Origin of the sequence: Magnetovibrio blakemorei (genome assembly GCF_001746755.1) — a bacterium.
Classification (GTDB): domain Bacteria; phylum Pseudomonadota; class Alphaproteobacteria; order Rhodospirillales; family Magnetovibrionaceae; genus Magnetovibrio; species Magnetovibrio blakemorei.
Genome location: NZ_MCGG01000017.1, coordinates 1 through 115,343 on the forward strand (window position 1 = coordinate 1; position 115,343 = coordinate 115,343).

Below are 115,343 nucleotides of genomic sequence, written 5' to 3' on the forward strand. Positions count from 1 at the left end.
GTTGCCTTCACGATTCCCCCCCAATAAATTGCGGACGTATAGTCCAAACTGACATCATCAAACAAAAAAAGACGCACGCAATGGAAGTTAAGTCGATTCTTATCTACTTATTATAGCGCAACATCTAACACTGTCTGCATATCATTTTTACGAGTTACGGTAGAGTTATGGAGACATATGTGAGGTTATGGTGACTCTTATGGGGACAGTTTACTTAATCCCACCCCCACCAATAACCGGGCCCCTTACCTTAGAGGCTTTGCATCCTTCGCATTGACTTCATACGAATAGCCGTTGTGGTCATCGTTTTGGATGTGACCGAGCAGCAAGAGCGCGATGATGTTTCCGGCGATGATGCCTGTGTAGACCGTGTGCTCTTTGAGCTTTTGTGGCGACAGCATGGCTGTGGGTTGGTTTTTGATGTCTTTGATCAGTTCTTCCGTCATCGCTACAAGATCGTCTATGGAAAGCTCACCGGCTTTGACTTTCCGGTAGCCCACATGGCCTGTGACCTCGGCCACCTTCACCGTGGTTTTGATGAGCTGAGGCTCAACCACGCCTGCGGTCAGTCCAATCGCGATCCCTTCAGGTTGATCATTTTTATAGTAATAGGCCGCACTGACAACATGCTGGCTAAAGGCTTGGTTGTACTTTTCGAGGTATTCGTCTGCGTAGCTGTCCATGGGAAGGTATCCTGTCGCTTGGTCGAGTTGGAGAAGCCCTCTTCCCGGCCCGTCGCTTTGCGCTCACTAGTGGGTTTAGTTGTTGCGCCGGGCGTAGCGCACCGCTTCCTGGGCGGCGCGGATGAGGGCTTTGGCTTTGTTGCAGCTTTCCTGGTATTCGCCTTCCGCCGTGGAATCCGCGACCACGCCGCCGCCCGCTTGGGCGTAGAGCCAGCCGTCTTTGATGACCGCGGTGCGCAGCGCAATGCAGGTGTCCATGTCGCCGTCGGCACCGAAATAGCCGATGCACCCGGCATAGATGCCGCGCTTTTCCGGTTCCAGTTCGTCGATGATTTCCATGGCGCGGACTTTGGGCGCACCGGACGTGGTTCCGGCGGGAAAGCCTGCGTAAAGAGCATCAATGGCGTCTTTGTCGGGGGCGATTTTACCTTCCACGTTGGACACGATGTGCATGACGTGGCTGTAGCGTTCAATCAAATAGCTGTCGGTGACTTTGACCGAGCCCACCTGGGCGACACGGCCCACATCGTTGCGACCCAAGTCCAACAGCATCAGGTGCTCGGCGCGCTCTTTGGGGTCGGCCAGCAGGTCTTCTTCCAAGGCTTTGTCTTCGCTGGGCGTGGTGCCGCGCGGGCGGGTTCCGGCGATAGGGCGAATGGTGACGGTGCCCCCCCGCAACCGGACCAAGATTTCCGGGCTGGAGCCCGCCACCTGAAAGCCGCCGAAGTTCAAATAAAACAAAAACGGCGACGGGTTGATGCGCCGGAGCGAGCGATAAAACGCAAACGGCGGCAAGCTGAACGGCAGTTTAAAACGCTGGCTCAGCACCACTTGGAAGATGTCGCCCGCCAAGATGTACTCTTTGGCCTTTTCGACCATGGTGGCGAACGCCGATTTTTCCATGTTGGACACGGGTTCGGGCAGGTCCAGCGTTTCTTCCAACACCGGCTGCGGCGGCAAGGCGCTTTCAAAGTCGGACACGGTTTTGGCCAGACGCGCCTGGGCCGCGTCAAAGGCCTCAGTGGCGCTAACACCGTCGCGGGGATAAACCGGGGTAACGACAAACACCACGTCGGACGCGTTGTCGAAAATCGAAATCACCGTGGGGCGCAAAAACATCCCGTCGGGCACATTCAAAACGTCGGGGTTGGCGTCGGGAATGTTTTCCACCAAACGCACGCTGTCGTAAGATAAATACCCGATCAACCCGGTCGCCATAGGCGGCAGTTCGCCGTGTGCGCCCGCGGGCGGCATCTTGATTTGGCTTTCCGCCAACAAGGCGCGCAGAGATTTCAGCGTGCCTTCGCGTGCGGCCACCGGACAGGTTTGAAAGGCATTGGGGTCCGTCAGCGCGTCTCTATTGATTTCGGCGCTGTTGCCCGTTGCCCGCCACACCACATCGGGACGACAACCGACAAACGAATAACGTCCCCGGTTGGCCCCGCCTTCCACCGATTCCAGCAAAAAGCCCAAATCCTTGGCCCCCACCAACTTGAGATAGGCGGAAACGGGCGTGTCGAGATCGCCCACCAGCGTGGTCCACACCACTTGGGCCTGGCCCGCGCTGTAGGTCTTTTCAAAGTCGGAAATGCCCGGGTTCAGATCCATAATCGGCGTGTTCCTGTACCCGCTTAGAAGGCGTCTGCGATAGCGTTGTGGTTGATGGTGACGTCATACACGCCTTCCAACGCAAAGGCCAACTGCGACAACAAGTCCCCTTGCAGGTCGCCTCTGGCTTTGTCAGCGACGGCCTTGTATTCGGCGCTTTCGATGTTGGAGTTGGCCTGGACGATGTCCGTCAAACGCGCCACAGTGTGTGCGCCGGTGCCAGCCGCCGAGGCCACACCGCCGGAAGACAAGGTGAACAGTTCGCGGATCAGGTTGGCGGGCAAGGCATTGTTTTGCAAGCCTTTACCTTCACGGGTGAAGGGCTGGGTGGTGGTGGCGCTAAACCCAATGGCCGCGGCCACGTCGGCAGCGCTTTCGCCCGCCGTCATGCGGTCCTTGGCGACCTGGGCCAGCCCCGCCGCCATTTGGCTGCGTTGTTGATTGCTCCAGGCCTCGCTCACGTCTTTCATGACGGTGTCCAGCGGACGCAACGCGGGCGGCGTGACGCCATCCAAGCGCACCACAACAAACGCTTTTCCGTCAGCGACTTCGGTCATTTGGCTGTCTTGCCCATCCGTCAGCTTAAAGGCCTCCCGAGCCAAATCTGGACCGTAAGGTGCGTCGACGGCTTTCCCGTCTGGACCCAAACCCTGAGCATCAAGGGCAGCAACGTGAATGGCCTGCAACCCCACCGAGGTTGCCGCTTCTTCAAACGTCATGCCGCCGCCCAACTTGTCTTCGACCTGGTTCGACAGTTCGTACAAAGCGGTCAGCGCACGCTCGATCTTGGCTTTTTGGGTCAATTCATCCTTCACGTCGGCCAACGCTTTGACCACCGTCGGCTGAATGTCCACCACTTCAAACACATGCCAGCCCAGCGGGCTTTGCAGCACGTCTGAGCGCCCGCCCTTGGGCAGGGCAAACACCGCCGTGGCGATGTCGGGGCTCAAGTTCGAAGCATCTGACGTGGTGAAGGCGCCAATGTCGACCATCGCCGGGTTTGCGCCCACTTCGGCGGCAACCTCGGTCATGGATTTGCCGCCATCCAACAGCGCCTTGGCTTTGGTGGCGGTGGCTTCGTCTTGGACCAACACTTGGCGCAGGGTGCGTTTTTCCGGGGTCAGGAATTCTCCTTCATGTTCGTCATAGGCGGCCTGCAATTCAGCATCGCTGAGCGTAATGGTGTCGGCAATGGTGGAGGCCTCCAAAACGATGGCGGTGAGTTTCCGATATTCCGGCGCCATGAAGTTGGCGGCGTTATCCGTATGGAATTTGGCCAGCTCTTCGGGGCTTGGCGTTTTCACGTTGAGCAAGCTGGCGTGTTCGATGCGAATCACATCGGCGCGGCGCTGTTCGGCGGCAAAGCTGTACAGCGCGTCAACCAAGCCCTTAGGCGCTAACACGCCATCACGAATGGGGCTCAAAAACTGCTGGCGGGCGATGTTTTGACGCACCCGGGCGACGTAGCTGTTTTCGTTAAAGCCGCTGCGGCTCAAGGTGCTGATGAAAATGTTGCGATCAAAGCGCCCCGCTTCATTGAAAAATTCCGGCGTCTTGTGAATTTCATCGAGAATCTGCTGATCTGAGACATAAATGCCTAAGCTCTTCGCCCCTTCGTTGATCAAGGCGGTTTGGGCCAAACGGCTCACCAGCAAATTGCCGACACCCATGGCCTGGGCTTGCTCGCGGCTGATCTCTTGACCGAACATTTGCGACATGCGCTGCAATTCGCGGGTGAATTCGGCGCGGTATTGCTCCACCGAAATGTCCGTTTTACCGACCGACGCCACGGAAGTATTGGCCGCGCGGCCGCGAAAAATATCGCCGATGCCCCAGGCAGCGAAACTCAAAATCAAAAGGCCCAAAAGCAACTTGATAAAGATGGTGTTCGCAGATTTGCGCATGAAATCGAGCATGACGGCCAGGTATCCTAAATAAAGGTCTTATATTTCAAAGAGCCGAAGTGCTCCTTGACGAATGGATGCGCATCATAAAAGGGGGGCGGTGGCGGAGCAAGCGGCGAATGCACACATTTCACGTTCTGCGCATTAAGCGTCTTCTTCAGCCTCTTATCAGGCACACCCGACAGCAAAGCTTGTCAGTGCACGGCGATTTGCTAAGATAACTGTCTGTAAGTCCGTTCAAGGTATTTTGTGGGAGAGAGTATTATGATTGTTTTACGTCTTGCCGTGTTTTTGATGGCCCTGATCGTCTTCGTGGGCGTCTTGGTTCTGTGCGTGTTGACCATGCCGCTTGGCTTGAACAACGCCATGGGCATCATCGGCGCAGCGGGTTTGGGAACGCTTATTTCCATTCCCGTTACCTATTTTGTTGCCAAAAAAATGTCCGAAGGCATGAAGGTCTAACCGTTCCCCTTCATGTTTCATTTAAAGCGGCGCACGACATTTCGGTCGGGCGCCGCTTTTTTTGTCTTGGATTCGGGGGCCCGGATTCGCATGAGGGTTATTGAAACACCACCGTTTTAACACCGTTCAACAGAACCCGACGTTCGCAGTGATAGGTGATTGCGCGCGCCAAAACTTGGTTTTCGATGTTGCGCCCCAAGGCGACCAGTTGATCAGGGGTTTGCGCGTGGGTCACGCGCACGGTGTCTTGTTCGATAATGGGGCCTTCATCCAAGGATTCCGTCACATAATGAGCGGTCGCCCCGATCACCTTCACACCGCGCTCATGGGCTTGATGATAGGGCTTTGCGCCTTTGAAACTGGGCAAAAACGAATGATGAATATTGATGGCGCTACCGCTTAAGTAGCGACACAGGTCGGGCGACAAAATCTGCATGTATCTGGCCAGCACCACCAGTTCCGTTTTGGTGTCTTCGATCAAGGCCCGCAAGGCGTCTTCCTGGGCGGCCTTGGTGTCCTTGCTCACCGGCAGATGGTGAAACGCAATCCCATACATATTCGCCAGCGGTTGCAGCTCCAGATGATTGGAAACGACGCCCACCACATCCATGGGAATGGCGTTGATGGAATGCTGGTACAGCAAATCGTTCAGACAGTGGCCGAACTTGGAAACCATCAACAAAACCTTGGGACGCTGGCTGGCGCTGTGCATGGCCCATTCCATGCCAAAGCGCATGCCAATACCCTGAAAAGCCGTTGAGAGGCCATCCGGTGACGGGCTGTTCGCCCCCCGGGAAAACACCGTGCGCATAAAAAATCGGCTGGTCAGGCTGTCGTCAAACTGCGCTGCTTCTAAAATATTGCAGTCGTTTTGGAGCAAAAAACCAGACACTGCGGCAACAATGCCCATGGTATCGGGACACGACAGGGTGAGGATTTGGGTCTGTGCATCAAAGTTCAAGGTATAGCCCTTCATAGCCCAAATTCTGTGGCTTTCAGCGGTGATGGGACCCCTTTATAGACAGGTTCCTCTCCACTTGAAAAGCCCTACCGCTTGCCTTGGCCCTTGACCGCCCCCTGTTCACCCCAACGCACCCCGGCGCGCCTGCATATAGGCTTTGCCAACCAGATACAGCGCCACCCCGTTCAGAGTGTGCCATAAAAAGTGGCTGCCAATGCTGAGCCACGCGCAGACCATTTGATCAATGGTGCGAAACGTCAGCGAAACCGCAAATACCGCTGCCGCAATCAGCATCAAGTCGGCACCCGGATGTTTGCGCATCACCATGGCCCCGCCCATGGCGGTGAGCGCCGCAAAGGGCGGTATATAGCCTGCACTGCCGTTTAAAACTTCATTGGGCACGGCCACGTCCACCACGCCTGACAGACCTAAAAACGCCAGCACCCCCGCAACACTGGAAATCTTATTGAAGCCAAAGAAACGCTGCAGGGCGAAAAACAAAAACGCGTGAATGAAAATTGCAATGGGGATCACGTCGGCCATCATGGCCCAACGGGTGGCGACGGTGTGAAACAAACCACTGCCGATGCCGATCAGCCCCACCAACGCCATCAACAACGTGCCGCTTTTGTCTAAATTTGGGGTTTTGTCGGCGTGGTGATGCCAGCACAACCACGCGGCAAACAAAAAGGCCAAATTGGTGACGGCATTCAGCGGTTCACTCCACAGTCCCGGCTGGGTCCGTTCACAGTAAATATCAATATAGGCATTCAAATCCATAGCTTCATATCCACAAAACAAAACGGAGTCGCTTAAGTTGCGACCCCGTCTTGTACGGCAGTATGGTAACGGTTCTTTTACAGTGCGCCCAGAACTTCGCCTAAGTCTTGCCCCGCGTTGACGGCGATTTTCGCCACGATCAAGCGATATGCGCCGATGGCTTTGGTGTAAGCGGCTTCGGCCACCGTCATGGCGCGCATGTGATCGCCAATCGCCACATCGCGGGTGTCGTCATAGCGTTGCTGCGCATCCAAAAGGATCAAACGCTCATCTTGCCAAGCGGTTTTGGCAGCTTCAAGGGCGGTCCAGGCGGTGCCCAACGCTTGCACCAAATCAGCCGGCGTTCCTTGGGGCGGACTCATCGCTTGCAATGGAGCATCGGGGGGCATCACCAACGGATCATCAAGTTCTAGCCCCGACAATGCGCCCAACTTGGTGCGCAGAGACACATTTTCCTCCAAGCGCACGGCATGCTCGGCCAGGACCTTTTGCGTGCTCAGATCAACAGCCGCCAATTGCGCCGCATCCCCGCCCGACGCGATGACCTCTTGCTTGGCGAACAAGGCCCCGGTGCGTAGCTCGTTCATGTTTTGCACCATCAACTCAGATACGTGCAAGTCGTAATACAGCGCCAACGCTTCCAGCTTTTGGGCGGCGGGGGCATCCTTCATCTGGCTGACCAACGCCACATCGGTTTGTGGTGCTTGCGCGTGCGCGACTTGGCCACAGGACAAGATTATCGCAAAAACACTCAGGCTCATCAGTATACGGTGCATGGGTCCCCTCCTCACTTGCCGCTGCGCACAAAGGTGAGGAACGACGTTCCATCCTTATAGGCTTCGCTGGTCACATACCGCCCGGCAGTCATGAAAATACCCGGTTCTTGATAGCCGGTGAGACGCAGAACATCTTTGCCGTCTTTGTCGTAATAGACAAACAGCGGCGTCGCCCGGGCGCGCATTTGGGCGGCATACTGCTTTTCCGTGGTGGCTTCGCCGTCATGACCAATGACTTCCAAATCGCCTTTGATGTTGATTTCGAACAACACAAAATGGGCCCCATACAGTTCCGTCACTTGAGGATGAGGAAACACACGCGTGTGCATTTTCGCACAATAGGGGCAACCGTTTTGACCAAACATAACAACCAAGGTTTTACCCTGTTCCGCCGCCGCAGCGACTTCTGCGGGAATGTCATAATCCAACGGTTGAATGATGAATTGTTCAGGGCCGCCCGCCGCACCGACCGGGGCCGGAACCAACACGGCAAACAGCACAAAAACAGACATCGCCGCGCCCAGCGCAGCCCTTAAAGTCGCCTTCAACATGTTCCCTCTTCTCCCCAAAACAGTTGATCGTGGTATTTTACGCCGCGCCCGCGTATTCAAACCCGGCGTCTGTAACCGCTTGTTTGACGGTTGCTTCATCAGCCCCGCTGACGCTCACAGATTTGGCTTCCAAATTGACGTCAACCTGAGCCCCCGGCGCAGCATCGATAATGGCGTTGGTGACGGACTTTGCACAACCGCCGCAAGTCATGCCGTTTACTTTGTAAATCTTGCTCATCTTCTAACCTTTCGTAGCATCAGGCTACAGCACAATTTTGAATCTATACAACAATCAAGATAACCCTTCCCGTTCTGGGAAGGTCAAGAACAAACACTTCATTGTTGCACGGTCATTGTTGATTTTGCACAAAAGCGTCCAATGCTGCGTTGCGGTGAATTTTTTCACCTAGCCGGGGTTTTGCACCAGTCTTTTCGCCGCTTGGCGTTTCAGACGATCTTTCATCAATGTGGAAATGGGCACGATGGCCAAGCCCCGCGCCCGAGCTTCGGGAATCCACTCTTTGAGCACCCGGATCGTGGCGTCACGCGGATGACCGATGGCGATGACACGGCCGTGCTGGCGGGCCAAACGTTCGACTTCTTGCAATTGGTTGAGAACCTTGGCGGGAACGTTGTCGTTGTCCAAAAAGACATTGCGCTCCAAGGCCGCCATGCCCAATTCGCGGGCGACTTTGGGACCAACCGTATGGCTCGACGTGCGGCTGTCCAAATACAACAGCCCGCGCTTTTGTATTTCTTGCAAGACGATGTGCATGGCATGGCTGTCTTCGGTAAAGTGGCTGCCCATGTGGTTGTTGACACCGATAAAGCCCGCAAAACGGTCCATCCCCCAGTTGGCAAGGTTGCGAATTTCCGTATCCGGCATAGTTGTCATCAACACGTTGGGACCGGCATCAATGGTGACGCTGGACGGCTCCATGGGCATGTGCAGCATCAATTCATGACCACGTGCACGCGCGGCTTGGGTTTGTTCGTCCAAGTCGTGGGCATAGGTCATAAACGACAGAGTTAAGGGTGCTGGAATGTCTTCCCACATATGCTCAGACCGCTTTCGGTCAACGCCCATGTCATCGATGACAATGGCAATCATCGGCAGGCCTTCGAGGGGCGTAAAGGCGATGGCGTTTTTCAGCCACAACGGTTGCGGGCCCAAATTGGGCTCGTGCGGCACGGGTGTGACGCTACCAAGTTCGTTGCCGGGAGGCTGTGTCTTGGCATTGTCGGTATGAGGAGACGGCTCATACACTTCATCTAAGGCTTTTTCTTCATACGCCAACGGCGTGCCGGGTGTGTTACCCGGTGCGACGTTGGAGACAAGAGCAGACGGCTCAGATGCTTCCGGCGGTTCGGGCAAAATCACACCGCGCAAGCCATGGGTTTGCTGGATAACCGTTTGAGCGGGCTTTGCGGGAAGCTGGGGCGGAAGTTGAAGAGAAATGTGCGTCCCGCTTGTGCCAAACAGGGTCTTTGCCCCCATATAGCCCAGCCCTGAGGCCAAAACCAAAAAGCCGACAAATGCCGCCGTCGCGACGAGGGGCAGCTCTACATTCAGCTTGGGCACCCATATGGTTTTGGCGAAGGCGCGCCGCACCACCGGGTGATGCCACATCTGCATCACCAGCAGCACGCCCTTCCTCAACCACGCAAAACGCGCCGCCACTTTGCGCGCCTTATGTTTGGCGACGGTGCGTTTCGCCAGACGTGATTTGGCGGACAATGGGGCTGGTTTGCGAGTCACGAAGCGCCTTTGGTTTGGGACAGAATCAATTTGCTAGAATCCTACGCCTGATGCCCCGCGTCAACGGCCCCGATATTCAGCTTATTCGCAGCACATCGCCGGGGCCTTCATGACCCCCGCCAGTTCTTCCAAAATGGGGCAATCGGGGCGGTCGTCACCTTGGCAGCACTGGGTTAGGTTTTTGAGGGTATCTCGGATGCTGACCAGTTCTTGGATGCGGTTTTCCACGTCTTCGATGTGTTTCAGCGCGACCGCCTTCACGTCAGAGCTGGCGCGTTTTTTGTTGCGCCACAAGTCCAGCAAATTTCCCACCGTCTCCACCGAAAAGCCAAGATTGCGCGAACGTTTGATGAATTTGAGGGTCTCAACGTCATTTTCCGCATAATCCCGGTAGCCGTTTTCACCGCGGGTAGCCTGGGCGATCAAACCAATAGATTCATAATAGCGAATGGTTTTGGCCGAAACGTCTGAACGCTTTGCCGCTTGTCCAATGTTCATTTTCCGCTCCTCAGATTCCAGCTGTTCGACAAAAGCGAATTGGTGACGGCAGACACACTGCTGAGCGCCAGCCCCCGCCAAACGGCACGATTGACGCTCCCCACCGAGACGCCGGGAACTTGCACGACGGCCTTTTCCATCCGCGCCATGTGCGACATGATCACAACCTTCCACTTACGTTTAAGGTTGACTATAGACCTTCCAGCGTTGGGAAGGTCAAAGAAAGTTTTATGAGACCTTTCAAACTCTGTGCTAAATCATGGGGAACTTGGCTCGGCCTTCAAATCATAACCTTGTGAACAACTTGCCGTAAGGCTTTAAAATGTTTCTCCTTATCGATAACTACGACAGCTTCACCTATAACCTTTTGCACTACCTGGGCGAACTGGGGGCAGAAGTCGACGTGCAGCGCAACGACGCCATCAGTGCCGAACAAGCTGTGGGTGGCGGCTATGACGGCATTGTCCTGTCCCCCGGACCGTGCGATCCCGATCAAGCGGGCATCTGCCTGGAGGTGGTCGCCAAAGCGCCCGACGACCTGCCGATTTTTGGCGTGTGTTTGGGCCACCAGACCATCGGTCAGCACTTTGGCGGCTCTGTCGTGCGCTCCCCGTTGCCCATGCATGGCAAGGTGTCCGAAATCACCCACTCCGGCAAAGGCGTGTTTCAGGGCCTGCCCTCGCCTTTGATGTGCACCCGTTATCATTCGTTGATGGTGGCACGTGATGGATTGCCCGATTGTTTGGAAATCACCGCCGAAAGCGCAGACGGCGTCATCCAAGGCCTGATGCACAAGACCCGGCCCATTTTCGGCGTGCAGTTCCACCCCGAAAGCATCGCTTCTGAGCACGGCCACGACATGATCAAAAACTTTATCGATATCTCCCAGAGTGGGAAAAAGACCAGGAAAAACGCATGACCGATACTCCGAGCGCCCTAAGACCCATTCTTGCGAAAGTCGCCGACCGCACGATCTTGACCGCCGACGAGGCCGAACAGGCGTTTGACATCATCATGTCCGATGAGGCCACCGACGTGCAAATCGCGGGCTTTTTGATGGCACTGCGCGTTCGCGGCGAAACCGTTGATGAAATCAGCGGTGCGGTCAAGACCATGCGCAAAAAGATGCTGACGGTCGAGGCCCCACATGGCGCCATCGACATCGTCGGCACCGGCGGCGATGCGTCGGGCACCTATAACATTTCCACAGGCGCGGCCCTGTTGACGGCGGCGTGCGGCGTTCCGGTCGCCAAACACGGCAACCGCGCCCTGTCGTCCAAATCCGGCACTGCGGACGTGTTGAGCGCGCTCGGCGTGAACTTGGAATGCCCCATGGAACTGGTGAAACGCTCCATCTGGGAAGCCAACATCGGTTTCTTGCTGGCGACCCGCCACCACTTGGCCATGAAACACGTCATGCCGGTGCGCCGGGACATGGCGGTGCGCACCATCTTCAACTTGATCGGGCCGCTGTCCAATCCCGCAGGCGTGAAACGCCAGTTGACCGGTGCCTATTCCCGCGACTGGATCGTGCCGATGGCAAAAACCTTGGGCAACCTTGGCACGGAAATGGCGTGGATCGTCCACGGTTCCGACGGTTTGGACGAAATCACCACCACCGGCGTCACTTTTGTGGCGCAAATCAAGGACGGCGTCGTGTCAGAGTTTGAAATCACCCCTCAAGACGCCGGATTGCCGTTTGCCCAACCCGAAGACTTAAAAGGCGACACGCCCGAGCACAACGCCAACGCCATGCGCGCCATGCTGCAAGGCGAAAAAGGCGCGTTCCGCGACTGTGTGGTGTTCAACACCGCCGCCGCCTTGTTGATTGCCGGCAAAGCTGCCGACTTGAAAGACGGTGCCGCCCAGGCTCAAGCAGCACTGGATGCGGGCAAGGCGCTGGACACCTTGGAGGACTTGATCAACATCACCAACGACGACGGTGCGGCGACGATGACCGATGAGGTGGGCGGTTGATGTCTGACATCCTCAAAAAAATCAACGCTTATAAGCGCTCCCATATCGCCAAGTGCAAGTCCGTGCGCTCCATTGGCGATGTGGAAAATCTGGCTTACATGGCCGAAGCGCCGCGGGGCTTCATCGCCGCGCTCAAAAGCACCGTTGCGGACGGCGATTACGCCCTGATTGCAGAAATCAAAAAGGCCTCCCCATCCAAGGGCCTGATCCGTGCCGACTTCAACCCACCGCAATTGGCCAAGGCCTATCAACGCGGTGGAGCGACGTGTTTGTCGGTGCTGACCGACGTTGAATCTTTTCAAGGCGCAGACGAATACCTGATCGAAACCAAGGCGGCCGTCAAAATCCCGGTTTTGCGCAAAGACTTCATGCTCGATCCCTACCAAATTGTCGAATCGCGAGCCTATGGCGCCGATTGCATCTTGTTGATCATGGCCTCACTCAGCGATGAACAAGCCGCCGAGTTGGAAGCTACCGCCCATGAATTTGGCATGGACGTGTTGGTCGAAGTTCACGACGCCACCGAATTGGAGCGTGCGCTGAAACTCAAAACCGAATTGATCGGCATCAACAACCGCAACCTCAAAACCATGGTAACGGATTTAGCCACCACCGAAGCGCTGGCCGCATTGGTGCCCAAAGATCGCGTTTTGGTGTCTGAAAGCGGACTGAACTCCCCCGAAGATTTGGCGCGCATGTCCAAAGTTGGGGCCAACTGCTTTTTGATCGGCGAAAGCCTGATGCGGCAAAAAGACGTTGAGGCTGCGACCGTCGCTCTTTTGTCAAAGGATGCCCCCCATGCCTGATTTCACCCACCTGGACAAAGACGGCAACGCCCGGATGGTTGATGTGGGCGAAAAATCGGTGACGGAACGCACCGCCACGGCGCGCGGCACGGTCTTGATGGCCGCCGAAACCTTGACCAAAATCCAAGAGCGTGGCTTTAAAAAGGGCGACGTGCTGTCCATTGCACAATTAGCGGGCATCATGGGGGCTAAACGAACCCCCGATTTGATTCCGCTGTGCCACCCCTTGATGCTGACCTCGGTCAAAGTCGAGCTGACCTGTGATCCGGCGCGAAATGCCGTCGATATCGAAGCCACCTGTAAACTGTCCGGCCAAACTGGCGTGGAAATGGAAGCGCTCACCGCCGTCAGCGTCGCCGCCTTGACGGTTTACGACATGTGCAAAGCGGTCGATAAAGCCATGCACATTACGGACGTGCGTTTGGTCCACAAAGCGGGTGGAAAATCCGGCGAGTTTCGCGCTGACTAACTTGAAACAAGAGGTAACAACATGATGATTCCGGCCTCCGACGCGCTCAGCCAAATTATCGCCGCCATGAAACCGACCTGCGCCGAGCAAGTCGCCCTGCCCGACGCCTTGGGCCGGATCTTGGCCGAAGACGTGCTTGCGCGCCTCACCCAGCCGTGGGCGGACGTCTCAGCCATGGACGGTTACGCGGTGCGTCAAGAAGACGTCGCCCAAGTTTCCGCCCAAGCCCCCGCCACCCTCAAAGTCATCGGCGAAAGTGCCGCAGGCGGCAGCTTTGACGGTGATGTCGGCCCCGGCTGTGCGGTGCGAATTTTCACCGGCGCCCCCGTGCCCAAAGGCACCGACACCATCATCATCCAAGAAGATACTGAAGCGGCGGGCGAAGCCATTACGGTATTGGAAAAGGCCCCCGCAGGCAAATTCATTCGCCCCGCCGGACTGGACTTCAAAGCGGACACCGTGCTGTTGAAGGCCGGAAGCTTGATGAGTGGTCGCAATGTCGGTTTGGCGGCGGCGGCGAACGTGCCGTGGGTCAAAGTTCGGCGCAAGCCTCGGATCGCGCTCATCGCCACCGGCAATGAAGTGGTGATGCCCGGCGACACCTTGGGCGACAATCAAATCATCAGTTCCAATTCGGTGATGCTGTCGGCCTTTATCAAGGTTTTGGGCGGGGAGCCTTTGGATTTGGGCATCGCGCGTGACGATCTTGGCTCACTCACCGAACGGGTTCGGGCCGCCAAACAAGCCGACATGCTGATCACCATCGGCGGGGCGTCGGTGGGCGATTATGACCTGGTCGGCCAAGTCCTGCTCCAAGAAGGCCTGCAACTGGCCTTCGACAAAGTCGCCATGCGCCCTGGAAAGCCTGTCATTTTTGGTCTTTTGGACGGTATGCCGGTGTTGGGCATGCCCGGCAACCCGGTCAGCGTGGGGGTGTCCAGCGCGGTGTTTTTGCGTCCGGCCATCGCAGCCATGCTGAGCGTGCCCGCCACCGACGCGCCCCTGCAAACCGCTCAACTGGCCATCGATCTTGGGGGTAATGACGAGCGCCAGGAATACATGCGCGCCACCTTGAGCATCGGCGCAGACGGCGAACACTTGGTCACCCCGTTTTCAAAACAAGACAGTGCCATGCTGGCGAAATTTGCCGAAGCCGATTGTCTGGTCATTCGCGCCCCCTTTGCGCCCCCGGCCAAGGCGGGCGATACGGTGGACTTCATCCCCCTGCACACCGGACGCATAACGCTCTGATGCAGATTCGCGAACAGACCGACGACGACGACTTAGGCGCCATTCGCGCCGTCACCGATGCCGCCTTTGGCGGTACGGCGGAATCTGAACTGATCGATCGTTTGCGCGCTGACGACTTGGTCATCGTTTCAATGGTGGCGATTGAGTACGGCGAAATCGTCGCTCACATCCTCTTTTCAGAGCTTGAAGTGGTCTCAAATGACCATAAAAACTCCATTCGCGCCGCAGCCCTAGCGCCCCTGGCCGTCGCCCCCACCCACCAACGGCTCGGCATCGGCTCGGAACTGGTCCGTCAAGGCCTTGAAAAATGTAAACAAAGTGGCATTGAGGCAGTGATTGTTGTGGGCCACCAAAATTTCTATCCACGTTTTGGATTCAGCGCGCAAATGGCAAAATGTCTGAAAAGCCCATTTTCAGGCCAATTTTTTATGGTTTTACCCCTAAAAAATGGCATTTTTGATGAATTTGAGGGAAACGTCCTATACCCGGATGCATTTTCCATTATGACGCAAAATAAGATTTAAGGATTTATCTTAAATTTTGGCAGTGCCCGAAAGGGCGACGTGTTGAGGTAATGGAGCTCATTTTCCGACAGCGCGCGCCCTTTAAAATAAACCGACGCGGCTTTCACAACCCGTTTGGGATTTACCCGCGAATCCAGCGAAAACGCATACGAACAGGTGATGTTGCCGACGCTGAACTCCGTGCTATCGGACGGATAGGCAAACCGCAAGTGCACCGTGCGCACGTCCCCCACGTCCGCAGTTTGAACGCCAATGATGGTGATTTCCCCATAGACCTGGGTGGCGCGCCCAACGATGATGGCGCAATGCGCGACTTCGGGCTCGAGCCGCGGGGCTTCGTCCGTACAGCCCACCAGCACCAGACAGAGGCACAGGCTAAGACCCGTGACAGGGGCAATACCCCCATAAAAGAAAGCTGTTTTTCTAAACATGGTTCAGTATGAGCCTTTCCAAGGCCCTCAAGCAACTCCGATACAACACAAAATTGAAGAAAATAGCCCTTGACCCGCAAGAGGAACCAAAGTAGAACATACATATTGTGTTTTTGTTTTGTTCCACACGCGCGCTCTTCGCTTTTTTGCGCGACTTCCGGATTCAGGTGACCTTATGCTGACCAAAAAACAGTACGAATTGCTCTTGCTGATCGACACCCGCATCCGCGAAGCGGGCGTGCCGCCCTCGTTTGACGAAATGAAGATGGCGCTGGGCCTGAAATCCAAGTCGGGCATTCACCGTTTGATCAGCGGACTGGAAGAACGCGGCTTCATTCGCCGCTTGCCGCACCGCGCCCGGGCGCTTGAAATTCTCAAAATGCCGGAAAACATCGAACGTGACCGCGCCGACAGCAAGGCCCAAGCAGCCCAGGTGACAGCCGAAAAACCGTCGAGCATGGCCAACGTCGTCAAGGGTGAATTTGGCGCAAAGCCCATTCCCGCCCACACCTCTCCGGCCGCCGGCATCGAACTGCCGTTTTTGGGCCGCATCGCGGCGGGCACGCCGATTGAAGCGTTGTCCGACCCTTCCTCGTTTATTGAAGTTCCGCCCTCCATGCTCGGTGGTGGCGATCATTTTTGCCTTGAGGTCGATGGCGATTCCATGATCGAAGCGGGTATTCTTGACGGCGACACGGTGATCATTCAACGCACCAACCACACGGAAAACGGCGCCATTGTCGTCGCCTTGGTGGACAACGAAGAAGCCACCTTAAAATACATCCACAAAAAAGGCGACAAGGTGGCCTTAAAACCCGCCAACGCGGCCTATGAAACGCGCATTTTCGGCCCCGACCGCGTTCACATCCAAGGCCGTCTGGTGGGTTTGCTGCGCAAGTTCTGATTGGAAGAATCTCAATCAGCGCTTCGGTTTTAGAACCCAGGGGCGGTCACCGCGTTCTCCGTTGACGGTTTTCACACGGATGCCTTTTGCACCTGTCGGGTCACGGCTGCCCGTGCTCAGCCACACGGCGTGGGTGCCCAGACGTTTCAAATCCGTACTGGTGATCAAAAGATTCACCGCTGGGCAAGTGGCCTCGGGCATGTTCACCACCACCACATCCGCCGCCCAGCAATCTTCTTGCAGGGCTTCGGGGACACGGGTGAAGGCGATGCGCTGGCCCTTGGCTTGATACAGGCACCCCAGAGCATCACACCGAAGTGCTGCCGCTTTAGGCACGCCACCCGACGGGCCCTGCTCATTCTCAGACTCTTTTGCAAACTCCGTCCACCGTCCCATATCCCCCGCAAGACCCGCGCGGCGCAGCCACACGTCGCGTTCAAATTTGGCCGTCTTCAGACTGGAAAAGGCATAATGGCCCTGGGGCGTGCGCACGGCGGCAAGCTTGGCGTCGGCGTGAATGATGACGTCGGGCATGGACTCGGCGAACAGACTGAGCAGACCGATCGCAAAAACCGGGATGCCACCCAACCGCCATCGCCCCTGCCACAGCGCCAACCACAGCCCACCCAACGCAATCAAGACCAGTCCCCACGTCGGAAACGCAGCTACATCCGACACCGCACCCGGCCACCCGGCGACGGTGTGGGCGGTCCTCATCAAAACATCAATCCCCCAGCCCATGGGCGTCAACGCCAAACTTTCCAGCCCCAAAGGCATCAAGGCATAAGCCACCACCGCCCAGGGCATGATCCACAAGGCGGTCACCGGGACCGCGATCAGATTGGCTGCCAAGCCAAAATCCGCCACCCGGTTAAAATGATACGCGGCAAAAAATCCGGTGGCCGCCCCGGCAACGGCGGTGGTCAAGGCGACCCCCATCATATAGCGCCCCACTTGCCCCCATTTGGTTTCTGCTGAGTGCTGCAACACGCCGCGACGGCTCAAAACTTCATACACGCCCACCAACGCCACCACGGCGGAAAACGACATCTGAAAGCTGGCCCCCAAAAGACTTTCGGGGCTCAGCACCAAGATCGCCATGGCCGCCCACGCCACCAACCGCATGGACACGGCGCGCCGATCAAACACCACCGCCAACAACACGATCGCGACCATCAAAAAGGCCCGCTGGGTGGGAACCGTAGCCCCCGCCAACAGGGCATAGGCAAACGCCGCCAAAATCGCTAGGGCGGCCGCCCACTTTTTGATCGGATAGCGCAAAGCCAGCCACGGGATCAGCGCCAGCCCCGCACGCAGGGCAAAAAACACAATGCCCGCAATCAATCCCACATGCAGGCCGGAAATCGCCAACAGATGCGCCAAACCACTGGCGCGCATGTCGTTCAGCACAGGTTCGGAGATTTCACTGCGTTCGCCGGTCATCAAGGCCATGGCAATGGCACCGCGATCGCCGCTCTGGGCCACCCCAAACCCATCTCGCACCCGCTGGGTGATGGCGGTGCGCAGACGCTGAAAGCCAAAGCTTAAGCTGTCCAGCCCGGCATTGGGGGCCGCGCCAATCACCTTGATCTTGCCAAAGGCAAAACCGACACCCCCTAAGCCCCGAAAATAGCTTTGACGTTGAAAATCGAACGCGCCGGGCATGGCGGGTGCCGGGGGCGGCATCAAGTTGGCCCTGAGCTCAATCCAATCACCGGGCAAAAACGGCGGCTGTTCGCCCATCAACTTGATGCGTACAGACTTGGGCGTTGCGTCGGGGCTGAGACGCGCGCTGTGCAAATGAATCAAGCTCACCCGCTGGCCATGGTCAAGAACCTCAATGCGTTCAACTTGAGCGCTGAGGCTCAACGCGCCGCTTTCCGCATTGATCACCGGGGCCGCCACCCACCAGGTGCGCAAACCCGCCACCCCCAGGCCCAACAGAACGAGCGCCAGCGCCAACACACCCGCGGCCACGATGGGGCGGTTGTGCAGGCGCAAAGCCCAAAACCCCAAAATCCCGCCGAACAACCAGCCAAACCACAGCGGCGGTTCAAACGGCAGAGAAAAATACAGCCCGATTCCCAGCCCCAACAGCACCGGAAACCATAGTGGCCAACGGTCTCGCTCCACCATAAAGGCAGCGGATATCCGGGGGAAAAATGCTCTAAAGCTCTGCATCTTAAGGTTTGTTCTATCCTTTTGAAGGGATTTCACGTAAAAAAGCGCAGCAAATGCAGCATTTGAACACTCTGAATGCTGCAATTGCGAAAAGAGTGTGCTAGAACCTACCTAATTGGATAGGTAATACACGTTACCATTACACCAAATTTAGAGAAAGAGACTAACGGTAATCATGACCGTCGTAACGCGCTTTGCGCCCTCACCCACTGGATTTTTGCATATTGGCGGCGCTCGCACGGCGCTGTTTAATTATCTGTACGCCAAGCACACTGGCGGCAAGTTTTTGCTGCGCATCGAAGACACCGACCGCCAGCGCTCCACCCAAGAAGCCGTCGATGCAATTTCCGCCGGGCTGAAATGGTTGGGCATAGACTGGGACGGCGACATCGTTTCGCAATTCACCCGCGCCCCGCGCCATGCCGAAGTCGCGCACGCATTGCTCGACATGGGCAAAGCGTACAAATGCTATTGCACACCCGAAGAACTCACCGACATGCGTGAAACTGCCAAGGCTGAAGGCAAGCCCATGCGCTATGACGGACGCTGGCGCGACCGTTCCTCAGGCGAAGCACCCGAAGGCGTCGAGTATGTGGTGCGCATCAAAGCCGAACACGCGGGCGAAACCGTTGTTGAAGACTTGATCCAAGGCAAAGTGACGGTTTCCAACGGCGAAATCGACGATTTTGTCTTGCTGCGCGGCGACGGCACACCAACCTATATGCTGGCCGTGGTGGTTGACGATCACGACATGGGCGTGACCCACGTGGTGCGCGGCGACGACCACCTGACCAACACCTTTCGCCAAATGCAGATTTATGATGCCATGGGTTGGGACCGTCCGGTGTTTGCGCACATGCCGCTGTTGCACGGTTCTGACGGCAAAAAGCTGTCCAAGCGCCATGGGGCTTTGGGTGTCGAAGCCTATCGCGACATGGGTCTACTACCCGAAGCTGTGTGCAATTATTTGCTGCGTCTGGGTTGGGGCCACGGCGATGCGGAAATCATTTCCCGCGAACAAGCCATTGAATGGTTCGACGTTGTCGACGTCGGCAAATCTGCTGCACGTTTTGACGCCGACAAACTGGCCAACATCAACGCCCACTACATGCGGGAAGCCGATGACCAACGCCTGCTCGACATCATCTGGCCCGGCGTCGAAGCGCTGCTGGGTGAGCGCCTGGCAGAAAGCGGAAAAGCCCGCGTTCTGGCTGGCATGCCCGGCCTAAAGGAACGCGCGAAGAATACACTTGAACTCACTGAAAGTGCTGCATTTTACGCACACACCAGACCCTTGGAAATGAACGAAAATGCAGCCAAGCTGCTGAACAGTCATGGGCTGAGGGCGCTGCGTCAATTGACCGATATCTTGATCGATCAGGAAGATTGGAACGCTGCCGCGTTGCAAGAAGTTGCCAAAGACTTTGCCTTTCAAGAAGAGATGAAGCTCGGCAAAATCGCGCAACCGCTGCGCGCCGCGCTCACCGGCTCAAACATCTCGCCGGGGGTGTTTGATGTTATGGAAGTTTTGGGGAAAGAAGAAAGTCTGGGGCGTCTCGCTGACGTTTTAGGGGAAGCATAACAACTGTTGTAAGAGGCGTTTCAGCGCCCAATCTGTCAGAGGAAACCCCGCCCCGCTCCGCCAAGGACCGGGCTGGCCAAAAAGAATTGTGAGGATCCATGAAAAACAAAGATGTAGCCGAACACACCTTCACGCTCACCAACAACGACACAGGCGAAAGCTGGGAACTCCCGGTGCTTGAAGGCAGCGTGGGTCCCCGTGTGATTGATGTCCGACGCTTGTATGCCGACACCGGCCATTTCACCTATGACCCTGGTTTCACATCGACCGGCAGCTGCCAGTCGGGCATCACCTACATTGACGGCGACAAGGGTGAGTTGCTGTATCGTGGCTATCCCATCGAACAATTGGCCGTAGAATCCGATTATGTGGAAACCTGCTACTTGCTGATTTACGGCGAACTGCCGACCCATGAGCAAAAGGCCAAGTTCAATCACCGCATCACCTATCACACAATGCTTCATGAACAGATCCACAAATTCTACCAAGGTTTCCGTCGTGACAGCCATCCTATGGCCGTTATGGTGGGTGTTGTTGGCGCGTTGGCGGCGTTCTATCACGACAGCACCGACATCAACGACCCACAGCACCGCTTTGTCGCCTCGACACGCATGATCGCCAAAATGCCGACCATTGCTGCCAATGCCCTGCGCTATTCCCAGGGCATGCCGTTCGTTTATCCGCGCAATGACCTGAACTATGCGGAAAACTTCCTGTACATGATGTTTTCCACCCCGTGCGAGGAATATCACGTCAATCCCATCTTGGCCCGCGCCATGGACCGGATTTTGATTTTGCATGCCGATCACGAACAGAATGCGTCTACCTCGACTGTGCGTTTGGCCAGTTCTTCAGGTGCCAACCCGTTCGCCAGCATTTCCGCAGGCATTTCGTGCCTGGGTGGGGCCCCGCCCATGGCGGTGCCAACGAAGCAGTCTTGACCATGCTCAAAGAAATTGGCTCGGTTGATCATATTGACGAATACATCGCCCGCGCCAAGGATAAAAACGATCCTTTCCGCCTCATGGGCTTTGGCCATCGCGTCTACAAAAACTTCGATCCGCGCGCCACGGTCATGCGCAAGACCGCGCACGAAGTTCTCAAGGAACTGGGGGCGGAAAACGATCCGCTGCTCAAGCTCGCCATGGCCTTGGAAAAGATCGCCCTGGAAGATCCGTATTTCGTGGAAAAGAAGTTGTACCCGAACGTCGATTTCTATTCGGGCATCATCTTCAGCGCCATGGGCATCCCGACCGAGATGTTCACGGTTCTGTTCGCCGTGGCCCGCACGGTCGGTTGGGTCGCGCAGTGGAACGAAATGATTGAAGATCCGTCGCAAAAAATTGGCCGCCCGCGCCAACTTTACACGGGTCAAACCACCCGCAATTATGTCAAAATGCCGGAACGAAACTAACGCTTTCGGCTCATAACCCTTCAAAACGGCGGCCCCACCGGGTCGCCGTTTTTTTTCGTAATACAATTGACGTACAATCAAATCCTTTCGCAATCGAAAGTCCATCCGTATACTCAGGCACTCGATACCCTGCCCTTTTCGTATCATCAGAGCTTTCAATTTTATGCACAAACCGGGCACCTCAGATCGGTTCATGACCGTCCGCCTTTTCATCCAAATCGTCTCCGTCATTTTTGGCGTTGAGGTCTTGGTGATGCTCGCTCTGGACGATTTGATGCAAACTTACCCGACTGTGTCAGCTCTTTTGGACGCAACGATTGTTTCCGTCTCCTTACTGATTTGTCTGGATTTGTGGGTTTTCCCGCAAATCAGAAAGGCGCAAAATGAGGCCAAGGATCAGCTCCGGCTGCAAGAGACCCTTATCAACGCCATTCCCGCCCCCGTTTTTTATAAAAATGAACTGGGCGTATACATCGGCTGCAACAAGCAGTTTGAAGCTTATCTGGGAAGGCCGCGCGAACAAATTCTCGACCGATCCGTCTTTGACGTCGCGCCTGAGGATTTAGCGGAAATCTACCACAAAGCCGATATGGATTTGATCATTGAAGGCGGTTCACAAATTTATGAGACCGTGGTGGTACATGCGGACGGATCAAAACACGACGTCATGTTCCACAAAGCGGTTTTTGAAAAATCAAATGGCTTGGTTGGTGGCATCATCGGCGTCATGGTCGATATCACCCAACGTAAAGAATTGGAAAACAAGCTTGAGGAATTGGCCAGTCACGACACCCTAACGGGGCTGTCCAACCGTCGCGATTTTGACGCCCGCCTGGAACAAGCCCTGGCCCGCTCTCAGCGGACTCAGACACAGCTGGCCTTGCTGTTTCTTGATTTGGATGGCTTTAAGGATGTGAATGACAATCTGGGGCACTCTGCCGGCGATCAGGTTCTGCAAATCGTTGCGGAGCGTCTCACCAACATCATGCGCAAAAGCGACACCGCCGGGCGCATGGGGGGGGATGAATTCGCGGTGATTTTGGAGGGCAGCGTCACCCGTGACACGGCGGCGTTGGTGGCGGAAAAAGTCTTGGCCGAACTGGCTTCGCCCTACACGCTGAATGAAGGTGCGGTCAGCCACCTTTCCGCCAGCATTGGGATCGCTTTCGCACCGGATCACGGGACGGAACTTGATACCCTCTTCGCCAATGCCGACAGGGCGATGTATAGCGCAAAAGACCAAGGGAAAAACCGCTTTGCCATAGCCTCAGACGATGCCTTAACAACGACAATCTCTGAGACTTCTCACAACTGATTTATAAAGTGCTGGACGATCATCTCCGCCAGCTCGGGGCGCTTTTTATCCTCGATTTCCAGCGTAAAATCGGCGGCATTTTCATAAAACGGCAAACGCCGCCTCATGATTTCTTCTGCTGACTTGGTTTCATCCAAATTGGGCCGTTCGGCCTTGTCTTTAACCTTGTCCACCAAGGTTTTGATGTCGCCCTTGAGCCACACAACGGCACCGCCCTTTTTCAGCGCATCGACTTTACGCTTGGAATAGATTTCGTTGCCGTTTTTATCCAAATCCACAATGACGCCGCCGCCGCAATCGACAATCACGCCATCCATGTTGGCGATTTTTTTCACCACCGCATATTCCATATCGCGAAAGGCGCGCCAGTCGCCTTTGGACTTGGCAATGATCTCGGCAATGGTTTTGCCGCCGTTTTCATATTCGATCAAAGTGTCCGTCGACAGCACAGTGCGCTTCGTGAGTACCGCCAAGCGCCTTGAAACATTCGATTTCCCGGCACCGCGCATGCCAATAATGATAATATTCATGACCTTTATGATTTCCGTTCAATCAGTTCGATCTTGTAGCCATCGGGGTCTTCGATAAAGGCGATAACGGTGGTGCCATGCTTCATCGGGCCTGGAGCACGAGGAATGGGCACACCTTCTTTTTGCAGGTCATCGCAAACCGCATAAATGTCCGGAACTGCGATCGCCAAATGACCAAATCCACTGCCCAGTTCATAAGGTTGATCTTGATCCCAATTGTGGGTCAGTTCGATCACCGTGTTGTTTTGCTCTTCCCCGTAACCGACAAAAGCCAGGGTGAATTTGCCTTCGGGGTAATCGGAGCGCCGCAACACCTTCATGCCCAAATGGCGGGTGTAAAAATCTATGGATTTGTCCAAATCGCGGACCCGGATCATGGTGTGCAAAAAGCGAAAGGCCTGCGTATCTGTACCAATCGTGTCCATGTCAGTTTTCCTCCTGAAGGGCTTGGTGTAAAACGCTGAGCACCACATCCGCCGCGCGGTCCCCCGGTGGCGGCCCGCCCAGCCCCAATTGCGTTAAGGCTTCTATCGCGCTGTGGCGTTGTGCCGTGCGCGCCCTCTCATCGGTCAGCAAACGTTCCAATTCTTGGGCGAGGTTGTCGGCTGTGCACTGGTCTTGAATAAATTCCGGTACCGCTTCGCGATGAAGACAGATGTTGATCAGATTGGCATAAGGGGTCTTGATCAGCAACCGCCCCAAAAATGCCGTGAGCGCGTTGACCCGGTAGCCGATCACATGAACAACCCCGGCCATCGCCAATTCCAGCGTCACCGTGCCGCTGGCGGCCAAGGCCGCGTCTGACGCCACATAAGCCTCAGCCTTTTCGTCTTGGCCCACCACATGCGTTGGCACGGCCCAAGACGAGACGGTTTGGGCAATCTTGCCGTGCAGATGTGCAACGGCGGGGATCACCACCACCAAATCCGGAATGTGCGTATAAAGACGCTGCATGGTCTCGCCAAAGACCTCCAACAAACGCTCCACCTCTCCGCTGCGGCTGCCGGGCAGCACGCACATGACTTTCGTTTCCGCCCCAATGGCGTGACGGCTGCGAAAGGCGGCCCTCCCGGCCTCGTCGATCTGACGGGTCACCACCGGATGACCGACAAAAGTGGCGTCCAATCCAACGGCGTGAAAATACGGCGGCTCAAAAGGCAACAGACACAGCAAATGGTCCAGGAATTTGGCTACCTTGGCCGCCCGACCGGAACGCCACGCCCACACACTGGGGGCAACATAGTGAACGATGGGTATACTGAAACTCCGGGCTTTGATTTTTTTGATGACCCGAAAGCAAAAGTCCGGAGCGTCGATGGTGATCAAAACGTCCGGCTTCAAGCGTTCAATTTCATCCGCGGTTTCACCCATGCGGCGCAACAGTGTCGGTAACTTGGGGATCACTTCAAACACCCCCATGACCGCCAAATCTTGCATGGGAAACAGGCTTGAAAGCCCCTCAGCCGTCATTTCCGGACCTCCCACTCCGGCAAAACGCACCTTGTCGTGTGTTTTGTCCCGCAACGCGCCCATCAAGCTGGCGCCCAGGGCATCGCCGGAATTTTCGCCCGCAATCAAGAACACCAGGGGTGAAGAAAGCTCCGTCGTCATGGTTTCACCCCAACCAAAAACAGACCTTTGTCATCGGCGGCCTTGATTACGGCCTCGCGCCCGACAATGATGGACCCACCCGCCTCAACAACAATCCCCTTAAGTCCCGCCGCTGAGGCATATTCAACGGTCCCCAGTCCAATGGTCGGCAAATCGGCACGGCGTTCTTGCCCCGGCTTGGTCATTTTCGCCAGCACGCCGCCCTGATCAAAACCGTTCGCCTGAGCAATGCGTTTGAGCATGGCATCGGTGCCGTCTTGATCTTCCAAGGCGACGACCTGCCCGGCTTTGGCGACGGCGGCTTGACCTTTATCCGCCCCGCCTAAGGCAAGCGCCGCGTGAACGGCCACGTCAATATCCACTTGATCGTTTTCAGAAGGACTGACTTGTCCCATAACGCCTTCGGGAGACAGCAATTCCGGCAAGACTTCGTGCGCGCCCACCATGTGAAAGCCTTCTTCGCGTTCCAGAGCCGAAACAATGGTCCTGAGCACCCCGTCATCGCCTTTGTTCATGACACCACCGGCCAAAATACGCACCGCCCGCGCGTCGGGCATCAACGCCGTCATGGATGGACGGTGGATGCGTCCGGCCATCACCAAGTCAATAACTTGCGCGTCTTTCAAGGCTTGGATGGATTTTCCCGCTGCGCCCAGGCGCACCCAAGCGTGATCAACGCCGGCCACGGTCTGGGCATCGCATTGATCTTTAAAGGCAATGACAAAGACTTCGCGTCCGTTTTTTTGGCACGCCTGAATCAACAGCCGGGGCAGATCACCGCCACCGGCGAGGATGCCCAACTTTGGCGCGTCAGGAAGCATCATCCATTTTCGGCTGACAGATGGAACGTGAGCTATCTTCTGCGATAAACTGGACGATTTCCATTACCGGCTCGTTGTCTTTGAACATCTCGGCAACGTCTTGCTGGCGTTCCGCCATGGTGCCTTCTTGAGCAAACAGCAAGCGATAGGCATTGCGCAAGGCATGAATGGTTTCCCGATCAAAGCCGCGGCGTTTCAGCCCCACCAGATTCAGGCCCGACAGGTGTGCGCGGTTGCCCATCACGGTGCCATATGGGATGACGTCGTTTTCAACCCCGGACATGCCGCCCAGCATGGCGTGTTTGCCGATGCGCACAAACTGATGCACCGCCGACAGTCCGCCGATGATCGCAAACTCGCCAATGTGAACATGGCCCGCCAAAGTCGCATTGTTGACCAAAATCACATGATCTGAAATTTGGCAATCGTGGGCCACATGCGCGCCCACCATGATCAAGCAGTTGTCGCCGACTTTGGTCAGCAGGCCGCCGCCTTCGGTGCCGGGGTTCATGGTCACGTGTTCGCGAATGACGGTGTTGCAGCCGATTTCCAAGCGCGAAGCTTCGCCTTTAAACTTCAAGTCTTGGGGTTGCAACCCGATGGAGGCAAACGGAAAAATGCGGGTGTTGGCGCCAATACGGGTATCGCCGCCGACCACCACATGGCTTTCCAACTGGACGCCGTCCGCCAACTTCACCTGGGAACCGACGATGCAATACGGTCCGATGCGGACGTTATCGCCCAATTCGGCACCGTTTTCAATAATGGCCGTGGGATGAATATTGGTCATATCAACGATCCATGATCATGGCGGAAAAGACGGCTTCAGCCATGAGCGCGCCATCGGCGCGGGCTTTGCCTTCGAACTTATAAACGTTACCGCGTGAACGCAGTTTGGTCACTGTAATTTCGAGCACATCACCCGGCGTAACGGGTTTGCGAAAGCGCGCATTGTCGACCGTCATAAAATAAACCAACTTGCCTTCGGCCTCTGCGCCCAAAGTTTCAACCACCAAAACCGCCGCGGTCTGCGCCATGGCTTCGACAATCAACACACCGGGCATGACCGGATGATCGGGAAAGTGGCCTTGAAAATGCGGTTCGCTGGCGGTGACGTTTTTGACGCCGACAGCCTGCACATCGGGGATCAGGTCTTTGACCCGGTCAATCATCAAAAACGGATAACGATGGGGGATCATTTCCATGATCCGGTTCACATTAATTACGGTATCGGAACTCAAAGCTCACTCCCCCTTCTTCGGTCTTGTCAATTTCTTCAAAGCCACCACTTGACGCCAATATTCTTTTGCGGGCATGGCGGGCGACCCCGCAACAGTCTGGCCCGGCTCTACATCGCGCATCACGCCGCTTTGCGCTGCAATACGCGCCCCATCACCAATACTCAGATGCCCGGCAATCCCCGTAGCCCCTCCCATCATGACATAGTTGCCAATCTTGGTGCTGCCGGAAATACCCGATAGGGCCGGGAACAAACACCCTATGCCGATTTCAACGTTGTGGCCGATTTGTACCATGTTGTCGATTTTGCTGCCCGATGCAATCACCGTATCTGGCCCGGCACCCCGGTCCACGCACGCATTCGCCCCGATATCAACGTCATCACCGATGACCACTCGGCCCAACTGCGGCACTTTCAAATGCACGGCACCGGGGGCAAAACCAAAGCCGTCTTGACCAATACGCACGCCGGGATGGAAAACGCAGTTTTTGCCGATCAATGCATATTGGAGGGTAACGTTCGGACCAATGTCACAGCCTGCACCTAAGACCACGCCGGGACCGATGTAGCTGTTGGCGCCGATTTTACAGCCGTCACCGATCTCAGCCCCATCGGATACGACCGCGCCGGCATCGATTTGGCAGCCTTTGCCAAGGCTCGCCACCGCACTGACATGTGCCGATGGGTGCACGCCGGGGCGCACGGCTTCGGGCGGGTAAAAGGCCTGAGCGATGCGGGCATAGGCCCGATATGGTTCCTTGGTGCTCAACACCGCCATGGTAGCAGGCGCGCGATCAACAAAATTTGGATCGCACAGACAAGCCCCAGCCGCGCTTTGTGTGAACGCTTCAACGTACAGTTTGTTGTCCAGAAAGCTCAGGTGCTCGGCCCCTGCCGCTTGCAGGGGCTGGACATCGTTCAGCATCAAGTCTGGATCACCAGAGGCAATTTCGGCTTGCCCAATGGACGCCAATTGAGCAAGGCTAAAAGGGCCTGCGTTCTTAAAAAACCGTGGGTCGGCCATAGATGTCGCCCTTATTTTTTGGGACTGGCAACCTTAACGGACGGCAACCGCTTGTCCAAATCGATCAGCACCAGGTTGGTGATGTCAAGTTTTGGGTCCGAAAACACCACTTGGCCCTTTTGGAAGACAACCGTGATGCCGTTAATTTTAACAATATCGGCAACAACCGCACGAAACACGTCGGTAACTTTTTTATTCGCATCGGTGCGCACGGTATTCAGCTTCAAGTTACTTTCTTGGACTTCACGCTGCAGCTTTACAATACGTTCTTGAAACTGCTTGCGTTTTTCCGCAAAAACGTCGGCGGCCAACAACGGGCGCTGGGCAAGCAGTTCTTCCTCAGCCTTTTTGACGTCGGCTTTCTCTTTATCAATGGTCGTCTGCAGGTCAGCCTGAAATTTTGCCATCTGCTCATGAATGGTTTGCATGGCCTTCGCATTCACAAACACCGCATCGGTATCCAATACGGCAAGATACACGCCAGCGCTGGCCGCTTTATTTGCAGCAGCATCTTGTGCATTGGCTTGCGGTATAATGCTCAGCGCACCCAAAACGATTGCGCAACACATCCCTGCAAATGATTTGATATTCAAAACCATCTCCTAAAATTTGGTGCCAAAGTTGACACGCATAAGTTCCGTCTCATCATAACCTTGTTTCATGATGGCTTGGGCAAAATCAAGGCTGATCGGCCCCACAGGCGACACCCACGTCACCCCGACCCCAACAGAAGAGCGCAGCGATCCGTCGTCGGAAATATTGGCGCCGCCCGGATTAACCGTCATCAGGCTGCCCAGGTCGGTAAACACTTTGCCCGAAATACCCAGTTCTTGAGGTAAACCCAGCGGCACAGAGAGTTCTGCGCCGCCCGTGTACATAAATTCACCGCCCAATGAATCAGCCGTTACGGTGTCGCGAGGTCCGACACCCCCGTTACTGAAGCCGCGTAAATTGTCGCCGCCAACAAAGAAACGATCCAAAAGGCCAACATCTTGACCGATACCCATAATCACACCCGCGCCAGCACGCGTGGTTGAAACCCAGCCATCGGCGAATTTGTAATAGAACGCCCCACGCACTTCGTTGCGTAAGTAATTGGTATCACCGCCCAACCCGGCCAAATCGTTGGTCATAACCGCATAATAGCCTTCGGTCGGATTCACTTTACTGTTGCGCCGATCGTACATCAAACTATGGCCAAGTTCGGACAGAATCTTCTCACCTTCTTGCTGCTTCACATAAATGGACGCCGTTGACGGCACCCCGGTGATATCGGACTGTTTCAATGTGTAATGCCAGCCTTGATCCAAATGACTGGAAACCGGATAACCGAAACGCAATCCCGCGCCAGTGGTTTTGGTGTCGTAAGAGCTAGCCGTCTGGTTGTCCGTTTGGGTGTTGAAAAGATCAATGCCGGCACTGACGTCACGGTTCATGAAATGCGGCTCGGTAAAGCTCACATTGACTTGGCTTTGGCGCTCAGAAACGCGCACGTTTAAGGACAGATCCTGGCCTTTGCCCAGCAAGTTCCGCTCGCGAACGCCAAATTCAGCCAAGGCACCCGAACTGGTCGAATAGCCCGCCCCGATGGACAACGAGCCTGTGGATTTTTCCTGCACTTCTACGTTTACATTGACTTTGTCAGGTGCCGAACCCGGCTCTTGGGTCATGTTCACTTTTTCAAAGAAGTTCAAATCTTCAACACGGGTCAAAGACTGACGCAGCTTTGAAGCGTTAAAGGCGTCGCCTTCGACAACCTTGAATTCCCGGCGCACGACCTCATCCAAAGTGCGCACGTTACCCGTCACGTTAATGTGTTCGACGAACACCCGCGGCCCTTCTTTGATTTCAAACGCGATGTTGATGTCACCCGTTTCGGCATTGCGATCCACATTTGGACGCACATCGACGAATGCATAGCCCAAGTTGCCAGCGGCTTCCGTCAGCGCTTCAACGGTATCGTCAACCGCCGTGGCGTCATACCACTCGCCCTTTTCAAACTTAAGCCTATCGGCAACGTCATCGGCATTCAAATCGCGCAAGTTGGCTTTAATGTTGACGTCGCCAAACTTATAACGCTGCCCCTCTTCAATCGTGAATGTGATAAAAAATTGGTTGCGATCCGATGTCAGCTCAGCAACCGCCGACAGAACCTTAAAATCGGCATAGCCGTTTTTTAAGTAGTAACGGCGCAACAATTCACGATCAAACGTGATGCGGTCTGGATCATAGGTGTCGTCCGAGGACAAGAACCGATACCAGCGGGTTTCACGGGTGCGTACAATCTCTTGCAGATCGCTGTCGTCAAAGACTTTGTTGCCGACAAAACGAATGTTTTGAACTTCGGTCAAAGCGCCTTCATCGACTTCGAAGACCAGATCAACACGGTTTTGGGGCAGCTGAATAAGCTTAGGCTCGACCGAAACTGCAAAGCGACCACTTTTTTGGTACAGCGTTTGCAGACGGTTGACATCATTTTGGACTTTGGAACGGGTGTAGATGACGCGCGGCTTCAACGAAATTTCGGTCATCAGCTCTTCGTCTTTGATGCGCTTGTTACCTTCAAAGGCGATGCGGTTGATAACCGGGTTTTCCTGCACGATGACGACCAACGTGTTGGCTTCGCGGCGAAACGAGACGTCAGCAAACAATCCGGTTGAAAACAAAGACTTCAACGAGCGGTCAATACGCACGGGATCGAAACCGTCCCCTTCACGCACGAGCAAATAAGAGCGAATGGTTTCCGCCTCGATACGCGCCGCCCCTTCGATGGCAATGGCTTGAATGGTGTCTGTTTCTTGAGCATGCGCAGGCACGGTAAGGGCGGGCATCAATCCGAACGCAACTGTGAACACCATCACAGGCGTTAGAACGGGCGCAAGTAAGGGCAACGTCAAAGCCGTCACCACCCTGAAAATGATCCCTCGCACAGCGCGCCCCATTTTTTTTGCCTTACGTGTCTGCGTAAATATATTCATTCCAGCCCCATCGGATATTCGCCCCCACCAACCCAGGAGCGTCATCCCGGCCTAACGATAGGCCAAAACGCGAAAAACCGCCTTCAAGTCCTTTTCAGAAAAGATGAACCATCATCCAAATTTCTCAAAAAGGCGCCCAAAGTCGTTCCAGGTCGCAAATACCATCAAAAGCAATACCAGAACCATGCCGAAACGGAAACTGTATTCTTGTATGTTTTGACTCAAAGGCTTACCGCGAACAGCTTCTGCCGCGTAAAACACCAGATGACCGCCATCGAGAACCGGAACCGGGAACAAATTGATCAGGCCTAAGTTGATCGACAAGATGGCCAAAAAGCTCAATGTGCTGATGATTCCAGCTTCTGCGGCTTGGCCGGAAAATTCGGCGATGGACAAAACCCCACCCAATTCTTTGGCGCTGCGCTCCCCGGAAAACATTTCTCCCAATCCGGACAAAATATTGACCGAAAACGAATAGGTCTGCTCAATCCCCAGCCCCAAACCTTCAACAAGGCCTGCGCGTTCCGATTTCACATGCTCTGCGGAGGGGCGAACGCCCAACAATCCGCGCGGTTTTTCATCGGAAGCTGAAGAAGAGGCTGTCGCGCCTGCGCTTGTCCCCTCACTGTCCTTCCAACTGCGCGGCGTGGCCAGCAAATGGACTATGGCATCCGCACGCTGGACTTCAAAGTCCAAGGCCACGTGGGCGTTGACCGAAACAATCTCGCTGAGTTCGCTGAACAACGTGATGGGTTGTCCACCGACCGATAAAATAACGTCGCCAGCTTGGAAACCGGCCGCTTCAGCAGCCGTATCGGGCATCACTTCACCCACGGCGGAAAGAATTTTAGGGACCCCAAAGACGGAATTAACGCCCCAAAAAAGCAAAACGGCGAACAAGAAGTTGGCCAATGGTCCCGCCGCGACAATGGCCGTGCGTTGACCCAGGCCTTTGTGATGGAAAGAGACTTTCCTTTCGTCATCGGTCATGGGCCGATCTTCGGCATCATCGACGCCGGTCACCATGTCCGCTTCACCAAACATCTTCACGTAACCGCCCAACGGCACGGCGCTCAACCGCCAGCGTGTGCCGCGTTTGTCGTTAAAACCCCACAGTTCATGACCAAAGCCAACCGAGAACACCTCAACCTTAACGTTGTTCCACCGGGCCAGTAAAAAATGGCCCATTTCATGGACGAACACCAGCACCGTCAAAATGGCGAGAAAGGGAACAACCGTTCCGGTCAAAAGATTAAAAAAGTCCATTATCAAAACGTATTATTCCATTTCATTAACATTTAAGATGAATTAAAGTCGATCGATAACCGCAGCGGCACGAAGACGGGCTTCCGCGTCGATGGCAAATACCGCGTCCAGATCCGACAAAGGCTCCAGCCCCCCTTCATCCAACACCTTTTCGACCACCCGCGCAATATCCAGAAAGCCGATTTTTCGCCCCAAAAATGCGGCCACAGCCACCTCGTTTGCGGCATTCATCACCGTCGGCGCAGCGCCCCCGGTCTGCAAGCATTCCCGCGCCAGACGCAACGCCGGAAAACGCACCGTATCCGGGGCTTCGAAGGTCAGCGTGCCAATGTCAGCCAACGACAAGGTTTCAGATGGCGCCGACATGCGCTTCGGCCACGCCAACGCAAACGCAATCGGCGTGCGCATATCGGGCGTACCCAATTGCGCCAAAACGGAACCGTCCACGTACGACACCATCGAATGAATCACCGATTGCGGATGCACCAAAACTTCGATGGCTTCCGAGGGAACCGGGAACAAGTGAAAAGCCTCGATCATTTCAAGGCCTTTGTTCATCATGGTGGCGCTGTCGACGCTGATTTTAGCGCCCATGTCCCAATTGGGATGAGCAACCGCTTGTTCGGGCGTCATCGCTTGCATTTCGTCCAGCGACTTTTCGCGAAAGGGGCCGCCCGATGCCGTCAAAGTGATTTTGGACACCGCCTGGACGCGCTCAAAATCAAACACTTGAAAAATGGCGCTGTGTTCACTGTCCACCGGAATGAGGGTTGCGCCGCCGTTTTTGACCTCTTGGGTCATCAGGGCCCCCGCAGAAACCAAGGTTTCTTTGTTGGCCAAGGCCACCAGAGCCCCACGCCGGGCGCCTTCCAAAGTCGGTTTCAGGCCCGCTGTGCCGACGATGGCCGCAACCAAGATGTCAGAGGGGTGAGCCCCAGCCTCGATGATCGCATCTTCACCCGCAGCGCACGCAATGTTGGTCCCCGACAACAAGGACTTGAGCTCCCCGTAGAGGCTTTCATCGGCAACAACGGCACGCTTTGCCTTCAGCCTAACCGCTTGTTCCGCCAAAAGCTTGACGTTGCGGTTGCCGGTCAGGACTTCAACGCTGAAAGCATCCGGGTTGCGCGCCAGCAAATCGACGGTGTTACACCCGATCGACCCGGTGGAGCCCAAAACGCTCACCGATCGCCGTTCTTGGTGCCAGGCTTCGGGCAGGTCTTCGGGCGCAGATTTTAATGATGTGCTTACGACAGCCATTTGAGAACGTTGCCTTGCAATGCGAAATTAATCAAGGCCAGAGCGATTGCCGTCGCCACCAAACCATCGACCCGGTCAAACAGCCCCCCATGACCGGGAATTATATTGCCGCTGTCTTTGACGTCAAAACGGCGTTTAACCCAGCTTTCCAACAAATCACCCACCTGACTGACGACCGCGAAAGCGGCACTGACAAAGACAACGCTGGCACCGACACTGTCTAGCGCATCATCTGGGCGAAAATAAGACACAACACCCCACCCCGCCCCGGCACCCAAAAGAGTGCCCCCAACAAAACCGGACCAGGTTTTGTTGGGGCTGATGGACGGTGCCAACTTCGGGCCGCCTATATTTTTGCCAAAGGCGTAACCGCCGGTGTCAGCCCCCCACACAATGGCCAACAGCCAAAAAATCATCACTTGGCCCCATTCCCCGTCCAGACGAATGGCCCACAGCGCCAATGCCGACAGCCCCACATAGATCAGACCCAACGCCACCCACAGGGGCCGACGTCCAACCATGCTCGCCCATTCCCACACCAAGATGACCGCCATCGAAGCAATCAAAACATCAAAATATGGGCCGCCAAAATGAACCAGCACCAAAACCAATGGGGCCAGAACCAGGGCGGAGAGGATGCGCAAAATAAGAGCTTTTGAGAAAATTTTAGACACCTACGGAACCATAACGTCGATCACGCGATTGATATTGGCTCAGCGCGAGTTCAAATTCTTCGGTTCTAAAGTCAGGCCACAGGGTGTCGGTAAAAACAAGTTCAGTGTAGGCCGTCTGCCACAGCAAGAAATTCGACAAGCGTTGCTCACCACTGGTGCGAATGAGCAAGTCAGGATCGGGGATGTCAGCGGTTTCAAGACTCTTTGCAAACAGATCCTCATCAATATTTTCCGGGTCCAGCTCGCCACTTTTGACGCGCTCCGCCATGTTTCGCGCGCTGTTCACGATTTCGGCGCGCCCGCCGTAGCTCAGCGCCAGCACCAAATTGAGTCCCACATTGGCGCGGGTACGCTGTTCCGCCACGATGATTAAGTCTTGAATGTCGACGGACAAGCGGGAACGATCACCGATCACCCGAAAACGCACGCCTTGTTTATGCAATTCGGCCAATTCCTTGCGCAAATACAAACGCAACAAGCCCATCAAATCCATCACTTCACCGGACGGACGCTTCCAATTTTCAGACGAAAAGCCGAACAAGGTGAGATAACGAACCCCCAGGCGTGACGCGGCCTTGATGACAGTGCGCACCGATTCAGCCCCGCGACGGTGCCCTTCCGTACGCGGCAAGCCCCTGGCCGATGCCCACCGACCGTTGCCATCCATAATGATGGCAACATGAACCGGCAATGGTGCATCACCCAGTTGGGATTGAGGTTTAATCGGCATGCGTTCGGATACTCGCTTCGGCTTTGTCGTTGTCAAAGGGCCACAAATTGACAGGCTAAAAGATTAAACCTGCATGATTTCCGCTTCTTTGTGAGTCAGGGCCTCATCGATTTTAGCAATGTTGGCATCCGTCATCTTCTGAATTTCATCAGAATACTGGCGCAGTCCATCTTCGGAAATATCGCCGTCCTTTTCCGCCTTTTTCAGCTCATCCATACCATGGCGACGCACATTGCGCACTGCAACACGGGCTTCTTCGGTGTATTTTCCGGCGACTTTCGCCAGTTCTTTGCGCCGTTCTTCGTTCAAAGGCGGAATGGGTATGCGCACCAACTGGCCGTCGGATTGTGGGTTCAGCCCCAATCCAGAATCCATGATAGCCTTTTCCACGGCTTTCACCATGCCTTTATCCCACACTTGAACCGCCAACAAACGCGGTTCCGGGACCCCCACTGTACCGACTTGGTTGAGCGGCATCGCCTGGCCATAAGCCTCCACGGTGATGGTATCAAGCAAACTGGTTGAGGCGCGCCCCGTGCGCAAGCCACCGAACTCCTTGTGCAGAACTTCCACAGCGCCTTCCATGCGCCGTTCCAGATCCGATTTCAAAGCGTTAATATCGGCCACGATGTATCCCCTTTAAGTCCTCAGTTGTGCCCATGCCACGTGCGCATCAGGCCCATTATTCAACAGTCGTAAACGTACCCTTCCCGCACACCACCTGAGCGAACGCACCGGGTGTGTGAAGGTCAAAAACCAAAATCGGCAACTTATTGTCCCGCGCCAGGGCAATGGCCGAGGTATCCATAACCCGTAAATTTTCTGCCAACACCTGCTGATAACTTAAGCGTTCATAGCGGGTGGCGCTGGCATCCTTTTTCGGATCGGCGCTATAAACGCCATCAACTTGGGTGCCCTTCAACAGAGCATCCGAGCTCATTTCAATTGCGCGCAGCGCCGCTGCCGTATCGGTCGTGAAAAACGGATTGCCGGTTCCCGCCGCAAAAATCACCACCCGGCCTTTTTCCAAATGGCGCACCGCACGACGGCGAATGAACGGCTCACACACCGTATTCATCGGGATGGCCGACTGCACCCGGGTGCTCACGCCCTTGGCTTCCAAGGCGCTTTGCATCGCCAGCGCGTTCATGACGGTGGCCAGCATCCCCATATAATCGGCGCTGGTGCGCTCAATGGTCGAAGCCGCCGCCGACATCCCGCGAAAAATATTGCCGGCGCCGATCACCAGGCACAACTCAACACCCATATCGTGGACGGTTTTGACTTCTTCAGCAATGCGGTTGACGGTTTCGGTGCACAGACCAAAGTCCTTATCCCCCATCAGTCCCTCGCCTGACAATTTCAACAACACGCGTCGGTACACAGGCGCTTCGGACATTGTCGTTGGATTCCTCAATCAGGCGGGTTAATTGCTGAGCGGCTCAGCTCGGACAGTGATCAGGCGACTCCGCGCCTAAATTTGGAGGGGATATTACACCAAGATACCCATTTTTCCAGCCTTTTAGCACCCGTGTGCACAAGCCTAAGCAACGCAAAGGACACAAAAAAGCCGGGGAAGGATAAACTTCCCCGGCTTTTTGGATGAAGTCCGGCGGTTATGCCGCTTCGAGGTCTTGACCCAGAAATTGATCGGCACCCAAAATCTGCAAAACATTGCTGGCTTGAGTGCGGCGGCGCACGGTGTGCAGAACCTCCAGCGAACATGGCAGTTTTGCCGCCACCAAGTCGATGCCGTCTTCACGCCACACCGGCCCGATGGTCTCTGATTTCCAGCCGTTGCGGGCGAACACCGCGCGCCAAATCCCCACTGGCATAACCCCGATGATGTCATCGATCCCGTTGAGGATGGCGTATTCGATGTACGCGCACACCAATTCCTTAACGATTGTATTGCGCTGTTTTGGGTCCAAGTCCCGATCCACACCAAAACGGGTTCCTTCCCAAATGCGATCGGATTTCGGCAAGCCAATGTCTTGCACCATGTGCGGCCACACCTCTTCCAGCATATAATTCACCGATGTCGGCGCAAGGCGGGCAACGCCCCGCGCCACGCCCCGGTTGTCACGCCAGACAAAGTATTGAGCGGCGGGATTATCGAACTGGTCGTATTCCATCCCTTTGTGTGACGGAACGTTATAAGCTTGGCGCTCAATAAAGACGCGGTGACGCAAGCGAAACTGTAACGCCAAGGCGTCGCCATAGAGGTGTGCGGTTTCGTAGTTAAAGCAATCGACGGTCATGATATTTGCCCTTTGTTCCCAGAAAATCTGAGGGCAAAGATGCCAAGTCATGAATATAGATGTAACCTACGCACCAGCGTAGGATTGCGCTGCTCTGGCGCAAAAGACTGTGGATTAAAGTTTAATCAGGCCACCGTGAAGCGCCTTAACGACGGCAGAAATGCGCGTGTCACAATCGAGTTTGCGCAAGATATTGCGGATATGAAAATCCACACCGTGCTCACTGATGTTGAGAATTTCGCCGATAGCCCAATTGCTTTTGCCCACGGCGCACCATTTGATGACCTCTGTTTCGCGCGGCGTCAAGCTTTTGCCAACGGCATTTCGCGCCTGATCGTGCAGGGACGAAAAAACCACGTGAAACTGGACGGACATAATCTCAATTTGACGCAAAAACCGACTGAGATCGGGTACTTTTGTGCTGCACGCCAAACCAACCCCATAAACTTCCCCGTAGGGGCCGTGAAACGGTATTGCCAGGCCCGTGTGAAGCCCTGCCTCCGTGCCTTGGTTCATCAGCTTTTTTTGTGCCGAAGTGACATCGCGAGATCGCAGCATTTCATCCCACATGAAACCATTGCGCGTTGCCAAACAATGCTGACGCACAGGGTCCAACTGCACATAATTGTGTTCCATGTAGTAGCTGACCCAGTCATCCGGGTAGCAATGGGATATGCCGGGGATTTTGACTTCATCGTGGTGGGTATTGCGCAACGCACTATACATCACCCGATCAACGCCGATTTGCTCAAGCGCATGCAGATAACTTGAAAACAGTTGCGCGGGATCGTCCGCCGCCAACGTATCTTCGATGAACTTAGCCAATGCCATCAGCCCCGCGCCCCTTACCGCAACCTCACCCTCGCCACGTTGTCCGCAAAATGCCCGTCTCGCGTCCATCGCCCCCCTCAATGCAGTTGCATTAAAAGCAGATCTCAACTTTAAAAGAGCATAGCACAAATGTCTAGGGTCGGAACCTTTTATCTGACCCTACGTACCTCCGTAGTACCCTCAAATGGGCAACATATGCTCGAATTCATCTCGATAATTGTGAGACACGAACACATCAAGTGCAGAGACCTTGCCTCAGCACAGACACGTCGCCAACGGAGGATACGATGAGCAAAAACAAAACCACGGCCCCGCTGTCCAGCGAAAGCATTCATGCCATGCTTGAGTATCTTCACGTGGAAGCTGAACAAGCTGAAACCGTCGAAGACCTTGCCTGCGTTTTGAACGTCATCAAAACTCTTTTGTCGGAAACGCAGCCTATGCATGCGGTTCAAGGCTTGCCCAACATTCGCGCCGAAGTGATGCCGTTTGGTCATTCCAGGGGGCGTTGTAATTTTGCTTCCAACGTGCCCGAAACACTGATTTCGACGTTTTACGATTTGTCGGATCGCATGAACCAATTGCAAGTCGAAGACCCGGAAACGTTCGTCAATGCGTCCAACGCCTTGCATTGGTTGGCCAACAACGACAAATGCGTCAATTAGGTTAAACATTCAGACAAACAAAAACGGGGGCTTCCCATCAGGAAGCCCCCGTTTTTTTGTTAATTTGAAGACGCGGGGCTTAGTTGCCGCCTGCGACCGCAGCCACTTCGGCTGCGAAATCTTCTTCTTTCTTTTCGATGCCTTCGCCCAGACCAAAGCGCACAAACGCTTTGACGTCCACGCCAGCGGCTTCAGCAGCCTTGGAAACTTTGCTTTCGCCGTCGATCACGAAGGTCTGTTCCAACAAGCACACTTCTGCGTAGTACTTGGAGATACGACCGACAATCATCTTTTCGATGATTTCTTCGGGTTTGCCGGATTCACGGGCTTGTTCGATCAGAATTTGCTTTTCACGTTGCAGCAATTCCGGGTCCAAGTCATCACGCGACAAGGAAGCCGGGTTGGTGGCGGCGACGTGCATGGCGACTTGCTTGCCGAAGCTCTGTGCATTATCGCCCGTTGCACCGACCATCACGCCGATTTTGCCCAAACCGTCTGCGATGGCGCCGTGAACGTATGCGGCCACTTCGCCGCCGTCCACGTTGAGCACCTGCACGCGGCGAATGTTCATGTTTTCGCCAATGGTCGAGATCAAATGGGTGAGTTCTTCCGCTACGGTGCGACCCGTACCAGGGAAATCCATGGCGTTCAACGCGGCCAAATCGCCATTTGAGTCCATGGCCAACTTGGTCACAGAGGATACAAAGTTTTGGAACTGATCGTTACGCGACACGAAATCGGTTTCGGAGTTGACTTCGACCATGGCGCCTTTTGCGCCATCGACGTACACGCCAACCAAGCCTTCAGCCGCGATACGACCGGACTTTTTGGCAGCAGCAGCCAAGCCTTTGGTGCGCAGCCAATCGACCGCAGCGTCCATGTCGCCATCGGTCTCGCCGAGGGCCTTTTTGCAATCCATCATTCCCGCGCCAGACTTTTCGCGGAGCTCTTTCACCAGAGCAGCAGTAATAGCAGCCATCTTAAATATCTCCTTTAAGATGTTGTCCTAGCATGTTGCTATGACACATTTATTAAAATCAATTTACTCGGTCGCAGCAGCGGCTTCGACAACCGTGTCCGCAACAGCAGCAGCTTCAGCATCGGGCAGAACTTCTGCGATCGGCTCAGCAGCCGCACCGATATCACCGCCGCGCTTACCCACTTCAGCCTGAATACCGTCCAGCACAGCACCGGAAATCAGTTCGCAGTAAGTGGTGATGGCGCGAATGGCGTCATCGTTGCCGGGCACCGGATAATCGACGCCCTTGGGATCGGAGTTGCTGTCCAAAATGGCAACCACGGGGATGCCCAGTTTGTTCGCTTCGGCGATGGCGTTGGCTTCTTTATTGGTGTCAATGACGACCATGATGTCGGGAAGACCGCCCATGTCTTTGATGCCGCCCAACGCCAGTTCCAGCTTATCGCGTTCGCGGGTCAGCTGGAGCAGTTCTTTTTTCGTCAGGCCTTCGCTTTTCTGCGCATCGGTCAACTGAGCGTCCAGTTCGCGCAAGCGTTTGATGGAACCGGAAATGGTGTTCCAGTTGGTCATCATGCCGCCCAACCAACGGTGGTTGACGAAGTACTGACCGCAGTTGCGTGCGGTTTCAGCGACTTTTTCAGAGGCCTGACGCTTGGTGCCGACGAACAGCACACGTCCACCACCCGCGACGGCGTCACGAACGGCTTCCATAGCGCGCGACAGCAGCGGTGCAGTTTGGCCCAAATCAATGATGTGAACGGAGTTGCGCGCACCAAACAGGTACGGCGCCATTTTGGGGTTCCAACGACGGGTGTTGTGACCGAAGTGAACGCCGGCTTCCAAGAGCTGACGCATGGTAAAGGTTGGCATTGCCATTTTGTTGTTCCTATTCCGGTTAAGCCTCCGCGGACACCGTCTCTCAGCCGAGAAACACCGGAGCGACACACCGACGAATTTGCGCCGGGGCCGCACGTCCACGTGCGAAATCGCAGCCCCTCATGGGATGCGTGGCGGTTTTTTAGGCTTTTCACAGGCGCATTGCAAGAGAAATGCAACAAAAAATACATTTGAATTATTCTAACGTGTGCGTATGTTAAGAATGAATCTTAAGTCAGGAGCCAGAACATGCGCTATCATCAAGCTCGAGCCATTCGCCAGCGGTCCATATTCATCCGAAATTGCAAAATTGGCAGCCTTGTTTTGCTTTTGGTGGCGGCGGGCATCGTCAGCATGACGGTCTAACCAGAGCAATAAAATGCTGATGAAATAAGCTATCGAGCCGATCCGCCCGCTGCGTTATACTGAGGTTCCGGAGAACAGCACATGCGTTATCACCAAGCCCGAACCATCCGCGAGCACCATTTGTTCCTGCGCAACTGCAAATTCTGCGCGGTTGTGCTGGTTCTACTTGTGGGCAGCTTGTTCTGGATCGCTTAAGAGCATCCTTCTCACCACCCCTCCCCTCAAATCTCCTGCACTTCGGCAATACCCGCGATGGAATAAACCGCGTGGAGGAGTTCCGGCGTGACGGAGACGGGCTTTTCTTTCAGCGCAATAGAGGTTTCATATTGAGCCGTGCGGACCAAGATGCGCACCTCTCCCCGTCCCGGTTTGGCATTTTCCATGGCCGCTTGCAGGTCAGCCAGCGGTTTGTCATCCGTGATGGTGATTTGCAGGCCTGCTGACGTTTGCGCCGCCATTTTGTCCAGTCCGCGCATAGATTGAGCCAGCAGCTTGACGGTTTCGCCTTCAAATTGCGCGGTGGCCTTGATCAGCACCGCCGTTCCCGGTTCCAGCAAATCCGCCGACGCCGCCAGAGTTTCGGAAAACATCATCACTTCATAGGAGCCCGACGCGTCCGAGCACGTCACGAAGGCGTAGCGCTTGCCCTTTTGACTGATGCGTTCTTTTTTCGACACCACCGTGCCCGCCAAGGTGAAGTTGCCCGATTGACCGCGTGCCAGCACTTTGGAAAAGGGCACGACTTCCAGGCGTTGCAGGCTTTTGCCATAACTGTCCAAGGGGTGGGCGCTGAGGTAAAAGCCGATGGCGTCAAATTCTTCGCGCAACCGTTCCATGGGCGGCCAATCGGCCACATCGGGCAGCCGGATGGTCTGTTTGGGCTGATCGCCACCACCAAACAAGCCGATTTGATTGCTTTCCCGGTCAGATTGCTGGGCGGAGGCCTCGCTCATGATCGCCTCAATCCCTTGATGGAGTTGTCGGCGGTTGGGGTTGAGGCTATCAAAAGTGCCGGAGCGCACCATATTTTCCATTTGCCGCTTGTTCACTTGATGGGTGTCCAAGCGCCCGGCAAAGTCTTCCAGGTCTTTGAACGGGCCGTTTTTGGCGCGCTCGCCAATGAGGCTGGCCATGGCCGCTTCACCGACGTTTTTCAGCGCCGCCAGAGCGTAGCGAATGGCGGTGGGCTTGCCGTCCTTGCCCCGTTCCACCTTAAAGAATGTTTCCGACGCGTTGATGTCGGGCGACAACAGCTTCACCCCCATACGGTCCAATTCCTGGCGATAGGCGTTGAGTTTGTCGGTGTTGCCCAAGTCCAAGGTCATGGACGCGGCCATAAATTCGTAAGGGAAATTGGCCTTCATATAGGCCGTGTGATAGGCCACCAAGGCATAAGCTGCGGCGTGGGATTTGTTAAAGCCGTAGCCGGCGAATTTGTTGACGTGATCAAAAATCTGATCCGCCTTGGCCGACGGCACGCCCCGGGCCACCGCGCCTTCGATGAACTGGGCGCGCTGCTTGTCCATCTCTTCTTGGTTCTTTTTACCCATGGCGCGGCGCAGCAAATCCGCACCGCCGAGGGAATAGCCCGACAGCTCTTGGGCGATCTGCATGACCTGTTCTTGGTAGATGATGATGCCGAAAGTCTCTTTGAGAATCGGCTCCAAGGTCGGGTACATGTAGTCGGGCTGCTCATCGCCATGTTTACGGCGAATATAGCTTGGAATGTTTTCCATCGGACCGGGACGATAGAGCGCCACGATCGCGATGATGTCTTCAAACGTGGTGGGACGCAGACCGCGCAGCTGATCTTTCATGCCCGCCGATTCCAACTGAAACACGCCTTGGGTTTCGGCGCGCTGCAACAGATCGAACGACGGTTGATCGTCCAAGGGCACGGTGGTCAGATCAATGCTGTTCCCGCCTTCCAGCGCAAACTTCACTGCCGTGGACAACACAGTCAGGGTTTTCAGGCCCAAGAAATCGAACTTCACCAGTCCGACTTGTTCCACGTACTTCATGTTGAAGCCCGTCACCGGCATGTCGGAACGCGGATCGCGATACAGCGGCACCAACTGGTCCAGCGGCCGGTCGCCGATCACCACCCCCGCCGCGTGGGTCGAGGCATGACGGTATAGACCTTCCAACGGCTTGGCGATTTCGATCAGGCGGGCGACTTCGTGCTCTTCTTTGATCATGCGGCGCAGTTCGGGTTCTGCTTCCACCGCTTCGGGCAGGCTCATGGCCTTGCCCGGATCGTTGGGCACCATTTTACAGATGCGGTCAACCTGGCCGTAGGGCATTTCCAGCACCCGGCCAACATCGCGCAGCACCGCGCGGGCTTGCAGCTTTCCAAAGGTGATGATCTGGGCGACGTGATCGCGGCCATATTTGTCTTGCACGTACTTGATGACTTCGTCGCGGCGATCTTGGCAAAAATCGATGTCGAAGTCAGGCATGGACACACGTTCGGGGTTCAAGAACCGTTCGAACAGCAAACCAAAACGCAGCGGGTCCAAGTCCGTAATGGTCAGCACCCACGCCACCACCGAGCCCGCACCCGAACCACGCCCCGGCCCCACCGGAATGTCGTGGTCCTTGGCCCATTGGATGAAATCGGCCACGATCAGGAAGTATCCGGGAAAGCCCATTTGGATGATCACGCCCAGCTCAAATTCCAGGCGTTCCCGATACGGCTTGGCTACGGCTTCTTTTTCGGCGTCCGACAGCCCCGGGGTAAAGACCTGAGCTTCCAATCGACGCTCCAGCCCATCGCGCGATTGCTTGCGCAATTCGTCTTGTTCGTTGCGTCCTTCGCCGCAATCGAACGGCGGCAAAATCGGCTTCACCCGCTCCACCTTGAAGGCGCAGCGTTGCGCCACCACCAAGGTGTTGGCGATGGCTTCGGGAACGTCGGCGAACAGAACCTTCATTTCTTCGGGCGATTTGAAATAATGGTCGGTGGTCAGGCGACGGCGCTGGTCTTGGCTGACATAAGCGCCTGCCGCAATGCAAATCAGTGCATCGTGGGATTGGAACATATTGCGGTCGACAAAAAAAGCCTCGTTGGTGGCGACCAAGGGCACGTTTTTGGCGTAGGCCCAATCGATCATCTGCGCCTCGATTTGCGCTTCTTCTTTGAGGCCGTGGCGTTGCAGCTCAATGTACACCCGCCCCGGATAGGCTTTCAGCAAGCGCTCCAGGCAGGCCTCGGCGTGGTCAACTTGGCCGTCCACCAGCATGCGGCCCACCGGGCCGTGCACGCCGCCGGTCAACAAAATCAGCCCGTCCGAATAGGTTTGCAGGTGATCAATGGTGACTTGGGGGTCTTCGACGTCATCTGAATCCATATACGCCGTGGACAGCAATTTGAGGATGTTGCGATAGCCCACATCGTTTTGCACCAGCAACACGACGGTGTCGGGGCGCTGCTGGGTGACGGTGCGGCCCATACTGGGGTTGTCGCCCCCTTCCCGGCTCACGGCAATTTGCACGCCGATAATGGGCTGCACCCCGCCGTCGACAGCGCCCAAGGAAAACTCCAAGGCCCCGAACAGGTTGTTGGTGTCGGTCACGGCAACGGCTGGCATCTTGTGCTTATTGCACAAGCCGTTCAAATCCTTAACGCGGATCGCGCCCTCGGACAGGGAATAAGCGCTGTGAACGCGCAAGTGAACAAAATCAGCGTGAGACATAAAGCCGATAAAACCACATCCACGACGAGTCTGCCCAGTGTTAATTGGCCAGCGCTAATTGAAAGCTATATGCTCAGCTCTTGCCGTTCCGGATGAACTTTTTTGGCACCAGAACTGATACATGCCGATAAACGTATCCGGATGCCGGGTTTCAAAGTCATGCCAGCACGCCAACTGTTGCAAAGCGCCGGGCTGCGGGTGGTCTCTTTCAAATTGCCTGCGGACGCTCTCACGGCGCAGTTCAAAGCCAAGAAAGGTCAAGTTCAGTTCTTGCAAAATCTCATTGATCTGAGCCAACGTAAAACGATGTTCCTGAACATGAAAAAGCAAGTCCCGGCATTCGCTCAAACTATAAAAATCAGATAGTTGGAACAGCTTGGAAAGCTCTGAATTGCCTGCTTCACCCATTGCAACAAGATCTTCCCGAAGACGCCGGATGTCTTGCGGGGTTGAGGCATAGCCCTGATCTGCAATGAGGGCGCGGGCTTGAACGACAGATTGGCGCGCCAATTCACTGTAGAGACCAATCTTCATAAAACCGCCGGGACGCAACACATCAACCAAGACTTTCCAGCCCTGAACCGGGTCCTCCATATGATGAAGAACGCCAACGGATTCAACCAAATCAAATGACCTCTTTAAATTCCCCAACGCTAAGATATCCGCTTGGGCATATTCAATGTTGGAAATGCCCAACTCGTTCGTTTTGCGCCAGGCATACGACAAGCTGGAGAGACTTAAATCAACAGCCAGGACCTGGGCATCCGGCAACCATGAGGCCGTGTTTACAGATTGTTGTCCGGTGCCACAGCCCGCAATGAGAACTTGGGGCGGCGCAGCCGCACAAAACGGTTCCGGTTCCCGCCAAAACTGCAAACTTTGAATGGATTGAGAAAAATCCAGAGTACGATTTTGCACGGCCGTTTTTAACCACCGTGGATAAGGATTTTGTTCATACTGGTCGCGAACAGCCTGCGAAACATCACCATCAATGGGGGCCAGGCAAGGCATGCAGCCTCGAAACACGCGTTCTTGCAAAGGCTCCTCAATCTGACACCGGATCACCTCACGAACCACATCGGGCCACACACCATCGACAAGTTTTTCCGCCCACGCATATCCATGGAGAGGCCTGTAAGTCGCCAAGGCAAGGATCTGATGTGAGTCCGGATTTTGTCCATCCTCAATTGTCTGGGCAATCTGTCGGTGTAACGCCTCAACCTGATCGCTTTCTGCAGCGGTTTCACATAGGACAAATTCGTTGGCAAAGGATTGTTGCGCCATTGCTGCGGCGAACGCGAGACCTTGTGCGCTCAGCTCTCCACTCAAAACGTGACGGAGCAACGCGTGTCGTAAACGCGTGAGCATCCTTTCCACACCCAAGTCCGTGAGCGGGCTCAGCCTCATGAGGCGCATAAACACCGGGAACTCGGAAAAGTGCTTCGCCACCGTTTCAAACGCCACATCATCGTCAGAGTTGGAATTCAGCACCTTTTGGACAATTGCCCAAAAGTCTGGCTGGCATTTGAGCGCATTGATGATCGTGTGGGCCAAATCGCGGGGGCGAACATTGGGGCGATTCAGCAGAACGTCCAAGGTGGTTAAAAAGTCCGCATCAGCGGCTGTAAGCTCAAGTCCCATCACGCTGTTTGCAAAGGCCGCCCAATACAGGTCGTTATCTGCATCCAGCACAACGGCTTGCCAGAAATGTCGAAAGGCATTGGCGTCACCGAGATGCTCAAGAGAGCGGGCCAAATTAAAATGTGCCCCGACAAGGTTCGGCGCCATGCTCAGCGCCTGGCGATAGCTTGCAACAGCCTCTTCAATGCGTCTGGCATCTTGTAACGCGTTGCCTAAATTGTAGTGCAATTGCGCCTCGTCGGGCGCAAGCATCAGGGCTTTTTGAAAAAGAGCAACGGCCTCATCCGGCCTCCCCTGCTTTTGCATCGCCAAAGCCAGATTGGCATACGCTTCAAACATATCGGGTTTATGTGCGATTGCGCTCTGATAGGCCACAGTGGCATCCGCAAATCGACCTTGCTCCTTAAAAAGGTTGCCTAAGACGAAATGGGCATTGGGGCTATCTGGTTTAAGCTTCAAAAGGTTCTGAAAGGCCTCTTCGGCAATTGCCCATTGCCCCAGCTCATGTAACACCAAACCTAAATGGTAGACCGCCTCGACATAATCCGGCTTTAAATTGATGGCCAATCTGTACTGGGTTAAGGCGTCCTCCAATTTTCCTGCACCCTTAAGTGCATATCCTAGATTGAAGTGCATTTCACAGACGCCCGGCATATGGTGAATCGCTTTGGAAATAAGCTCTATGGCAATTTCACCTTTACCCATTTGATGCGCCAAGACGCCCAGCAAGTGCAAGGCGGCGGGGTGAGTTGGGTCCGCTTTTAAGATTTGTTCGTAGGACGTCTTTGCCGCCCTCAAATCACCCGCTTGGTGTTGTTGAATGGCCGTGTTTAGGGTGCGCTGAAGTGCGGATTTTCCGGACGCCAATCGACCACTCTTTTTAAATTTGCGAGACGACATTGACCTTACTCTTTGAGGCTAACCACGATTTGCGCGCAGCAAACACGCAAAGGGCCGAAATCGGCGGCTGTCATAAAACTGATACAATCACACCATTGGCGAGTCTGCCCAGCTAAATTTGAGGGGGGGGTAAGGTACGATCGTGCAGAGCCTTAACGGAGCCCTGTCCGCATAACATTTCGCGTCATTGCGAGAAGCGCAGCGACGATGCAATCCACCTCACGCCACCAGATCCACGTCCAGAACATGGATTGCAACGCCCCTTCTGGGGGCTCGCAATAAACAAGAGTTTTTTTATGCGGACAAATGGATACAGAACACCCATCTATTTATGAAGTTCACAACCGAGGCGCTCGCATGGAACTGGAAGATCAGATTTTCAATACTCTGCTCAAGTATACCAAAGCCCTGTCTATTGCGCTGGGTTACCGAGATATATTAACGCGCCTTCATTCCGAGCGTGTGAACGGTCTTTCCATGAAAATTGGGGAATATTGCGGTCTAGCAAAAAATGAGGCTAACATTCTCAATATTGCCTCTTCATTCCACGACATAGGCAAAATCGGTATACCTGACCACATTCTGTTCAAGCCTTCCCAATTTGACGAAGACGAGTGGGAAATCATGAAAAAACACTCCGAAATCGGAGAAAAAATAATGGTCGGGACAGAACTCGAAGGCTCTCAACAGGCTGCTCTGTTGATTCGACACCACCATGAACATTACAACGGCATGGGCTATCCAGACAAACTTATAGGAGAAAAAATTCCTGTTTTTTCCCGGATTATCTCCATCGCCGACAGCTACGACGCAATGGCCGTTACAAGGTCATACCATCACGCTCGAACGCACTCGGAAATCATGGTTATATTGCATGAAGAATCCGGAAAAAAGCATGATCCTGAACTCATGCGGGTCTTTTGCAAAATTATTGAATCCAGCGCATTTAGGGCGAAAAAATCCTAACCCACCATCCAACACGGACTGGCGCGATAAAACCGCACCTACTGGTTAAGGTGACGGTGACTTCGGTGACAGGGTTACACTCTCCACACTTCACGCCGCATCGCGGTATTCCCGGAAGAACGGATAGAGCTGTTCGCTTTCGGCCTGGATGCGGTTCCACACCAATTCGAACATTTCATCGGATTCTTTCGCGAACTCTTGGTGGTTGGCGATATGCAGGCCATTGGTGCACCATTTGCTCGTATACGCCTTGAACACACGTTTGATTTCGCGCTCGCCTTCCATGAAGCGTTCGACGGTGGCCTTAACTGAGCCGTCATGGTTGTTGAGCATTGTGGAATAGATCTCTTTGTTCTTGCTCATATGCGCATCAAACTTTTCGAGATAGCGTTCGAACAATTCGTAAGTGACTTCTGAATCGCACATTTCGCGGTCCTGAAACAAATAGGCCAAGACTTTCGCCAGTTCGGCAATTTGGTGGTTCTGTTCATTAAGATATGCAATGGAAATCATTTTAACGGCCTATTCTCAAGGGGTTGCTCGTGACCTCTAAGCGTATGCTCATTTTAATGAAGGAGTAGCCGTGAGTTAGCACATCAGCGTTGTCCGCAGGACATAGCTTAGAAGATGAGGTGCCTGTCAACGGCCCGCGAAACGGCAAAATACCGCCCGTCATTGCGAGCCTCCAAAGGGCGCGCGCGGCAATCCAGACCCCGGCGACGGTGCTTGCGGTTTGGGGTGGATTGCCGCGTCGCTACGCTCCTCGCAATGACGGCTTGGGTGTGAGGACCTCAGCCCCCTACTGCATCAGAAAGGCCGCTCTCGATGCGCTTTTGTTCTTGGCGGAGGTTTTGGAACAGCTCCGTCGCGAAGGCATCGTCCGCGCTTTGTTCAAAGCCTTCGAAGTGCGTCAGCTCTTCGATGGGCAAGCGCGGGCGCCATCCGGCTTTTTGCAATTCGGGTTTGTCGTGAAATTGAGAGACATGACCCAGGCACAGATAGGCCACCGGGACGACGTTTTCGGGCAGGTCCAAGACATCCTTAAGGCGCTCTTGATCCAATATGCTCACCCAGCCCATGCCCAAGCCTTCGGCGCGCGCCGCCAGCCACAGGTTCTGCACCGCACATACGGTGCTGTAGAGGTCCATTTCAGGGATATGGGTGCGGCCGATCACCACCGGTCCGGCGCGATCTTTGTCGCAGGTGATGCAGATGTTCAAGGGCGCTTCTAAAATCCCTTCGAGTTTGAGGTTCCGATACGTTTCGCGCTTGTCCCCGTCAAACATGTCCGCGGCCTCCCCATGGGCTTTGGTGAACAGGGCGTGGACCTTTTGCTTGGTCTCATCGGAGCGGATGAGGATGAAGCTCCACGGCTGCATAAACCCCACCGACGGTGCATAGTGCGCCGCCATCATCACCCGACTGAGCATCTCCGGAGTGATGGGTTCATCGGTAAACTGCCCGCGCACATCGCGCCTGGAATAGATGGTGCGATATAAGGCTTGGCGTTCTGAGGCGGAAAATTGGTGTTGAGGCGTAGGCGTGCTGTGTGCGTTTTCCATTTAAAGTCCCCTTCATGGAAAAATAAACCCGCGACGCTGTCCATGCGTCCGGGCAAAATTCTCCAGGCCGGTCTTCTGACTTGGGATCGATGTGTTCATGCCCCTTCCCAGCTTAAACATAAGCCAGTGGGTATGCGCTTGAACACTCCCCCTCACAGCGTTGGGCACGTGGCGGAGTTGCACCGCCTTCCCGATTCTTTTCGAATGCTGAGCAGCATTCAAAACACCTGAAGAAAACTGCGGCGTCGGAGGAAATCCAACCGACGCCGCGAGAAGTCTAGTCTGAGAACAGTTCAGAGATCAATCTTCAACCACACAAATCTGGTTTTTCATCATCGCTTCGATGGTGCGTACCGTCAAAAGCGCCAGAACCATGTTGAGAATGAAGAACAAAACGATGGCCAAGAAGTGGTAAAAGTCCTTACCGGTCGCTTCCGCCATCAAAAAAGAGGCAATGGTCATCGCCGCTAACGGGAACGAATAAGCCCACCACGACAAGAAGAACTTCAACCGCGCAAACTTGACGAACTGGGTTGCCAGCAACAACGTCAAAAACAGTGCGGTGTGAAACAGCACGGTCGAAAACGCATCCACGCCGCCCGTCAACTTCACGTAAGAGATAAAACCGACCGCTGGCGGTGCAACCAAAATGAAAAACGTCGGCAGCAATTTGTCAGGCAGCGGATTGTGAAAGATGATGCGGTACATCACGATCACAAACAACACCAACCAAAACACCAGACCAACGGAGAAGAAAAACCACGAGATATCGACAAAGCCGTGCTGCATGCCGCCGATGGGGGCGACGATGTTGCCCACCACGGGAATGAACCAAGCCGGGTTCATATGGTTGATGTCAAAATGGGTGTGATTGATCCACGACGACAGCACGTACATGGTGAGCCCCAAGTGCGCCGCCGCGCCGACCATCCAGAGATTTTTGGACAACTCGGGATAGTACTCAAACGTCACCACCGCCATCAACAGCAAGCTGATGGAAATGGTGGGGAAAAAGCTCAGTTGCACCGGGTGGTGCAGTTCCTTGAGAACCCCTTCCCTGTGCAGAACATACTTTGCTGTGTATGCGATCAACAAAACAATGAACACGACCGCCGTGATCATTGCGTGATAGGGGCTGGCCATAAATGGCATGATGGTGGCTTGTTCGGCCTTTTCCCATGCTAAGGTCAGGCCCGCCAGGCCCATCACGATGGCAAAAAAAGAAATGGGTAAATTGCCAAGACGCGCCGGTGTCGACGCCTTATCCTGAACGGTGCTCATACGGCCTTATCCCCTCAACAGTTATAGGTGCTCCAGACCTATAGCGTGGGGCGATTTCCATTGAGATTCAAGTATTTCTTTAGAGACGGTCTAAACCTCGATCAAATGACCATTTTCAACCCGGACGGTGCGATCCATGCGCCGAGCCAAATCAGGGTTGTGGGTTGCAATCACCGCCGTGAGTCCGGTTTTCCGGGTCAAATTCAACAACATATTGAAGACCCCCCCGGCTGTTTCCGGGTCCAGGTTCCCGGTCGGCTCGTCGGCCAGCAGCAACGTTGGCGCATTGGCCAGGGCCCGGCCAATGGCGACCCGTTGCTGTTCGCCGCCCGATAACTTCGCCGGACGGTGGGTGGCGCGATTCGCCAGCCCCAGCATCTCCAGCAACTGACTGGCGCGCTCTTTGGCCTCAGCCTTGTCCAGACCCGCAATAATCTGCGGAATGGCGATGTTTTCCAGGGCCGAAAATTCTGCCAGCAAGTGATGATATTGATACACAAAGCCCAAGTGTTTACGGCGCATTTCCGTGCGCCGATCGTCACCCAGTTTTGAACATGCCACGCCGGCGATATTGATCTCGCCGCTGTCGGGTTTTTCCAACAAGCCGGCAATGTGCAACAGCGTCGACTTGCCCGAACCGCTGGGACCGACCAGGGCGACGATTTCGCCCGCGTTGATTTTCAGCTCGGCCCCTTTGAGCACGTGCAACGCGGTTTCGCCGGTGCCGAAGCACCGCTCAATCGCTTGCAGATGCAAAACCGGATTGCCCATCATTTCCCTATTCATAACGAAGCGCCTCTGCCGGGTCCAGGCGTGCGGCGCGCCAAGCCGGGTAAATGGTCGCCAAAAACGACAACCCCAGCCCCATCAACACGGTGGACAGAACCTCCATCGGTTCGACCTTGGCGGGCAGTTGGGACAAGAAGTAAATTTCGGCGGCAAACAGTTCGGTTCCGGTGACGGACTGAATCCATTGGCGAATGGATTCGATGTTGAGCGAAAACCACAGCCCCAAGCCAAAACCGCTCGCCGTGCCAAGCACGCCAATGCTGGCGCCGGCCAAAAAGAACACCCGCATAATCATGCCCCGGGTCGCCCCCATGGTACGCAAAATCGCAATATCGCGGCCTTTGTCTTTCACCAACATGATCAAACTGGAAATGATGTTGAACGCCGCCACCAAAATGATCAGGGTGAGGATCAAAAACATCACGTTGCGTTCCACCTGAATGGCATTGAAAAAGCTGGCATTGGTTTTTTGCCAGTCAAACACCCGCGCCTGTTCATCCAGGGCGTGCTTGATGTCGTCGCCAATGCCTTTGGTGTTGTTGGCGTCGGAAACAAACACTTCCAGATTATTGACGGAGTCTTTCATCTGGAAATAAACCTGTGCGGCGTGCAAGGGAATGAAGGCAAAACCACTGTCGTATTCGAACATGCCGATGGAGAACGTCGCCACCACTTCAAACGAGCGCATGCGCGGCACCGTGCCGAATGCGGTGGGCTGGCCTTTGGGAGAAATGATGGTGACACTGTCGCCCACCCTGACACCCAAGCGACTGGCCAACTGAGAGCCGATGATGATGCTGTCTTCGGCGCCAAAATTGTTCAAATCACCCATTTGAATGTTGTTGGCGATCATTTGCCGCGCCTGCAAGTCGGTTGACTTAATGCCGCGCAGAACCAAACCGCGGGCTTGGCCGTTGTGGGTCGCCATGACTTGGCCTTCGATCAACGGCGAAGCGCTGATCACGCCGGGCACCGCCGCGACAATTTTGGCCTTGGCGTCATAATCAGACATTTCGCCAATCGGTGCATAGACATTGACGTGGCCGTTGAGGCCCAAAATGCGATCCATCAATTCCGCACGAAAGCCGTTCATCACGCTCATCACAATGATCAACGTGGCGACGCCGATGGCGATGCCCAACAAAGAAAACCAGGCGATGACGGACACAAAACCTTCTTGCCTGCGGGCCCGAAGATAGCGCATGGCCATCATCCACTCAAATGCGGAAAACATATCGAAAAGAAGTCCTTACACGGTTAGGGCGGAGTGTGACGCGACTGTAGGGCAATGGGGGCGTGAGCGCAAACGGCGAGATCACGAGAGCCGTTCCTAACCGCCAAATGCGGCTCTTTTGTGCCCGTTATTTGGCTGTTATTTATCGGCGTCTTGTTGCAGCCGCAATGTGCAGGCGGCTTCAATGGCTTGGGAATCCGTATCCAAAAGCGGTTTGCCGTTGACCATCAAGGCGCCCGTGCCGACATCGTATTTGATGGTGGCGATGCCCGCCGTCGCATCGAACAAACCTGCAGCGCCAAAACCGTAACGTCCGGCCAGATCAATGCCAAAATCAATGATGATTTCTTGAGGCACCTCAATCGCGCCGAGCGGTTTGTCATCGGCGGGCTTGACGGCCTTGCCATGTACATCGACGCCGGGCTTATAGGCCACATCGGCGGAGGGCACGTACTTGACCAGTCGTTTGCAGTCGTCAAGGCTGACAGAGGCGTGCGTGACGGTAACCTCACCCGTCGCCTCACCCGTATTTTGGGCCAAAGCAGGGGCTGCCATCAAGCTCACCATCAAAGCTAGGTAGACCTGTTTCATCTCAAACTCTCTCACCGTTATGCCTTCAGGGCCGCTGTCCACGGCGGATTTTGCGCCAGCACCGCCTGAAAAACCGGGCAGTCCTTATGGTGCGCTCCTTCAAGATACCCGGTGCTCATGAGAAATTCGTTAACCACCTCCGGCCCGGTAAATTTAAAGGTCTTTTTGAACAGCTTGACCCATTCGTTCAAGGTTTTGGGGTGGTTTTGAGCCAACCACGCAGCAAAACCGCCGTCGCTTTTGCGCAAGCCTTGCACGACACCGGCGTTGTGAATGATGGAGGTGATTTTCAGGCGGTTGCGAATGAGCCCCGGATTGTCCAGCAAACGCAAAACATCCGCTTCGCCATACCCGGCCACGATATCGACATCGAAGCCGTCAAAGGCCTCAACGGTGGTGGGGCGTTTTTTCAGCACCAATTCCCACGACAATCCGGCCTGAAAGATTTCCAGGCACAACAGCTCAAACAGCGCTTGATCGCCTTTGCCGGGAAAGCCGTATTCGGTGTCGTGATAGGGGCCGTGTAACGGATGGCCGGGGGCGGAGTTGCAATACGCGCTCAAAATACCCCTCCTCCCTCACTCACCAATTATGCCGATAGGCGGCGTGAATGAACATAATGGAAAAGCCAACAACGGCCAGCAAGCTGGCGCAAAAAGCCACCCACGCCACCACTTTGGGATTCATCCGCACAGCCCGCGCGTCCTTCATTCTCTGCGCCGGGGCCATTTGCGGCATAGCCGCCGCGTTTTGATCGTTGTCCATACCTTTCCTCCGTCAATACCCACCCGTCTTAATTATGGGTGGGCGCGACGTCGCAGCAACCATGTACATCCATCCCACCATAGACGTGAAAACAACCAAAATGAGGACGATGGCCGCCACCCATTTTTTGTTCACCTTAATCTGGCTGTGCCCGGTGATTTCCACCCGCCTGGGCTTTGCTTGATTTTTCCCCGGGGCTTTTACGTGCTCGTTCATCAAAACCTCCCCACTGTGCGGGAGGCATCCTGGCTAGGCTTGCTCCAGCTCAATCAGAGTAGCGCAAAAATCTTTGGGATGCAGGAACAAAACGGGCTTGCCGTGCGCTCCGATTTTGGGCTCACCACCGCCCAAGATTCGCACGCTTTCAGCGGAAAGCTTTTTTGATGCCGCGGTGATGTCGTCCACCTCAAAACACAGATGATGAATACCACCGTCCGGGTTTTTGGCCAAAAAGCCGTTGATCGGCGAGTTTTCGTCCAGCGGCTCCAAAAGTTCGATCTTGGTGTTGGGCAGTTCGACAAACACCACTCGCACGCCGTGGTCCGGCTCGTCTTTGGGCTCAGATACTTTTGCCCCCAACAAATCCCGGTATTTGGCGGTGGCGGCACCTAAGTCCGGGACAGCGATGGCGACGTGATTGAGATTACCGATCATGAGGGAGGTCTCCTGTGTTTTTCCTAAACGTTGACCCGAACCAAATGGACCGAGGTCACGGCGTTCTTGTTGAATTTAGAGCGGAAATAGCGCCGCACCGCAATGCGCACGGTTTCACTGACCACATCGTCGTTGCGCAGATCCTTTTTCGACAAGCGCTCCACGGCCTCTTCGGCGGCGTCCAGCACATCGTCTTCGAAATCAAGTTCGTTCGGCTCCAACAAGCCGATGGTGGTGAGCTGCGGATCGCCGATAAAGTTACCCACTTTATCGAGCACCATGGTGAGGGTGACGCTGCCGTTCATCAACGCCCGCACCCGCCCGCGCACCAGTTCGCCATCCATCGGCACCACCCGTCCGCCTTCCAAGGCCAAGCGACCGGACGGCACCTGTTCGACCACGGCTGCGGGCCCCGGGGCAATGCGGATCATGCCGCCGTTTTCATTGACGATGGCTTGCGACACCTGGCATTCCAGCGCCAACTTGGCGTGTTCCTTTAAATGGCGGATTTCGCCATGCACCGGGATCGAGATTTGCGGTTTGATGGTTTGATACATTTCCAGCATTTCGTCATACGCCGGATGGCCGGACACGTGCACAAAATGGTCTTTGTCGGTGATGATGTCGATGCCGCGACGCGCCAGGCGGTTTTGCAGGCGGCTGATGGACACTTCATTGCCGGGAATTTGCCGGGATGAAAAAATCACCGTATCGCCGCCGGACAGATAAATGCGCGGGTGATCGTCCGCCGCGATGCGCGACAAAGCCGCGCGCGCCTCACCTTGGGATCCGGTGCAGATGATCAGCACCTTATCTTTGGGAATTTCGCCACACATTTCTTCGTCTAAAAAATTCGGCACGTCTTGCAGGTAGCCATTTTCCTTGGCCGCATCGATCATGCGCCAAAAGGAACGCCCCGCCAGCACGACGTCTCGCCCCAAGGACCGCGCCACCCGCGACACGGTTTCCAAACGCGCCACGTTGGACGCAAAACACGTCACCACCACGCGCCCTGTGCACGGTTCAATCACCTTGCGCAGGCTTTCATAGAGATCGCCCTCAGAACCGCTGGTGCCCGGCGTGAAGATGTTGGTGCTGTCGCACACCATCGCCAGCACGCCTTCGTCGCCCAACCGGCGCAGCGCCTTCATGTCATAGCTTTCGCCCAACACCGGGTCGGGATCAAGCTTCCAATCGCCCGTGTGCAGCACCGTGCCCAGCGGGGTGCGGATGGCCATGCCATTGGGTTCGGGAATGGAATGGGTCAGCGTGATCAGATCAATGGTAAACGGGCCAACCTCAAAACTGCCTTTCAGCGGCACTTCGACAATCGGCACGATGTCCAGCAAACCCACCTCGGCCAGCTTGCGCTGAATGATCGACACCGTGAACGGGGTCGCATAAATGGGGCAGCCAAAACGCTCCCACAGATACGCCACCGCGCCCAGGTGATCTTCATGGGCATGGGTTAACACGATGCCGGCCAGCTTGTCTTTGCGTTGTTCGATGTAAGTTGGGTCGGGCATGATGACATCAACGCCCGGATGGGTGCCGTCGCCGAACGTGATGCCCAAATCGACCATCATCCAGGTGACGTTGCCGGGCGCGCCAAAGCCGTACAGATTTAAATTCATGCCGATTTCGCCGGCGCCGCCCAAGGGCAAAAACAAAAGCTCTTCGCCTGCCATCGATTACCCTTTATTGAGTTGGTAGATGAGATACAGGCCCCGAAGCGTCAGGTCCCGATCCGTCCAATTGATGATTGAGGTGGCGTCGCAAAACATCTGCGCCAAGCCCCCCGTTGCGACCACGTCCATATCGGCGCGGAATTCTTCTCGAATGCGTGCGACCATGCCTTCGATCATTGACACATAGCCCCAATAAATGCCCGACTGCATTGCCGAAACGGTGCCCGTGCCAATCACCTTGGCGGGGCGTTCAACCGCCACGCGGGGCAACTTTGCCGCCGCCATGTGCAAGGCCTCCAAGGACAAATTGATGCCCGGTGCAATCGCGCCACCCGCATAATTGCCGTCATGATCAATCACGTCAAAGGTGGTGGCGGTGCCAAAATCGATGCAAATCAACGGTCCACCGTATTTGGCATTGGCGGCAACCGCGTTGACCAAGCGGTCCGCGCCGACCTCTTGGGGATTGTCGATTTTGGCCTCGACGCCCAATTTGACATTGGCCTCACCCACCACCAGGGGGGTGGTGTGAAAGTATCGGTCGCACAGCACTTTTAGACTGTGCAGGGTCGCGGGAACCACCGTGGCGATGATTGCGGCGTTGATGTCTGAGGGCAGGATGTGTTCCAGCTCCAACAGGCGCAGCAACCACACGCCGTACTCGTCAGAAGTTCTGGCGCCCGTGGTGCTGGCGCGCCATTCACCCTTCAGTTCACCGTCCGGGGAAAACACGGCAAAGACGGTGTTTGTATTGCCAGCATCAATCGCTAAAAGCATGGGGCCATCCCTACCACGCCAAGCCGTTCGGGGCAAAGCGCTTTTCACGAGCTTTGTTGGAGCAGGTCAACCGAGGGGATTACGCTAAATTCGTCACAATGACATCGCCAGTCGCCGATATGGCGGAACTCAGGGTTCCCATCAAGGTAAAGGTATCGCCTGTGGCCTCATCGAACCCGCCATTGCCCTTCCATTCGTAGACCGCCGTGGAATTGTCATCGGAAATGACCAACATGGCCGTCGCCGCCGCATCCGTTATGACGGCCGCGTTATTGATGGCGTCAATAACGCCCTGCGATGAATCGGCTGCGTTTGCCAACATATTGTTAAAATAATAATACACGGTTCCCGCGGTGATGGTGACGTTGCCCGTTATCTGCGTCATCGACAATCCCGTTGCAAAAGCATCCACGTTGATTTTATCGCTGCCCGCCGTGAAGTTATAGAGGGTGTCATTGCCATTGGCGGCGGCGGTGGCGGCAAAGACGAACACGTCCGCCCCAGAACCGGAGGTAAACACGTCGTTGCCACTGGTCCCGGTGAAGGTGGTTCCGGTGCCGTTCGAGGTGGTGATGAATTCAAAATTGCTGACCGTCATGCCCGATAGATTGAGCGTGGCGTCCGGCGTGGTGAGGGTATCGGAGCCCGATCCGCCATCCAAAGTCATGCCACTGCTCAGGTCGCCCTGATTGACCGTCAAAGTATCGTTGCCAGCCGTGCCCACGATTTTAGAGATCCCGGTCACCGTCGTCGACTGTGTAGCAAGGTCCAAGGTGGTCCCCGCCATCTGGATGAAATCGTCACCGCTGCCGGTGATGGTGAGATTTGTGGGCAACGTTTGAGCACCCAAGGTCAGGGTGGCCCCAGCCGTATTGCTGGAAGAATCGAGGATGATCTGATCGACCGCCGTCATCGTCACATTGGTCAAATTCATGCCGTCATCACTGGTGATGATGCCCGTCGTGGTGCCGGTGCCAAAATCGATTGTGTTGCTGGTGTCGAATGACGTGGAGCTGCTCACCGTCAGGGTCGTGGTGCTGATGTTTGCGGTCGTGGCGCTGCCGACATAATCCAGATTGAGATAAACATGAAACAATCCAGAAAACGTGGTGCCGCTCAAGTTCATATTGCCAAAATTTTCAGTACCCTTGGTCATCAGATAGTTGGTGTTGGGCTGACTGTTTGAAATCGTCGTCACACGGGTGGTTGAATCGACGTAAATCAAGTCTTGCCCAGAACCGACGTTTAACGACGTCATCGTCAGCCCCGTCAGGGTAATCGTATCATCGCCCGCAGACGCGGTGAACGACTTCACGTTGTTGTACGTATCACTGATGCCCGACCCGGTCACTGTGGCGACAATTTCGTACTGGCCCGACGTGCTGCTCAGAGCATTGTGCAGCGTCGCCGTAATGCCCGTCGTCCCGGTAAACAAACCGCTATAACTGGGATTGGTTTCAGAGGACGTGGTCGTGGTGGTCTTCTCATCATCGGTTGTTGTCGTCGTGGTCGTCGTAACGGGCACAACGACGATCACCGGAGTGGGTGCAAGAATGATTTCAGGAATGGGGTCTGGCTCGGGTTCTTCGACAGTGACTGTGATGGTCGGATCTGCGGAATCGGCACCCTTGGTCGTCCCGTCGGTGCCGTCTTTTGCGCCGTCCGCCGCCGCTTTCTGCTCAACTTCCTCTTGGGCTTGTTTTTCTGCCTCAAAGGCTTGTTCTTGTGCCTTAGACGCAGTGCTGGCAAGGGAGCTGAATTGTTGGGCTTGTTCGGCCTGGGCCTGGGCCTTTTCAGCCGTGGCAACAGCCTTGGTGGCCTCTGCACCGGCCTTGGCAGCGACTTCAGCCGCCTTTTGCACTTCGGCTTTCGCCACTTCCACTTGCGCTAAGGCCTGGTCCACTTTGGCTTCGGCGGCGGCGAGTTTGGCAGCGGCGGCGGCGATGGCTTCTTCATTGCCTTCGGCTTTGGCGGCTTCCAACTCGGCTTTGGCGGCTTCGGCTTCGGCTTGAGCGGCTTCAGCTTTGGCTTCGGCTTCGCTGGCGGCGCCTTCGGCCTTAGAGACTTCTTCTTTGGCTTTTTCCGCTTCGACCTTTGCGACCTTCGCTTCGTTTTGAGCGTTCTCGGCGCGCCCTTGCGCTTCGACCGCTTTGACTTTGGCTTGTTTGGCGACCGCCTTGGTCAAGGTCGTAAAGGTCGCACCAAAGTTTTTTTGAACCTCTTGCGGCGACAAAAACACCACCTGACTGGGCGGCGCAAAGGCGCTGAAGACGGTGGTCGAAGCGTTGGGTTGGTTCAAGACTTGGGTGCCCGCGCGGGTGGAAATCGAAAGTTCCCCCACATTGCCGTCAACGTCGGGCACCAAGGTGATTGTGCTTTGCAACCCTTCCCCAGCCGCATTGGCCATGGCGGTCGAGCCGCGAATACCGATGGTGGTCGTCGGCGTCGACACGATCATACCGTCAGGTGCCGTTTTGGCCACCTGACCACTGACAAAGGAAAACACGCCGGACACCACCTGGGTTTTGAATATGCCCGTCTGGGTGTCGGGGTCATAGACCATTTCGTCCATCACCATGCGCGCGTCTTCCGCCAGGGAAAACACCGTATCGTCGGCAAAAACGAGGCTGACGCTCGCCTTCGCCCCCGTTTGCAAGACATCGCCCTGGAAAATCTGCCCCCCCGTCACCAACGTGGCTTGCGTGCCGTCGGGATGCGTGACCATCACGGAACCGGATGCCTCACTCACCTGCCCGATGGGCTGACCAAGGCCGACTGCCTGTGGCGAAGCGGCCGCGTTGGGGCCAAGCTGCGCCACCTGCCCTGGTGCGATGGGCCCAGCCAAGGCCGTCACGAGGGCTGCGTTGAAAACGGCACCGTCAGCGCTGACCAGCGCCGGGGGCGTTTCGGACATAAAATAATCTGCAATCAGATACGGAGCCCCGCCCGACGTTTCAATCACCAAATCGGGGCCCACGCGCGAAAAATCCGCACGCATAAAATCATCGCCTTCTGGCAGCATCACATCGCCGTTCGCATTCACAACCGACAGCGGCTGAAAAAAATCAAGTGGGCTTTTGCCACGATTTTCAACGGTGATGGAGTTCAAAGGTCAATGCCAATTCAAAAGAGTCTACCTACGGCATATAAAACACCATAAGAATAAAAAAAGATTACGCCCTAAACTCTTTAAAAAACAGGCAAATAATAGGAATAATCACAAAACTTATTTGGATAAAAGCCCTATATTTCGTGCGGGATCGAAGGAATGAAGACGTCTCCGGCGGTGATAAGGCGGTTTGGTTGGCCGTCTAGATGCAAAACCAAAGCCCCTTTTTCATCCAGCGCGCCGAAAACGCCTTGAACCTGTTCGTTGGGCAGACGCACGGTGACCGGACCGCCTAGCCCTTTGGCGCGGGCCAGCCAATGACGGCGAATGGGGCCAAAGCCTAAGTTCCGCCATGTCGCCAAGCCTGCCAGGAAACGCTTGGTCAAGGTATCGAGCATCAAGGTCACGTCCAAACCTTCGCCCTCCACCCCTTGGGCCGCCAGGGACGTTGGCGGGTACGCACCCTCTTCCAACGCCGGGTGCGAGGCGATGTTCACGCCAATGCCCAAAACCAGCCACTTAAACGCGCCCGTCTTCAGATCAGGCTCACCTTCCAACAAGATGCCCGCGACCTTTTGACCTTCCAACAACACATCGTTGGGCCATTTGACGTTAACAAATGCGCCGCGTGTGGCAGCCACTTGCACGGCGTCTGCCACCGCATTGGCGGCCACGAAGCTCAACTGCGACATGACCTCCATGGGATAGGGCATGCGCAACAAAATGGAAAAATAAAGATTGCCGTCTTCCGACACCCAGGTGCGTCCACGCCGACCGCGCCCGGCGGTTTGGCGCTTGGCCCACACAACCGTGCAATCGGGCGCGCCTTGTTCGGCCAAGCGTTTGGCCTCAGCGTTGGTGCTGTCGATGCTTTCCAGCTCCACAAGCCGATAAGGGCTTGGGAGCTGGAGGCTCGTTTGTGAGGAATTCATCGCCTGACTTAAAAGAGCGAAGCCGCAGCCGTACCGGCCCAGCCGATCACCGGGGACGGCACCAAGATGAACAACAACGTCGCCAAGCTGGTCACCACCAGCACACCCACGATGGAGGTCGGCAGCGGGCTTTCCAACGGCTCGATACCGGGATCGTCAAAGTACATCACCTTGATGATGCGCAGATAATAATACGCTGACACCACACTGCTCAACACGCCCACAATCGCCAGTGTATACAGTTGCGCGTCAATGGCGGCCATGAAGATGTAGAGTTTGCCGATGAAGCCGGCCAGCGGCGGAATGCCAGCCATGGAAAACATGAAGATCGCCAACGCCGCCGCCATGGCTGGATGGGTTTTGCCCAGCCCGCCCAACTCGGTAATGTTTTCGACGTTGCGGTCGCCGCGACGCATCGCCATGATGCAGGCAAAGGTGCCGACGTTCATGAACACATAGATGGTGAGATAAACCAAAACCCCCATCACGCCCGCTTCATTACCAACCGCAAGACCAATCAGCGCATAACCGACATGACCGATGGAGCTATACGCCATCATGCGTTTGATGTTGGTTTGTGCGATGGCGGCAAACGCGCCCAGCAACATGGACAAAATCGAAATCAGCACCACGACCTGCTGCCATTCCGCCACCAAAGCGCCAAACGGTCCGACCATGACGCGAACGAACAGGGCCAAGGCGGCAATTTTCGGCGCGACCGAGAAGAACGCCGTCACCGGAGTCGGTGCGCCTTCGTAGACATCGGGCGTCCACATATGGAACGGCACCGCCGAAACCTTAAACGCGAGGCCCGCCATGACGAACACCAACCCGATGATCAAGCCCAAGGGGGTGTGTTCTTGGGCGGCGATGGTGGTGGCGATGGTGGCAAAATCGGTGGTGCCGCTAAAGCCATAAACCAACGACGAGCCATACAGCAACAAGCCCGACGCCAAGGCGCCCAAGACAAAATACTTCAAGCCCGCTTCTGTCGAGCGGGTGTCGTCTCGGTGAAAAGCCGCCAGCACGTAGAGCGACAACGATTGCAACTCCAAGCCCATGTAGAGCGACAACAAGTTGCCCGCCGACACCATCATCATCATGCCCAAGGTGGCGAAGATCAGCAAAATGGCGAATTCAAAACGGTGCGCGCCTTGGCGCTCCAGCCAATTCTGCGCCAAAATCAGCGAAAAAGCCGACGCCAGCAAAATCAAGATTTTGACGTAAGAGGAAAACGGATCGGACAAGAACAAGCCGTCGAACGCGACCAGTTTGGCACCCGAAACGGTGAACACCAAAATCAACGCCAGGACCAGCGTCACCACGCCCAAACCAGACGTCAGGCGCGAAGCGCGCATAACGCCATCGGGGGTTGTGGCCTTTTGAAACACGCCCAGCATCAGCAAGGACATGGCCGCCAGGGCAAGGAAGATTTCCGGCAATACCGGGGCGATGTTGGGAACGTCAGCCATAAACCTGTATCTCCCTTACTGGCCAGCCACGAGGGCTGAATTGCTGGCATCCAGCGCAAGTTGAACTTGGCCCAGCAGGTTATCGACAGAGACATGCATCATGTCCAGGAAAGACATCGGATAAACGCCCATCCACAAGGTGAGAATAATCAACGGCGCAAACACCGCCCATTCGCGGCGGCTCATATCGAGCATCTTCTTGACCTCTTCCTTCTCCAACGCGCCGAACACAACCCGGCGATAGAGATAAAGCATGTAAGCCGCACCCAAAACCACACCCGTGGCAGCAAAGGCCGCAACCCAGGTGTTGGCTTTGAACAGCCCCACCAGAACCAAGAACTCACCGACAAATCCACCGGTACCCGGCAGGCCTACGGACGCCATCATGAACAGCATGAACACCAACGCATAGGCCGGCATCTTGTGCACCAGTCCACCGTAGGCGGCAATCTCGCGGGTGTGCAGGCGGTCATAGATCACGCCGACACACAAGAACAACGCCGCCGAAACCACACCGTGACTGAGCATCTGAAAAATTGCCCCTTCAACGCCCTGCATGGTCAGCGAGAACGTGCCCGCCGTCACAAAGCCCATGTGGGCGATGGACGAATACGCGATCAGCTTTTTCATGTCGTTTTGAACCAGCGCCACCAAGGAAGTGTAGATCACCGCCACAATGGACAGGCTGTAAATCAACGGCGTGAAGTAAACCGAAGCATCGGGGAACATGGGCAACGAAAAGCGAATGAAGCCATAACCGCCAAACTTCAACAGCATGCCCGCCAAGATGACGGAACCCGCCGTCGGGGCTTCCACGTGGGCATCGGGCAACCACGTGTGCACCGGCCACATGGGCACCTTCACCGCGAACGAGGCGAAGAACGCCAGCCACAACCAAATTTGCAAGCTGGGATCAAAGCGCGTCGTCATCAAGGTGGGAATGTCGGTGGTGCCCGCTTGATTGTACATCACCAAAATCGCCAACAGCATCAACACCGAGCCCAGCAGCGTATACAAAAACAGCTTGTACGAAGCATACACCCGGCGCTGTCCGCCCCACACGCCAATGATCAAGAACATGGGGATCAGCACGGCTTCAAAGAAGATGTAGAAAATCACGATGTCCAGCGCAGCAAACATGCCGATCATCATGGTTTCCAAGATCAAGAACGCGATCATGTATTCCTTGACCCGGTCTTGAATGCTGCGCCAACTGGCGAGAATACACACCGGCGTCAACACCGTGGTCAGCAACACAAACAACACCGAAATGCCATCAATGCCCAAATGGTAGCTGATGTTGAAAGTCGGAATCCAATCGACGTTTTCGACGAACTGGAAGTCCGCCGTCGAGTTGTCGAACTTGAACCACAGCCACAACGACAAAATGAACGTGATGGTGGACGCCCACAAGGCCGTCTTGCGGGCATTGTTCTGTGCGATCTCATCGTCACCGTTGATGGTGAGGATAAAGCCTGCACCCGCCAACGGCAGGAAAATCAGGAGCGATAGGATTGGAAGGTCAGCCATTTATCTCATCACCCCGCAATGTACATGTACCAGACCACCATGAGCACCACGCCAACAAGCATGGCGAACGCATAGTGATAGAGATACCCCGTCTGCAAAACACTGGCTTTTTCGGCCGTGTCTTGCGTCGCCTGGGCAACACCGTTGGGGCCAAGACCATCAATGATGGCCTGATCCCCCACTTTCCACAAACCGCGCCCAATAAGGAACGCTGGTTTGACGAAGACGGCGTCGTACAGCTCGTCGAAGTACCACTTGTTGAAAACGAATGTATGGATGGGTTTGATGGCAGAAACCACCAGTCCCGGAAGGCTCGGCACGAACATATACATCAGATAAGCCAAGGCGATCCCTGCCCCCCCAACAACCAACGGCAGGAGTTTCACCCAGCCGGGCACATGGTGGGCATTTTCCAACGCCGGATGGCTTTCCAGGACCAAAATAGAATTGCCCCAGAAATGCGCGGCGCCATGACCGACGAACCACTCATAGCCGATCCAGCCCGCACCACATGCGCCTGCCGCCAACAACAGCAACGGCAAGATCATGACCTTGGGGCTTTCGTGGACGTGCGCCATGGTCTTTTCATCGGCGCGCGGTGTGCCATGGAACGTCATGATGATCAGACGCCAGCTGTAGAACGCGGTCAGGAACGCCGCCGTAATGCCCATCCAGAAGGCGTAATTACCGACCCCCGTATGCGCGCCGTAAGCCGCTTCCAAAATCGTGTCCTTGGAGAAATAACCCGCAAACGGCCACACCCCGGCCAAAGCCAGCGAACCAATCCACATCAAGGAATAGGTCACCGGAATAAGCTTCCAGGTGCCACCCATCTTGCGCATGTCTTGTTCATCGGACATGGCATGAATGACCGAGCCAGCGCCTAAGAACAACAGGGCCTTGAAGAACGCGTGGGTCATCAAGTGGAAGATCGCCGCTTGATATGCCGAAACGCCAATGGCGAAAAACATATAGCCCAACTGCGAACAGGTCGAATACGCGATCACGCGTTTGATATCGAACTGGGTGCAGCCGATGGTCGCGGCGAAAATAGCCGTGCTGGCGCCGACAACCGTCACCACTTGCAAGGCAAAGTCCGAATATTCAAACAAAGGCGACATACGGCTGACCATGAACACACCCGCCGTCACCATGGTGGCCGCGTGGATCAACGCCGACACCGGGGTCGGGCCTTCCATGGCGTCCGGCAACCAGGTGTGCAGACCCAACTGCGCCGACTTGCCCATGGCGCCGATGAACAACAGCAAACAGATCACCGTGATGGCGTGGAACTGACCCGAGAAAATCGAAATCTGCGCATCCGCCATGGTCCCGGCGTTGGCAAAGATGGTGTCCAAATTGACCGTGCCGAACATCACGAAGGTGGCGAAGATGCCCAAGGCAAAACCGAAGTCACCGACGCGGTTGACCACAAAGGCCTTAATCGCGGCGGCGTTGGCGGACGGCTTGTTGTACCAAAAACCGATCAGCAAGTAAGACGCCAGGCCCACCCCTTCCCAGCCGAAGAACATCTGCACCAAGTTGTCGGCAGTCACCAGCATCAACATGAAAAAGGTGAACAGCGACAGATAGCTCATAAACCGCGGCACATCCGGGTCGTGGTGCATGTAACCAACGGAATAGACGTGCACCATGGCCGAAACCGTACACACCACCACCAGCATCACAGCCGTCAGGGTATCGACCTTCAGCGCCCAGTTGAGATCCAAATCACCCGATTGAATCCAGTGCAGCACCGTCACCGTATAGGTTTCGCCGTGCAAGCCGACTTGGCTGAACACAATCCATGACAACACCATCGCCACCAACAAAGCGGCAGAGGTGATCCATTGGGCGTACATATCGATTTTGTGTTTTTTGTGTTTGTCGGAACCGCACTTCACGAACGCGAGCATCCCCGCGAGCATCGAGGCCAGAAGCGGCAGAAAGACAATGGCTTTAATCATGCTCATCTTGCGCTCCTCAGCCCTTCATACCGTTGATGTCATCAACGGCAATGGAACCACGGTTACGGAAAAACACCACCAAGATGGCCAGCCCGATGGCGGCCTCGGCAGCGGCGACGGTGAGGATAAACAGCGAGAACACTTGGCCCACCATATCGCCCAGCTCAACCGAAAACGCCACCATGTTGATGTTGATGCCCAGCAACAAAAGTTCGATCGACATCAAAATGACGATGACGTTTTTGCGGTTCAGGAAAATTCCGAACATCCCGGTCGCGAACAAAATCGCCGCCACCGTCAAATAATGTCCCAATCCAATGTCGGCCATCAGATGCCCCTCCCCGTTTCGACTTTTTTGAGCACCACGGCCTCCTTCGCATCGCGCGCCAACTGGCGAGAGATCACTTGTTTTTTGCTGTCCTTGCGCTTGCGATGGGTGAGCACAATGGCGCCGATCATGGCCACCAAAAGCACCAGCCCCGCAGCTTGGAACAAATAGACGTAACGGGTGTACAGCAGTTCAGCCAACGCCGACGTATTGCTCATCACATCGACACCGGGCGTTTTGGCCTGGATGTTGGCGGCGGCTTCCGGGGCCATATGCCAGACCGACGCCGAGGCCAACATTTCACCGATGAAGATCACCACCACCAGCAAACCGATGGGCAGGTAGTTGAGGAAGCCCTGCTTCATCTCCGCCACCGTGACGTCCAGCATCATGACCACGAACATAAACAGCACCGCGACCGCGCCGACGTAGACGATGACCAACAGCATGGCGAGGAATTCCGCCCCCGCCAAAACGAACAATCCACCCGCGTTGAAAAACGCCAAGATCAAAAACAACACCGAATGAACCGGGTTGCGGCTGGTCACAACCATCACCCCCGAACCGATGCAGAAGATGGCGAACATATAGAAAACCAAAGTTGCGATCATGTGTTTCCCAGGCTCCTCAACGGTAGGGCGCATCGGCGCGCAGGCGGAGGTCGAGTTCGACCTCCCACCGATCACCGTTGGCCAGCAGTTTGCTTTTGTCGTACATCAGCTCTTCCCGTGTTTCGGTCGCATATTCAAAATTCGGGCCTTCAACAATGGCGTCCACCGGGCAAGCTTCTTCGCAAAAGCCGCAATAGATGCACTTGGTCATGTCGATGTCGTAGCGCGTGGTGCGGCGCGAGCCGTCATCACGTGGTTCGGCTTCGATGGTGATGGCTTGTGCCGGGCAAATGGCTTCACACAATTTGCACGCGATGCAGCGCTCTTCCCCATTGGGGTAACGACGCAGCGCATGCTCACCGCGAAAACGCGGGCTCAGCGGGCCTTTTTCATAGGGATAGTTCAGCGTTATTTTGGGACGGAACATGTAGCGCAGCGTGAGGAACATGCCTTGCAGCAGTTCCACCAGCAAAAATGCGCGCATGTGTCGGTTGATGAAGCTCATATTTAGGTCCTCCTCAACCTGTGACCGCTGGGACGTTCGGCAACAAGTCGAACATCACCAAAACAGCCGAAACGATCACCACCCCGGCCAACGACATGGGCAGAAACACTTTCCAACCCAAACGCATCAGTTGGTCGTAGCGATAGCGCGGGAAGCTGGCACGTACCCAGATGAAAATGAACAGCAGCATGACAATCTTGATGAAGAACCAAATCGGTCCGGGGATCAGATTGAACGGCGCAATGTCTAAGGGCGGCAACCACCCCCCTAAAAACAAGATGGTGGTCATGCCACACATCAAAATCATGTTGGCGTATTCACCCAAGAAAAACAGCGCAAAGGTCATGGCCGAATATTCAACGTTGAAGCCCGCAACCAATTCGGCTTCGGCTTCCGCCAAATCAAACGGGTGACGGTTGGTTTCCGCCAAGGTGGAGATGAAAAACACCACCGCCATGGGCAGCAACGGAATGACAAACCACATGCCGCGCTGGGCTTCGACGATGGCCGTCAGGTTCAACGAACCGACACACAACAGCACCGTAATGATGACAAAGCCCATGGACACTTCATAAGACACCATCTGCGCCGCCGAGCGCAAAGCCCCCAAAAACGCGTACTTGGAGTTCGATGCCCAACCCGCCATGACGATGCCGTAGACCCCCAGCGACGAAATCGCGAACAGGTACAAAACACCGACATTGATGTCAGCCAAGACCAAGCCTTCGCCGAACGGAATGACCGCCCAGGCGATCAACGCCAAGAAAAACGTCAACATCGGCGCGATCAAGAACACCGCCCGGTTGGCGCTGGACGGAATGACGGTTTCTTTCAAGAACAGCTTCACACCGTCGGCAAACGGTTGCAGCAAGCCAAACGGCCCGACCACGTTGGGACCGCGACGCAAGTGCATCGACCCGATGACTTTGCGTTCCATGTAAGTCAGGTAGGCCACAGCCACCAAAACCGGAACAACGATGACCAAGATCTTAATAACGATCCAGATCAGCGGCCATAGATAGGCATCCCAAAGCTCAACCATCGGTGCCGGTCCTTTCCGTCTCAACCATGAATTCGGCGGTGCACGCCGCCATGGTTTCGGACGCCCTTGAAATCGGGTCGGTCATGTAATAATTGCGAATATGTGATGACAGCGGTTTTGATTGAATGTCACCCGCAACGCCAAAATCAACCCACTCAGCGGGTTGCAATTCGTCCAGAGTGGCAAAAATCGGGTTCAGTTCAACCATGCGCGCGCGCACCTGAGCCAAAGTGTCGTAGCCCAAGGTCTTGCCCAACACCGCCGACAACGCCCGCACGATGGCCCAGTCTTCTTTGGCTTGGCCCGGTGCAAACACCGCCAGTTGGCCCCGTTGCACGCGGCCTTCGGTGTTGACGTAGGTGGCGTTCTTTTCCGTGTACGCAGCACCCGGCAAAATCACGTCCGCCATGTGCGCGCCACTGTCGCCGTGGTGGCCTTGATAGATGATGAAGGTGTCGCCCAGTTTAGCGGCTTCCATACCATCGGCCGCCAACAGATACAGGACTTCAATTTTGCCGTCACCGCACGCATCCAAGATGCCCGCCGTGTCCAGCCCGCCGTCCTTGGACGAAAAGCCGATGTCCAAACCGCCTACGCGGGACGCCGCGGTTTGCAAGACGTTAAAGCCGTTCCAGCCTTCCGCAATCAGACCAAAGCCGTCGGCAATGGCTTTGGCAGCGGCCAAAATCGCCGCCCCATCCGCACGCATCAACGCGCCTGCGCCCAAAATCAGCATCGGTTTTTTGGCTTTTTTCAAAACCTTGGCAAACGCATGCTTGCCTGAGACGATCTGCGCCAAAACCGCCGGATCGTCGCCGAAGTAATCGTGTTTGTAGGTCAAGTCCGTGCTCGGCCCGACCACGCCCACTGCCAAGCCGCCTTTGAGGTAGCGTTTGCGAATGCGCGCATTCAAAACCGGCGCTTCAATACGCGGGTTTGAGCCGATGATCAACACCGCGTCGGCCTCTTCAATCCCGGCAATAGACGTGTTGAAAATGTAGCTGGCGCGCACGCTCGGATCGACGGCACTGCCTTCTTGGCGGCAGTCGACGTTTTTGGACCCCAGCTTGGCCAACAGATCTTTCAGCGCCGTCATGGCTTCGACGTCCGCTGTGTCGCCCGCCAAGGCGGCAATTTTGGACCCGGCCAAACCGTCAACTTTGGCTTTAATGGCTGCGAACGCTTCTTCCCACGTTGCGGGCAGCAACTTGCCGTCTTTTTTCACGTACGGCTGGTCCAGGCGTTGACGCCCCAAACCGTCACAGGCAAAACGCGATTTGTCGCCCAGCCATTCTTCGTTCACGTCTTCGTGCAGACGCGGCACGATGCGCAGCACTTCGCCGCCACGTGTGTCCACGCGAATGTTGGCGCCAACCGCGTCCAACACATCAACGCTTTCGGTCTTTTTCAGCTCCCATGGACGCGCTTTAAACGCGTAAGGCGCCGATGTCAGGGCACCGACCGGGCACAAATCGATCATGTTGCCCGACAGTTCCGACGAAATCGCCTTGTCGACGTAGGTGCCGATTTCCAAGTGTTCACCCCGGAACACTCCGCCCAATTCGCCGGTGCCGGCAATTTCATTGGCGAAACGCACACACCGCGTGCAGTGAATGCAGCGCGTCATGACGCCGCGGATCAGCGGGCTGAAGTTTTTGTTTTCAACGGCGCGTTTGGTTTCGGTATAGCGCGAGATGCCGGTGCCATAAGTCATGGCTTGGTCTTGCAAATCGCATTCGCCGCCTTGGTCGCAGATGGGGCAATCGAGCGGGTGATTGATGAGCAAGAACTCCATCACCGCTTCGCGCATTTTTTTGACCTTTTCGGTGTTGGTATGGATGACCATACCTTCGCCGACGGGCATGCAGCACGACGCGACCGGCTTGGGCGCGCGTTCCATTTCCACCAGACACATGCGGCAGTTGCCCGAAAGCGGCAGCCGTTCGTGGTAGCAGAATCTTGGCACTTCGGCTCCGGCCAATTCGCAAGCCTGCAGCACGGTCAGACCGGCTTCGACTTCGATTTCCGTACCATCAATGGTGAGCTTTGGCATGGCTCCCCTTCCTCTACTCTAATTATTCAGCCGCGTTGGCGGGGGCGCCAACTTGGTTTCCGGCAGGTGTTCCGGCTTTTTCCAGGATTCGCGCTTCCATTTCGTCTCTGAAATGGCGAATCAAACCTTGGATCGGCCAGGCGGCTGCGTCACCAAGGGCGCAAATGGTGTGCCCTTCGATGCGTCGCGTGACGTCTTCCAGCAAATCGATTTCATCAATGTGGGCATTGCCTTGACCGATGCGTTCCAGCATCCGCCACATCCACCCGGTGCCTTCGCGGCACGGCGTACACTGGCCGCAGCTTTCATGCATGTAAAAGCGGCTGAGCCGGGTGATGGCGCGCACGATGTCGGTGGACTGATCCATGACGATCACCGCTGCGGTGCCCAGGCTGGAGCCATGCTCTTTGAGCCCGTCGTAATCCATCAACGCGCTGTCGCACTGGGCCTTGGTCATCACCGGAACGGAACAGCCGCCGGGGATGACACCCTTGAGATTGTTCCATCCGCCGGTCACGCCGCCGCAATGTTTTTCCAGCAATTCCTTCATGGGAATGCCCATTTCTTCTTCGACTGTGCAGGGATTTTCCACATGGCCGGAGATGCAAAACAGCTTGGTTCCGGTGTTGTTGGGACGACCGATACCGGCAAACCACGATCCGCCCCGGCGCAAGATTTCCGGCACCACGGCAATGGATTCAACGTTGTTCACCGTTGTCGGGCAACCGTACAGACCACAGTTGGCGGGGAACGGCGGCTTCAGGCGCGGCTGGCCTTTTTTGCCTTCCAAGCTTTCGATCAACGCACTTTCTTCGCCGCAGATGTAAGCACCGCTGCCCAGATGGACGTAGATGTCGAAGTCATAGCCAGACTTGCAGGCGTTTTTGCCCACCAAACCCGCTCCGTAGGCTTCGTCGATGGCCCGTTGCAGGGCTTCGGCTTCGCGGTAAAATTCACCGCGCACATAGATGTAGCACACATGCGCGCCCATGCCGACGGACGCCAACAGCGCCCCTTCGATCAGCTTGTGCGGCTCGGAGCGCAAAATTTCGCGGTCTTTGCAGGTGCCCGGTTCGCCTTCGTCGGCGTTGATCACCAAGTAGCTGGGGCGTTTGTCTTCCTTGGGCATGAAGGACCACTTCATGCCGGTGCCAAAGCCCGCACCGCCACGACCGCGCAGACCCGACGTTTTCATTTCATCGACAATCCAGTCGCGGCCTTTTTTGATGATGGAAGCCGTTTTGTCCCAATCGCCGCGCGACTGCGCACCTTTGAGCGACAAATCGTGGATGCCGTAAATATTGGTGAAGATGCGATCACGATCATGAAGCATGGATCAGCCCTCTCCCAACAATGTTGTTAAGCCGCCCGCGGGTTGGCAGCCCACACGCTTGCCCGCTTGCGATCCCGCTGGCGGTGTTTCGCCCTTGGCCAACGCATCGATAATTTTTGCGGTGGTTTCGGCGGTTAAGTCTTCATAGTAGTCGTCGCCAACCTGCATCATCGGCGCGTTGACGCACGCGCCCAAGCATTCGACTTCCAGCAAGGTAAACTGACCGTCCGGGGTGGTTTCGCCGGAATTGATGCCCAGCTTTTCTTTGCACACCTTAAACACATCGTCGGAGCCTTTGAGCAGGCACGAAATGTTGGTGCACACCTGGACGAAGTTTTTGCCCACCGGCTTTAAGTTGTACATGGTGTAAAATGTGGCGACCTCATAGACGCGGATCGGCTCCAAACCGACCATGTCCGCCACGGCGTCCATAGCCGCACGGGGCAGCCAGTTGTCGTTTTGGCGCTGCGCCAAGGTCAGCAACGGCATCACCGCGCTGGCCGTTCGGTCAGCGGGGTACTTGGCTAAGATGACCTTGGCGGCCTCTAAGTTTTCTGCCGTAAAGGCAAAGGTTTCGGCATTGTCACTCATCGGTCAATCTCACCAAACACAATATCAATGGACCCGATCACGGCGACGGCATCGGCCAGCATATGGCCCTCGCACATCATATCCATGGCCTGCAAATGGGCGAACCCAGGTGCGCGAATTTTACAACGGTACGGCTTGTTGGTGCCGTCTGAGACCAGATACACGCCGAACTCGCCTTTGGGGGCTTCGACGGCGGTGTAGGTTTCGCCCGCCGGCACGTGCATACCTTCGGTCATCAGTTTGAAGTGATGAATCAACGCTTCCATGGACGTTTTCATTTCCGCGCGCGGCGGCGAAGCCACCTTGCGGTTTTCCGTCATGACCGGGCCTTTGGGCATCTGTTCGATGGCTTGGCGCATGATCTTCAAGCTTTCGCGCATTTCCATCATGCGCACCACGTAGCGATCGTAGCAGTCGCCGTACTTGCCCACGGGAATGTCGAAATCCATTTTGTCGTAAGCGTCATAGGGTTGCGACTTGCGCAGATCCCACGCCACGCCCGATGCGCGGAGGTTCGGGCCGGTAAAGCCCCAGTCCAGCGCTTGCGCCACGGTCACTTTGGCAACGTCCACTGTGCGCTGTTTAAAAATACGGTTTTCCGTCAGCAGCGTTTCCACATCGTCGATCATCTTGGGGTATTGTTCGATCCACGCCAAGATGTCTTCGGCCAAGCCGTCGGGCATGTCCCGAGACACGCCGCCAATGCGGAAATAGTTCATGTGCATGCGCGCACCCGACACCCGCTCGCAGAACTCCATCAAGCGTTCTCGATCTTCAAACGCCCACAACATCGGCGTCATCGCGCCCACGTCCATGGCGTAGGAACACACATTGAGGATGTGGTTCAAAATGCGGCCGATTTCGCAATACAGCACGCGGATGTACTGGGCGCGTTCGGGCACTTCGATGCCCAACAGCTTTTCCGCCGCCAACACAAATGCGTGTTCCTGATTTTGCGGGGCCACGTAATCGAGACGATCAAAATACGGCGTGGCCTGCTGATAGGTCTTGTGTTCGATGAGCTTTTCGGTGCCACGGTGCAACAGGCCAATGTGCGGATCGGCGCGATCAATGATTTCGCCATCCATCTCCAGCACCATGCGCAGCACACCGTGGGCGGCTGGATGCTGAGGCCCGAAGTTCAGGGTCATGTTCTTGATTTGATTTTGCGACATGATTTACGCGCCCTTTTCTTTGCTTGGCTCGGCTTTGTTCTGCTCGGCCTTTTCATCGCCCGGCAACAGATCGGGCTGACCTTCCCAGGGGCTCAAAAAATCGAAGGTGCGGAATTCTTGGGTCAGTTTGACCGGTTCATACACCACGCGTTTCTTTTCATCGTCGTAGCGCATTTCCACAAAGCCCGTCAGAGGGAAGTCTTTGCGCAGGGGATGGCCTTCAAAACCGTAATCCGTCAGCAACCGGCGCAGATCAAGATTGCCGACAAACGGCACACCGAACATGTCCCAGCATTCGCGCTCGAACCAGCCCGCGGTGGAAAACACCGAAGTCACGCTCGGCACCGGTTCGCCCGAGGTGCGAACTTTGACGCGGATGCGGCGGTTCAAGGTCATGCTCAACAGGTTGTAGACCACGTCAAAGCGCTCTTCGCGCTCGGGGTAATCGACGCCGCACAGATCGATCAGTTGCTTAAACTGGCAATTGACGTTGTCGCGCAAATAGGTGAGCACGCGCTCAATATCGTCACGCTTCACTTCAATGGCCAGCTCACCTTTGCGGATGGAGGTGTCCAACACGGACGCCCCCATAGCCGAAGTGACGATCTCTTTAAGTTCTTCGAGGGCTGGATCCATAGGTCCAAAAACTCCCAGTTTCTTAATCTGTGCGCGTCTCTCACATGTGTCGAAAGACGATGATGAAACAGTTTGGCTTAGCGAAACAGCGTGCCGGTCCGTCTGATTTTCTTTTGCAGTTGCAAGATGCCGTACAACAACGCTTCCGCCGTCGGCGGGCACCCCGGCACGTAAATGTCGACCGGAACCACCCGGTCACAGCCGCGCACCACCGCATAGGAATAGTGATAATACCCGCCACCGTTGGCGCACGAGCCCATGGAGATCACCCACCGGGGTTCTGCCATTTGGTCGTAAACTTTACGAAAGGCCGGAGCCATTTTGTTGGTCAGCGTGCCCGCAACGATGATCACGTCCGATTGACGCGGGCTGGGACGCGGCACCACGCCGAATCGATCCAAGTCATAGCGGCTCATATACGCATGGATCATTTCCACCGCACAGCACGCCAAACCGAACGTCATCGGCCACATGGAACCGGTGCGCGCCCAGTTGACCACCTTGTCAACATTGGCGACGACAAAGCCGCGTTCGTTCAGCTCGTCTTCAACCTGGGACAGCAAGGCATCTTGATCTGAGCCGTTCAGTTGAGGGGGGCTCAAGGGCTGAAGCTCATTGCCGGGCTTGGTCTCTACTCCCATTCCAGAGCTCCCTTCTTCCATTCATACACAAAGCCAATGGTCAGCACGGCCAAGAAGATCATCATCGACCAAAACCCAAACAGGCCCAACGCGCCCAAATTTGCCGCCCACGGGAACAAGAATGCGACTTCCAAATCGAAGATGATGAACAAAATGGCGACCAGATAGAATCGCACATCGAATTTGATGCGAGCGTCTTCAAACGCTTCGAATCCGCATTCGTAGGCCGAATCCTTTTCCGGGTCCGGTTTTTGGCGTCCAATGATCCAGCTCGCGGCGATCATAAAGACCGCCATAACACCCGCAATGGCTATAAACACCAGAACCGGGAAATAATCAGATAAAAGCGCGTCGCTCATGCTGAGGCTCCCATCGGGGATCCCTAAGAACCGGGCATCTCACTTGTTTTAAGCCACAGCAAAGCATCCGGCGTTGCACATGCGCTGCCGAAGTTTGCTCAAAGCACAAGAAAGACATCTCAGTCATAGGATTAAAGGAACTCCCCAGGTCGTTCCGTTGAAAATCGTTGTAAAGTCCCGATGCAAACGTTTGTTTTTGCGTCATTCGTAAGCATCAACACCTCCCCAAGAGGCGCGCATCCGTTATAGGACATTTCCTCAGAAGCACCTATCCCCAATTGGGTAGGGCCAGCCTACCCCGTTTTCCCGCCCGTTCAAGTCAAGAATGACGGTTTCTTCATTTTTTTTGTGCACCGCAACAACACACCACCCGCACACGCTGAAATACGCAAAAGAGCATCCCGCTTGGGTCGCATTTTGAACTGTGCTGTGCGCAACACATAACCGCAGCGACCACCGCAGCAACCTACGTCACCGCAACTGCAATGTCACGAGCTCCCATGGGCTGAAAGCAAAAAAAACCAAGACAGACGGTGTGGGGCCGTTCAAATAGTGTTCAAGGTGTGAGTTTTCCACCGTTGGCCGTTTCAACAACGGAGAGCAACTGAGTGGCGAGCATGCCTTTCAGCATATTTTCCATCTCATCAAAATTAAACAGCCCCTGTTGAGAGAGAGCCTTATCAGCAGCCTCTAACGCCTGAAAATAATGTGCCCTGTTCGCTTCAATTTGCTGAGGAATTGTTGGAGAGCCTGGCAATATGCTCCGCAATTTTACGCATAATATGATATAAGATAACATCCTTGAAGTTCTGCCGTTTCCATCACTGAAAGGATGAATCCAATTGAGTCTCCACATGATGAAGCTTGATAAATAGAACGGGGACTGTTCATGCCACTCGCTGTTCACAAAGTCACACAACTCCGTCACCAGGTTTGGAACGAGGTGTGCTTCTGGGGGAGTGTGCTGACTTTTTGAAATTTTAACAGGTGATTTCCGCCATTCGCCCGGAAAATCTTCAATACCATCTACAGCAATTCTCTGCAGGTCTTGTATTAAACTATTCCGCAACGCAAAAGGGCGTTCAGGCTCAAGAAAATACTGGATTGCCTCTTGAGCAAAATCATACTGCCTCAGACCATTATCGATCTCGAGCTGGCGCTTTTCCTCGTCAGAAAGATTTATGGACAATACAAACTCAATTCAAAAAGGTTACTCGTGGAGCAAAACTTTGGCGCGCTCATCCACCATTTCACGTGTTATTGAACGTGTCTCATCTTCGATCGCAACGTTCCCATAAACAAAACTCCTGCGCTGCTCTTCTTTTTGTTCGTCACTCATCTTGATGGTACGAGCGAGTTCAATAAGCTGCGACACGCTGGGATATTGTTGTTGTTGTTTTTGTTCCATGGCTCAAGCTCCCACTCAAAAGATTCTGTGAATTTATAATGCCCCAATTCGGGAAAGAACAGAAGTCCATCAATCATAAACGAGACTAAAGATTCTCATCGACGTATTAACAAGTCGTATTCATGCAAAGCTTTTTCAAATCACAAAACATTTACACAATTGTAACCCTAAACCAAACCTGACCAAATTGCGTCATATTCCAAAAACAAAAAACCGCAACCTGTTAGGGTCGCGGTTTTTTTTGTAAGGCGAATGGCGGGAGTGACGGGACTCGAACCCGCGGCCTCCGGCGTGACAGGCCGGCGCTCTAACCAACTGAGCTACACCCCCTTCGCCGTTCTTGCCCTCCGACCATGAAGTCGCTTCACCGCCTGAGGACGCGTCTATGTAATGCAGCCCCATGCGGGCGTCAAGCTTTGTACCGAGCCTTTTGTGAAAAAAATTTGACGCCGGGCGCTCCCCCGCTGTTTCCATCCCTTTTCGTTCATTTTCAGCACCCTTGCAAAGCACCATCCAAGCGGGCAATGTCATGTGCAGACGTCCAAAACCATATGGAAAGCACCGTGAGCTCAGACAAAACATCAGACCTAACCTCGCAAATACCAGACCTAACCGCGCAAATGATCGACCGCGCGCAAGCTGTGTTCACCGAATCGAGTGACCTTAAGGCCCGCATCGCCATCAGTGATGCGCCTCAAATCTTGGCGCGAATGGCAAAAACAGCCGCCGCCAGCATCCAAAATGGCGGCAAAGTGATGTTTTGCGGCAATGGCGGATCGGCGGCAGATGCCCAACACATCGCGGCGGAATTGCTGGTGCGTCTGCGCTCTGATCGCGAACGCGGCACTTTGCCCGCGTTGACGTTGACCCAAGACAGTTCCACCCTCACCGCCTGCGCCAACGATTACGGCTTTGATTATATCTTTGAACGCCCTCTGCGCGCGCTGGGCAAGTCGGGCGACATTTTGGTGGGAATCACCACATCGGGAAATTCGGCCAACGTATTGCTGGCTATGCAAGCGGCCAAAGACAAAGGAATCACCGTGTTTGGCTTCCTCGGCGGCGATGGTGGCAATGCCGCCCCGCTGTGCGATGAAGCCTTCATCGTGCCCGCTCAGGACACCGGACGCATCCAAGAATCACACATCACCGCAGGCCACATTTTGGTCGAATTGATTGAAGACGCGCTCAACGCCTGAACCGTCAGAACTGTCAGAACCGGGCCGATTATTGCATTTCAAAGTGTTGTCGAACGCATTCTTCCAACAGTTTACGAGCGTGAGATTCTGAGCTGTTTTCCAAGCGTTGTGAGATATCGACAGCCAACTTGCGAAACACCGCCATGACGGCAGCGTCAAAATGGCTTCCGGTATCCTTTTCCAAGATGTCCATAACCTTTTCAAACGCCATGGGCTGTTTGTAAGGGCGCTTGGAAGACAGCGCATCAAAGACATCAGCCACCGCGAAGATCCGTGCCGCCAGCGGAATGGCTTCGCCCTTCAACTGGCGCGGATAGCCGCTGCCATCCCATTTTTCGTGATGCGCCGCAACCACCGCATTGGCGTCATCCAGCCACCCCATGCCGGTCACAATCTCCTCTCCCAACGCGACGTGGGTACGCATAATGGTGAACTCTTCTTCGTCCAGTTTGCCCGGTTTGAGCAAAATGGCATCGGGAATGCCGATTTTTCCAACATCATGAAGGAAGCTGCCGGCGATCAGGGCCTGCATCGCGTGCCCCGTCAGCCCCATTTCTTCGGCGATGCGCGCCGAAATCCAGGCAACCCGGTAGTTGTGTTCCCCGGTATCGGAATCGCGCTTGGCAATGGCCCGGCCCAAGGATTCCATCATCGAAATATGAGAATCGAGCACTTCGCGGGCTTTACGTTCGTTATCCGTCGAAAGGTGCACGACCACGGGATAAATCGCGGCACCGCACAGCAATGAGGCCAGACACGCCATCAACGCGACTGTCAGGGCATCGGCAAAGATTGCTTCCTGCTGCCATTTGGGCACCACACGGACACCTTCGAAGTATCCCGTTATGGGGCCACTGACATCACCCGTCTTTTCCCGCAGGGGAATAAAGACCCGCAACACCCACACGTCACCTGCCAGCTTAAGGCTCTCGTAAGACGTCGCCCGGTAATCGGGTTTGCCATGCCCCGTCAGAGACGGCTCAATGGCCTCCCCCTCTGCGGTCATGGATTCGGCCAGTTTAGCGCCGTTTTCATCGTAAATTTCGGCGATATCAAACAACCCGCCGACGATGGTGTTGGCCGCAACTTTGGCACGACCAACCGCGTCCGCTCCCCCCAGCTTGATCGCATGGTGATGGTGGAGCAAGCGACCCGATTCTTCCATGGCCAGCGACACGATGCCTTCTTCTGCATTTTCTCTGGCGACATACCAGGCAATCGGACTGCTGATAGAGGCGAGCAGCGTACTGACGCCGGCAATGAGAATGGCTGTGCGCTTTTTAAAGGGATTCACGGGGAAAATCCGACCTAAATAAAATCGTTCTTATATTGCAGGACACTAACTGAGGAAGACGAGGTTGTGAAGCGGATCAATGTCAGCGCGTAAAGGAGGCTCAACATTCCACCACATTCACCGCCAATCCGCCTTGTGAGGTTTCTTTGTACTTCGATTGCATATCCAGGCCAGTCTGTCGCATGGTTTCGATCACTTGATCTAAACTCACAAAATGCACTCCATCGCCTTTCAAAGCCAACCGCGCGGCGTTGATGGCTTTGACCGCGCCCATGGCGTTGCGTTCGATGCACGGAATTTGCACCAGACCGCCAACGGGATCGCAGGTGAGGCCCAAGTTGTGTTCCATACCGATTTCAGCGGCGTTCTCAATCTGCGCGTTGGTGCCGCCCAGGGCCGCCGTCAGACCCGCCGCCGCCATGGAGCACGCCACGCCCACTTCGCCCTGACAGCCCACTTCCGCGCCCGAGATGGAGGCTCTGGTTTTATACAGCACGCCGATGGCCGCCGCGGTGAGCAAAAAGGTGCGCACACCGTCCACAGAATCGGGCGCCGCCCTGGGCGCGCGGGAGGCGCAAAAGCGTTCATAGTAGCGGATCACCGCCGGAATGATGCCTGCCGCACCGTTGGTGGGGGCCGTCACCACCCGCCCGCCGGACGCATTTTCTTCATTCACCGCCAAGGCATATAAATTCACCCAATCCATGATGGTCAGCGGGTCGCGCAGGCCGATCTCGGAATTCGCGTTCAGCTCATCAAACAGCTTTTTCGCCCGCCTGGGCACCTTTAAGCCCCCCGGCAAAATGCCTTCTGCGCGAAGCCCGTGTTCGATGCACGCATTCATCACCGCGTGAATGCGGTCCAAGAAGGCCAAGGTTTCGCCCTCTTCGCGCCACGCGGTTTCGTTGATCAGCATGATTTCGGCAATGCTCAAATTTTCCACCTTACCGATGCTCAGCAGTTCGCTTGCGGAGGAAAACGGATAGCGAATGCGGATATTGTCGCCCGAGCTGTAGGTGTCGATTTGCGCGTGACCCTCTTCCACGACGAATCCGCCACCGATGGAATAGAACGTGCGCATTTGCACATCGTGCCCATCTGCATCGATGGCCTCAAAGCGCATAGCGTTGGTATGACGGGCCAAAACCTCATCGCCCAAAAAAACAATGTCGCTTTCAGGATCGAAGGCAATGTCCGACACCCCGCCCAGGGTGAGAGACTTGCGCGCCGTTATGTCGTCCACGATGCTCACAACTTCGTCGACTTCGATGGCCCGCGGGCGCTTGCCCGACAGCCCCAGCAACAATGCCTTATCGGTGTGATGGCCGCGCCCGGTCAGCGCCAAAGACCCAAACAACGTCACCCGTATACGCCCGACACGCTCAAGATCGCCGTTTTCGCTGAGTTCGGTGACAAACCGATACGCCGCGCGCATAGGCCCGACGGTATGAGAACTGGACGGCCCAATACCGATGGAAAACAAATCAACGACACTGAGGCTGGCTTCATTGACGCCCTCGTCGCCATCTGTGTTGTCACGGGTGGCGCTGTCGTCAATCGGGTTTGCCATAAAAGGTCCCTGAGAGGTTAATTTAATCCCTTGCGCTCGTCTTAAGCACACGGCAAGCGAATGCACGCAACCGTGCCGCCACTCATCGCATTTTCAATTTCAAACTTGCCCCCTAAAAGGGCAACCTTTTCACTGACCAATTGAATACCTTGGCCCCATCCCTTGCGACGAGAGTGCTCATATGATGTAGTGACGGAGCCACCCTTCATCAAGCTCATCAATATGGTTGTCGGAATCCCCGCACCGGTATCTTGAACAATCATGATCAGGCCATTGTTTTTGTAATCGCGCTCACCCTTTACAGTCACCATGCCGCCTTTGGGGGTAAACTTGATGGCATTGCTGAGAAGATTTGACAAAACTTCATACAGCACCACCGGGTCAGTGTGCAAAGTGGGGAAATCTTGGGCAATGGTGTAATTCAAGGTGATGCCATTATCCTTGGCATCGACCTCAAACGTGCGCAAAATTTCCGGACAAAAGGCACTAAAATCAACGTCTTCCTTTTGTATCGTCACGCGCCCAGTAATGGCTTCATCCAGCACCCGTTCGCAGATCATAAGCAAACGGCGCGTCGATGAATTGATCACGTCTGCATAATCGTAAACTTGCTCTTGCGACAAGGACTTCGGCAACGCGTCCTTTTTCATCATCGCAGAGAAACCCAACAAGGCATTCAGAGGTGTACGAATTTCGTGCGCAAATTCCCGAAGCAACGCCTTTTCTTTTTTGGCTTCGTTACTGTTTTTATTATCAACCTCAACGTCCGTCATGATGCGCCCCGATCATTCAAATGCCCACACTCTATTTGAGGCCAGTTCAGGGTCAAAAGTCAATATTCAACATCCTCAGGGTGTATATAAGCATACAAATGAAAGCATAACTGATTGCGGATACACGCAAAAAAAGGCGACGCGGTCAGCGTCGCCTTTTTGAATTGGTGGGCGGTGACGGGTTCGAACCGCCGACATTCTCGGTGTAAACGAGATGCTCTACCAGCTGAGCTAACCGCCCTTAAGGTGGACCTTCATCTTGGAAACGCGTGGACAGTACTGCCCCGTTACCCGGAACTCAAGCCCAAATGCGAAACGACCGTCCCCTTGTGGAGACGGTCGAAATCGCAAAGATGCTGTCTTAGTTGACGGCGTCTTTCAGAGCCTTACCAGCTTTAAATTTCGGCTGGTTGGAGGCTGGGATTTGAATGGATTCACCGGTGCGCGGGTTGCGACCGGTTGAGGCTGCGCGTTTTGCAACGCTAAACGTGCCGAAACCGACCAAGCGGACTTCGTCACCGGACTTCAGAGAACCCGTAATAGCATCGAGTACGCCGTCAACAGCTTTGGTGGCGTCCGTTTTGGACAGGTCCGTGCTGGCAGCAACGGCAGCAATCAAATCATTCTTGTTCAACTTAAGGCCCCCTTCATAAATCAAGGATTGGTACAGGTACGCGCCGTTTTGCAGCGCAGTGATTCGTTAATGGAGGACTTTAGTGTCCAAACCCGAACCACGTCAATCAAACAAGTGGAGTTTTCCCCAGTTTTTTGCGGTTTTCAGGGCTTTTTAGGGCAAATGAACTAGATCGTTTTATAAATCTGACAAATATTAAAAAAAAACGACCCCGACGCGACAAAAGCTGCGACGGGGCCGTCTGTTTTAAGCGGACTTGATTCGCCCCCAAAACTAATGGGTGAGCACTTCGTTGTGATCCTCATCGCTGGAACTGGCCGCTACAGCGGTGTCCACATCGGTTTCCGACCACTCAATGGGGGTCAGTTTTGAAACCAAAGCGTGTTCAAGAACCTGCTCAACACGTGAAACCGGAATGATCTCCATGCCCTTTTTCACATTGTCGGGAATTTCGGCCAGATCCTTTTCGTTGTCGGCCGGGATCAGAACCGTCTTGATTCCCGAACGCAACGCTGCCAGCAGTTTTTCCTTCAACCCGCCGATGGGCAACACCCGCCCACGCAGGGTGATTTCACCGGTCATGGCAATGTCCTTGCGCACAGCGATTCCGGTCATAACCGACACGATCGACGTGACCATTCCAACGCCCGCGCTGGGGCCGTCTTTGGGCGTCGCCCCTTCCGGGACGTGAACGTGAATGTCTTTTTTGTGGAACAACGGCGGCAAAATGCCAAACGTGGTGGCTTGTGATTGCACGTAAGACTTCGCCGCTTGGATGGATTCCGTCATCACATCACCCAACTTACCGGTGATGGTCATGCGACCTTTGCCGTGCATCATCAAGGCTTCGATCTGCAAAATCTCACCACCCACTTCAGTCCAGGCCAAGCCCGTGGTGATGCCAACTTTGTCTTCTTCTTCCAATTCGCCATAGCGGAAGCGTTTCACGCCGGAATATTTTTCCAGATTGCGTGACGTCACCTTGATGTGATCGATGCTCGGATCCATCAAAATTTCCTTGGTCGCTTTACGCGCCAATTTAGCGATTTCACGTTCCAAGCTGCGCACACCGGCTTCGCGGGTGTAATAGCGGATCAAATCGCGCAGGGCACCATCGGAAATGCTCCACTCGCTTTCTTTCAGCCCGTGCGCTTCAACTTGTTTGCGAATCAGATGACCTTTGGCGATTTCGACCTTTTCGTCTTCGGTATAACCCGACAGACGAATGACCTCCATACGGTCCAACAGCGGCCCCGGCATATTCATGGTGTTGGCCGTGGTCACGAACATCACATCGGACAAGTCGTAATCGACTTCCAGGTAATGGTCGTTAAAGGTGGCGTTTTGTTCCGGATCGAGAACCTCCAACAGGGCAGACGCCGGATCGCCACGCCAATCCGCGCCCATTTTGTCGATTTCATCCAACAAGAACAGCGGGTTTGAGACCTTGGCTTTTTTCATCCCCTGCACGACCTTGCCGGGCATGGAACCGATGTAGGTACGGCGATGACCGCGAATCTCGGATTCATCACGCACCCCGCCCAACGACATGCGCACAAACTTGCGCCCCGTGGACCGCGCAATGGACTTGCCCAGCGACGTTTTACCGACACCGGGAGGGCCCACCAAGCACAAGATCGGGCCTTTGAGCTTTTTGGTGCGGGTCTGAACGGCAAGATATTCAAGGATGCGTTCTTTGACCTTTTCCAAGCCATAGTGGTCGGCGTCGAGCACTGCCAACGCTTCCTTCAAGTCCTTTTTCACCGGGGATTTTTTCTTCCACGGAATTCCCAGCATCCAATCCAGATAATTGCGCACCACCGTGGCTTCCGCCGACATGGGGCTCATGGATTTAAGTTTTTTGAACTCGCCCAAGCATTTTTCGCGGGCTTCCTTGGACAAGCGGGTCTTTTGGATCCGCTCTTCCAGCTCGGCGTTTTCGTCCTTGCCCTCTTCACCTTCGCCCAATTCCTTCTGAATGGCCTTGAGCTGTTCGTTCAAGTAGTACTCGCGCTGGGTTTTTTCCATCTGCCGCTTGACCCGCGAACGGATTTTCTTTTCCACCTGAAGAACGCCGATTTCGCCTTCCATATAGGAATAGACGCGTTCCAGGCGTTCATGGGTGGTTTTGATTTCCAGCAATTCCTGCTTTTCAGAAATCTTCAACGCCAAGTGAGACGCGACCGTGTCAGCCAATTTGGCGGCGTCTTCAATCTGATTGATCGACACCAAGGCTTCGGGCGGAATTTTCTTGTTGAGTTTGATGTATTGCTCAAATTCCGTAACCACGGAGCGGGACAGGGCCTCAAGCTCGTGCTCGTCACCATCGTTTTCGGCAATGTATTCGACTTCGGCTTGGAAAAAATCGGTCTTGTCGCCGTATTTCAAAATCCGTGCGCGACGCCCGCCTTCCACCAACACCTTCACGGTGCCGTCGGGCAGCTTCAGCAGTTGCAAAACGGTGGATACGGTGCCGACCGAATAGATGTCTTCGGGCTGCGGCTCATCTTGAGCGGCGCTCTTTTGCGCCACCAACAAGATTTGCTTGTCTTCGCGCATCACGTCTTCCAGCGCGCGCACCGACTTTTCACGGCCCACGAACAGAGGCACGATCATATGCGGAAACACCACAATATCACGCAGTGGCAGGACGGGCAGCAATTCGCCGGGGGAAGAAATATCGCTCATATCGACACGAAGTCCTTATGAAAAAGTTTGTTTTGCCTAGCCTTCTCGTGAGTGGGCCAGCTTTGGGGTTCTTATGTGAAAAGATGGCCCCCTTTTGCCACCTCTTCAAGTGTCCACGGCATATTTATTGCTCAAATGTGGGGATAAACACCGAATAAGGAGCAAAACCAGGGCAAAAAAGATCAGACCGCCGGACTTTTGAGCGTCCGGCGGTCTGAAAACAGGCCTTAAAGGTAAGATTTGAGGGTGAAACGGGTGCCTAAGCGCTCGATTCCACTTCTTCGGAGCGTTCAGCGTAGATAAACAACGGTTTTGCGCCTTCCGCGACCACTTCCCGATTGATCACAACCTCCTCGACACCGTCAAGGCTGGGCAGATCAAACATGGTTTCCAGCAAAATGGCTTCCATGATCGAGCGCAGACCACGCGCACCGGTTTTACGTTCGACGGCCCGCTTGGCGATGTGCAGCAATGCGCCTTCGGTGAAGGTCAACTGTACGTCTTCCATTTCGAACAACAACTGGTATTGCTTCACCAGCGCGTTTTTCGGCTCCGTCAGGATGGTGATCAAGGCGGCTTCGTCCAGGTCTTCCAACGTCGCCAACACCGGCACACGACCGACAAATTCGGGGATCAGGCCGAACTTCAGCAAATCTTCCGGTTCCAGTTCACGCAACACTTCGCCAACGCCACGGGCATCCGGCGACTTCACATCGGCACCAAAGCCGATGGACGAGCCTTTCCCGCGCGAAGCGATGATCTTGTCCAAACCGGCGAACGCGCCGCCGCAGATGAACAAAATATTGGTGGTGTCGACCTGCAGGAATTCTTGCTGCGGATGCTTGCGCCCGCCTTGGGGCGGCACGGAGGCAACGGTGCCTTCCATGATCTTCAACAAGGCTTGCTGCACGCCTTCACCCGACACGTCGCGGGTGATGGACGGGTTGTCCGACTTGCGGCTGATTTTGTCCACTTCGTCGATGTACACAATGCCGCGCTGAGCGCGCTCAACATTGTAATCCGCCGATTGCAGCAGCTTCAAAATGATGTTTTCCACGTCTTCGCCCACGTAACCCGCTTCGGTCAACGTGGTGGCGTCAGCCATGGTGAACGGCACATCGATGATGCGCGCCAAGGTCTGCGCCAGCAACGTCTTGCCGCAACCGGTCGGGCCCAACAGCAAAATGTTGGACTTCGCCAATTCGACGTCGTTGTTTTTGGCAGTGTGGCTCAAACGCTTGTAGTGATTGTGCACCGCCACGGACAAGACCCGCTTGGCATGGCTTTGGCCAATCACGTAATCGTTCAAGACGTCGCAAATTTCTTGGGGAGTGGGCACGCCCTCACCGGATTTCACGAGTGAGCTTTTGTGCTCCTCGCGAATGATATCCATGCACAGCTCAACGCACTCATCGCAGATAAAGACCGTCGGGCCCGCAATCAGCTTGCGGACCTCATGCTGGCTTTTGCCGCAAAAAGAGCAGTAAAGCGTGTTCTTGGTATCGCCACTACTGGACTTGCTCATGTGTTCTCCGTTCGTATTTTCCCCACCACATTTCGGGGCTGTGGCGCGGTTAGTTACACCATCTTAGCCACTGGGGAGGTGAAGGGACAATCCCCTTCTCATTTTTTTGCATCTGCAGGTGCAAAAATCACAGCCTATAAAGCGGCGGGCAGACAGCCCTTCAACGTACTCACAGCCCGGTGAAAGGCCTCATTTTGCCTGCATTTACAATTCGTTATTCAAAAGCTTATGCAACAACAAAGCACCCAAAAGCAGATGCACGACAGTCTCAAAATAGTCCGCAAACATTTGCCAAATTGTTAAGCGATTGCCTTAAATCACCTTAGAATTGATTTAAAAAAATCGCCCGGCGGCTCAATTGCGCACCGGGCGGTTCTTTTTTTGGCGGCGCTCAATCTTTGGAATCGGCGCTGTCATCGTCCGTGTCGGGGCGTTTGGTCACGACTTCATCGATCAGACCGAAACTCTTGGCTTCTTCGGGGCTCAAGAACTTATCGCGTTCCATCGCGTGTTCGATGTCGTCCAGCTTTTGTCCGGTGTGGTGCACGTAGATGTCGTTCAGGCGGGCGCGCAACGAGAGGATTTCCCGGGCCTGAATTTCAATATCGGTGGCTTGGCCTTGGGTGCCGCCGGACGGCTGATGGATCATCACCCGGGCGTTGGGCAAGGCATAGCGCATACCCTTTTCACCCGCCGCCAACAACAACGAGCCCATGGAGGCCGCTTGGCCGACGCACACCGTCGACACCTTGGGGCGGATGTATTGCATGGTGTCATAGATGGCCAAACCAGACGTCACCACGCCACCCGGCGAGTTGATGTAAAACGAGATGTCCTTGCTGGGGTTTTCGCTTTCCAAAAACAACAGCTGGGCGCAAATCAGGCTGGAGACATGGTCTTCGACCTGGCCGGTGAGAAAGATGATGCGTTCTTTCAAAAGCCGCGAATAGATGTCGTATGCCCGTTCGCCGCGGTTGGTGGTTTCCACAACCATCGGCACCAAGCTGTTCATGTAAAAATCAATGGGATCGCGATCACGCATAGCCAGAACCAGTCCTTAAATAAATTTTCAGCAGCGGGGCAACAAGCCGGAATCGAAACCCGCCCCCACACAGAGTATGGGGGCGGGAACCGAAAAGAAAAGGCCCAATTGGCATTTTTCGTGCGAAATTAATCAGCTTTCTTAGCTGCGGCCTTCTTCGCCGGGGCTTTTTTAGCCGCTGGTTTTTTCGCAGCCGGCTTGTCATCAGCGTCTTTTGCAGCCGCTTTTTTCGCCGCAGGCTTTTTCGCTGCTGCTTTTTTAGCCGGTTTGGCAGGCTCATCGTCGTCTGCCAACAATTCTTCAATGGACACGATTTTGTCCGTAACTTTGGCCAGTTCGAGAATGAAGTCGGTGACTTTTTCTTCGAACACCGGGCCGGACAACTGCTGCATGGCTTCAGGATGTTCCTGATAGTACTTAAACACCATCTGCTCTTGACCCGGATAGTTTTGGGCTTCTTGCAAGATGGCCTTTTGCAGGTCGTCTTGGGTGATTTGGATGTTGTTGACGCGTCCGATTTCGGCGAACAGCAGACCCAACTTAACGCGACGCACTGCAATGGAACGGAAATCCGTTTCACGCTCTTCGTCGCTCATATCTTCGACGTCCTGGCCGGCTTCTTTGGCCTGTTCGAAGGCTTTTTGAATGCTTTCGTATTCGGCTTCCACCAATCCAGCGGGAAGATCGAAGCTGTAAGCATCGTGCAAGGCATCCAGCAGAACGCGCTTGGTCTTTTGCTTGCTGATCTGGGTAAAGCCCTGGCTGTGCTGGTCACGAATGGCCGCTTTCAACGCATCCAGGTTTTCCATGCCGGCTTTTTTGGCCAGTTCGTCGTCAATGGCGGACGGCGCGGATTCTTTCATTTCGTTGATTTTGACTTCAAACACAGCGTCTTTGCCGGCCAGGTTTTCCGCGCCGTATTCGTCGGGGAACTTCACTTTGACGTCAAGGGTTGCCCCCACATTTTGGCCAATCAATTGGTCTTCAAAGCCGGGGATGAAGCTGCCGGAACCCAGTTCCAGGTCATAGCCTTCGGCTTTGCCGCCAGGAAAGGCTTCGCCGTCCACTTTGCCCAAGAAGTCGATGTTCAACACATCGCCCGCTTTGGATTTACGGGCTTTGGCGACCGGGGTGGAGGTTTTGTAGCCTTCCGCCATGCGTTCCAAAGTTTTGACGACTTCGGTCTCATCGGTTTCTGCGTTCACGCGTTCGACGGAGATTTTGGAAAAATCACCCAACTCGATCACCGGCATGACGTCAACGGCCAAGGTGTATTCGAGATCCTTGCCTTCATCAAAGCTGACGATTTCGATTTTCGGCTGCAGGGCGGGACGCAGCTCGTTGTCGCTCATGACCTTGGCGGAGGTCTCTTGAACGGTTTTATCAAGGGCTTCACCCATAATATTGGGGCCGTACTTTTTACGCAGCAGGCTGACGGGCACTTTGCCCTTGCGAAAGCCCGGCAATTGCACGGTCTTCGACAGCTCATTGAGACGGCTGGAAACCTGCTCTTCGAATTCGTTCGCCGGAACGACAATGGTGAATTCGCGGCTTAGGCCTTCATTTTTGGTTTCAGTAACCTGCATGGTCAACTCTCTATTTTAAAGTCATTAGGGCATTAAAATTTTCGGGGCACCTGCCGTTGTTATGATCAAAACGACTAGCGCCCGGCTCAATCTCAAGCGAAAACCGGGGTTTCAGCAACTCAGGTGGTGCGGGCGAAGGGACTTGAACCCCCACGGCGTTTCCGCCACCAGAACCTAAATCTGGCGTGTCTACCAATTCCACCACGCCCGCCGAGCGTCCCGGTGTTCGAACGTGGCGCGCACTTTATACAAATCGGCCCCCCTGTCAACGGTACCTATCACAAGGACGTGTCAAAGAAAACGCCCGACTTTAGCCCAGCATCTCGTCCAGCCAATCCAATACGGCGGGCAACTCGTCGATGATGTCTTCGGCAATCAGCCCCGGACCGAAAGCGCTGGCGGCTTCGCCATGCAGCCAGGCGGCCCCATTGGCGGCTTCAAACGCAGGCATACCTTGGGCCAGCAAAGCCCCGATCAGCCCCGCCAAAACATCGCCTGCGCCCGCCGTCGCCAAGGTTCTGGGCGCATTGGTGGTCACCGCAGTGCGACCATCTGGCGCAGCGACAACCGTGTCGGGACCTTTAAACAGCACAACCGCGCCGGAGCGCTTGGCGGCTTCTAAAGTGATGCCGATTTTGCTGTGTTTGGTGCGCGTGCCGCCCCTGGCATAGCGACGCGCCAAGTCCGGAAACAGACGTTGGAACTCTCCGCCATGGGGCGTCAGGACGGTGGCAACCAACCCGCCCAGCATCTTCGCCTCAGCTTTAAGAGCCTTGAACAAAACATCCGGGTCCTTTTGAAACACCGACAAAGCATCGGCGTCCAACACGCAGCGCTTGCCCGCGTTGATGGCTGCCAAGGTGATCGCGCGGGTGGTTTTGCCCTGCCCCGCACCTAGGCCCGCCCCCGGCCCCATCACACAGGTGGTCTTGCGAGCATCACTGATGAGAGCAGAAAATCCCTTCACGCCTTTAAAGGACGGCGTCAAGGTGCCTGGATCAACACTGGCGGCATAAATGGGAAAGGCTTTTTCGGGAGCCGCCAAGCTCACCAATCCCGCACCGCCGCGCCGCGCCGCGCCCGCCACCAACCGCGCCGCGCCGGTCATGGTTTCGCCCCCCAACACCACCACGTGACCGCGGGCAAACTTGTGGATGTCGGCATCATGGCGGGGGAAGGCCTCCCCCCACACGTTTATGTCGTTCAGGTGCGAAACAGGGCCCTGTCCGGCAACAATGGAATCTGAAATGCCAATATCGGCGACAACGATTTCGCCACACACGCCGCGCCCCGGCATCAAGGCGTGGGCCGGTTTGGGGCGACAAAATGTCACGGTTAAGTCGGCGTGGAAACAAATCGCCCCGCTCTGCTCGCCCAGCGCCCGTCCCGTATCGCCGCTCAAGCCGCTGGGAATGTCCACGGAAACGACGGCGGGGGCATTGTGTTGGGCTTGCGACACGGTCAGCAGTTCGGCGAGGATTTTGGCCGCCCCTTCTAACGGGCGCGCCAATCCGGTGCCGAACAACGCATCGACCACCAACAGATCATCGCCGTTTTCCAAACCCGCGATGACATCGAGTGCTGCCTCCAAGGGCTGCACTTTGGCCCGCCAGCGTTTGGCAAAAACAGCTGCGTCCCCCTGCCCCCCCCCTGGCAAATCCGCTTTTTCGCCCAAACCATAAACTGTGACCGGCCAGCCGGCTTTTTTCAGGTGCAACGCCGCCACATAGCCATCGCCGCCGTTGTTGCCAGGTCCCGCCAGCACAACCACGGCGCGTTTGTCCCAGCGCGCCAAAATTGCCTCGCCCACCGCATACCCGGCCGCTTGCATCAGGTCAAGGCCCGGGCGTCCGGCGTCAATAGCTGCCTTATCCGCTTTGCGCATTTGCGAAACACTTAAGATTTCCATGGACGACGCCTCCCAATCCGAGAATGATGAACGTTCACATAAAAACAAGCCTATCGTATTTTAAGGCCAAGAGAAATGACCCATACCGTTCAGCAAGATCCGTCAGGTCAGCGTGGACATCTCGACGGTGGCGCTTTAAACACAAGGACAGGGTTTTTCGCAGCATTTAAACATTGGCGAGTGAAATGAAAGTCGTTGTCCTTGGCGCAGGCGTAATCGGCGTCACCAGCGCCTATGAGTTGGCCTCAGACGGCCATGACGTGACCGTTATCGAGCGGTGTGAAGGCGTTGCGTTGGAAACCAGCTTCGCCAACGGTGGACAGCTGTCCTCTGATCACGGCGAACCCTTGGCTGCCCCCGGCGTTGTTGCCAAAGCGCTTAAATGGCTGGGCCGCACGGATGCGCCGCTTTTATTTCGGTTGCGCCTGGACCCGGCGCTGTGGTCGTGGACGCTGCAATTTTTGTCCAACAGCACAGAGCCTAAATTTTGGAAAAACGCCGAACGTGTTTTGCGCCTCGCGCTGTATTCCCGCGAACGCATGCGCGAAACCCTTAAACATGAAACCTTGGCCTTTGACCACCAGTCCAAGGGCATCCTCAACGTCTACCAAAAACCGCGTGAGCTTGACCACGCCCTGGAAAATGTCCGCGGCCTCAAAGAACTGGGGTCCGAGCAGCGCGTGCTGGACCGCAAGGGCTGCGTCGCCCTTGAACCGGCTTTGGGGCACTCGACCCTCTTGATCGCGGGCGGCATTTTCACACCGCGCGACGAAAGCGGCGATTGTTATGCATTCACCAAGGCCTTGGCGGAACGTTGTGAGCGTCGCGGCGTCAGCTTTCGTTTCAACACCACTGTCCAAGGCTTTCACAAAGAGGGCTGGCGGGTGACATCCGTCGAAACCTCTCAAGGCCCCATTGAGGCCGATGTGTTCGTCATAGCCTTGGGCAGCCACAGCAAGACCTTGCTCAAAGGCCTGGATTTGAATGTGCCGATTTACCCGGCCAAAGGTTATTCAATGACCGCCCCGGTGGCTGATGACGCCATGGCCCCCAACACCTCCATCACCAGCCAAGCGCACAAGTTGGTGTTTTCGCGCATGGGCGGCAAGCTGCGGGTGGCGGGCATGCTGGAATTTAACGGTTTTGATTCCGTCCTTGACGAAAAACGCGCCCGCTTGGTCACAACCAACGCCTTGCAGTTGTTCCCCCGCGCCATCGAAATGAATCAGGCCGAATATTGGACCGGATTGCGCCCGATGACCCCCGACAGCGTACCGATCCTGGGACGGGGCAAACAAGAAAACCTGATCTTGAACACCGGACACGGGATGCTGGGCTGGACCATGGCCATGGGCTCGGCCCGGATCACCGCCGATTTGGTGGCCAGTCACGCCCCCGCCATCAATCTGGAAGGTTTGGGTTGGGAGCGTTTTTCCTAAGCTCTTTCAAGAGCAAGCCAACCACCTTACAATGATTCAAATGATTTCTGAACAACCGGGGAAAAGCTTATGGATTTGATCGAATTTTTGTTTCCCGTCACCAGCACCGCACATACCTTGGCGGCGGTCGTGTGGGTCGGCGGCATGTTCTTCGCCCATATGGTGTTGCGCCCGTCGTTGATGGAAGTTGATCCCCCCGTCCGCTTAACCATTTGGCGCAGCGTATTTCCGCGCTTTTTTGCCTGGGTGTGGCTGAGCGTCGTTTTACTGCCCCTGACCGGCTACGCCATGGTGTTCGTCGACTTTGGCGGTTTCGCCGAAGCGGGTCGTCATGTTGAGGTCATGCATGCGCTGGGCTGGGTGATGGTGGTGTTGTATGGTTTTTTGTTTTTGAGCCCCTTCGCAAAGTTTAAAGCCGAAGTCGATGCGCAAAACTGGCCTGGTGCCGCCGGGCATCTGGCCGTCATGCGCCGCATCGTCACCATCAACCTTATTTTGGGACTGTTGGTCATCATTGCCGGAGTATCGGGGCGTTTTTGGGGTTAAGGGCATGAGCAAAACGCCAACTGTCTTGATAATGTGCTTGATGGCCTTGATAACAGCGTTGGCCCCGGCGAACGCCCAGGCCAAAAAAGACCGCGTAGCCCGCGATTTTCGCCACGCAGATGCAGATGATGACGGCCAGCTCACCCCGGTGGAATGGAACCGTCGCGGCAACTTCGAAAGGCTCGACACCAACGGCGACGGCCAGCTCAACCTCCAAGAAGTTCGCGCCCTGTATGACGGTCACGACAACACGGACTACGTCTGGCCACCCAAAGATATGGCCCCCGTCAGCGATGAAATTGACCCCAGCGTACGGACTGACCGGGTTGGTCGCGATGCCCTAGATGACGAAACCTTTTGCGCCATCGGGCGGGCCAGAACATGCGCCTTAAGCAGCGCCACCAGCCGGGGACTGTTGGCGACCGGAACCGGGCCGCGCTTTCCCGATGACGCAAAGTGCCCCGGTGCGGATGACTACTGGGCCATGGATTATGCGTCCAAACGCGATCATGCTGCGCTCCACGGCGGCATCGATTTGCCGATGCCCTGGGGCACGCCGATGCGGGCGGTGGCGGCGGGTTCAGTGGTTGCCATTTTTGAAGGCAAACAGTCCAAACGCGGCATTGAAATCGTCCTGCGCCACAGCCCCGAGCAAACCGGTTTGCCCGTGTGGACCTACACCGCTTACGGGCATATGGACGCCCTGCCCGACTTCAAAATCGGCCAGCGGGTCAAGATGGGGCAAATCTTGGGCCCAACGGGAAATTCCGGCGTCAGCGCCATGGGCACGGCACAATCGACCACGCGCCGTCCGGCCATCCACTTCGTGGTTTTTTACGCCCCAACACCGGCCTATACGGAAGCCTTTGACACCATCATCCCCATCGATGGCCGATGGATGGATCCGCTGGCGTTCTACCGCCAACAAGAACCGTTCGACAGCCTCGCCGTGAAAGCCCTGCCGGACACTGAAAAAGACGTTCTGGTGCCGATTTTGTATACCGATACCCCCCCCCAACCCACAACCACCAAACTGGTGTGGCCGTACGCTTGTGACCGCAATTAATGCCGGGGAAACCAACCCATGACGAACAGCTTTAAAACACCTCAGCAAGGCCAAACCTTCAGCGCCAATGACGTCGAAGTCTTTGAGCGGGTGCGCGACCACGACGGCTATTTCAAAATCGACACCTACTTCGTGCGCCACAAAAAATTTGAAGGTGGTTTGAGCGATGTGATGAGCCGTGAAGTGTTTGAGCGCGGCCACGCCGTGGCGGTGCTGCTGTTCGACCCCATCCTCGACAAGATGATCTTAATCGAACAGTTCCGCATCGGCGCGTACGCCGCCCTAGCTTCGCCTTGGTTTGATAAAGAAACCCACTCGCCTTGGCTGTTGGAATGCGTCGCAGGCATCATTGACGAGGGCGAAACACCCGAAGGCGTCGCCAAGCGCGAATGCTTGGAAGAAGCCAATTGCACCGTGCTCGAACTTGAACCCATCACGCACTATTTGGTCAGTCCCGGCGGCACCACGGAAAGCGTGTTTTTATATTGCGCCCGCGTGGATGCGTCAAACGCGGGCGGCGTGCACGGCCTCGACCATGAACACGAAGACATTCGCGTCCTCAGCGTTGACACAGAGACGGCGCTGAGCTGGCTTTCCGAGGGGCGTTACACCAATTCCATGACGCTCATCGCCATGCAATGGTTCGCGCTCAATCATCCTCGCCTTCGTGCCCTTTGGACTTAGAACCTTTTCCGCTGTTATCACCCTTTTCGCTTTTTTCGCCCTTTTCTGACTCTTCACCAGCCGCATCGACCGCACCGCTGCTCTCGGCTTCTTCAGCATTTGCGCTTTGGGCATCGGTGTTATAGGCATCGGGGTTGCCCCCCGCATACGCGATGGTGGTCGAAGCATCCAGCATGCGGCCATCCGCATATTCGATCATCGGCAGGCCAGACGTTGAGTAATTCTTAAACGTTATGGAGCCATTATCAGCCGGGAACGATATCACCAGATCATCACCGACCAGGCTGAACTCGGTCGCGTCGAAAGTCAGTCCTTCACCCAAGGACAAAGTGCTGCGTTCATCCGCGCCCGCCATCACATCGTGGCCGTCGCCTTTATGGTACGTGACATGTGCCCAGGCATTGTTGAAGTTGATGATATCATCGCCAATACCACCTTCCACCTGCGATGCACCGGAATCTAATTTGTGGAAGGGTAAGCCGTTATAGACGTCGAAGCCGCCCAGGTTTTTCAAATTCAACACATCATCGCCGGTTCCACCCATAACTCTCATGGTCTTGCCTGTTACATTAAGCGTATCATTACCCGCGCCTCCGTTGATGAAGGCGTTAATGTTGATGGGGGAGTCTCCGGTCGAAATGACGTCGTCCCCGGCCCCGCCCATGGCCCTCACGGAGCCGCCACCGGTATTAATGATGTCGTTGCCGCTGCCGCCGTCTACACCCACAAGACCGCCGTGCCCATTGATGACATCGTCGCCCTCCCCGCCGTCCACGGTCATCAAACCATGAGCATCGATTTGGTCATTGCCTTCGCCACCATCGATGTGCCCAATATGAAGGAGAACGGGATAGCCATGGAAATAGGGACGATGATCTCTATCACCGTGCCTATCACTACCGCTGTTGCCATTGCTGTTGCTGTCGCCGTGACTTGGATTATGAGCGTGAGCGTGAGCATGCCCATAACCATGATCGTATTGGCGAAGATGAAGTCCACGACGTATTCCAAAATTGGAGTGAGCCTGAATCACGTCGTCGCCGGATCCGCCTTGAATGTCAACGTCAAATCCGGAAGCGGTGATGGTGTCATCCCCCGAACCGCCGTCAATTTTGACAAGAAAACCGCTGGCGTCAATGGTATCATCCCCCGCGCCGCCATCGATTTTGGTTTCACTGCCAAATCGGCGAAAACGGTCCAAATATCGGCTGAACATGTCCGCAGAGTTCTCGCTATTGTCCCTTTTGTGGGTATGTTGATTGGCATGTGCAGATGCATTCAAGTTGCTTTCAATGGCTGAGGTCATGATCATTTCCTTTACAAACAGACGAACACGGCGACCCAACACGGGACACGCAAAAATGGCTGCCAAGCAAATGCAACAACTATGCCTAAAAAACAAATTTATAAATTTGTTTGAATTCAACGCATTACAGGAACACAAGACTTCCCAAACCCTCCTCGAATCGGCAAAATGTGCCGCTTTACGAGTCCTTTTTGCCGGGTTTGTGTCGTCACCGGGTGGCACGTATCAGGCCTTGATTGCGCCTTCATTGGGCCGTATCTTGTTTCAACACAAACATTATAGATGTTATAAATATAATACATGTAAGGTGCGTACAAATGACCATAAGATCAGGCTTTCCCGATGCCGTCGGCAACACCCCGCTGATCCGCTTGAATACGGCATCCGAAGCCACCGGATGTGAAATCCTGGGCAAGGCCGAATTCATGAACCCCGGCGGTTCAGTCAAGGACCGCGCGGCGTTGTTCATCGTTAGGGATGCCGAACAGCGCGGCTTGCTCAAACCCGGCGGCACCATTGTCGAGGGCACGGCGGGCAACACCGGCATTGGCCTCACCTTGGTCGGCAACGCCTTGGGCTACAAATCGGTTATCATCATCCCCACCACCCAAAGCCAGGAAAAGAAAGACACCTTGCGCCTGTGCGGGGCGGAGCTGATCGAAGTTCCGGCGGTGCCTTACAAGAACCCCAACAACTATGTCCACTTTTCCGAACGTAAAGCCCAAGAACTGAATGCTGCCAACCCCGGCAGCGCCATTTGGGCGCGCCAATTTGACAACCTCGCCAACCGTCGCGCCCACATCGAGGGCACGGCCCCTGAAATCTGGCGTCAGACCGACGGCAAGGTGGATGGGTTCGTCTGCGCCGTCGGCACCGGCGGCACCTTGGCGGGCGTGGCCTTAGGGCTGAAAGAAAAGAACCCCGCCATCGTCACGGCCATTGCCGACCCATTGGGATCGGCGCTGTTTGGCTATTACAAGCATGGCGAATTGAAATCCCAAGGTGATTCCATCACCGAAGGCATTGGCCAAGGCCGCATCACCGCCAATTTGGAGGGCGCCCCCATCGACGAAGCGTTCCAAATCAGCGACTTGGAAGCCCTGCCCATCATCTTTGATTTGTTGAAGCACGAAGGCTTGTGCTTAGGCGGCTCCAGCGGCATCAACGTCGCGGGGGCCATTCACTTGGCGAAACAAATGGGCCCGGGGCACACCATCGTCACGGTGCTGTGCGATTATGGCACGCGCTATCAATCCAAGTTGTTCAATCCGGTGTTTTTGAAATCAAAAGGCCTCCCCGTTCCGGAATGGTTGGCATAGGTTTTCAGAACTTGCTAAAGTTGGGGAAAGTCAAAAACAAACAGGTAAGGCCTCTCCCCATGAAATTCAAAAACGCCGATGCTTTGGTCAGTTGCGAATGGCTCGAAGAGCATCTCGACGCCCCGGATGTGCGCATCGTTGACGCAACCTATTTTCTGCCCGGTGCAGATCGCGACGCTTACGAAGAATGGACCTATCGCCACATCCCCGGCGCGGTGTTTTTTGATATCGAAACCATTTGCGACAGCGATTCAGACTTGCCGCACATGTTGCCCAGCCCGGAAAAGTTTTCTTCCCACGTGCGGCGCTTGGGGCTGGGCGATGGCTCGAAAATCGTCATCTATGACAGCAACGGCGGCTATATGGCGGCGTGTCGGGTGTGGTGGATGTTCCGCCTGTTTGGGCACACGGATGTCTGCGTGTTAAACGGTGGCTTGGTGCGCTGGGCAAAAGAACGCCGTCCGCTTGAAAAAGTTGAACCGCCGGTGCGCGAACGCCACTTCACCGCACGGCAAAACAACGCTTTGGTCAAAACCAAAAAGCAAATCCTCAACAATCTTGAAAACCCGAAATTTCAAGTCATTGATGCCCGCAACGAAGGGCGCTATTCCGGTATCGACCACGAACCCCGCCCGACCGAGCGGCGCGGCCACATCCCCGGCTCCCTCAACCTCCCCTTCACCTACATCACGCCGCCGTCCAAGGACTTCACGTTCAGAAGCGCCGAGGAGATTTGCGAACTGCTCAACGGGGCCGGGGTGGACATGAACAAACCCGCCGTGGTGACCTGCGGTTCCGGCGTCACCGCGTGTGTGGTGGCGTTTGCCATGTATATGCTGGGCAAGGAAGACGTGGCCATTTATGACGGGTCTTGGGCCGAATGGGGCAACGACCCAACCACGCCGATCAATGCCTAAGCCTTAATCTTAGCCCCAGGCTTTGACCGCATCGTCGACCATCAACTGGACAGATTCATAGCCGTTCCAGACGTTGATGCGCAGTCTGCCGACAAAGTGGAACGGGGCACCGCCGTGGTTCATCAGGGCTTGGCCCAGGTCCGAATCGAACGCGCGAAAGGCGATGGCGGTGAGCTTGCCCTGCCCGCCTTCGCCGCTCAGCACCAAGCGCACGTGGCTTTGATCACTGCCCACCGGGTCGGCTTTGACGATGGTCGCGTCCTTGATGCAAAAGCGCGGTTCGGGATTGGCCATACCGAACGGGCCGATTTGCTCCAAAGTCTTGACCAAGTGCATGTTGGCCCCTGCAACTGAGGTGATGGTGTCGATATAAAGCCCCGGCGGCGGTGGATTTGCGCCCAGGGCCTTGACCATGCGTTCCGCCAAAAAGGCTTCCAATTCGGGAAGCTTTTCGCGTTGCAAAGAAAAGCCTGCCGCCATGGCGTGACCGCCGCCCTTGATCAGCAAACCCGCTTGGCGCGCGGCGATGACCGCACTGCCCAAATCCGCGCCCGTGACGGAGCGCCCCGACGCCGTGCCGACGGCACCGTTCCAGCTGATGACACAGCTGGGGCGGTTGAATTTTTCTTTCAGCCGGGATGCGACGATACCGACCACGCCGGGATGCCAGCCATCGCCGTGGGCAATGACAATGGCACCTGGCTCATCGCCCGCAAGTTTGCGGTCCACCTGGGTGACGGCTTCGTCCAACACGGCGGCTTCGATGTCTTGGCGGTCGGCGTTGAAATCGTTGAGCCGCTGGGCCAGCGCCAACGCTTCGCCTTCCGAAGCACTGGTCAGCAAGCGGGTGCCCAAATCGGACTGGCCCACGCGCCCGCCCGCATTGATGCGCGGGCCCAACACGAAGCCTAAGTGATAGGCACTGGGTTTTTCCTTCACCCCCGCCACATCCGCCAGCATGCGCAAACCGATATTTTGCCGCGACGCCAGCACTTTTAACCCCTGCGCCACCAAGGCCCGGTTGACGCCGGTCAGCGCCACCACGTCGCACACCGTGCCCAAGGCCACGATATCCAACCACTGCATCAAGTCGGGAGCCTTGCGACCAGCGTACCAACCGTCTTCTTTAAGCTGGCGATTGACCGCAACGACCACCAAAAACGCCACCCCCACTGCGGCCATTTGACCATGGGGGCTGTCGTCATCAAGGCGGTTGGGATTGATCACGGCGAACGCTTTGGGCAAACGCGGCTCCCCAGCGTGGTGATCGACAACGATCACATCCAGCCCGGCGTCATGGGCGGCGGCCAAGGGCTCGAACGAAACTTGCCCGCAATCGACGGTGATGACCAAACTGGCCCCTTCTCCTTGCAGCTTTAACAAGGCCGGGGCGTTGGGGCCGTAGCCTTCTTCCAAACGGTCGGGAATGTAGACCCGTACTTTGGCCCCGACCGCGTCCAAGAACCGTTTCAACACCGCTGAAGAGGTCGCGCCGTCCACATCGTAATCGCCAAAGATGGCGATGCCTTCGCCCGCCTTGACCGCATCGGCGATGCGCCGGGCGGCTTTATCCATGTCTTTGAGATGGCTGGGATCGGGCAACAACGCTTTGAGTTTGGGGTCGAGAAAATCCCCCGCCGTTTCCACGTTCAGGCCACGCGACGCCAGTACCCGCGCCACCACTTCGGGAATGCGCAAACGCTGACTCAAGGCCAAGGCCTGACGTTCGTCGGTGGCTTTCACCAGCCACCGTTTACCGCCCAGCGACAATTTGCCGTTTTCTAAAAATTCTGCGACTGGCTTAGTTTGAGAATCCATGCCTCACCCTACGCGAAGTCACCCGTCATTGCGAGGAGCCGCGCGACGAAGCCATCCACACGCCTTTGCGGAGAAACTGGATGGCTTCGCGACGCTCGCAAGGACGGCGAAACGCCATCAAGCGCATTCAATGCGGATCAGACGCGGCGGCTCGGCCACTTTGTCAAACGCGGCGATGGTGGCAAGCGCCGCCATCATATTGGCTTCCTTCGTTTCGTGGGTGGTCAACACCACCGGAACCGGTTCACCGGGTTCGCGCTCGCGCTGGATCATCGACGCCATCGACACGTCATTATCGCGCAATACGGCGGCAACGTCGGCGAAAACACCGGGTTCGTCCACCAACATCAAGCGCACGTAGTATTCGCCCACATGTTCGCTCATGGACCGGGTCGGCACACTTTCCAAGTCGCCCACCGGGATGGAGAACGTCGGCAACTGGATGCCGCGGGCAATATCGGTGATGTCGGCAACAACCGCCGACGCCGTCGGGCGTTCGCCCGCACCACGTCCCACTTGCATGATGCGATCCACTTCATCGCCATCGATAACGACGGCGTTAAACACGCCTTCGACGCGAGCCAGCGGCGTTTTCAGCGGCACCATGGCCGGATGCACACGCTGTTCAACCACACCATTGTGGCGCGACGTTACGCCCAACAGCTTGATGCGATAGCCCAGCTCTTCGGCGAACTGAATATCGGTGGCCGACACATGGCGAATGCCTTCGATGTACATGTCGTCAAAATTGATTTCGACGCCAAACGCCACCGCCGTCAGGATCGCCAGCTTGTGCGCCGTGTCCACACCGTCAATGTCGAAGCTGGGATCAGCCTCGGCGTAGCCCAAGTTTTGCGCGTCTTGCAACACGACATCAAAATCAAGGCCTTCTTCGCGCATGGTGGTGAGGATGTAGTTGCACGTGCCGTTCATGATGCCTTGAATTTTGGTGATGGAGTTACCCGCCAAACTTTCGCGGATCGACTTGATCACCGGAATGCCGCCCGCGACGGCGGCTTCGTAATTGAGGCTGACGCCCTTGGCTTCGGCCAATTTCGCCAACGCCGCACCGTGATGGGCAATCAACGCCTTGTTCGCCGTGACCACATGACGGCCCGCATTCAAGGCGGCCTCAACTGTCTTTTTGGCAACGCCTTCGGACCCGCCGATCAATTCGACCAACACATGAGCATCACATGATTTGGCCATTTCAACAGCGTCGTCATACCAAGCATACCCGGACACATCAAAATCCAGGCCCTTTTTGGACAACGCCGAGACGGCGCTGACTTCGACCGCACGACCGCAGCGCAGAGCGATTTCGGCAGCGTGGTTTTGCAGCAGCTTAACCGTGCCACCACCCACCGTGCCCAATCCGGCAACGGCGATTTTTAAAACTTCTTTCGACATATTCTTAGGCCTCCGCGCGGCGTTTTTCCGCGTCTTCGAGAACGGTTTGATAGTTGTCCATAAAGGACTTAATGGAACGAAGGGCTTGGCGGGTGCGGTGTTTGTTTTCCACCACCGCCAAACGCACAAAGCCATCGCCATGTTCGCCAAAGCCGATGCCCGGCGCCACCGCAACCTGGGCTTCGCGCAGCAACAGCTTGGAAAATTCCAGCGATCCTAAATGTTCAAAGGCCTTGGGCAGTGGCGCCCAGGCAAACATGGTCGCAGGCGGGCTGGGCACATGCCAACCGGCACCGGCCAAACCGTCGATCAAAACGTCGCGGCGCTCTTTATAGAGCTGACGAATTTCATCAACGCAATTTTGCGGACCATTCAACGCCGCCGTGGCCGCCACCTGGATGGGCGTGAACGCGCCGTAATCCAGATACGATTTGATCCGCGTCAGCGCCGAAATCAGGCGTGGATTGCCAGCCGCAAAACCGATGCGCCAACCGGGCATGTTGTAGGTTTTGGACATGGACGTGAATTCAACACAAACCTCTTTGGCACCCTTGACCTGCAAAATGGAGGGCGGCGGATTGCCATCAAAATAAATTTCCGAGTACGCGATGTCCGACAGCACGTAGATTTGATGGTGGCGGCAAAAATCGACCACGGCTTCATAAAAGTCGAGATCACAAACCTCTGCCGTCGGGTTGTTGGGATAGTTGATCACCAACATGGACGGCTTGGGCACCGAATGATTGACCGCGTTTTGCAAGGCGACAAAAAACTCAGGTCCCGTCGAAACCGGAATGCTGCGCACCGCCGCACCGGCGATGATGAAGCCGAACTGGTGAATCGGATAACTGGGGTTGGGCACCAAAATCACATCACCGGGGCTGGTGATGGCGCTGGCCAAGTTGGCCAAGCCTTCTTTTGAACCCAGTGTCACGATGGCTTCCGTCTCCGGATCCAGAGACACGTTCCAACGCCGTTCGTAATAAGCCGCCAAGGCGCGGCGCAGACCCGGAATACCGCGTGAATTGGAATAGCCGTGGGTTTTCGGATTGCGCGCCGTTTCACACAGTTTTTCAACAATGTGCGCGGGCGTCGGCTGATCGGGATTGCCCATGCCAAAATCGATGATGTCCTCACCAGCGGCGCGGGCGCGGGCCTTCATCTTATTGACTTCAGCGAAGACATAAGGGGGGAGACGGCGAATGCGGTGAAATTCCTGTTCCATGTGCTCGTTCTGCCAGAAGGTTAGAGTTCAAACAAGTGCATTTGTAGCGAAAACGCCGCCGTCCCATGTGTGAGACGGCGGCGCCGGATAATCCGGATCGTCGCCTGCGTCTAAGTGGCGGCACCCGCCAGATAGATTTCGACCCGACGGTTGGACGCCTCACCCGAAGGCATGACTTCCATATACAAAGGTTGTGTATCAGAAACCGCTTGAACTTCAAGGCTTTGGTCCGAAAGACCAAGGTTTCTCAGCGCCGTGCCAATGGCCCCGGCGCGATTCATGGAAATTTCAAAGTTCACCATCTGGTGTTTGATGTAATCCATGTCTTTGGTCCGCGCACTGGCATGCCCCACCACGACCACACGTCCGCCACGTTCTTTTTGCAGTTGAATAACCGCACCCAAGATTGAACGGTCGCGCTGATCCAAGTTGGCGGCGTTGTTGGCGAAGTGAATGGTCGCGACCCGCAACATCCCATTGACGGCGACGGCACCGAATTCCGGCGAGTGCGTTGCGCTGGGATCGGGGAACATGGCCGTGTTTTGGGCCGTATTTTGGGCCTGATAGGCGTCAACCTCGCCACCTTGCATGGTGTGTTGTGCCTGAGTGGCAGGCTTGGATACGGTTTCCATACCATCCGCCGTAATCACGACGGTTTCAAAGCCCTCATCGCCATAAGGCGACATGGCGTTCACCGGCGGGAATTCAAACGGCGGCGGCGGCGTCATGGACGCACTTGAAGACGGTGATGACGGTGCTGCAGACGCATACCCTGGCATCGCCGGAGGTGGCGGTGCCGCCACCGTCCCCAACGACTGTGCAGACCTGGACGGCATGACGGGCGCAGGCGAAACCGCCGCGCTCGGTTGCGCCATCGGCACAGGAGGAGACACAGAAGGAGCCGCAGCGACTTCCGATTGCGGAGCCAAAACGTTGGACGGCGCACCCTGGCGTTCAATCGGCGGAGAGGCATAGTTACCAGCCGTTTGGGCCGCGTTCAAACCGTTCGGCGCACGCTCAACGGACTGCGAAGGCGCAGACGCCGGAGGTGGTGCATTGGGATCGGCTGCAAGGCCATTGTTTTGCCCCGAGGGCATGGCACCGGCATCAGCGGCTTGACTGTCACCCGAAAAGAAATCCGTGGTCTTTTCATACCAAGACACCGGGTTAATCGCGTCCGGAACGGATGAACACGCCCCCAGCGCGACACTCAGCAAGGCCGCCGATGCAGCAGCGCGGAAAACACCCATATTGCCCCATGGTTTATGGCGTTGCGAAGATTGCGTAGCGTTCAACATAGCTTATGGCCCGTTCTGTCTATGCGGTGTCATCCCAAAGGAGGCCACCAAATCCCTGAATTCTTGAACATTTATGGCACACTGAACGGCGTTTGTTAAGATTATAACTCACACTTCGTTTCTGATGTATAAACTGATATGACTGAACCCCTGTTCACGGCAAGAAACCAAAGGTCCTCCCTCATGTCAGATCAACACGCAAACAAAAAACAAACCGCCCCAACCGAAGGCGAAGTTGAGCATGCTCTTGAGCACATGGAAGAACTGCCAACGATTCTGGCCGAAGTCGCGACACGTTCACAAGAAATGATCCGTGAATTTAACGAACGCCACGCCACTGACCCCGAATGGCAGGCCACCGCGCGCTCAGAACTCAACTTGACCGAATTGGTCGGCTTGCCCGAAACCTTTGCCGAGCTGACCCGTCAAATGATGTCGGAACCGGAGCATCTGGCCAAGGCGCAGATGAAGTTTTGGGAAAACGGCTTAAAGCTGCTGGGCTATTTCAACGCCCGAATGGCCGGACACAAACCGGAACCCATCGCCCAACCCCAACGCGGCGACAAACGATTTTTGGACAAAGACTGGAAAGAAGATCCCTACTTTGATTTCCTCAAGCAGCAATACTTGCTGTTTTCAACGTGGGTTGACGATTTGGTCAACGGGGCCGATGGGCTTGATCCTCATGAACGGCAAAAGGCTCAATTTTTCACCCGCCGCCTGACCGACGCCATGGCGCCCACCAATTTTTTGCTGACCAATCCCGAAGCCTTGCACGAAACCATCGAAACACGCGGCGACAACTTGATCAAAGGCCTGGAAATGGCCATCCAGGACATGGAAAAAGGCCGAGGTCGCCTCAATGTGCGCACCACCAAAGAAGGGGCCTTTACGCTTGGGGTCGAACTTGCCAACACGCCGGGTAAAGTGATCTTTCGCAACGATTTGATGGAACTGATCCAATACACCCCCACCACAGACAAGGTGCGCAAAACGCCTTTGTTGGTGGTGCCGCCTTGGATCAATAAATTCTACATCTTGGATTTGGGCGCTGAAAAATCCTTTGTCCGTTGGGCCGTCGAACAGGGCCACACGGTGTTCATCATTTCCTGGGTCAACCCTGACGAAAGCCTCAAAGACAAAGCCTTTGAAGATTATCTGGTCGAAGGCCCCTTGGCCGCACTGGACGCCATCGAACAGGCCACCGGCGAAACCCAGGTGAACGCCATCGGCTATTGCATTGGCGGCACCTTGTTGGCCACCACGCTGGCGTACCTTGCCGACCAAGAACTTAAAGGCGGCGCAAAAAACCGCATTAAATCGGCAACTTTTTTCACAACCCTTCTGGATTTTTCGGATGTGGGCGAATTGTCGGTGTTCATCGACGACGGCCTGGTCGGTCGCTTGGAAGAACACATGAAGGACAACGGCATTTTGTACGGCCGCGAAATGGCTTCGACGTTTTCGTTGCTGCGCGCCAATGATCTGATTTGGTCGTTTGCCATCAACAGTTATCTGATGGGCAAAGACCCGCGTCCGTTTGATATTTTGCATTGGAATTCCGATTACACCAACATGCCCGCAGCCATGCACACGTATTATCTGCGCCACATGTATCTGGAAAATCGTCTGCGTGTACACGGTGGCATCGAAATCAAAGGCGTAAAGATTGACCTGGCCAAAATCAAAACCCCCAGTTACTTCCTGGCCACCAAAGAAGACCACATCGCACCGTGGAAAACCGTCTATGAAAGTTCACGCCTGTTGAGCGGTCCAACCAAATACGTGATGTCCGGATCGGGTCATGTCGGTGGTGTTATCAACCCACCAAGCCGCAATAAATACGGCTACTGGACCAACAGCGCCAAGCCGAACAAAGCCGGAGCGTGGCTGGAAGGCGCGTCTCAACACCCGGGGTCTTGGTGGAACGACTGGAACAAATGGGTCACCCGGTACACGGGCAAAAAAGACCAAGCCCCGCGCAAACCCGGTAAGGGCAAACTGAAGGCATTGTGTGCGGCACCGGGCGAGTACGTCTTAAAGCGCAGCGACTAACTCAGTTCACGGGCTCAGTTCACGGGCTCAGTTCACAGATACTGTACGTTCTGGCGGGAATTTGAGAATCACGCACGTTCCCTGCCCGAGCGTGCTTTCGATACTCAATGTCCCGCCGTGCATTTCCATCAACTGCGCGGCCAACGGCAAACCTAAGCCTGTGCCTTCGTAGCGCTTGCTCAGATGATGACCGTCAACTTGACCAAAGGGACTGAGCGCCACGTCGATATCGTGAAGAGACATGCCGATGCCGTTGTCGATGATTTTCAGTTCAAAGGCACCTTCCACACACGCCCCTTCGATATTGACCTCTCCGCCATGGGTGAATTTCAGGGCATTGCTGAGAATGTTCAGCAGCACCTGTTTGAGGCGCATACGATCACCGCGCAAGATAAACGGCAATCCTTCGCCAAGTCGATTGTTCAGCGTGTTATCATTTTTAAGAGCTTGTGCTTGAAGCATGGAGAGAACCTCCTTCACTTCGCGATTTACATGCACGTCGCTTTCTTCAAGAGTCAGTTGGCCCGCTTCAATTTTTGACAGGTCAAGAATATCGTTCACGATGTTGAGCAAGTTGTGGCCGCTGGTGGTGATAAAACTTGAATACTCCTTCAGCTTTGGCGGCAACACACCCATCACACCGGATGTCATCATTTCCGAAAAGCCGATGATGGAATTAAGCGGCGTGCGCAGTTCGTGACTCATATTGGCCAAGAAATTCGATTTTGCACGGTTGGCGGCAAGAGCCTCCATCACCGCGCTTTCTAAGTTGCGCTCCGTCTGCTTACGATCCGTGAGGTCCATGGCCATCGCTTGAAAATGCGTGACATGGCCTTCGTCATCAAAAAAGGCTCGATTGTTCCACCGCAACCACCGAGGCTCGCCAACTGTGTTGTTGGACATTTGCTCATACACAAAAGCGGGTTCATCAGGGGTGCAATTTTCCAACCTCCCCATGATGACAGACCGTTCGGCGTCAGAGACATGCTCTATCCATTTTTGCCCCACCCAATCTTGCGGTGTACCACCAAAAAATGCGGCCATGGGTTCGTTGACAAAAACCTCGGTCGTGTCCGGCAAAAAGCGATGCACCAAGTGCTCTTCGTTTTCCACCAATTCACGGTAGTGGGCTTCACTTTCACGGAGTTCTTCGGTGCGTTCATCCAAAACATCCAGCATGCGATCATACGCCAAGGCCAACGTACCAAGCTCGCCAGAGCGATAGGACATATTGGAACGCGCCGTGAAATCTCCGTCTTCGACCTTCCCGGCCAGGAGAATCAATTTGTTGATGGGATCAAGCACCAAAACTCGCACCCCTGTCCAACTCACAAACAAAGCGCCCACCGCCAAGCTCAACAACAAAGCAAGATGGATGTACAAATTTTCCTGCATATCCGCCAGCAAGGGAGGCAGCGGTGCAAAAGCAGCCACGACCGCCCCGCCGGGAATGCGCGAGACGCTGGCAAATCCGGCCAGCACGTCATGACCGTGTTCATCTTTAAAAATCAGCGCGCCGTCGGTCTTGCCGATCAATTGGCGCCCCAGCTCCGTGTCCGCGATGGATGAACCGATTTCAAACAGGTTTTGAGGATGGCTGGACATCACTTCGCCTTGGCCATTGATGACCACCATGCGCTGACCGTCAAGGCGTGACAAATCCGCCAAATAAGTCCTGAGCCACGTCATGCTCAGGCCATTGTTCAAGGTGCCGTTGACTTGCCCTTTGGGGTCAAACAATGGCAGAGAAAACACCAGTACGGGTTCCCCGGTCAGAACGCCGAACTTAAACGGGCTCACGGCAAACGATTTGGTCCGAAAGGCTTCAATGATGTTGGGCGACGTGCTGACGTCTTTCGGCGTTTTCAAAGGGCCGGAACTGCAGACGATAAACTTTTCGGCGTTGACCACGGAAAAGTTGGTGTATTTGGTGAACTTGGCCCCCACACTTTGCAACACGCGCATGCAGGAAAACAAGTTGCTGCCCAAAACCGCATTGGTCCCCGACAGGCCGGAAAGCAGTTCTTCGGATGTGTTGATGAGATCGTCAATTTTAGCTACGGCGTCGTGGGCGGCTGTGGTGAAGTCTTGTGTGACTTCCGCAATCCGCCGTTTCTTGTCTTGCGCGCTGTTATAAAAATCAAAGCTTGCGAGAGACACGACCACAGCCAGAATCAAGAAAAAGATTCTGCCTGAAATACTTTTGTGCACAGCCGTCTGGAATGCCATAGCCTTGAGCCCACTCTCAGCAAATTGACAAAATAATTTTTTATATGATCAGTATTGTAAGGTCAGTAAAAGTAACCACTGAAGTTCGCAACCGGCGCAAACATATACTCAGTGAATTGCCATATCAATACACCAAAAAGGAGAGGCCCGGATGTATTTGATCCACCTTACCAGTGGGGCGGTTTTTGATCCGCTTCGGGACCGTCGCCGACCTCATCTTCCAACGTGATGATGCGGTCTTTGGTGCGTTCAATTTCGCGTTCCAGATCTTCGATACGTTTCCATTGCTGGCTGACCATTTCGGACAAGTCCTGCATTTCCGCATCGCGATGAGCCAGCAGTTCTTCCACGACCTGAAGCCGGGCGTCGAAAGTATCATTCATCTCCAGAGGTTCCTTTTAACGTCACCGCGCTCAACAGTTCGCGTGCGGCAGCACGGACATCTAAATCGCGGGTGTAAGCTTGCTCCAACAACCCTTGAAGTTTGCCGTTGCGTTCGCGCATCAAGCGGTCGCGCAAAATGTCTTCGGCGGTTTTGATGATGCGCATTTGCAAAATTTGCCGCTTGCGCACCTCCATCTCGCCACTGCTTTTCAGGTGTTCATAATGGGTGATGATCTTTTGGCTAAGTTCAACAATGCCCTCGCCCGATTCCGCACTGGTGGGCACCACCGGAATGGTCCACGCTTTATCGCCCTTTCCGGGGCGGCCCAGATGCAACATGCCGTTGATATCTTGAATGGTGTGCGACGCGTCGGGCTTGTCGCATTTGCTGACCACATGAATGTCGGCGATTTCCAACACACCCGCCTTGATGGCTTGCACTTCGTCGCCAAGCCCCGGGGCCGAGACAACAATAACGGTGTGCGCCGCTTGCACGATGTCCACTTCGTCTTGACCGACCCCGACGGTTTCGATCAACACCACATCGAACCCCGCCGCGTCCAAGACGTCTACCGTATCCAAAGAGGCACGTGCCAATCCGCCCAACGCGCCACGGGTCGCCATGGAGCGAATGAACACGCCGTCATCTTCGGCAAAACCTGTCATGCGCACCCGGTCGCCCAAAATCGCCCCGCCGGAAAACGGGCTGCTGGGATCGATGGCGACGATGCCTACGGTTTTGCCCAACTTGCGAAATTCCCGCGTCAACGCCGCCACCATGGTCGATTTGCCGCTGCCGGGCACCCCCGTCAGGCCCACCACATGGGCGCGGCCTGCATGGCGATGGATTTGCGCCATCAGATGTTCAGCCGCGTCGTTGCGGCCTTCGGCAATGGACATGGCACGCGCCACCGCACGGGTTTTTCCCGCCAAAACGTCGGCGACTAAGTTTTCGGTTTCATCGGCCATTAAAGTTCGCTTTCGGTTTTTTTGTACTCTTTTGCCAACTGCACATAGTTGGGTTGGATATAGGCCATCATTTCGCGATCTTGGGCATTCACATCGCGCACATAACGTGCGGGCGATCCGGCCCACATTTGTCCCGCAGGGATGTGCTTGCCTGGCGTCACCAACGCGCCCGCCGCGACCAGTGCACCCTGTTCAACCACGGCCCCATCCATGACACAAGCCTTCATCCCGATAAAGCTGTCGGCATGCAAAGTGCACGCATGGATCAGCGCCATATGGCCGATGGTGACACGATCACCAATAATGGTGCCAAAGGGTCGCGACACATGCACGATGGTACCGTCTTGAATGTTCACCCCAGCCCCGATGCGAATCCCGTTGACGTCACCGCGCACCACACAGCCGTACCAGATACCGCTATCGGGACCGATTTCAACGTCGCCGGTGATGACCGCCGTGGCCGCCACAAAGGTGCTGTCGTCAATCTTCGGCAAAATGCCGCGATAAGGTAAAATGGTCGCCATCCGAAAAATCCTTTTATGTCTGCAGCCACGCGCGCAAAGCTGCCGTCACGGCCTCGGGCTGTTCGATGGGGCTCAAATGGCCACAGTCGGGGATCACCACCAACTTGGCGTTAGCGCCGATACCGTCCACCATTTCTTGATGCACTTCCACGGGGGTCAGGGCGTCTTGTTCACCACACAGCACCAACGTAGGGCAGTTGATTTTGGCCAGATCCGCGCGGCCATCCACGCGGTTCATAATCGCCGTCTGCTGGTCCACAAAAACGTCGGAGCCAAGCCGCGCCGCCATCTGGCCAAACACATTGGCGATGGCCGGCACGTTCATATGATCGGGATGGATCAAGTTGGGCAGCATCTCCGCCACAATGCCGTCGAGCTTTCCCGTCTCTGCAATCTTGATCAAGCGTTTGCGGTTTTCCGATTGTTCCGGCAAATCGGCACGCGCATTGGTGTCGATAAAGCCCAAATGGGTCACCCGACTTGGCGCTTGGCGCATAATTTCTTGGGCCACATAGCCGCCCATGCTGAGCCCGGCCAAGGCAAACTCATCCGGCGCTTCATCCAGCACCTGCTCGGCTAACGCCTCCATGGAATCGGCATCAGATATATCGGCGACGATCACATCGACGACATTGGACAACGCCACCACCTGATGCGCCCACAAAGCGGCATCGCACATGAGGCCGGGAATCAAAATAAGGGTCGGTCTGGATTTCATCACTTTATCATCCGGCTGATGTCTTTAAACGCGGGGGCATTCGAATGCCTGAGCCATTCGAACAGAACCATTTCCACCGTCACCACTTGCCCGCCCGCATGGCGAATGCGCTCAATCCCGGCTGAATGGTTTTCAACGGTGCGCGAAGCGGTGGCGTCTGCGACGACAAACACGTGGATGCCGTGGGCCAATAAATCAAGCGACGTTTGCAAAACGCATATGTGCGCCTCAATCCCGCAAATAACGGCCTGGCGTTTGCCCAAGTCGAGAAAGCGCGTTTTGAAAGCCTCATCCGCCAGACATGAAAAGCTGTTCTTTTCCAGCGGGCTGCCGGACGGCATGAAATCTTGCAGGTCGTCGACCGTCGGGCCGACACCTTTTGAATATTGTTCCGTCACCAATGCCGGGACGCCCATCATGTCCGCGCCCAGCAAGAGCTTCGCCGCGCCTTGAGGGGCACGCAAGGGATCGAACATCACAGGATTGAGTTTGGTCTGAATATCGACAACCAAAAGGCTGGAGGTGTTTGCATCAATGAGCACGTTTATCGGTTCCCTTGAGTCTAGGGTCAGGCCCTAATCGCGAACCGACACGTTAGCGCTGTCGGCGAGTTGGCGCAATCGTGCGTGTGCAGCGCAGCATGGATTGAGCCGTAAAGCCGCCTTCAAATCCCGCTATCCCTTGGTTTTCCCCATGGTTTGCGTTGACATTCAGCTAAGAACGTGTTGTTTATCGCGCCTCCAAAGGGGCGGATTGTCATGCCCACTTGTCGTAGAACCTGTTTCATTGGGGCCGACGCCCTGATTTTTTTGAGAAAGCACCCCTAAACCCCATGAGTTTTGCCGATACCGGACTGAGCGAAGACGTACTGCGTGCCGTAACCGATTCTGGATATGACACGCCCACCCCCATCCAGGCGAAAGCCATACCGCTGATCCTGATGGGTCGCGATATCTTGGGCTGTGCCCAAACTGGGACCGGCAAGACCGCGTCGTTTACGCTGCCGATGATCGACATCTTGGCCCATGGCCGCGCCAAAATGCGCATGCCACGCTCGCTGATTTTAGAGCCGACTCGCGAACTGGCCACCCAGGTTGCCGAAAACTTCGATAAGTACGGCAAGTATCTCAAGCTCAACAAAGCGCTTTTGATCGGCGGTACCGACATGAAGGCCCAGACCAAAGTGCTCGACGGCGGCGCTGATGTGCTGATCGCCACACCGGGACGCTTGCTCGATATGTTCGAGCGCGGTCACCTGTTGATGCGCGACGTGAAAATCTTGGTCATCGATGAAGCCGACCGCATGTTGGACATGGGTTTCATCCCCGACATCGAAAAAATCGTCTCCATGCTGCCGCCCATCCGTCAGACCTTGTTTTTCTCCGCCACCATGGCACCGGAAATCAAAAAGCTGGCCGACAAATTCCTGCTCAATCCAAAAGAAATTTCCGTCTCCGCCCCGGCATCCACCGCCGAAACGGTGACACAGGGCTTGGCTGTTATTCAACCCGGCGCGCAGAACAAAGGCTTGGACGGAAAGAAAAAGCTCAAACGTGAAGTCTTGCGCGAATTGATTGACCATGAATCTGTGAGCGACGCGATCGTCTTTTGCAACCGCAAGATTGATGTGGCCGCCGTTTACAAATCCTTGTCCAAACGCGGTTACAGCGTCGGCCAATTGCATGGCGATATGAGCCAGCCAGCCCGCACCGAAACGCTGGCCGGTTTCAAGAACAAAGACTTTAGCATTTTGGTTTGCTCTGACGTCGCCGCACGCGGCTTGGATGTGCCGAACTTGAGCCACGTCTTTAACTTCGACGTGCCCAACAATGCCGAAGATTACGTTCACCGCATTGGCCGCACCGGACGCGCCGGCAAAGAAGGCCATGCCTACACCATCGCTTTGCCTGAAGACGGCAAGTACGTCGCCGCCATCGAAAAACTGATCGGCAAGGCTATTCCGCGCCTGGAAACGAAAGACTTCGTAACCGGCGAGTTGAGCGACGATGACGGACGCAGTGGCGGCCGCGGTGGTCGCGGTGGTGCTGAACGCAGCGGTGGCCGCAGCAATGAACGGGGTGGCCGTGGCGAACGGGGTGGACGCAACCGCCAGTCCGCCGCCAAACCCAGCGAACCCGCTCCTGCAGTCGACACCCCTGATCCTGTACAAAACAACGCTGTTGAAGCAACACCCGTTGAAGCTCCAGCAGCTCCTGTCATCGAAACGGCTCCCGCCGTCGAGGTGGCTCCCGCCCCACAAAAGACCGAAGCCCCGGCACGCTCAGAACAGCCTGCCCGCTCCGAACGCTCCGAACGCCCCGCTCGCCAAGACCGCAATGGGGGTAGCCGTGACCGGGGCAGTCGTGACAAAAGCGCGCGCAATGACCGGAGTGGACGTCAACGCGGTGGTGAACTGCCCGATATTCACAATGAAATCTGTGACGGCCACATGCCCGCTTTCTTGTTGCGCGACCCTCTCGTAGCCCCAGAAAAGGCTCCTGAAAAGGCCCCCGCAAAAGCCAAGACGGCCCCTTCGAAAACGACGGACAAAGACAAGCCGACAGACGCCAAAAAGGCCGCACCCAAACGGCGGGCTCCACGCAGAAAACCTGCCGTCAAAGCAGAAGATGCGCCTGTAAAAGCCCCATCGGAAGCCACAACGGAAGACTAGGGTCGTGAAAGAGACTTCCGCTTATCTGTGGAAATTGACCATTGTCTTGCGCGACCTTGAAGGGCCGGAAACGCCCCTCAGCAGGATGTAATGGCGCGTCCTCGCAAGATAGCCGAGCGGATTATCCCGTGCCCCAAACTAAGGTCGCGTGTCGAAACGATTTTAGTATCCTAAAGCGTAATAGAATACGCTTTAGCCTTTTGCGACTATCGAAACAGGCTGAGCACATTACTGATGGCTTGTCCGACAAAACTCAGAGCCTGAATGCCGAGCGAGCTGCGGGTCTGCAGGGCCAGCAAGTTGGCACCTTCCTCATTGATGTCTGCGAGGACAAGCTTGTCTGCGCCTTCGGTAAGGTCGTTGGTGTATTGCTGAGTAAAATCGCTGCGCACTTGTAAGAGCGAGATTTGACTGCCCAGTCGGAACGATAGTCCGCGCACTGTGTCTAGCGCACTGTTGAGGTCTGAAATTGCTTGATCCCGTCCTGCTGAGGTGTCGAAATCCTGATAGTACCAGGAATGCGCAACGCCTAGGCCTTGCTTAGTAATCGTCAAGGTTTGGCGCACACCGCCTATGTCTGCTGTGACCTGGTTGTTGCTGTAGTCGGTGGAAACCACTGAGGTCCCATCGACGGAACCACCCGTGAGCCCCAGACTATACCGGCGTGCAAAAATGCCCTGACCCGCACCGTCAGCACCACCACCGTCCGTCCACGACACGACAAAATCGCCGTTGCTCAATGTCGCTATTTCGGCGGTGTCCTGGTTGCCGGCTGTGATTGTGTTGATTTGAAATTCGCTGCTGATGGATGTTCCCACGGAATCGTAACGCCGCCCAACAATGGCACCGGATGCCCCGTCGGCATTGTAGTCGACCCACGCGACCAAAAACCCACCATCGCTCATTTGGCTAACTTCTGGGCCGGCTTGGATGCCCGTATTTGTATTCACCTGAAACTCTGAACCGAGCTTAGAGCCGTCTGAATTATAGACTTGAGCATAAATGTCTTGCGTATTTTCTTCATGCCATGTCACGACAAAGCCACCGCCTGCGAGTCCTGTAACGCCAGAGGTTTGTTGGTTATTGGCCGTGGTGGTATTGACCTGAAACTCCGAGCCCAGTGCAGTTCCACTGGAATCATAGCGCTGTGCAAAAACACCGCTGCCGCTTCCATCGGCTGCGTTTTCATCGGTCCAGGTTACAATAAAATTGCCATTGGTTAACGTCGCGATGCGGGGGTTATTTTGGTTTCCAGATGTGGTGCTGTTGACCAAAAACTCACTGCTCACAGCGTTGCTGTCGGCATCAAATCGTCGCGCGTAAATGCCATAGCCACCACCGTCATCGTTGTTTTGGTTGACC

At 55.4% G+C, this 115,343-nt stretch carries 106 protein-coding genes, 3 tRNA genes, 1 pseudogene and 1 riboswitch (1 of these 111 running past the window's edge); of the genes and pseudogenes, 22 read left to right on the top strand and 88 right to left on the bottom strand.

What is annotated here, in order from left to right; genetic code table 11:
• Nucleotides 1-245: 245 nt before the first annotated feature.
• From BEN30_RS05300 to BEN30_RS05310, 3 genes are all read right to left on the bottom strand, one after another.
• A complete protein-coding gene (locus tag BEN30_RS05300; RefSeq protein WP_069957310.1) occupies nucleotides 246-683 on the bottom strand; it encodes a hypothetical protein in 438 nt (145 codons plus the stop codon).
• A 75-nt stretch (nucleotides 684-758) separates the two neighbouring features.
• Nucleotides 759-2,291: an anthranilate synthase component I gene (trpE, locus tag BEN30_RS05305; RefSeq protein ID WP_069957311.1), complete on the bottom strand. Its 1,533-nt coding sequence runs from the start codon at nucleotides 2,289-2,291 to the stop codon at nucleotides 759-761.
• Nucleotides 2,292-2,314: 23 nt separating this feature from the next.
• Nucleotides 2,315-4,207, bottom strand: coding sequence for a SurA N-terminal domain-containing protein (locus BEN30_RS05310; RefSeq protein ID WP_069957312.1), 1,893 nt, complete (start codon nucleotides 4,205-4,207; stop codon nucleotides 2,315-2,317).
• A 252-nt stretch (nucleotides 4,208-4,459) separates the two neighbouring features.
• On the opposite strand from BEN30_RS05310, the gene BEN30_RS05315 reads away from it, so the two are divergent.
• Complete coding sequence (locus tag BEN30_RS05315; RefSeq protein ID WP_069957313.1) at nucleotides 4,460-4,657, top strand: hypothetical protein; 198 nt, start codon at nucleotides 4,460-4,462, stop codon at nucleotides 4,655-4,657.
• 97 nt (nucleotides 4,658-4,754) lie between these two features.
• Here the strand turns inward: BEN30_RS05315 and purU are convergent, their stop codons facing one another.
• The 8 genes from purU to BEN30_RS18575 form a co-directional block, all read right to left on the bottom strand.
• Nucleotides 4,755-5,633, bottom strand: a complete 879-nt coding sequence (gene purU / locus BEN30_RS05320) for a formyltetrahydrofolate deformylase (RefSeq protein WP_069957314.1) — start codon at nucleotides 5,631-5,633, stop codon at nucleotides 4,755-4,757.
• 105 nt (nucleotides 5,634-5,738) lie between these two features.
• A complete protein-coding gene (locus tag BEN30_RS05325; RefSeq protein WP_069957315.1) occupies nucleotides 5,739-6,398 on the bottom strand; it encodes a ceramidase domain-containing protein in 660 nt (219 codons plus the stop codon).
• A 77-nt stretch (nucleotides 6,399-6,475) separates the two neighbouring features.
• A complete protein-coding gene (locus BEN30_RS05330) occupies nucleotides 6,476-7,174 on the bottom strand; it encodes a hypothetical protein (RefSeq protein WP_069957316.1) in 699 nt (232 codons plus the stop codon).
• 11 nt (nucleotides 7,175-7,185) lie between these two features.
• A complete protein-coding gene (locus BEN30_RS05335) occupies nucleotides 7,186-7,725 on the bottom strand; it encodes a thioredoxin family protein (protein ID WP_069957317.1) in 540 nt (179 codons plus the stop codon).
• A gap of 37 nt (nucleotides 7,726-7,762) precedes the next feature.
• Nucleotides 7,763-7,963 (bottom strand): heavy-metal-associated domain-containing protein, encoded by a 201-nt coding sequence (locus tag BEN30_RS05340; RefSeq protein WP_069957318.1) that lies wholly within the window; start codon nucleotides 7,961-7,963, stop codon nucleotides 7,763-7,765.
• Between the two features lie 168 nt (nucleotides 7,964-8,131).
• Nucleotides 8,132-9,484, bottom strand: coding sequence for a divergent polysaccharide deacetylase family protein (locus tag BEN30_RS05345; protein WP_069957319.1), 1,353 nt, complete (start codon nucleotides 9,482-9,484; stop codon nucleotides 8,132-8,134).
• Nucleotides 9,485-9,565: 81 nt separating this feature from the next.
• On the bottom strand, nucleotides 9,566-9,982 hold the full coding sequence (cueR, locus tag BEN30_RS05350) for a Cu(I)-responsive transcriptional regulator (RefSeq protein WP_069957320.1): 417 nt from the start codon (nucleotides 9,980-9,982) through the stop codon (nucleotides 9,566-9,568).
• On the bottom strand, nucleotides 9,979-10,140 hold the full coding sequence (locus BEN30_RS18575; RefSeq protein WP_170826967.1) for a hypothetical protein: 162 nt from the start codon (nucleotides 10,138-10,140) through the stop codon (nucleotides 9,979-9,981). The genes cueR and BEN30_RS18575 overlap by 4 nt, the downstream gene beginning before the upstream one ends.
• A gap of 164 nt (nucleotides 10,141-10,304) precedes the next feature.
• Between BEN30_RS18575 and BEN30_RS05355 the strand changes: the two genes are divergently transcribed.
• From BEN30_RS05355 to BEN30_RS05380, 6 genes are read left to right on the top strand one after another with little or no spacing between them, the layout of a single operon-like run.
• Nucleotides 10,305-10,901, top strand: a complete 597-nt coding sequence (locus tag BEN30_RS05355) for an anthranilate synthase component II (protein WP_069957321.1) — start codon at nucleotides 10,305-10,307, stop codon at nucleotides 10,899-10,901.
• Complete coding sequence (gene trpD / locus BEN30_RS05360) at nucleotides 10,898-11,959, top strand: anthranilate phosphoribosyltransferase (protein WP_069957322.1); 1,062 nt, start codon at nucleotides 10,898-10,900, stop codon at nucleotides 11,957-11,959. The genes BEN30_RS05355 and trpD overlap by 4 nt, the downstream gene beginning before the upstream one ends.
• Nucleotides 11,959-12,765: an indole-3-glycerol phosphate synthase TrpC gene (gene trpC / locus BEN30_RS05365; RefSeq protein ID WP_069957323.1), complete on the top strand. Its 807-nt coding sequence runs from the start codon at nucleotides 11,959-11,961 to the stop codon at nucleotides 12,763-12,765. Before trpD ends, trpC begins: the two co-directional genes overlap by 1 nt.
• Nucleotides 12,758-13,234 carry a cyclic pyranopterin monophosphate synthase MoaC gene (moaC, locus tag BEN30_RS05370; protein ID WP_069957324.1) on the top strand — a complete coding sequence of 159 codons (477 nt, stop codon included), beginning with the start codon at nucleotides 12,758-12,760 and terminating at the stop codon, nucleotides 13,232-13,234. The genes trpC and moaC overlap by 8 nt, the downstream gene beginning before the upstream one ends.
• Before the next feature lie 21 nt (nucleotides 13,235-13,255).
• Complete coding sequence (locus tag BEN30_RS05375) at nucleotides 13,256-14,485, top strand: molybdopterin molybdotransferase MoeA (RefSeq protein ID WP_322091067.1); 1,230 nt, start codon at nucleotides 13,256-13,258, stop codon at nucleotides 14,483-14,485.
• Nucleotides 14,485-15,009, top strand: coding sequence for a GNAT family N-acetyltransferase (locus BEN30_RS05380; protein WP_069957325.1), 525 nt, complete (start codon nucleotides 14,485-14,487; stop codon nucleotides 15,007-15,009). Before BEN30_RS05375 ends, BEN30_RS05380 begins: the two co-directional genes overlap by 1 nt.
• Here BEN30_RS05380 and BEN30_RS05385 read toward each other — a convergent pair.
• The gene (locus BEN30_RS05385) at nucleotides 15,006-15,440 is read right to left on the bottom strand and encodes a hypothetical protein (protein ID WP_139134869.1); all 435 of its coding nucleotides are present in this window, start codon (nucleotides 15,438-15,440) and stop codon (nucleotides 15,006-15,008) included. The two genes, BEN30_RS05380 and BEN30_RS05385, sit on opposite strands and share 4 nt — an antisense overlap.
• A 175-nt stretch (nucleotides 15,441-15,615) precedes the next feature.
• On the opposite strand from BEN30_RS05385, the gene lexA reads away from it, so the two are divergent.
• Entirely contained in the window at nucleotides 15,616-16,344 is a 729-nt protein-coding gene (gene lexA, locus BEN30_RS05390) for a transcriptional repressor LexA (RefSeq protein ID WP_069957327.1), read from the top strand.
• Between the two features lie 15 nt (nucleotides 16,345-16,359).
• Here the strand turns inward: lexA and BEN30_RS05395 are convergent, their stop codons facing one another.
• Nucleotides 16,360-18,525 (bottom strand): ComEC/Rec2 family competence protein, encoded by a 2,166-nt coding sequence (locus BEN30_RS05395; RefSeq protein WP_084005071.1) that lies wholly within the window; start codon nucleotides 18,523-18,525, stop codon nucleotides 16,360-16,362.
• Between the two features lie 175 nt (nucleotides 18,526-18,700).
• On the opposite strand from BEN30_RS05395, the gene gltX reads away from it, so the two are divergent.
• From gltX to BEN30_RS05410, 3 genes and pseudogenes are all read left to right on the top strand, one after another.
• Nucleotides 18,701-20,107, top strand: a complete 1,407-nt coding sequence (gltX, locus tag BEN30_RS05400; protein WP_069957329.1) for a glutamate--tRNA ligase — start codon at nucleotides 18,701-18,703, stop codon at nucleotides 20,105-20,107.
• A 98-nt stretch (nucleotides 20,108-20,205) separates the two neighbouring features.
• Nucleotides 20,206-21,521 (top strand): annotated as a pseudogene (gene gltA, locus BEN30_RS05405) (citrate synthase).
• Nucleotides 21,522-21,714: 193 nt separating this feature from the next.
• Entirely contained in the window at nucleotides 21,715-22,836 is a 1,122-nt protein-coding gene (locus tag BEN30_RS05410; RefSeq protein WP_170826968.1) for a GGDEF domain-containing protein, read from the top strand.
• Here BEN30_RS05410 and BEN30_RS05415 read toward each other — a convergent pair.
• From BEN30_RS05415 to BEN30_RS05495, 17 genes are all read right to left on the bottom strand, one after another.
• Nucleotides 22,827-23,366 (bottom strand): shikimate kinase, encoded by a 540-nt coding sequence (locus BEN30_RS05415; protein ID WP_069957330.1) that lies wholly within the window; start codon nucleotides 23,364-23,366, stop codon nucleotides 22,827-22,829. The genes BEN30_RS05410 and BEN30_RS05415 overlap by 10 nt on opposite strands.
• Before the next feature lie 5 nt (nucleotides 23,367-23,371).
• The gene (gene gloA, locus BEN30_RS05420) at nucleotides 23,372-23,791 is read right to left on the bottom strand and encodes a lactoylglutathione lyase (RefSeq protein ID WP_069957331.1); all 420 of its coding nucleotides are present in this window, start codon (nucleotides 23,789-23,791) and stop codon (nucleotides 23,372-23,374) included.
• 1 nt (nucleotide 23,792) lies between these two features.
• Nucleotides 23,793-24,977, bottom strand: coding sequence for a lipid-A-disaccharide synthase (lpxB, locus tag BEN30_RS05425; RefSeq protein WP_069957332.1), 1,185 nt, complete (start codon nucleotides 24,975-24,977; stop codon nucleotides 23,793-23,795).
• Entirely contained in the window at nucleotides 24,974-25,801 is an 828-nt protein-coding gene (locus BEN30_RS05430; protein WP_069957333.1) for an LpxI family protein, read from the bottom strand. The genes lpxB and BEN30_RS05430 overlap by 4 nt, the downstream gene beginning before the upstream one ends.
• Nucleotides 25,788-26,588 (bottom strand): acyl-ACP--UDP-N-acetylglucosamine O-acyltransferase, encoded by an 801-nt coding sequence (gene lpxA / locus BEN30_RS05435; protein WP_069957334.1) that lies wholly within the window; start codon nucleotides 26,586-26,588, stop codon nucleotides 25,788-25,790. Before lpxA ends, BEN30_RS05430 begins: the two co-directional genes overlap by 14 nt.
• Before the next feature lies 1 nt (nucleotide 26,589).
• The gene (gene fabZ, locus BEN30_RS05440) at nucleotides 26,590-27,039 is read right to left on the bottom strand and encodes a 3-hydroxyacyl-ACP dehydratase FabZ (RefSeq protein ID WP_069957335.1); all 450 of its coding nucleotides are present in this window, start codon (nucleotides 27,037-27,039) and stop codon (nucleotides 26,590-26,592) included.
• 3 nt (nucleotides 27,040-27,042) lie between these two features.
• The gene (gene lpxD / locus BEN30_RS05445; RefSeq protein WP_069957336.1) at nucleotides 27,043-28,062 is read right to left on the bottom strand and encodes a UDP-3-O-(3-hydroxymyristoyl)glucosamine N-acyltransferase; all 1,020 of its coding nucleotides are present in this window, start codon (nucleotides 28,060-28,062) and stop codon (nucleotides 27,043-27,045) included.
• Between the two features lie 11 nt (nucleotides 28,063-28,073).
• Nucleotides 28,074-28,655: an OmpH family outer membrane protein gene (locus tag BEN30_RS05450; RefSeq protein WP_170826969.1), complete on the bottom strand. Its 582-nt coding sequence runs from the start codon at nucleotides 28,653-28,655 to the stop codon at nucleotides 28,074-28,076.
• Nucleotides 28,656-28,664: 9 nt separating this feature from the next.
• Nucleotides 28,665-31,004, bottom strand: a complete 2,340-nt coding sequence (gene bamA / locus BEN30_RS05455) for an outer membrane protein assembly factor BamA (RefSeq protein ID WP_084005077.1) — start codon at nucleotides 31,002-31,004, stop codon at nucleotides 28,665-28,667.
• 147 nt (nucleotides 31,005-31,151) lie between these two features.
• Nucleotides 31,152-32,306 (bottom strand): RIP metalloprotease RseP, encoded by a 1,155-nt coding sequence (rseP, locus tag BEN30_RS05460; protein ID WP_069957338.1) that lies wholly within the window; start codon nucleotides 32,304-32,306, stop codon nucleotides 31,152-31,154.
• 42 nt (nucleotides 32,307-32,348) lie between these two features.
• Nucleotides 32,349-33,566 carry a 1-deoxy-D-xylulose-5-phosphate reductoisomerase gene (locus BEN30_RS05465; RefSeq protein WP_084005079.1) on the bottom strand — a complete coding sequence of 406 codons (1,218 nt, stop codon included), beginning with the start codon at nucleotides 33,564-33,566 and terminating at the stop codon, nucleotides 32,349-32,351.
• Entirely contained in the window at nucleotides 33,554-34,240 is a 687-nt protein-coding gene (locus BEN30_RS05470; RefSeq protein ID WP_245648994.1) for a phosphatidate cytidylyltransferase, read from the bottom strand. Before BEN30_RS05470 ends, BEN30_RS05465 begins: the two co-directional genes overlap by 13 nt.
• Nucleotides 34,233-34,970, bottom strand: coding sequence for an isoprenyl transferase (locus BEN30_RS05475; RefSeq protein ID WP_139134870.1), 738 nt, complete (start codon nucleotides 34,968-34,970; stop codon nucleotides 34,233-34,235). The genes BEN30_RS05470 and BEN30_RS05475 overlap by 8 nt, the downstream gene beginning before the upstream one ends.
• 63 nt (nucleotides 34,971-35,033) lie before the next feature.
• Nucleotides 35,034-35,555, bottom strand: coding sequence for a ribosome recycling factor (gene frr / locus BEN30_RS05480; protein ID WP_069957454.1), 522 nt, complete (start codon nucleotides 35,553-35,555; stop codon nucleotides 35,034-35,036).
• Between the two features lie 97 nt (nucleotides 35,556-35,652).
• Nucleotides 35,653-36,369: a UMP kinase gene (pyrH, locus tag BEN30_RS05485; RefSeq protein WP_069957339.1), complete on the bottom strand. Its 717-nt coding sequence runs from the start codon at nucleotides 36,367-36,369 to the stop codon at nucleotides 35,653-35,655.
• Nucleotides 36,370-36,586: 217 nt separating this feature from the next.
• Complete coding sequence (locus tag BEN30_RS05490) at nucleotides 36,587-37,231, bottom strand: acyl-homoserine-lactone synthase (protein WP_069957340.1); 645 nt, start codon at nucleotides 37,229-37,231, stop codon at nucleotides 36,587-36,589.
• Nucleotides 37,232-37,345: 114 nt separating this feature from the next.
• Entirely contained in the window at nucleotides 37,346-38,062 is a 717-nt protein-coding gene (locus BEN30_RS05495; RefSeq protein WP_170826970.1) for a LuxR family transcriptional regulator, read from the bottom strand.
• Nucleotides 38,063-38,349: 287 nt separating this feature from the next.
• Here BEN30_RS05495 and BEN30_RS05500 point away from each other — a divergent pair, with 287 nt between their 5' ends.
• On the top strand, nucleotides 38,350-38,727 hold the full coding sequence (locus BEN30_RS05500; RefSeq protein WP_069957342.1) for a hypothetical protein: 378 nt from the start codon (nucleotides 38,350-38,352) through the stop codon (nucleotides 38,725-38,727).
• A gap of 79 nt (nucleotides 38,728-38,806) precedes the next feature.
• Here BEN30_RS05500 and tsf read toward each other — a convergent pair whose 3' ends face one another.
• The 4 genes from tsf to BEN30_RS05520 all read right to left on the bottom strand — a co-directional run bounded on the left by tsf (nucleotide 38,807) and on the right by BEN30_RS05520 (nucleotide 47,184).
• Nucleotides 38,807-39,706: a translation elongation factor Ts gene (gene tsf, locus BEN30_RS05505; RefSeq protein WP_069957343.1), complete on the bottom strand. Its 900-nt coding sequence runs from the start codon at nucleotides 39,704-39,706 to the stop codon at nucleotides 38,807-38,809.
• A gap of 63 nt (nucleotides 39,707-39,769) precedes the next feature.
• Nucleotides 39,770-40,582, bottom strand: a complete 813-nt coding sequence (rpsB, locus tag BEN30_RS05510; RefSeq protein WP_069957344.1) for a 30S ribosomal protein S2 — start codon at nucleotides 40,580-40,582, stop codon at nucleotides 39,770-39,772.
• Between the two features lie 587 nt (nucleotides 40,583-41,169).
• The gene (gene dnaE, locus BEN30_RS05515) at nucleotides 41,170-44,643 is read right to left on the bottom strand and encodes a DNA polymerase III subunit alpha (RefSeq protein WP_069957345.1); all 3,474 of its coding nucleotides are present in this window, start codon (nucleotides 44,641-44,643) and stop codon (nucleotides 41,170-41,172) included.
• A gap of 54 nt (nucleotides 44,644-44,697) precedes the next feature.
• A complete protein-coding gene (locus tag BEN30_RS05520) occupies nucleotides 44,698-47,184 on the bottom strand; it encodes a tetratricopeptide repeat protein (protein WP_084005085.1) in 2,487 nt (828 codons plus the stop codon).
• A gap of 357 nt (nucleotides 47,185-47,541) precedes the next feature.
• On the opposite strand from BEN30_RS05520, the gene BEN30_RS05525 reads away from it, so the two are divergent.
• A complete protein-coding gene (locus tag BEN30_RS05525; RefSeq protein WP_069957455.1) occupies nucleotides 47,542-48,150 on the top strand; it encodes an HD-GYP domain-containing protein in 609 nt (202 codons plus the stop codon).
• A gap of 90 nt (nucleotides 48,151-48,240) precedes the next feature.
• On the opposite strand, the gene BEN30_RS05530 is transcribed toward BEN30_RS05525, so the two are convergent.
• From BEN30_RS05530 to BEN30_RS05680, 31 genes are all read right to left on the bottom strand, one after another.
• Nucleotides 48,241-48,663: a hypothetical protein gene (locus BEN30_RS05530; RefSeq protein WP_069957347.1), complete on the bottom strand. Its 423-nt coding sequence runs from the start codon at nucleotides 48,661-48,663 to the stop codon at nucleotides 48,241-48,243.
• 278 nt (nucleotides 48,664-48,941) lie between these two features.
• Nucleotides 48,942-49,712: a 5,6-dimethylbenzimidazole synthase gene (gene bluB, locus BEN30_RS05535; RefSeq protein ID WP_069957348.1), complete on the bottom strand. Its 771-nt coding sequence runs from the start codon at nucleotides 49,710-49,712 to the stop codon at nucleotides 48,942-48,944.
• A gap of 48 nt (nucleotides 49,713-49,760) precedes the next feature.
• Nucleotides 49,761-49,958: riboswitch (cobalamin riboswitch) on the bottom strand.
• A 54-nt stretch (nucleotides 49,959-50,012) separates the two neighbouring features.
• Complete coding sequence (locus BEN30_RS05540) at nucleotides 50,013-50,993, bottom strand: SLAC1 anion channel family protein (protein ID WP_069957349.1); 981 nt, start codon at nucleotides 50,991-50,993, stop codon at nucleotides 50,013-50,015.
• A 90-nt stretch (nucleotides 50,994-51,083) separates the two neighbouring features.
• Entirely contained in the window at nucleotides 51,084-51,779 is a 696-nt protein-coding gene (locus tag BEN30_RS05545) for an ABC transporter ATP-binding protein (protein ID WP_245648995.1), read from the bottom strand.
• Nucleotides 51,772-53,016 carry a lipoprotein-releasing ABC transporter permease subunit gene (locus BEN30_RS05550; RefSeq protein ID WP_069957351.1) on the bottom strand — a complete coding sequence of 415 codons (1,245 nt, stop codon included), beginning with the start codon at nucleotides 53,014-53,016 and terminating at the stop codon, nucleotides 51,772-51,774. The genes BEN30_RS05545 and BEN30_RS05550 overlap by 8 nt, the downstream gene beginning before the upstream one ends.
• Nucleotides 53,017-53,154: 138 nt before the next feature.
• On the bottom strand, nucleotides 53,155-53,607 hold the full coding sequence (locus BEN30_RS05555; protein ID WP_139134871.1) for a hypothetical protein: 453 nt from the start codon (nucleotides 53,605-53,607) through the stop codon (nucleotides 53,155-53,157).
• 17 nt (nucleotides 53,608-53,624) lie between these two features.
• A complete protein-coding gene (locus tag BEN30_RS05560; protein ID WP_069957353.1) occupies nucleotides 53,625-54,170 on the bottom strand; it encodes a DNA-3-methyladenine glycosylase I in 546 nt (181 codons plus the stop codon).
• A gap of 19 nt (nucleotides 54,171-54,189) precedes the next feature.
• The gene (locus tag BEN30_RS05565; RefSeq protein WP_069957354.1) at nucleotides 54,190-54,372 is read right to left on the bottom strand and encodes a hypothetical protein; all 183 of its coding nucleotides are present in this window, start codon (nucleotides 54,370-54,372) and stop codon (nucleotides 54,190-54,192) included.
• 12 nt (nucleotides 54,373-54,384) lie between these two features.
• The gene (locus BEN30_RS05570; protein WP_069957355.1) at nucleotides 54,385-54,588 is read right to left on the bottom strand and encodes a hypothetical protein; all 204 of its coding nucleotides are present in this window, start codon (nucleotides 54,586-54,588) and stop codon (nucleotides 54,385-54,387) included.
• A gap of 33 nt (nucleotides 54,589-54,621) precedes the next feature.
• Nucleotides 54,622-55,026, bottom strand: coding sequence for a methylmalonyl-CoA epimerase (gene mce, locus BEN30_RS05575; protein WP_069957356.1), 405 nt, complete (start codon nucleotides 55,024-55,026; stop codon nucleotides 54,622-54,624).
• A 23-nt stretch (nucleotides 55,027-55,049) separates the two neighbouring features.
• A complete protein-coding gene (locus tag BEN30_RS05580) occupies nucleotides 55,050-56,714 on the bottom strand; it encodes a ribonuclease J (RefSeq protein ID WP_069957357.1) in 1,665 nt (554 codons plus the stop codon).
• A 3-nt stretch (nucleotides 56,715-56,717) separates the two neighbouring features.
• Nucleotides 56,718-57,491 carry a type III pantothenate kinase gene (locus BEN30_RS05585; RefSeq protein WP_069957358.1) on the bottom strand — a complete coding sequence of 258 codons (774 nt, stop codon included), beginning with the start codon at nucleotides 57,489-57,491 and terminating at the stop codon, nucleotides 56,718-56,720.
• 79 nt (nucleotides 57,492-57,570) lie between these two features.
• Entirely contained in the window at nucleotides 57,571-60,600 is a 3,030-nt protein-coding gene (locus tag BEN30_RS05590) for a M10 family metallopeptidase C-terminal domain-containing protein (RefSeq protein ID WP_069957359.1), read from the bottom strand.
• 134 nt (nucleotides 60,601-60,734) lie between these two features.
• The gene (locus BEN30_RS05595; RefSeq protein ID WP_069957360.1) at nucleotides 60,735-61,532 is read right to left on the bottom strand and encodes a biotin--[acetyl-CoA-carboxylase] ligase; all 798 of its coding nucleotides are present in this window, start codon (nucleotides 61,530-61,532) and stop codon (nucleotides 60,735-60,737) included.
• Between the two features lie 8 nt (nucleotides 61,533-61,540).
• A complete protein-coding gene (nuoN, locus tag BEN30_RS05600) occupies nucleotides 61,541-63,004 on the bottom strand; it encodes an NADH-quinone oxidoreductase subunit NuoN (RefSeq protein WP_069957361.1) in 1,464 nt (487 codons plus the stop codon).
• Nucleotides 63,005-63,019: 15 nt separating this feature from the next.
• Complete coding sequence (locus BEN30_RS05605; protein WP_069957362.1) at nucleotides 63,020-64,534, bottom strand: NADH-quinone oxidoreductase subunit M; 1,515 nt, start codon at nucleotides 64,532-64,534, stop codon at nucleotides 63,020-63,022.
• Between the two features lie 8 nt (nucleotides 64,535-64,542).
• A complete protein-coding gene (gene nuoL / locus BEN30_RS05610; protein WP_069957456.1) occupies nucleotides 64,543-66,501 on the bottom strand; it encodes an NADH-quinone oxidoreductase subunit L in 1,959 nt (652 codons plus the stop codon).
• A gap of 16 nt (nucleotides 66,502-66,517) precedes the next feature.
• Nucleotides 66,518-66,829 carry an NADH-quinone oxidoreductase subunit NuoK gene (gene nuoK, locus BEN30_RS05615; RefSeq protein WP_069957363.1) on the bottom strand — a complete coding sequence of 104 codons (312 nt, stop codon included), beginning with the start codon at nucleotides 66,827-66,829 and terminating at the stop codon, nucleotides 66,518-66,520.
• Complete coding sequence (locus BEN30_RS05620; protein ID WP_069957364.1) at nucleotides 66,829-67,440, bottom strand: NADH-quinone oxidoreductase subunit J; 612 nt, start codon at nucleotides 67,438-67,440, stop codon at nucleotides 66,829-66,831. Before BEN30_RS05620 ends, nuoK begins: the two co-directional genes overlap by 1 nt.
• Nucleotides 67,441-67,456: 16 nt before the next feature.
• Nucleotides 67,457-67,945 (bottom strand): NADH-quinone oxidoreductase subunit NuoI, encoded by a 489-nt coding sequence (nuoI, locus tag BEN30_RS05625; RefSeq protein WP_069957365.1) that lies wholly within the window; start codon nucleotides 67,943-67,945, stop codon nucleotides 67,457-67,459.
• Between the two features lie 13 nt (nucleotides 67,946-67,958).
• Complete coding sequence (nuoH, locus tag BEN30_RS05630) at nucleotides 67,959-68,987, bottom strand: NADH-quinone oxidoreductase subunit NuoH (RefSeq protein WP_069957366.1); 1,029 nt, start codon at nucleotides 68,985-68,987, stop codon at nucleotides 67,959-67,961.
• On the bottom strand, nucleotides 68,980-71,040 hold the full coding sequence (gene nuoG, locus BEN30_RS05635) for an NADH-quinone oxidoreductase subunit NuoG (RefSeq protein ID WP_069957367.1): 2,061 nt from the start codon (nucleotides 71,038-71,040) through the stop codon (nucleotides 68,980-68,982). The genes nuoH and nuoG overlap by 8 nt, the downstream gene beginning before the upstream one ends.
• Nucleotides 71,041-71,062: 22 nt before the next feature.
• Nucleotides 71,063-72,373 (bottom strand): NADH-quinone oxidoreductase subunit NuoF, encoded by a 1,311-nt coding sequence (gene nuoF, locus BEN30_RS05640; RefSeq protein WP_069957368.1) that lies wholly within the window; start codon nucleotides 72,371-72,373, stop codon nucleotides 71,063-71,065.
• A 3-nt stretch (nucleotides 72,374-72,376) separates the two neighbouring features.
• Nucleotides 72,377-72,964 carry an NADH-quinone oxidoreductase subunit NuoE gene (gene nuoE, locus BEN30_RS05645; RefSeq protein WP_069957369.1) on the bottom strand — a complete coding sequence of 196 codons (588 nt, stop codon included), beginning with the start codon at nucleotides 72,962-72,964 and terminating at the stop codon, nucleotides 72,377-72,379.
• Nucleotides 72,961-74,139, bottom strand: a complete 1,179-nt coding sequence (locus BEN30_RS05650; RefSeq protein ID WP_069957370.1) for an NADH-quinone oxidoreductase subunit D — start codon at nucleotides 74,137-74,139, stop codon at nucleotides 72,961-72,963. The genes nuoE and BEN30_RS05650 overlap by 4 nt, the downstream gene beginning before the upstream one ends.
• Nucleotides 74,140-74,142: 3 nt before the next feature.
• On the bottom strand, nucleotides 74,143-74,775 hold the full coding sequence (locus BEN30_RS05655) for an NADH-quinone oxidoreductase subunit C (RefSeq protein WP_069957371.1): 633 nt from the start codon (nucleotides 74,773-74,775) through the stop codon (nucleotides 74,143-74,145).
• Nucleotides 74,776-74,852: 77 nt separating this feature from the next.
• A complete protein-coding gene (locus BEN30_RS05660) occupies nucleotides 74,853-75,416 on the bottom strand; it encodes a NuoB/complex I 20 kDa subunit family protein (protein ID WP_170826971.1) in 564 nt (187 codons plus the stop codon).
• The gene (locus BEN30_RS05665) at nucleotides 75,407-75,775 is read right to left on the bottom strand and encodes an NADH-quinone oxidoreductase subunit A (RefSeq protein WP_069957373.1); all 369 of its coding nucleotides are present in this window, start codon (nucleotides 75,773-75,775) and stop codon (nucleotides 75,407-75,409) included. The genes BEN30_RS05660 and BEN30_RS05665 overlap by 10 nt, the downstream gene beginning before the upstream one ends.
• 556 nt (nucleotides 75,776-76,331) lie before the next feature.
• Nucleotides 76,332-76,964 (bottom strand): Fic family protein, encoded by a 633-nt coding sequence (locus tag BEN30_RS05670; protein WP_211563291.1) that lies wholly within the window; start codon nucleotides 76,962-76,964, stop codon nucleotides 76,332-76,334.
• A gap of 21 nt (nucleotides 76,965-76,985) precedes the next feature.
• Nucleotides 76,986-77,183: a hypothetical protein gene (locus BEN30_RS05675; protein WP_069957375.1), complete on the bottom strand. Its 198-nt coding sequence runs from the start codon at nucleotides 77,181-77,183 to the stop codon at nucleotides 76,986-76,988.
• 253 nt (nucleotides 77,184-77,436) lie between these two features.
• A tRNA-Asp gene (locus tag BEN30_RS05680) sits at nucleotides 77,437-77,513 on the bottom strand.
• Nucleotides 77,514-77,803: 290 nt separating this feature from the next.
• Here BEN30_RS05680 and BEN30_RS05685 point away from each other — a divergent pair.
• Nucleotides 77,804-78,382, top strand: a complete 579-nt coding sequence (locus BEN30_RS05685; RefSeq protein ID WP_069957457.1) for a D-sedoheptulose-7-phosphate isomerase — start codon at nucleotides 77,804-77,806, stop codon at nucleotides 78,380-78,382.
• A gap of 28 nt (nucleotides 78,383-78,410) precedes the next feature.
• On the opposite strand, the gene BEN30_RS05690 is transcribed toward BEN30_RS05685, so the two are convergent.
• From BEN30_RS05690 to BEN30_RS05740, 11 genes are all read right to left on the bottom strand, one after another.
• Nucleotides 78,411-79,676: an HD-GYP domain-containing protein gene (locus tag BEN30_RS05690; RefSeq protein WP_069957376.1), complete on the bottom strand. Its 1,266-nt coding sequence runs from the start codon at nucleotides 79,674-79,676 to the stop codon at nucleotides 78,411-78,413.
• Between the two features lie 100 nt (nucleotides 79,677-79,776).
• The gene (locus BEN30_RS05695) at nucleotides 79,777-81,246 is read right to left on the bottom strand and encodes an L-serine ammonia-lyase (RefSeq protein ID WP_084005087.1); all 1,470 of its coding nucleotides are present in this window, start codon (nucleotides 81,244-81,246) and stop codon (nucleotides 79,777-79,779) included.
• A 41-nt stretch (nucleotides 81,247-81,287) separates the two neighbouring features.
• Nucleotides 81,288-82,019 (bottom strand): sensor histidine kinase, encoded by a 732-nt coding sequence (locus BEN30_RS05700; protein WP_069957377.1) that lies wholly within the window; start codon nucleotides 82,017-82,019, stop codon nucleotides 81,288-81,290.
• Between the two features lie 165 nt (nucleotides 82,020-82,184).
• Nucleotides 82,185-82,260 (bottom strand) — tRNA-Val (locus BEN30_RS05705).
• Nucleotides 82,261-82,380: 120 nt separating this feature from the next.
• Entirely contained in the window at nucleotides 82,381-82,653 is a 273-nt protein-coding gene (locus tag BEN30_RS05710; RefSeq protein ID WP_069957378.1) for an HU family DNA-binding protein, read from the bottom strand.
• Nucleotides 82,654-82,926: 273 nt separating this feature from the next.
• Complete coding sequence (gene lon / locus BEN30_RS05715) at nucleotides 82,927-85,341, bottom strand: endopeptidase La (RefSeq protein WP_069957379.1); 2,415 nt, start codon at nucleotides 85,339-85,341, stop codon at nucleotides 82,927-82,929.
• A 259-nt stretch (nucleotides 85,342-85,600) separates the two neighbouring features.
• Nucleotides 85,601-86,866: an ATP-dependent Clp protease ATP-binding subunit ClpX gene (gene clpX / locus BEN30_RS05720; RefSeq protein ID WP_069957380.1), complete on the bottom strand. Its 1,266-nt coding sequence runs from the start codon at nucleotides 86,864-86,866 to the stop codon at nucleotides 85,601-85,603.
• Nucleotides 86,867-87,257: 391 nt separating this feature from the next.
• Nucleotides 87,258-87,908 carry an ATP-dependent Clp endopeptidase proteolytic subunit ClpP gene (gene clpP, locus BEN30_RS05725; RefSeq protein ID WP_069957381.1) on the bottom strand — a complete coding sequence of 217 codons (651 nt, stop codon included), beginning with the start codon at nucleotides 87,906-87,908 and terminating at the stop codon, nucleotides 87,258-87,260.
• A 128-nt stretch (nucleotides 87,909-88,036) separates the two neighbouring features.
• On the bottom strand, nucleotides 88,037-89,494 hold the full coding sequence (tig, locus tag BEN30_RS05730; protein WP_069957382.1) for a trigger factor: 1,458 nt from the start codon (nucleotides 89,492-89,494) through the stop codon (nucleotides 88,037-88,039).
• 124 nt (nucleotides 89,495-89,618) lie between these two features.
• Nucleotides 89,619-89,705, bottom strand: a tRNA-Leu gene (locus BEN30_RS05735).
• A gap of 99 nt (nucleotides 89,706-89,804) precedes the next feature.
• A complete protein-coding gene (locus BEN30_RS05740) occupies nucleotides 89,805-91,403 on the bottom strand; it encodes a bifunctional ADP-dependent NAD(P)H-hydrate dehydratase/NAD(P)H-hydrate epimerase (RefSeq protein ID WP_069957383.1) in 1,599 nt (532 codons plus the stop codon).
• 185 nt (nucleotides 91,404-91,588) lie between these two features.
• On the opposite strand from BEN30_RS05740, the gene BEN30_RS05745 reads away from it, so the two are divergent.
• From BEN30_RS05745 to BEN30_RS05760, 4 genes are all read left to right on the top strand, one after another.
• Nucleotides 91,589-92,842: a D-amino acid dehydrogenase gene (locus tag BEN30_RS05745; protein WP_069957384.1), complete on the top strand. Its 1,254-nt coding sequence runs from the start codon at nucleotides 91,589-91,591 to the stop codon at nucleotides 92,840-92,842.
• Nucleotides 92,843-92,911: 69 nt separating this feature from the next.
• On the top strand, nucleotides 92,912-93,388 hold the full coding sequence (locus BEN30_RS05750) for a CopD family protein (RefSeq protein ID WP_069957385.1): 477 nt from the start codon (nucleotides 92,912-92,914) through the stop codon (nucleotides 93,386-93,388).
• 40 nt (nucleotides 93,389-93,428) lie between these two features.
• The gene (locus BEN30_RS05755) at nucleotides 93,429-94,454 is read left to right on the top strand and encodes a peptidoglycan DD-metalloendopeptidase family protein (RefSeq protein WP_170826972.1); all 1,026 of its coding nucleotides are present in this window, start codon (nucleotides 93,429-93,431) and stop codon (nucleotides 94,452-94,454) included.
• Between the two features lie 18 nt (nucleotides 94,455-94,472).
• Nucleotides 94,473-95,138, top strand: coding sequence for an NUDIX domain-containing protein (locus BEN30_RS05760; RefSeq protein ID WP_069957387.1), 666 nt, complete (start codon nucleotides 94,473-94,475; stop codon nucleotides 95,136-95,138).
• Here BEN30_RS05760 and BEN30_RS05765 read toward each other — a convergent pair.
• Complete coding sequence (locus BEN30_RS05765) at nucleotides 95,104-96,444, bottom strand: calcium-binding protein (protein WP_139134874.1); 1,341 nt, start codon at nucleotides 96,442-96,444, stop codon at nucleotides 95,104-95,106. The two genes, BEN30_RS05760 and BEN30_RS05765, sit on opposite strands and share 35 nt — an antisense overlap.
• Nucleotides 96,445-96,761: 317 nt before the next feature.
• Here BEN30_RS05765 and BEN30_RS05770 point away from each other — a divergent pair, with 317 nt between their 5' ends.
• Together BEN30_RS05770 and sseA are read left to right on the top strand one after the other, a co-directional pair.
• Nucleotides 96,762-97,763 carry a cysteine synthase A gene (locus BEN30_RS05770; RefSeq protein ID WP_069957389.1) on the top strand — a complete coding sequence of 334 codons (1,002 nt, stop codon included), beginning with the start codon at nucleotides 96,762-96,764 and terminating at the stop codon, nucleotides 97,761-97,763.
• Nucleotides 97,764-97,822: 59 nt separating this feature from the next.
• Nucleotides 97,823-98,680 carry a 3-mercaptopyruvate sulfurtransferase gene (sseA, locus tag BEN30_RS05775; protein WP_069957459.1) on the top strand — a complete coding sequence of 286 codons (858 nt, stop codon included), beginning with the start codon at nucleotides 97,823-97,825 and terminating at the stop codon, nucleotides 98,678-98,680.
• Between the two features lie 9 nt (nucleotides 98,681-98,689).
• On the opposite strand, the gene recJ is transcribed toward sseA, so the two are convergent.
• The 4 genes from recJ to BEN30_RS05795 form a co-directional block, all read right to left on the bottom strand.
• Nucleotides 98,690-100,498: a single-stranded-DNA-specific exonuclease RecJ gene (gene recJ / locus BEN30_RS05780; protein ID WP_069957390.1), complete on the bottom strand. Its 1,809-nt coding sequence runs from the start codon at nucleotides 100,496-100,498 to the stop codon at nucleotides 98,690-98,692.
• Nucleotides 100,499-100,615: 117 nt separating this feature from the next.
• Nucleotides 100,616-101,908, bottom strand: coding sequence for a homoserine dehydrogenase (locus BEN30_RS05785; RefSeq protein WP_069957391.1), 1,293 nt, complete (start codon nucleotides 101,906-101,908; stop codon nucleotides 100,616-100,618).
• Nucleotides 101,909-101,912: 4 nt separating this feature from the next.
• Entirely contained in the window at nucleotides 101,913-103,133 is a 1,221-nt protein-coding gene (locus BEN30_RS05790) for an LL-diaminopimelate aminotransferase (RefSeq protein ID WP_069957392.1), read from the bottom strand.
• 110 nt (nucleotides 103,134-103,243) lie between these two features.
• Nucleotides 103,244-104,383 carry an OmpA family protein gene (locus BEN30_RS05795; RefSeq protein WP_170826973.1) on the bottom strand — a complete coding sequence of 380 codons (1,140 nt, stop codon included), beginning with the start codon at nucleotides 104,381-104,383 and terminating at the stop codon, nucleotides 103,244-103,246.
• Between the two features lie 231 nt (nucleotides 104,384-104,614).
• Here BEN30_RS05795 and phaC point away from each other — a divergent pair, with 231 nt between their 5' ends.
• Complete coding sequence (gene phaC / locus BEN30_RS05800; protein WP_084005091.1) at nucleotides 104,615-106,486, top strand: class I poly(R)-hydroxyalkanoic acid synthase; 1,872 nt, start codon at nucleotides 104,615-104,617, stop codon at nucleotides 106,484-106,486.
• Nucleotides 106,487-106,513: 27 nt separating this feature from the next.
• Here phaC and BEN30_RS05805 read toward each other — a convergent pair whose 3' ends face one another.
• The 6 genes from BEN30_RS05805 to BEN30_RS05830 all read right to left on the bottom strand — a co-directional run bounded on the left by BEN30_RS05805 (nucleotide 106,514) and on the right by BEN30_RS05830 (nucleotide 111,852).
• Nucleotides 106,514-108,646, bottom strand: coding sequence for an ATP-binding protein (locus BEN30_RS05805; protein ID WP_170826974.1), 2,133 nt, complete (start codon nucleotides 108,644-108,646; stop codon nucleotides 106,514-106,516).
• Between the two features lie 236 nt (nucleotides 108,647-108,882).
• A complete protein-coding gene (locus BEN30_RS05810; protein WP_069957395.1) occupies nucleotides 108,883-109,098 on the bottom strand; it encodes a SlyX family protein in 216 nt (71 codons plus the stop codon).
• Nucleotides 109,091-110,068, bottom strand: a complete 978-nt coding sequence (gene meaB / locus BEN30_RS05815) for a methylmalonyl Co-A mutase-associated GTPase MeaB (RefSeq protein WP_069957396.1) — start codon at nucleotides 110,066-110,068, stop codon at nucleotides 109,091-109,093. Before meaB ends, BEN30_RS05810 begins: the two co-directional genes overlap by 8 nt.
• A complete protein-coding gene (locus BEN30_RS05820; RefSeq protein WP_069957397.1) occupies nucleotides 110,068-110,592 on the bottom strand; it encodes a gamma carbonic anhydrase family protein in 525 nt (174 codons plus the stop codon). The genes meaB and BEN30_RS05820 overlap by 1 nt, the downstream gene beginning before the upstream one ends.
• A gap of 13 nt (nucleotides 110,593-110,605) precedes the next feature.
• The gene (locus tag BEN30_RS05825) at nucleotides 110,606-111,310 is read right to left on the bottom strand and encodes an alpha/beta fold hydrolase (protein WP_069957398.1); all 705 of its coding nucleotides are present in this window, start codon (nucleotides 111,308-111,310) and stop codon (nucleotides 110,606-110,608) included.
• Nucleotides 111,310-111,852: a hydrolase gene (locus BEN30_RS05830; protein ID WP_069957399.1), complete on the bottom strand. Its 543-nt coding sequence runs from the start codon at nucleotides 111,850-111,852 to the stop codon at nucleotides 111,310-111,312. The genes BEN30_RS05825 and BEN30_RS05830 overlap by 1 nt, the downstream gene beginning before the upstream one ends.
• Nucleotides 111,853-112,142: 290 nt before the next feature.
• On the opposite strand from BEN30_RS05830, the gene BEN30_RS17865 reads away from it, so the two are divergent.
• Nucleotides 112,143-113,981: a DEAD/DEAH box helicase gene (locus tag BEN30_RS17865; RefSeq protein WP_084005093.1), complete on the top strand. Its 1,839-nt coding sequence runs from the start codon at nucleotides 112,143-112,145 to the stop codon at nucleotides 113,979-113,981.
• Between the two features lie 206 nt (nucleotides 113,982-114,187).
• On the opposite strand, the gene BEN30_RS05840 is transcribed toward BEN30_RS17865, so the two are convergent.
• Nucleotides 114,188-115,343, bottom strand: the 3' portion of a protein-coding gene (locus BEN30_RS05840) for a flagellin N-terminal helical domain-containing protein (protein ID WP_084005095.1). Its footprint extends 1,058 nt past the window's final position; only the last 1,156 of its 2,214 coding nucleotides appear in the window; its start codon lies beyond the right edge, outside the window — the gene reads right to left on this strand; its stop codon occupies nucleotides 114,188-114,190.

Bases quoted from the DNA above. Each gene is read 5' to 3' on its own strand.
- BEN30_RS05740 (WP_069957383.1), bottom strand. From the start codon at position 91,403: ATGGAAATCTTAAGTGTTTCGCAAATGCGCAAAGCGGATAAGGCAGCT.
- BEN30_RS05330 (WP_069957316.1), bottom strand. From the start codon at position 7,174: ATGCACCGTATACTGATGAGCCTGAGTGTTTTTGCGATAATCTTGTCC.
- BEN30_RS05525 (WP_069957455.1), top strand. From the start codon at position 47,542: ATGGAACTGGAAGATCAGATTTTCAATACTCTGCTCAAGTATACCAAA.
- BEN30_RS05315 (WP_069957313.1), top strand. From the start codon at position 4,460: ATGATTGTTTTACGTCTTGCCGTGTTTTTGATGGCCCTGATCGTCTTC.
- gloA (WP_069957331.1), bottom strand. From the start codon at position 23,791: ATGGACACGATTGGTACAGATACGCAGGCCTTTCGCTTTTTGCACACC.
- BEN30_RS05335 (WP_069957317.1), bottom strand. From the start codon at position 7,725: ATGTTGAAGGCGACTTTAAGGGCTGCGCTGGGCGCGGCGATGTCTGTT.
- nuoK (WP_069957363.1), bottom strand. From the start codon at position 66,829: ATGGCCGACATTGGATTGGGACATTATTTGACGGTGGCGGCGATTTTG.
- lexA (WP_069957327.1), top strand. From the start codon at position 15,616: ATGCTGACCAAAAAACAGTACGAATTGCTCTTGCTGATCGACACCCGC.
- phaC (WP_084005091.1), top strand. From the start codon at position 104,615: ATGTCAGATCAACACGCAAACAAAAAACAAACCGCCCCAACCGAAGGC.
- BEN30_RS05620 (WP_069957364.1), bottom strand. From the start codon at position 67,440: ATGATCGCAACTTTGGTTTTCTATATGTTCGCCATCTTCTGCATCGGT.
- BEN30_RS05545 (WP_245648995.1), bottom strand. From the start codon at position 51,779: ATGAATAGGGAAATGATGGGCAATCCGGTTTTGCATCTGCAAGCGATT.
- nuoN (WP_069957361.1), bottom strand. From the start codon at position 63,004: ATGGCTGACGTTCCCAACATCGCCCCGGTATTGCCGGAAATCTTCCTT.
- bluB (WP_069957348.1), bottom strand. From the start codon at position 49,712: ATGGAAAACGCACACAGCACGCCTACGCCTCAACACCAATTTTCCGCC.
- trpD (WP_069957322.1), top strand. From the start codon at position 10,898: ATGACCGATACTCCGAGCGCCCTAAGACCCATTCTTGCGAAAGTCGCC.
- BEN30_RS05500 (WP_069957342.1), top strand. From the start codon at position 38,350: ATGAGCAAAAACAAAACCACGGCCCCGCTGTCCAGCGAAAGCATTCAT.
- BEN30_RS05825 (WP_069957398.1), bottom strand. From the start codon at position 111,310: ATGAAATCCAGACCGACCCTTATTTTGATTCCCGGCCTCATGTGCGAT.
- pyrH (WP_069957339.1), bottom strand. From the start codon at position 36,369: ATGTCCGAAGCGCCTGTGTACCGACGCGTGTTGTTGAAATTGTCAGGC.
- BEN30_RS05380 (WP_069957325.1), top strand. From the start codon at position 14,485: ATGCAGATTCGCGAACAGACCGACGACGACGACTTAGGCGCCATTCGC.
- BEN30_RS05540 (WP_069957349.1), bottom strand. From the start codon at position 50,993: ATGAGCACCGTTCAGGATAAGGCGTCGACACCGGCGCGTCTTGGCAAT.
- lpxA (WP_069957334.1), bottom strand. From the start codon at position 26,588: ATGACCAATATTCATCCCACGGCCATTATTGAAAACGGTGCCGAATTG.
- sseA (WP_069957459.1), top strand. From the start codon at position 97,823: ATGAAATTCAAAAACGCCGATGCTTTGGTCAGTTGCGAATGGCTCGAA.
- BEN30_RS05395 (WP_084005071.1), bottom strand. From the start codon at position 18,525: ATGCAGAGCTTTAGAGCATTTTTCCCCCGGATATCCGCTGCCTTTATG.
- mce (WP_069957356.1), bottom strand. From the start codon at position 55,026: ATGATCGGTAATCTCAATCACGTCGCCATCGCTGTCCCGGACTTAGGT.
- BEN30_RS05820 (WP_069957397.1), bottom strand. From the start codon at position 110,592: ATGGCGACCATTTTACCTTATCGCGGCATTTTGCCGAAGATTGACGAC.
- BEN30_RS05660 (WP_170826971.1), bottom strand. From the start codon at position 75,416: ATGGGAGTAGAGACCAAGCCCGGCAATGAGCTTCAGCCCTTGAGCCCC.
- lon (WP_069957379.1), bottom strand. From the start codon at position 85,341: ATGAGCGATATTTCTTCCCCCGGCGAATTGCTGCCCGTCCTGCCACTG.
- lpxD (WP_069957336.1), bottom strand. From the start codon at position 28,062: ATGGCCGACCCACGGTTTTTTAAGAACGCAGGCCCTTTTAGCCTTGCT.
- meaB (WP_069957396.1), bottom strand. From the start codon at position 110,068: ATGGCCGATGAAACCGAAAACTTAGTCGCCGACGTTTTGGCGGGAAAA.
- tsf (WP_069957343.1), bottom strand. From the start codon at position 39,706: ATGGCTGCTATTACTGCTGCTCTGGTGAAAGAGCTCCGCGAAAAGTCT.
- BEN30_RS05325 (WP_069957315.1), bottom strand. From the start codon at position 6,398: ATGGATTTGAATGCCTATATTGATATTTACTGTGAACGGACCCAGCCG.
- BEN30_RS05695 (WP_084005087.1), bottom strand. From the start codon at position 81,246: ATGGCAAACCCGATTGACGACAGCGCCACCCGTGACAACACAGATGGC.
- BEN30_RS05685 (WP_069957457.1), top strand. From the start codon at position 77,804: ATGATCGACCGCGCGCAAGCTGTGTTCACCGAATCGAGTGACCTTAAG.
- BEN30_RS05770 (WP_069957389.1), top strand. From the start codon at position 96,762: ATGACCATAAGATCAGGCTTTCCCGATGCCGTCGGCAACACCCCGCTG.
- BEN30_RS05650 (WP_069957370.1), bottom strand. From the start codon at position 74,139: ATGTCGCAAAATCAAATCAAGAACATGACCCTGAACTTCGGGCCTCAG.
- BEN30_RS05465 (WP_084005079.1), bottom strand. From the start codon at position 33,566: ATGGCTGTCGTAAGCACATCATTAAAATCTGCGCCCGAAGACCTGCCC.
- BEN30_RS05355 (WP_069957321.1), top strand. From the start codon at position 10,305: ATGTTTCTCCTTATCGATAACTACGACAGCTTCACCTATAACCTTTTG.
- nuoH (WP_069957366.1), bottom strand. From the start codon at position 68,987: ATGGTTGAGCTTTGGGATGCCTATCTATGGCCGCTGATCTGGATCGTT.
- BEN30_RS05530 (WP_069957347.1), bottom strand. From the start codon at position 48,663: ATGATTTCCATTGCATATCTTAATGAACAGAACCACCAAATTGCCGAA.
- BEN30_RS05490 (WP_069957340.1), bottom strand. From the start codon at position 37,231: ATGACCGTCGATTGCTTTAACTACGAAACCGCACACCTCTATGGCGAC.
- BEN30_RS05570 (WP_069957355.1), bottom strand. From the start codon at position 54,588: ATGAACGAGCACGTAAAAGCCCCGGGGAAAAATCAAGCAAAGCCCAGG.
- recJ (WP_069957390.1), bottom strand. From the start codon at position 100,498: ATGGATTCTCAAACTAAGCCAGTCGCAGAATTTTTAGAAAACGGCAAA.
- frr (WP_069957454.1), bottom strand. From the start codon at position 35,555: ATGGAAGGCGCTGTGGAAGTTCTGCACAAGGAGTTCGGTGGCTTGCGC.
- bamA (WP_084005077.1), bottom strand. From the start codon at position 31,004: ATGGGGCGCGCTGTGCGAGGGATCATTTTCAGGGTGGTGACGGCTTTG.
- lpxB (WP_069957332.1), bottom strand. From the start codon at position 24,977: ATGACGACGGAGCTTTCTTCACCCCTGGTGTTCTTGATTGCGGGCGAA.
- cueR (WP_069957320.1), bottom strand. From the start codon at position 9,982: ATGAACATTGGACAAGCGGCAAAGCGTTCAGACGTTTCGGCCAAAACC.
- BEN30_RS05300 (WP_069957310.1), bottom strand. From the start codon at position 683: ATGGACAGCTACGCAGACGAATACCTCGAAAAGTACAACCAAGCCTTT.
- BEN30_RS05665 (WP_069957373.1), bottom strand. From the start codon at position 75,775: ATGAGCGACGCGCTTTTATCTGATTATTTCCCGGTTCTGGTGTTTATA.
- rseP (WP_069957338.1), bottom strand. From the start codon at position 32,306: ATGGACTTTTTTAATCTTTTGACCGGAACGGTTGTTCCCTTTCTCGCC.
- clpX (WP_069957380.1), bottom strand. From the start codon at position 86,866: ATGAGCAAGTCCAGTAGTGGCGATACCAAGAACACGCTTTACTGCTCT.
- BEN30_RS05475 (WP_139134870.1), bottom strand. From the start codon at position 34,970: ATGCCGATTAAACCTCAATCCCAACTGGGTGATGCACCATTGCCGGTT.
- BEN30_RS05760 (WP_069957387.1), top strand. From the start codon at position 94,473: ATGACGAACAGCTTTAAAACACCTCAGCAAGGCCAAACCTTCAGCGCC.
- gltX (WP_069957329.1), top strand. From the start codon at position 18,701: ATGACCGTCGTAACGCGCTTTGCGCCCTCACCCACTGGATTTTTGCAT.
- nuoL (WP_069957456.1), bottom strand. From the start codon at position 66,501: ATGATTAAAGCCATTGTCTTTCTGCCGCTTCTGGCCTCGATGCTCGCG.
- BEN30_RS05565 (WP_069957354.1), bottom strand. From the start codon at position 54,372: ATGGACAACGATCAAAACGCGGCGGCTATGCCGCAAATGGCCCCGGCG.
- nuoE (WP_069957369.1), bottom strand. From the start codon at position 72,964: ATGAGTGACAATGCCGAAACCTTTGCCTTTACGGCAGAAAACTTAGAG.
- dnaE (WP_069957345.1), bottom strand. From the start codon at position 44,643: ATGTCTCACGCTGATTTTGTTCACTTGCGCGTTCACAGCGCTTATTCC.
- purU (WP_069957314.1), bottom strand. From the start codon at position 5,633: ATGAAGGGCTATACCTTGAACTTTGATGCACAGACCCAAATCCTCACC.
- BEN30_RS05745 (WP_069957384.1), top strand. From the start codon at position 91,589: ATGAAAGTCGTTGTCCTTGGCGCAGGCGTAATCGGCGTCACCAGCGCC.
- BEN30_RS05385 (WP_139134869.1), bottom strand. From the start codon at position 15,440: ATGTTTAGAAAAACAGCTTTCTTTTATGGGGGTATTGCCCCTGTCACG.
- BEN30_RS05410 (WP_170826968.1), top strand. From the start codon at position 21,715: ATGACCGTCCGCCTTTTCATCCAAATCGTCTCCGTCATTTTTGGCGTT.
- rpsB (WP_069957344.1), bottom strand. From the start codon at position 40,582: ATGGCAATGCCAACCTTTACCATGCGTCAGCTCTTGGAAGCCGGCGTT.
- nuoG (WP_069957367.1), bottom strand. From the start codon at position 71,040: ATGCCAAAGCTCACCATTGATGGTACGGAAATCGAAGTCGAAGCCGGT.
- BEN30_RS05655 (WP_069957371.1), bottom strand. From the start codon at position 74,775: ATGGATCCAGCCCTCGAAGAACTTAAAGAGATCGTCACTTCGGCTATG.
- BEN30_RS17865 (WP_084005093.1), top strand. From the start codon at position 112,143: ATGAGTTTTGCCGATACCGGACTGAGCGAAGACGTACTGCGTGCCGTA.
- trpC (WP_069957323.1), top strand. From the start codon at position 11,959: ATGTCTGACATCCTCAAAAAAATCAACGCTTATAAGCGCTCCCATATC.
- BEN30_RS05795 (WP_170826973.1), bottom strand. From the start codon at position 104,383: ATGGGTGTTTTCCGCGCTGCTGCATCGGCGGCCTTGCTGAGTGTCGCG.
- trpE (WP_069957311.1), bottom strand. From the start codon at position 2,291: ATGGATCTGAACCCGGGCATTTCCGACTTTGAAAAGACCTACAGCGCG.
- BEN30_RS18575 (WP_170826967.1), bottom strand. From the start codon at position 10,140: ATGTCGCACATGGCGCGGATGGAAAAGGCCGTCGTGCAAGTTCCCGGC.
- BEN30_RS05675 (WP_069957375.1), bottom strand. From the start codon at position 77,183: ATGGAACAAAAACAACAACAACAATATCCCAGCGTGTCGCAGCTTATT.
- BEN30_RS05765 (WP_139134874.1), bottom strand. From the start codon at position 96,444: ATGACCTCAGCCATTGAAAGCAACTTGAATGCATCTGCACATGCCAAT.
- BEN30_RS05375 (WP_322091067.1), top strand. From the start codon at position 13,256: ATGATGATTCCGGCCTCCGACGCGCTCAGCCAAATTATCGCCGCCATG.
- moaC (WP_069957324.1), top strand. From the start codon at position 12,758: ATGCCTGATTTCACCCACCTGGACAAAGACGGCAACGCCCGGATGGTT.
- BEN30_RS05550 (WP_069957351.1), bottom strand. From the start codon at position 53,016: ATGTTTTCCGCATTTGAGTGGATGATGGCCATGCGCTATCTTCGGGCC.
- BEN30_RS05595 (WP_069957360.1), bottom strand. From the start codon at position 61,532: ATGAATTCCTCACAAACGAGCCTCCAGCTCCCAAGCCCTTATCGGCTT.
- BEN30_RS05585 (WP_069957358.1), bottom strand. From the start codon at position 57,491: ATGCTTTTAGCGATTGATGCTGGCAATACAAACACCGTCTTTGCCGTG.
- BEN30_RS05785 (WP_069957391.1), bottom strand. From the start codon at position 101,908: ATGTCGAAAGAAGTTTTAAAAATCGCCGTTGCCGGATTGGGCACGGTG.
- nuoI (WP_069957365.1), bottom strand. From the start codon at position 67,945: ATGAGCTTCATCAACCGACACATGCGCGCATTTTTGCTGGTGGAACTG.
- BEN30_RS05520 (WP_084005085.1), bottom strand. From the start codon at position 47,184: ATGTCGTCTCGCAAATTTAAAAAGAGTGGTCGATTGGCGTCCGGAAAA.
- BEN30_RS05310 (WP_069957312.1), bottom strand. From the start codon at position 4,207: ATGCTCGATTTCATGCGCAAATCTGCGAACACCATCTTTATCAAGTTG.
- clpP (WP_069957381.1), bottom strand. From the start codon at position 87,908: ATGCGTGATCGCGATCCCATTGATTTTTACATGAACAGCTTGGTGCCG.
- nuoF (WP_069957368.1), bottom strand. From the start codon at position 72,373: ATGCTTCATGATCGTGATCGCATCTTCACCAATATTTACGGCATCCAC.
- BEN30_RS05810 (WP_069957395.1), bottom strand. From the start codon at position 109,098: ATGAATGATACTTTCGACGCCCGGCTTCAGGTCGTGGAAGAACTGCTG.
- BEN30_RS05790 (WP_069957392.1), bottom strand. From the start codon at position 103,133: ATGGAACAGGAATTTCACCGCATTCGCCGTCTCCCCCCTTATGTCTTC.
- BEN30_RS05495 (WP_170826970.1), bottom strand. From the start codon at position 38,062: ATGGCATTGGCTAAGTTCATCGAAGATACGTTGGCGGCGGACGATCCC.
- BEN30_RS05755 (WP_170826972.1), top strand. From the start codon at position 93,429: ATGGCCTTGATAACAGCGTTGGCCCCGGCGAACGCCCAGGCCAAAAAA.
- BEN30_RS05605 (WP_069957362.1), bottom strand. From the start codon at position 64,534: ATGGCTGACCTTCCAATCCTATCGCTCCTGATTTTCCTGCCGTTGGCG.
- tig (WP_069957382.1), bottom strand. From the start codon at position 89,494: ATGCAGGTTACTGAAACCAAAAATGAAGGCCTAAGCCGCGAATTCACC.
- BEN30_RS05700 (WP_069957377.1), bottom strand. From the start codon at position 82,019: ATGACGGACGTTGAGGTTGATAATAAAAACAGTAACGAAGCCAAAAAA.
- BEN30_RS05750 (WP_069957385.1), top strand. From the start codon at position 92,912: ATGGATTTGATCGAATTTTTGTTTCCCGTCACCAGCACCGCACATACC.
- BEN30_RS05555 (WP_139134871.1), bottom strand. From the start codon at position 53,607: ATGAAACAGGTCTACCTAGCTTTGATGGTGAGCTTGATGGCAGCCCCT.
- BEN30_RS05340 (WP_069957318.1), bottom strand. From the start codon at position 7,963: ATGAGCAAGATTTACAAAGTAAACGGCATGACTTGCGGCGGTTGTGCA.
- BEN30_RS05430 (WP_069957333.1), bottom strand. From the start codon at position 25,801: ATGATGCTTCCTGACGCGCCAAAGTTGGGCATCCTCGCCGGTGGCGGT.
- BEN30_RS05580 (WP_069957357.1), bottom strand. From the start codon at position 56,714: ATGGCAGGCGAAGAGCTTTTGTTTTTGCCCTTGGGCGGCGCCGGCGAA.
- BEN30_RS05415 (WP_069957330.1), bottom strand. From the start codon at position 23,366: ATGAATATTATCATTATTGGCATGCGCGGTGCCGGGAAATCGAATGTT.